Source organism: Streptococcus sp. 22.1 (assembly GCF_016648645.1).
Taxonomy (GTDB): Bacteria; Bacillota; Bacilli; order Lactobacillales; family Streptococcaceae; genus Streptococcus.
Genome location: NZ_JACLQK010000003.1, coordinates 1 through 115343, shown reverse-complemented (window position 1 = coordinate 115343; position 115343 = coordinate 1). Strand labels below are relative to the sequence as shown.

109 protein-coding genes and 2 pseudogenes (1 of these 111 running past the window's edge) are annotated in these 115343 nt (G+C 39.2%); 22 read left to right on the top strand and 89 right to left on the bottom strand.

Annotated features, from left to right (window positions below; genetic code table 11):
- The 27 genes from hisH to cdaA all read right to left on the bottom strand — a co-directional run.
- On the bottom strand, positions 1-64 hold the beginning of the coding sequence (gene hisH, locus H7U04_RS02325; RefSeq protein WP_014634295.1) for an imidazole glycerol phosphate synthase subunit HisH. 545 nt of this gene lie to the left of the window's left edge; only the first 64 of its 609 coding nucleotides appear in the window; the start codon lies at positions 62-64; its stop codon lies off the left edge, out of view.
- Positions 61-645, bottom strand: coding sequence for an imidazoleglycerol-phosphate dehydratase HisB (gene hisB / locus H7U04_RS02320; RefSeq protein ID WP_002888923.1), 585 nt, complete (start codon positions 643-645; stop codon positions 61-63). The genes hisH and hisB overlap by 4 nt, the downstream gene beginning before the upstream one ends.
- Before the next feature lie 19 nt (positions 646-664).
- On the bottom strand, positions 665-1948 hold the full coding sequence (hisD, locus tag H7U04_RS02315; RefSeq protein WP_110980952.1) for a histidinol dehydrogenase: 1284 nt from the start codon (positions 1946-1948) through the stop codon (positions 665-667).
- Positions 1945-2595 carry an ATP phosphoribosyltransferase gene (hisG, locus tag H7U04_RS02310; protein ID WP_021144333.1) on the bottom strand — a complete coding sequence of 217 codons (651 nt, stop codon included), beginning with the start codon at positions 2593-2595 and terminating at the stop codon, positions 1945-1947. The genes hisD and hisG overlap by 4 nt, the downstream gene beginning before the upstream one ends.
- Positions 2588-3568, bottom strand: coding sequence for an ATP phosphoribosyltransferase regulatory subunit (locus H7U04_RS02305; protein WP_110980954.1), 981 nt, complete (start codon positions 3566-3568; stop codon positions 2588-2590). Before H7U04_RS02305 ends, hisG begins: the two co-directional genes overlap by 8 nt.
- Positions 3565-4617, bottom strand: coding sequence for a histidinol-phosphate transaminase (gene hisC / locus H7U04_RS02300; protein WP_110980955.1), 1053 nt, complete (start codon positions 4615-4617; stop codon positions 3565-3567). Before hisC ends, H7U04_RS02305 begins: the two co-directional genes overlap by 4 nt.
- Positions 4618-5366: 749 nt before the next feature.
- Positions 5367-5756: a hypothetical protein gene (locus H7U04_RS02295; RefSeq protein WP_181419169.1), complete on the bottom strand. Its 390-nt coding sequence runs from the start codon at positions 5754-5756 to the stop codon at positions 5367-5369.
- Positions 5737-6660, bottom strand: coding sequence for a phosphodiester glycosidase family protein (locus H7U04_RS02290; RefSeq protein WP_110980956.1), 924 nt, complete (start codon positions 6658-6660; stop codon positions 5737-5739). The genes H7U04_RS02295 and H7U04_RS02290 overlap by 20 nt, the downstream gene beginning before the upstream one ends.
- Before the next feature lie 161 nt (positions 6661-6821).
- The gene (locus tag H7U04_RS02285; RefSeq protein WP_110980996.1) at positions 6822-7556 is read right to left on the bottom strand and encodes a PHP domain-containing protein; all 735 of its coding nucleotides are present in this window, start codon (positions 7554-7556) and stop codon (positions 6822-6824) included.
- Between the two features lie 8 nt (positions 7557-7564).
- Positions 7565-8209: a TIGR01906 family membrane protein gene (locus H7U04_RS02280; RefSeq protein WP_110980957.1), complete on the bottom strand. Its 645-nt coding sequence runs from the start codon at positions 8207-8209 to the stop codon at positions 7565-7567.
- A complete protein-coding gene (locus H7U04_RS02275) occupies positions 8199-8972 on the bottom strand; it encodes a TIGR01457 family HAD-type hydrolase (protein ID WP_037601011.1) in 774 nt (257 codons plus the stop codon). Before H7U04_RS02275 ends, H7U04_RS02280 begins: the two co-directional genes overlap by 11 nt.
- A gap of 1 nt (position 8973) precedes the next feature.
- The gene (locus H7U04_RS02270) at positions 8974-9717 is read right to left on the bottom strand and encodes an acyl-ACP thioesterase domain-containing protein (RefSeq protein ID WP_110980958.1); all 744 of its coding nucleotides are present in this window, start codon (positions 9715-9717) and stop codon (positions 8974-8976) included.
- Entirely contained in the window at positions 9718-10854 is a 1137-nt protein-coding gene (gene hemW, locus H7U04_RS02265; protein WP_110980959.1) for a radical SAM family heme chaperone HemW, read from the bottom strand. It abuts the gene before it with no gap.
- Positions 10855-10948: 94 nt separating this feature from the next.
- Positions 10949-11689: a hypothetical protein gene (locus H7U04_RS02260; protein ID WP_110980960.1), complete on the bottom strand. Its 741-nt coding sequence runs from the start codon at positions 11687-11689 to the stop codon at positions 10949-10951.
- Between the two features lie 209 nt (positions 11690-11898).
- Positions 11899-12966 carry a hypothetical protein gene (locus H7U04_RS02255; protein ID WP_110980961.1) on the bottom strand — a complete coding sequence of 356 codons (1068 nt, stop codon included), beginning with the start codon at positions 12964-12966 and terminating at the stop codon, positions 11899-11901.
- A 64-nt stretch (positions 12967-13030) separates the two neighbouring features.
- Positions 13031-14077 (bottom strand): dTDP-glucose 4,6-dehydratase, encoded by a 1047-nt coding sequence (rfbB, locus tag H7U04_RS02250; RefSeq protein ID WP_002884100.1) that lies wholly within the window; start codon positions 14075-14077, stop codon positions 13031-13033.
- A gap of 264 nt (positions 14078-14341) precedes the next feature.
- On the bottom strand, positions 14342-14935 hold the full coding sequence (locus H7U04_RS02245) for a dTDP-4-dehydrorhamnose 3,5-epimerase family protein (protein WP_003096935.1): 594 nt from the start codon (positions 14933-14935) through the stop codon (positions 14342-14344).
- A complete protein-coding gene (gene rfbA, locus H7U04_RS02240) occupies positions 14935-15804 on the bottom strand; it encodes a glucose-1-phosphate thymidylyltransferase RfbA (RefSeq protein ID WP_110980962.1) in 870 nt (289 codons plus the stop codon). The genes H7U04_RS02245 and rfbA overlap by 1 nt, the downstream gene beginning before the upstream one ends.
- Positions 15805-16017: 213 nt before the next feature.
- Positions 16018-17364: an acyl-CoA thioester hydrolase/BAAT C-terminal domain-containing protein gene (locus H7U04_RS02235; RefSeq protein ID WP_110980963.1), complete on the bottom strand. Its 1347-nt coding sequence runs from the start codon at positions 17362-17364 to the stop codon at positions 16018-16020.
- 186 nt (positions 17365-17550) lie between these two features.
- Positions 17551-18639, bottom strand: coding sequence for an NAD(P)/FAD-dependent oxidoreductase (locus H7U04_RS02230; RefSeq protein ID WP_110980964.1), 1089 nt, complete (start codon positions 18637-18639; stop codon positions 17551-17553).
- 66 nt (positions 18640-18705) lie between these two features.
- A complete protein-coding gene (locus H7U04_RS02225; RefSeq protein ID WP_110980965.1) occupies positions 18706-19533 on the bottom strand; it encodes a ZIP family metal transporter in 828 nt (275 codons plus the stop codon).
- A 12-nt stretch (positions 19534-19545) separates the two neighbouring features.
- Complete coding sequence (locus tag H7U04_RS02220) at positions 19546-20334, bottom strand: Nif3-like dinuclear metal center hexameric protein (protein ID WP_110980966.1); 789 nt, start codon at positions 20332-20334, stop codon at positions 19546-19548.
- Positions 20324-21010 (bottom strand): tRNA (adenine(22)-N(1))-methyltransferase, encoded by a 687-nt coding sequence (locus tag H7U04_RS02215; RefSeq protein WP_110980967.1) that lies wholly within the window; start codon positions 21008-21010, stop codon positions 20324-20326. The genes H7U04_RS02220 and H7U04_RS02215 overlap by 11 nt, the downstream gene beginning before the upstream one ends.
- Before the next feature lie 98 nt (positions 21011-21108).
- Positions 21109-21549, bottom strand: coding sequence for a GtrA family protein (locus tag H7U04_RS02210; protein WP_155212978.1), 441 nt, complete (start codon positions 21547-21549; stop codon positions 21109-21111).
- A 2-nt stretch (positions 21550-21551) separates the two neighbouring features.
- The gene (gene glmM / locus H7U04_RS02205) at positions 21552-22904 is read right to left on the bottom strand and encodes a phosphoglucosamine mutase (RefSeq protein WP_048790754.1); all 1353 of its coding nucleotides are present in this window, start codon (positions 22902-22904) and stop codon (positions 21552-21554) included.
- Between the two features lie 220 nt (positions 22905-23124).
- Positions 23125-24090 (bottom strand): YbbR-like domain-containing protein, encoded by a 966-nt coding sequence (locus tag H7U04_RS02200; RefSeq protein WP_002890696.1) that lies wholly within the window; start codon positions 24088-24090, stop codon positions 23125-23127.
- Positions 24087-24938, bottom strand: coding sequence for a diadenylate cyclase CdaA (cdaA, locus tag H7U04_RS02195; protein ID WP_145516213.1), 852 nt, complete (start codon positions 24936-24938; stop codon positions 24087-24089). Before cdaA ends, H7U04_RS02200 begins: the two co-directional genes overlap by 4 nt.
- A 101-nt stretch (positions 24939-25039) precedes the next feature.
- Between cdaA and murT the strand changes: the two genes are divergently transcribed.
- Positions 25040-26383 (top strand): lipid II isoglutaminyl synthase subunit MurT, encoded by a 1344-nt coding sequence (murT, locus tag H7U04_RS02190; protein WP_110980968.1) that lies wholly within the window; start codon positions 25040-25042, stop codon positions 26381-26383.
- A complete protein-coding gene (gene gatD, locus H7U04_RS02185) occupies positions 26383-27171 on the top strand; it encodes a lipid II isoglutaminyl synthase subunit GatD (protein ID WP_048674479.1) in 789 nt (262 codons plus the stop codon). The genes murT and gatD overlap by 1 nt, the downstream gene beginning before the upstream one ends.
- 54 nt (positions 27172-27225) lie before the next feature.
- On the opposite strand, the gene mprF is transcribed toward gatD, so the two are convergent.
- The 5 genes from mprF to udk form a co-directional block, all read right to left on the bottom strand.
- Positions 27226-29781, bottom strand: a complete 2556-nt coding sequence (mprF, locus tag H7U04_RS02180; RefSeq protein WP_037600970.1) for a bifunctional lysylphosphatidylglycerol flippase/synthetase MprF — start codon at positions 29779-29781, stop codon at positions 27226-27228.
- Positions 29778-30497, bottom strand: a complete 720-nt coding sequence (locus tag H7U04_RS02175; RefSeq protein ID WP_037600967.1) for an alpha/beta fold hydrolase — start codon at positions 30495-30497, stop codon at positions 29778-29780. The genes mprF and H7U04_RS02175 overlap by 4 nt, the downstream gene beginning before the upstream one ends.
- Before the next feature lie 195 nt (positions 30498-30692).
- Positions 30693-30953, bottom strand: a complete 261-nt coding sequence (locus tag H7U04_RS02170; protein WP_048674474.1) for a YiaA/YiaB family inner membrane protein — start codon at positions 30951-30953, stop codon at positions 30693-30695.
- An 89-nt stretch (positions 30954-31042) separates the two neighbouring features.
- Positions 31043-32962: an ABC-F family ATP-binding cassette domain-containing protein gene (locus tag H7U04_RS02165; protein WP_049528783.1), complete on the bottom strand. Its 1920-nt coding sequence runs from the start codon at positions 32960-32962 to the stop codon at positions 31043-31045.
- A 36-nt stretch (positions 32963-32998) separates the two neighbouring features.
- On the bottom strand, positions 32999-33634 hold the full coding sequence (gene udk, locus H7U04_RS02160) for a uridine kinase (protein ID WP_002890688.1): 636 nt from the start codon (positions 33632-33634) through the stop codon (positions 32999-33001).
- A gap of 91 nt (positions 33635-33725) precedes the next feature.
- Between udk and H7U04_RS02155 the strand changes: the two genes are divergently transcribed.
- Positions 33726-34808 carry a DEAD/DEAH box helicase gene (locus H7U04_RS02155; RefSeq protein ID WP_049528780.1) on the top strand — a complete coding sequence of 361 codons (1083 nt, stop codon included), beginning with the start codon at positions 33726-33728 and terminating at the stop codon, positions 34806-34808.
- A 52-nt stretch (positions 34809-34860) separates the two neighbouring features.
- On the opposite strand, the gene H7U04_RS02150 is transcribed toward H7U04_RS02155, so the two are convergent.
- The 9 genes from H7U04_RS02150 to acnA all read right to left on the bottom strand — a co-directional run bounded on the left by H7U04_RS02150 (position 34861) and on the right by acnA (position 46695).
- Positions 34861-36024 carry an ATP-grasp domain-containing protein gene (locus H7U04_RS02150; protein WP_049528776.1) on the bottom strand — a complete coding sequence of 388 codons (1164 nt, stop codon included), beginning with the start codon at positions 36022-36024 and terminating at the stop codon, positions 34861-34863.
- Between the two features lie 46 nt (positions 36025-36070).
- A complete protein-coding gene (locus H7U04_RS02145; RefSeq protein ID WP_002884014.1) occupies positions 36071-36811 on the bottom strand; it encodes an esterase family protein in 741 nt (246 codons plus the stop codon).
- A 46-nt stretch (positions 36812-36857) separates the two neighbouring features.
- On the bottom strand, positions 36858-37685 hold the full coding sequence (locus H7U04_RS02140; protein ID WP_201042905.1) for an alpha/beta hydrolase: 828 nt from the start codon (positions 37683-37685) through the stop codon (positions 36858-36860).
- Between the two features lie 115 nt (positions 37686-37800).
- The gene (locus H7U04_RS02135) at positions 37801-39234 is read right to left on the bottom strand and encodes an NADP-dependent glyceraldehyde-3-phosphate dehydrogenase (protein WP_002890682.1); all 1434 of its coding nucleotides are present in this window, start codon (positions 39232-39234) and stop codon (positions 37801-37803) included.
- A 219-nt stretch (positions 39235-39453) separates the two neighbouring features.
- Positions 39454-41187 (bottom strand): phosphoenolpyruvate--protein phosphotransferase, encoded by a 1734-nt coding sequence (ptsP, locus tag H7U04_RS02130; RefSeq protein ID WP_002890681.1) that lies wholly within the window; start codon positions 41185-41187, stop codon positions 39454-39456.
- A 4-nt stretch (positions 41188-41191) separates the two neighbouring features.
- Positions 41192-41455 carry a phosphocarrier protein HPr gene (locus H7U04_RS02125; RefSeq protein ID WP_002884015.1) on the bottom strand — a complete coding sequence of 88 codons (264 nt, stop codon included), beginning with the start codon at positions 41453-41455 and terminating at the stop codon, positions 41192-41194.
- A gap of 261 nt (positions 41456-41716) precedes the next feature.
- Positions 41717-42892, bottom strand: a complete 1176-nt coding sequence (icd, locus tag H7U04_RS02120; RefSeq protein WP_110980970.1) for an NADP-dependent isocitrate dehydrogenase — start codon at positions 42890-42892, stop codon at positions 41717-41719.
- A 13-nt stretch (positions 42893-42905) separates the two neighbouring features.
- Positions 42906-44030: a citrate synthase gene (locus H7U04_RS02115; protein WP_002890679.1), complete on the bottom strand. Its 1125-nt coding sequence runs from the start codon at positions 44028-44030 to the stop codon at positions 42906-42908.
- Position 44031: 1 nt separating this feature from the next.
- A complete protein-coding gene (gene acnA / locus H7U04_RS02110; protein WP_110980971.1) occupies positions 44032-46695 on the bottom strand; it encodes an aconitate hydratase AcnA in 2664 nt (887 codons plus the stop codon).
- A 331-nt stretch (positions 46696-47026) separates the two neighbouring features.
- Between acnA and nrdH the strand changes: the two genes are divergently transcribed.
- The 3 genes from nrdH to nrdF all read left to right on the top strand — a co-directional run bounded on the left by nrdH (position 47027) and on the right by nrdF (position 50619).
- Positions 47027-47251: a glutaredoxin-like protein NrdH gene (nrdH, locus tag H7U04_RS02105; RefSeq protein ID WP_004182714.1), complete on the top strand. Its 225-nt coding sequence runs from the start codon at positions 47027-47029 to the stop codon at positions 47249-47251.
- 90 nt (positions 47252-47341) lie between these two features.
- Positions 47342-49501 carry a class 1b ribonucleoside-diphosphate reductase subunit alpha gene (gene nrdE, locus H7U04_RS02100; RefSeq protein ID WP_013990782.1) on the top strand — a complete coding sequence of 720 codons (2160 nt, stop codon included), beginning with the start codon at positions 47342-47344 and terminating at the stop codon, positions 49499-49501.
- 158 nt (positions 49502-49659) lie between these two features.
- Positions 49660-50619 (top strand): class 1b ribonucleoside-diphosphate reductase subunit beta, encoded by a 960-nt coding sequence (gene nrdF / locus H7U04_RS02095; protein ID WP_014633295.1) that lies wholly within the window; start codon positions 49660-49662, stop codon positions 50617-50619.
- 85 nt (positions 50620-50704) lie between these two features.
- Here nrdF and ileS read toward each other — a convergent pair whose 3' ends face one another.
- The 18 genes and pseudogenes from ileS to H7U04_RS02010 form a co-directional block, all read right to left on the bottom strand.
- Positions 50705-53503 (bottom strand): isoleucine--tRNA ligase, encoded by a 2799-nt coding sequence (gene ileS, locus H7U04_RS02090; RefSeq protein WP_110980973.1) that lies wholly within the window; start codon positions 53501-53503, stop codon positions 50705-50707.
- 245 nt (positions 53504-53748) lie between these two features.
- Entirely contained in the window at positions 53749-54624 is an 876-nt protein-coding gene (locus H7U04_RS02085) for a DivIVA domain-containing protein (RefSeq protein WP_002890673.1), read from the bottom strand.
- Positions 54625-54668: 44 nt separating this feature from the next.
- Positions 54669-55481: an RNA-binding protein gene (locus H7U04_RS02080; protein ID WP_110980974.1), complete on the bottom strand. Its 813-nt coding sequence runs from the start codon at positions 55479-55481 to the stop codon at positions 54669-54671.
- Positions 55481-55738: a YggT family protein gene (locus tag H7U04_RS02075; RefSeq protein ID WP_002890670.1), complete on the bottom strand. Its 258-nt coding sequence runs from the start codon at positions 55736-55738 to the stop codon at positions 55481-55483. The genes H7U04_RS02080 and H7U04_RS02075 overlap by 1 nt, the downstream gene beginning before the upstream one ends.
- A gap of 3 nt (positions 55739-55741) precedes the next feature.
- Entirely contained in the window at positions 55742-56329 is a 588-nt protein-coding gene (locus H7U04_RS02070; protein WP_110980975.1) for a cell division protein SepF, read from the bottom strand.
- Between the two features lie 4 nt (positions 56330-56333).
- Positions 56334-57017 (bottom strand): YggS family pyridoxal phosphate-dependent enzyme, encoded by a 684-nt coding sequence (locus H7U04_RS02065; protein ID WP_110980976.1) that lies wholly within the window; start codon positions 57015-57017, stop codon positions 56334-56336.
- A gap of 2 nt (positions 57018-57019) precedes the next feature.
- A pseudogene (locus H7U04_RS11570) lies at positions 57020-57178 on the bottom strand (cell division protein FtsZ); the annotation flags it as partial.
- 74 nt (positions 57179-57252) lie between these two features.
- Positions 57253-58342: pseudogene (ftsZ, locus tag H7U04_RS02060) on the bottom strand (cell division protein FtsZ); the annotation flags it as partial.
- 28 nt (positions 58343-58370) lie between these two features.
- A complete protein-coding gene (gene ftsA / locus H7U04_RS02055; protein ID WP_002890666.1) occupies positions 58371-59747 on the bottom strand; it encodes a cell division protein FtsA in 1377 nt (458 codons plus the stop codon).
- Positions 59748-59873: 126 nt separating this feature from the next.
- Positions 59874-61016, bottom strand: coding sequence for a cell division protein FtsQ/DivIB (locus H7U04_RS02050; RefSeq protein ID WP_107372898.1), 1143 nt, complete (start codon positions 61014-61016; stop codon positions 59874-59876).
- 9 nt (positions 61017-61025) lie between these two features.
- On the bottom strand, positions 61026-62096 hold the full coding sequence (locus H7U04_RS02045; RefSeq protein WP_107372896.1) for a UDP-N-acetylglucosamine--N-acetylmuramyl-(pentapeptide) pyrophosphoryl-undecaprenol N-acetylglucosamine transferase: 1071 nt from the start codon (positions 62094-62096) through the stop codon (positions 61026-61028).
- A gap of 3 nt (positions 62097-62099) precedes the next feature.
- A complete protein-coding gene (gene murD / locus H7U04_RS02040) occupies positions 62100-63452 on the bottom strand; it encodes a UDP-N-acetylmuramoyl-L-alanine--D-glutamate ligase (protein WP_049554182.1) in 1353 nt (450 codons plus the stop codon).
- A 127-nt stretch (positions 63453-63579) separates the two neighbouring features.
- Entirely contained in the window at positions 63580-63849 is a 270-nt protein-coding gene (locus H7U04_RS02035; RefSeq protein ID WP_002890660.1) for a DUF3165 family protein, read from the bottom strand.
- Between the two features lie 19 nt (positions 63850-63868).
- Complete coding sequence (typA, locus tag H7U04_RS02030; RefSeq protein WP_201059279.1) at positions 63869-65719, bottom strand: translational GTPase TypA; 1851 nt, start codon at positions 65717-65719, stop codon at positions 63869-63871.
- Between the two features lie 140 nt (positions 65720-65859).
- A complete protein-coding gene (locus H7U04_RS02025; RefSeq protein ID WP_110980978.1) occupies positions 65860-66828 on the bottom strand; it encodes an ROK family glucokinase in 969 nt (322 codons plus the stop codon).
- Complete coding sequence (locus tag H7U04_RS02020) at positions 66821-67027, bottom strand: YqgQ family protein (RefSeq protein ID WP_002890657.1); 207 nt, start codon at positions 67025-67027, stop codon at positions 66821-66823. Before H7U04_RS02020 ends, H7U04_RS02025 begins: the two co-directional genes overlap by 8 nt.
- A 107-nt stretch (positions 67028-67134) precedes the next feature.
- Positions 67135-67572 (bottom strand): Fur family transcriptional regulator, encoded by a 438-nt coding sequence (locus H7U04_RS02015; RefSeq protein ID WP_107372893.1) that lies wholly within the window; start codon positions 67570-67572, stop codon positions 67135-67137.
- Between the two features lie 87 nt (positions 67573-67659).
- The gene (locus tag H7U04_RS02010; protein WP_037600458.1) at positions 67660-68181 is read right to left on the bottom strand and encodes a Dps family protein; all 522 of its coding nucleotides are present in this window, start codon (positions 68179-68181) and stop codon (positions 67660-67662) included.
- Between the two features lie 109 nt (positions 68182-68290).
- Here H7U04_RS02010 and H7U04_RS02005 point away from each other — a divergent pair, with 109 nt between their 5' ends.
- Entirely contained in the window at positions 68291-68947 is a 657-nt protein-coding gene (locus H7U04_RS02005; protein WP_110980979.1) for a prepilin peptidase, read from the top strand.
- A 29-nt stretch (positions 68948-68976) separates the two neighbouring features.
- Here H7U04_RS02005 and H7U04_RS02000 read toward each other — a convergent pair whose 3' ends face one another.
- The 6 genes from H7U04_RS02000 to H7U04_RS01975 form a co-directional block, all read right to left on the bottom strand.
- Complete coding sequence (locus H7U04_RS02000) at positions 68977-70368, bottom strand: serine hydrolase (protein ID WP_110980980.1); 1392 nt, start codon at positions 70366-70368, stop codon at positions 68977-68979.
- Between the two features lie 96 nt (positions 70369-70464).
- Entirely contained in the window at positions 70465-71070 is a 606-nt protein-coding gene (gene sodA, locus H7U04_RS01995; protein ID WP_060972751.1) for a superoxide dismutase SodA, read from the bottom strand.
- A gap of 95 nt (positions 71071-71165) precedes the next feature.
- Positions 71166-72200, bottom strand: coding sequence for a DNA polymerase III subunit delta (holA, locus tag H7U04_RS01990; protein ID WP_073685349.1), 1035 nt, complete (start codon positions 72198-72200; stop codon positions 71166-71168).
- A gap of 67 nt (positions 72201-72267) precedes the next feature.
- The gene (gene ppc, locus H7U04_RS01985; protein ID WP_002890650.1) at positions 72268-75090 is read right to left on the bottom strand and encodes a phosphoenolpyruvate carboxylase; all 2823 of its coding nucleotides are present in this window, start codon (positions 75088-75090) and stop codon (positions 72268-72270) included.
- Between the two features lie 173 nt (positions 75091-75263).
- On the bottom strand, positions 75264-75659 hold the full coding sequence (locus tag H7U04_RS01980; RefSeq protein WP_070438914.1) for a DUF4430 domain-containing protein: 396 nt from the start codon (positions 75657-75659) through the stop codon (positions 75264-75266).
- Positions 75656-76129 carry a substrate-specific component CbrT of cobalamin ECF transporter gene (locus tag H7U04_RS01975; RefSeq protein ID WP_021147012.1) on the bottom strand — a complete coding sequence of 158 codons (474 nt, stop codon included), beginning with the start codon at positions 76127-76129 and terminating at the stop codon, positions 75656-75658. Before H7U04_RS01975 ends, H7U04_RS01980 begins: the two co-directional genes overlap by 4 nt.
- Positions 76130-76418: 289 nt before the next feature.
- Here H7U04_RS01975 and H7U04_RS01970 point away from each other — a divergent pair, with 289 nt between their 5' ends.
- The 4 genes from H7U04_RS01970 (at position 76419) to H7U04_RS01955 (ending at position 79649) form a co-directional block, all read left to right on the top strand.
- Positions 76419-77147 (top strand): metal ABC transporter ATP-binding protein, encoded by a 729-nt coding sequence (locus tag H7U04_RS01970; RefSeq protein WP_002890643.1) that lies wholly within the window; start codon positions 76419-76421, stop codon positions 77145-77147.
- A complete protein-coding gene (locus tag H7U04_RS01965; RefSeq protein ID WP_002884063.1) occupies positions 77137-77976 on the top strand; it encodes a metal ABC transporter permease in 840 nt (279 codons plus the stop codon). Before H7U04_RS01970 ends, H7U04_RS01965 begins: the two co-directional genes overlap by 11 nt.
- A 19-nt stretch (positions 77977-77995) precedes the next feature.
- Entirely contained in the window at positions 77996-78922 is a 927-nt protein-coding gene (locus tag H7U04_RS01960; protein ID WP_037600444.1) for a metal ABC transporter substrate-binding protein, read from the top strand.
- 79 nt (positions 78923-79001) lie between these two features.
- Positions 79002-79649, top strand: a complete 648-nt coding sequence (locus H7U04_RS01955; RefSeq protein WP_201042897.1) for a metal-dependent transcriptional regulator — start codon at positions 79002-79004, stop codon at positions 79647-79649.
- A gap of 50 nt (positions 79650-79699) precedes the next feature.
- Here the strand turns inward: H7U04_RS01955 and htpX are convergent, their stop codons facing one another.
- From htpX to H7U04_RS01910, 9 genes are all read right to left on the bottom strand, one after another.
- Positions 79700-80599: a zinc metalloprotease HtpX gene (gene htpX / locus H7U04_RS01950; RefSeq protein WP_002890638.1), complete on the bottom strand. Its 900-nt coding sequence runs from the start codon at positions 80597-80599 to the stop codon at positions 79700-79702.
- Between the two features lies 1 nt (position 80600).
- Positions 80601-81161 carry a LemA family protein gene (locus H7U04_RS01945; protein WP_002884070.1) on the bottom strand — a complete coding sequence of 187 codons (561 nt, stop codon included), beginning with the start codon at positions 81159-81161 and terminating at the stop codon, positions 80601-80603.
- A 150-nt stretch (positions 81162-81311) separates the two neighbouring features.
- A complete protein-coding gene (locus H7U04_RS01940) occupies positions 81312-82313 on the bottom strand; it encodes a DNA/RNA non-specific endonuclease (protein ID WP_201042896.1) in 1002 nt (333 codons plus the stop codon).
- 146 nt (positions 82314-82459) lie between these two features.
- Positions 82460-86032, bottom strand: coding sequence for a YSIRK-type signal peptide-containing protein (locus H7U04_RS01935; protein ID WP_311633147.1), 3573 nt, complete (start codon positions 86030-86032; stop codon positions 82460-82462).
- A gap of 505 nt (positions 86033-86537) precedes the next feature.
- On the bottom strand, positions 86538-87437 hold the full coding sequence (locus H7U04_RS01930) for an Rpn family recombination-promoting nuclease/putative transposase (protein WP_110980983.1): 900 nt from the start codon (positions 87435-87437) through the stop codon (positions 86538-86540).
- A gap of 162 nt (positions 87438-87599) precedes the next feature.
- Positions 87600-89294 carry a DUF2075 domain-containing protein gene (locus H7U04_RS01925; protein WP_073950179.1) on the bottom strand — a complete coding sequence of 565 codons (1695 nt, stop codon included), beginning with the start codon at positions 89292-89294 and terminating at the stop codon, positions 87600-87602.
- A gap of 9 nt (positions 89295-89303) precedes the next feature.
- Positions 89304-89633, bottom strand: a complete 330-nt coding sequence (locus tag H7U04_RS01920) for a nucleotide pyrophosphohydrolase (protein WP_110980984.1) — start codon at positions 89631-89633, stop codon at positions 89304-89306.
- A 115-nt stretch (positions 89634-89748) separates the two neighbouring features.
- Positions 89749-90519, bottom strand: coding sequence for an SDR family NAD(P)-dependent oxidoreductase (locus H7U04_RS01915; RefSeq protein WP_201059277.1), 771 nt, complete (start codon positions 90517-90519; stop codon positions 89749-89751).
- A gap of 31 nt (positions 90520-90550) precedes the next feature.
- Positions 90551-91708: an Mbeg1-like protein gene (locus H7U04_RS01910; RefSeq protein ID WP_110980986.1), complete on the bottom strand. Its 1158-nt coding sequence runs from the start codon at positions 91706-91708 to the stop codon at positions 90551-90553.
- Positions 91709-91818: 110 nt separating this feature from the next.
- Here H7U04_RS01910 and H7U04_RS01905 point away from each other — a divergent pair, with 110 nt between their 5' ends.
- A complete protein-coding gene (locus tag H7U04_RS01905) occupies positions 91819-92445 on the top strand; it encodes a Pr6Pr family membrane protein (RefSeq protein ID WP_002890606.1) in 627 nt (208 codons plus the stop codon).
- 37 nt (positions 92446-92482) lie between these two features.
- On the opposite strand, the gene H7U04_RS01900 is transcribed toward H7U04_RS01905, so the two are convergent.
- Entirely contained in the window at positions 92483-93325 is an 843-nt protein-coding gene (locus H7U04_RS01900) for an HAD family hydrolase (protein WP_110980987.1), read from the bottom strand.
- Positions 93326-93476: 151 nt separating this feature from the next.
- Between H7U04_RS01900 and H7U04_RS01895 the strand changes: the two genes are divergently transcribed.
- The 4 genes from H7U04_RS01895 to H7U04_RS01880 all read left to right on the top strand — a co-directional run bounded on the left by H7U04_RS01895 (position 93477) and on the right by H7U04_RS01880 (position 96186).
- Positions 93477-93866: a hypothetical protein gene (locus H7U04_RS01895; protein WP_061652211.1), complete on the top strand. Its 390-nt coding sequence runs from the start codon at positions 93477-93479 to the stop codon at positions 93864-93866.
- A gap of 190 nt (positions 93867-94056) precedes the next feature.
- The gene (locus H7U04_RS01890) at positions 94057-94959 is read left to right on the top strand and encodes a glycoside hydrolase family 25 protein (RefSeq protein WP_037597645.1); all 903 of its coding nucleotides are present in this window, start codon (positions 94057-94059) and stop codon (positions 94957-94959) included.
- A 112-nt stretch (positions 94960-95071) separates the two neighbouring features.
- Complete coding sequence (locus H7U04_RS01885) at positions 95072-95545, top strand: aminoacyl-tRNA deacylase (RefSeq protein WP_022495771.1); 474 nt, start codon at positions 95072-95074, stop codon at positions 95543-95545.
- A gap of 2 nt (positions 95546-95547) precedes the next feature.
- A complete protein-coding gene (locus H7U04_RS01880) occupies positions 95548-96186 on the top strand; it encodes a histidine phosphatase family protein (RefSeq protein WP_002890596.1) in 639 nt (212 codons plus the stop codon).
- A gap of 99 nt (positions 96187-96285) precedes the next feature.
- Here H7U04_RS01880 and H7U04_RS01875 read toward each other — a convergent pair whose 3' ends face one another.
- From H7U04_RS01875 to H7U04_RS01860, 4 genes are all read right to left on the bottom strand, one after another.
- Positions 96286-96705, bottom strand: coding sequence for a hypothetical protein (locus tag H7U04_RS01875; RefSeq protein ID WP_201059275.1), 420 nt, complete (start codon positions 96703-96705; stop codon positions 96286-96288).
- Between the two features lie 57 nt (positions 96706-96762).
- On the bottom strand, positions 96763-97665 hold the full coding sequence (locus H7U04_RS01870) for an HAD family hydrolase (RefSeq protein WP_037600396.1): 903 nt from the start codon (positions 97663-97665) through the stop codon (positions 96763-96765).
- Between the two features lie 320 nt (positions 97666-97985).
- Positions 97986-98465: a hypothetical protein gene (locus H7U04_RS01865; protein ID WP_002885961.1), complete on the bottom strand. Its 480-nt coding sequence runs from the start codon at positions 98463-98465 to the stop codon at positions 97986-97988.
- 13 nt (positions 98466-98478) lie between these two features.
- The gene (locus H7U04_RS01860) at positions 98479-99792 is read right to left on the bottom strand and encodes a LysM peptidoglycan-binding domain-containing protein (protein ID WP_110980989.1); all 1314 of its coding nucleotides are present in this window, start codon (positions 99790-99792) and stop codon (positions 98479-98481) included.
- A 227-nt stretch (positions 99793-100019) separates the two neighbouring features.
- Here H7U04_RS01860 and lysS point away from each other — a divergent pair, with 227 nt between their 5' ends.
- Entirely contained in the window at positions 100020-101510 is a 1491-nt protein-coding gene (gene lysS, locus H7U04_RS01855) for a lysine--tRNA ligase (protein ID WP_021147031.1), read from the top strand.
- A 227-nt stretch (positions 101511-101737) separates the two neighbouring features.
- Here the strand turns inward: lysS and H7U04_RS01850 are convergent, their stop codons facing one another.
- The 5 genes from H7U04_RS01850 to H7U04_RS01835 form a co-directional block, all read right to left on the bottom strand.
- The gene (locus tag H7U04_RS01850; protein WP_201059273.1) at positions 101738-102646 is read right to left on the bottom strand and encodes a hypothetical protein; all 909 of its coding nucleotides are present in this window, start codon (positions 102644-102646) and stop codon (positions 101738-101740) included.
- A 58-nt stretch (positions 102647-102704) separates the two neighbouring features.
- The gene (locus H7U04_RS11365) at positions 102705-102827 is read right to left on the bottom strand and encodes a hypothetical protein (protein WP_257056785.1); all 123 of its coding nucleotides are present in this window, start codon (positions 102825-102827) and stop codon (positions 102705-102707) included.
- A gap of 95 nt (positions 102828-102922) precedes the next feature.
- The gene (locus H7U04_RS01845; protein WP_201059271.1) at positions 102923-104557 is read right to left on the bottom strand and encodes an ATP-binding protein; all 1635 of its coding nucleotides are present in this window, start codon (positions 104555-104557) and stop codon (positions 102923-102925) included.
- Positions 104544-105911: an SIR2 family protein gene (locus tag H7U04_RS01840; protein WP_201059269.1), complete on the bottom strand. Its 1368-nt coding sequence runs from the start codon at positions 105909-105911 to the stop codon at positions 104544-104546. Before H7U04_RS01840 ends, H7U04_RS01845 begins: the two co-directional genes overlap by 14 nt.
- A gap of 36 nt (positions 105912-105947) precedes the next feature.
- Positions 105948-107438 (bottom strand): Sau3AI family type II restriction endonuclease, encoded by a 1491-nt coding sequence (locus tag H7U04_RS01835; RefSeq protein WP_201059283.1) that lies wholly within the window; start codon positions 107436-107438, stop codon positions 105948-105950.
- 117 nt (positions 107439-107555) lie between these two features.
- On the opposite strand from H7U04_RS01835, the gene H7U04_RS01830 reads away from it, so the two are divergent.
- A complete protein-coding gene (locus tag H7U04_RS01830; protein ID WP_201059266.1) occupies positions 107556-108830 on the top strand; it encodes a DNA cytosine methyltransferase in 1275 nt (424 codons plus the stop codon).
- Positions 108831-108868: 38 nt separating this feature from the next.
- On the opposite strand, the gene H7U04_RS01825 is transcribed toward H7U04_RS01830, so the two are convergent.
- Positions 108869-109177: a hypothetical protein gene (locus H7U04_RS01825; protein WP_201059264.1), complete on the bottom strand. Its 309-nt coding sequence runs from the start codon at positions 109175-109177 to the stop codon at positions 108869-108871.
- Between the two features lie 196 nt (positions 109178-109373).
- Here H7U04_RS01825 and H7U04_RS01820 point away from each other — a divergent pair, with 196 nt between their 5' ends.
- Positions 109374-110708, top strand: a complete 1335-nt coding sequence (locus H7U04_RS01820) for an Nramp family divalent metal transporter (protein WP_049545282.1) — start codon at positions 109374-109376, stop codon at positions 110706-110708.
- A 36-nt stretch (positions 110709-110744) separates the two neighbouring features.
- On the opposite strand, the gene H7U04_RS01815 is transcribed toward H7U04_RS01820, so the two are convergent.
- Positions 110745-110957 carry a YdbC family protein gene (locus H7U04_RS01815; protein ID WP_002886106.1) on the bottom strand — a complete coding sequence of 71 codons (213 nt, stop codon included), beginning with the start codon at positions 110955-110957 and terminating at the stop codon, positions 110745-110747.
- Positions 110958-111081: 124 nt separating this feature from the next.
- On the opposite strand from H7U04_RS01815, the gene H7U04_RS01810 reads away from it, so the two are divergent.
- Together H7U04_RS01810 and H7U04_RS01805 are read left to right on the top strand one after the other, a co-directional pair.
- Positions 111082-111366 (top strand): hypothetical protein, encoded by a 285-nt coding sequence (locus H7U04_RS01810; RefSeq protein ID WP_037603900.1) that lies wholly within the window; start codon positions 111082-111084, stop codon positions 111364-111366.
- A 95-nt stretch (positions 111367-111461) separates the two neighbouring features.
- Complete coding sequence (locus tag H7U04_RS01805; RefSeq protein WP_014634210.1) at positions 111462-112001, top strand: biotin transporter BioY; 540 nt, start codon at positions 111462-111464, stop codon at positions 111999-112001.
- A 45-nt stretch (positions 112002-112046) separates the two neighbouring features.
- On the opposite strand, the gene H7U04_RS01800 is transcribed toward H7U04_RS01805, so the two are convergent.
- From H7U04_RS01800 to H7U04_RS01790, 3 genes are all read right to left on the bottom strand, one after another.
- Positions 112047-112364 carry a CHY zinc finger protein gene (locus H7U04_RS01800; RefSeq protein WP_083306734.1) on the bottom strand — a complete coding sequence of 106 codons (318 nt, stop codon included), beginning with the start codon at positions 112362-112364 and terminating at the stop codon, positions 112047-112049.
- Positions 112364-113650 carry a peptidase U32 family protein gene (locus tag H7U04_RS01795; protein ID WP_002885971.1) on the bottom strand — a complete coding sequence of 429 codons (1287 nt, stop codon included), beginning with the start codon at positions 113648-113650 and terminating at the stop codon, positions 112364-112366. The genes H7U04_RS01800 and H7U04_RS01795 overlap by 1 nt, the downstream gene beginning before the upstream one ends.
- A gap of 95 nt (positions 113651-113745) precedes the next feature.
- Entirely contained in the window at positions 113746-114675 is a 930-nt protein-coding gene (locus H7U04_RS01790; RefSeq protein ID WP_201059262.1) for a peptidase U32 family protein, read from the bottom strand.
- Between the two features lie 238 nt (positions 114676-114913).
- Between H7U04_RS01790 and H7U04_RS01785 the strand changes: the two genes are divergently transcribed.
- Positions 114914-115210 carry a DUF3270 domain-containing protein gene (locus H7U04_RS01785; protein WP_037603906.1) on the top strand — a complete coding sequence of 99 codons (297 nt, stop codon included), beginning with the start codon at positions 114914-114916 and terminating at the stop codon, positions 115208-115210.
- Positions 115211-115343: the final 133 nt, after the last annotated feature.

The following is a 115343-nucleotide window of genomic DNA, read 5'->3' as shown; positions in this document are numbered from 1 at the left end:
TCTTTTCAAGGGCACGCAGAACATTTGCGGTATTCCCCGCATCGTAATCAATGACGATAATCATAGCATCCCCTTTGTCGAGTTTACGCCGTGAATGTCAGGATTGATTGTGATGGCTTCACGCAAGGCACGTCCTGTAGCCTTGAAAAGACTTTCTGACTTGTGGTGATTGTTTTTTCCGTGGAGAATCTTGAGGTGGAGATTCATCTGAACATTGAAAGCCAAGGCTTGGAAAAATTCTTCTACCAGTTCTGTGTCAAAATTACCTAATTTTGGATTATCGAAACTAGCATCAAAGACCAAGAAGCTACGTCCAGACAAGTCTAAACTTGCCATGCCAAGGGTTTCATCCATAGGTACAAAAGCCGTTCCATAACGATTGATACCTGCTTTATCGCCCAAGGCCTCTTTAAGAGCTTGACCAAGGACAATACCGACATCTTCAACGGTGTGGTGACTATCAACCCAAAGGTCGCCATCAGCCTTCACCACCAAAGACATACGGCCGTGACGGGCAAACAAGGTCAACATGTGGTCAAAAAATCCGACACCTGTTTGAATATCTACTGGTTCTTGAGCATCCAAATTGAGGCTTAACTTAATTTTGGTTTCAAAGGTATTACGTTCAATTTCTGCTTGTCTCATAACTTCTTCCTCTACTCTCTCAATTATTGTCGTTTCTGACTTCAATAGCCTTAGCGTGGGCCTGCAAACCTTCCGCATAAGCCAAGGTTGTGATATCGTGTTGAGCCTTATTGACTGCTACTTTGTCATACTGCGTATATTGGATACGTTTGACAAAATCGTGCACACCTAAAGCTGATGAAAATCGGCTGGTTGCTGTCGTTGGAAGAACGTGATTGGCACCAGCATAGTAGTCACCAATTGGTTCACTGGTAAAGTGACCAAGAAAGACGGAACCAGCATTCTCCACTTTTTCTAGATAATCATAGGCCTTGTCCATAGCAATTTCCAAATGTTCTGGCGCAACTAAGTTCATGAGTTCAAACATAGCATCTGTATCATTGGCAATAATAATTCGACCGTTATTTTCGATAGATGGACGAGCAATCGCCTCACGTGGCAAAAGCTTGAGTTGACGTTCAATCTCACTTTCAACTGCATCAGCCAAGGCTTGAGAATCTGTTACCAAAATGGCGCGTGCACGTGTATCGTGCTCTGCTTGAGACAAGAGATCGGCTGCCACATAGGTTGGATTAGCGCTACTATCAGCAATAACACCGATTTCTGATGGTCCTGCAATCATATCAATACCGACAATACCGTAAACTTGTTTCTTAGCAGTCGCCACAAAAATATTTCCGGGACCTGTAATCTTGTCAACCTTTGGAATCGTTTCTGTACCAAAAGCCAAGGCCGCAACCCCTTGAGCCCCACCGACTTGATAAATGCTATCCACACCAGCCAATTTTGCGGCTACTAGAATTGCAGGAACAAAGTGTTCTTGTGGGGGCGTAATCATAATAATCTCTTTAACCCCAGCAATTTTAGCAGGGATGACATTCATAAGAACTGATGATGGATAAGCCGCAGTTCCTCCAGGCACATAAACACCTATACGATTGATGGGACGAATCAATTGACCACGAATAACACCCTCACTTGGTTGGTCCTCAAAACCAGCCTCCAACTGATGCTTGTGGTAAGATTCAATGTTTTCTTTGGCATTAACTAGGGCTTGGTAAACCTCTGGATCAATCTCTTTAAAGGCCTGATCAATCAAATCCTGTCCAACCTCAAAATCAGTCAAGTCAACCTTATCAAATTTAGCTGAATAGTCACGAAGGGCCTCGTCTCCTCGTTTTTTGACATCCTCAATAATGGCTTGAACCGTGCTTTCAACGTCTCTATTTTCTTTTGAAAGTTCCAATTGCTCCTGATAAAGAAGCTCAGCAATTTCTTTATTTGTTCCAGTTAATCGTTTCATTCGAACGGTACCTCCTCGTTCCCTACAAGTGATTCAATCTTGCGAATGAATGGCAGGACTTCCTTGTTATTTTTCAAAGAAGCCTTGTTCACAATCATTCGTGCTGAAATACGGCAAATATCTTCATAAACTTTTAGGCCATTTGCAACAAGGGTATTCCCTGTTTCTACAATATCAACAATGGCATCTGCTAGACCAATGACGGGGGCAATCTCAACGCTCCCTTGAATCGAAATTATCTCGACATCCTCACCCTTTTGATTAAAATAATCTGTCGCAATGGTTGGATACTTGGTCGCAATACGTTTACGCTTATGGTCATCAGGGTTATAGTCTTCTGTTGATGCTACAGAGAATTTACAAAGACCAAAATTAAGGTCTAACATTTCTAAATAACCTGTCGGATGTTCGACCAAAACATCCTTACCGACAATCCCAATATCTGCGACGCCGTGTCTAACATAGGTAGTCACATCTGGAGCTTTGACCAAGAGAAAACGGAACCGGTTGTCAGGACTCTCGAAAATCAAATTACGTCCTTTATCGGCCATGAAAGACATATCAAAGCCAGCTTTTTCCAGTAATTTAACCGTATCTTTCTCAATACGTCCCTTGGTCAAGGCAATTGTGATTTGATTGCTAGTCATCCAAGTCACCTCCAAATTCCACATCGTCATGTACTGCTTGATAAACTGAGTCGATATCAATGGCCCAGCCAACCGCTGTTAACTCGGTAGCTCCAAAGCGTTCAAATAGTTTATCGTAACGGCCACCTGATACAAAGGCATCTGGTACCTTGTCACCGAAGACCTTAAACATCATGCCCGTGTAGTAAGGCACTGCTGGCAATTGAGCCAAATCAAGCGTCGTCTCTGGGAGACTATCTGATAAACGATTAGTTAAAACTTCCAAACTATCCAAGGCCGTCAAAAAGGCTTCACTGTCTGTTAACTGTCTAGCCTTGGTCAAGACAGCATTTGTCTCACCAAACAAGAAGGGTAACTGCTCCAAGACCTTGTCATATTGACTTGGATTTTCTTTGGTGAACTCCTTAAGACCGGTGATCGATTTGTCACGGATATAGGCCGCCAACTCTGCTTCTTTTACAGCTGGAAGGTTTAATTCTTCAAAAATGAGTTGTAGAAGGCGGGCATGTGAAAATTCAAACTTGTAATTTTTGACCCCTGCAGCATCTAGAGCCTCTTTAGCAGAAGCTATTGCTTCTTCCAATGCCTGGTGAACAGGGAATCCTATGATCTCAATACCAGCCTGCGTATGCTCATTTGATAGGCCACGCATTTCCTCATTGTAGTTAAAGACTTTTCCAGAGTAAGAAAATTTAATCGGTGTATGAACTTGAGTCGAAGCAATCACACGCCCAATTTGGCTAGTAATATCAGGACGTAAACTAACAAGCTCTCCATTTTTGTCAAAGAAATTATAGTTTCCATTGTCCACGACATCACTAAAGACTTCGAAATGTTCTAGGGTTGGTGTCTCAATTCGAAGGAAACCCTTTGTCATCAACAAGTCACAGATACGGTGTTCAATCTGATACATGGTACGGGCACGTTTGAAAAGTTTATCGTGCATTCCTAAGGCTAATGTCGTTTTTTTCATGCTTGTAACTCCTGTATTGTCATTAATACGCGCTCCATCTCATCCTGCGTCCCAATAGAAATGCGTAGTCTGTCTGAAATACGCTCCACTTTTGGAAAATAACGAACATAAATTTTCTTACTTTGGAGGTAGTCAAACAATTGACCTGCAGTCACTCCGTGAGGTTTGACCAAAACAAAATTAGTTTTTGAAGGTAGGATATCAAAACCAATCGCCTGCAATTCTTGGCTAAACCAGTCACGTGTTGCCATAATCTTTGCGCAAGTGTCCTCATAGTAGCCCCAGGACTTAACCGCTGCAGTCGCCAAGACTTCCGCAATGCTATCCACATTATAAGGGTTGACTGAATTCTTGACGGCATTGATTACAGCCATTAGTTTAGGACTTCCTATGCCGTAACCGACACGCAAGCCAGCAAGGGAGGCATCCTTAGAAAAGGTCCTAGTGATAAACACATTGTCATACTTTTCTAGGAGCGGTAAGGCCGTCTCCCCACCAAAGTTAATATAGGCTTCGTCAATAATCACAACTACCGACTGGTTGGCTTTTATAATCTCCTCGATTTGATCTAAAGGTTTATAAATACCTGTTGGCGCATTAGGATTGGTAATGACAATCCCACCATTTTCAACCAGATAATCTTGAGTAGCTATCTCAAATGAAGAACTCAAGGGCACTTCTCTAAAAGGGATGTGGTACAAATCTGCCCATACCTTGTAAAAACCATAGGTCAAATCTGGAAACAAAACTTCTTCCTCGCTATTAAAGAAAGCTAGAAAAGCCATTGACAGGATATCGTCTGAGCCATTTCCGATAATCACTTGATCGGCAGGCACACCCAACTGTTCAGACAAAGCCTGACGTAAAGCTGCTTGATCCAAAGTCGAATACTTTCGTAACTGATGGGCATCAAAGGATGCTAAAGCTTGATGGACTGCTGGACTTGGTCCATAAGCATTTTCATTAGTATTCAACTTAATGATATTTTTCTCAGCAGGCTGACTACCCGCTACATAGGGTTCAATCTTTCGTAATCCTTTGATTTCCATAGTTTTTCCTTTCTGTTCGACTCTAATCAAGTGTACTTCTCGCTACACACTCTAAAAAAAGTGTAGCAAAAAACGTCCTCGCAAAAATAACTTTTGCAAGGACGTTGGCACGTGGTTCCACCTTAATTCGAACAGGGGTCACCCCCTCTTCCTCATGAAGTCACAAAATCTCTCTTGTAACTCCTAGTCTCTAACGGAACCACCCGTCGTACACTACTGTCATCCAGAGTTCGCATACGCTCTCAAGAATGTGTCGTCTTTGATCTCATGCGTTCTCAGCTTCCCGCATTCTCTGTGAAACGATCTGACTTTTTCTATCAACGATTTTGATTTTAGTTCATTTTACCTGAAAATTCAAAACAAAGCAAGCCTTTTTTGTATATTTTTATAAAAACTTGAAATCCTTGTATATTTAATAGCCAAAACAAACTGCTGTGAAATTGAGTTCAAATAAATAAAAAGTTGATGCGGTATCTTTTTACAAACCAAGTGGATACCTAAAGAGACTTCTGACTGTGATCGCTTAACTGGAAACCACTACTTTTTTCAGCTACTTTCATCACTACAGAAGATTTCGTTCTATCTAAATTCCTATCACAAAAAATCTTGCTCAGTTATTTTTTTTGACAATTTCTTTGTACTATTTCCCAAATTGAAATCATTTCTTCATACTATAATTTGTATATTTATCCTAAATAATTTTTCAAAGCAAGACAAAAAGCCTGAAGCACAGCTCCAAGCTCTCATGGTTAAGCTAATTTTCTAGGTCTGATAAATCCTGTCATAATACTCAAACAAAGTAGTCCAGCTGCCACATACCAATAGGGCATATCTACACTAGTTGTACGTCCTGAGACTTCAACAATACCTTTAACTAAACAAGCACTAGCGACAATAGCGATGGCTGAATTAAAGAGAAGTTTCGAGGCACGATTTCTCACCCAAGACATCCCCAGTCCAGTAAGTAGATAGATAAGTGCTCCAGCCAATGGTGCAAAGAACATCATGCGCATAAACATGGATGATTCCCCATAAGAAAAGCGTTCATAAACAAAGGTAAAGACTAGGCTAAAAATAGTTAAACCGATGTAGGTGAAAAAGTGTTTGCTGGCTGATTTTTTAGTAACCGATGTAAACAATATCACTCACCGCCCTTTCTGAGATTTTGTTTCCGTTTGTGGTTGGCTTGTTAATGACTTGACCATTGAAGTACATGGTAGATGAGCCACCACCGTCAAGGTTATAGGCTGTCGTCACGCCATAAGATTTCATCAACTCTGCCATTTCATAAAGAGTCAATCCTGACGACTCACTGGTACGACCATCAGAGACAATGACAATATAGTGCACACTGCCGTCACTTTCTTCGATAACTCCGATGGCTGTACGTGGATTGTCAGCCATGGCTTGACCAACCTCTTCATTTTCTGATACAGCTACCTTGCCATTTTCAACCAAGGTTGGACCAAAGGCAAAGGTATTCACCACACCTGAATCAACCAATTTTTGAGCCGTTGTATCGCTTTCCTTAAAGGTCTTGAAGCTACCATCTGAGTAAACGGCAAGGTCCTCGTAATCACTGTTTCGATCAGTATCACGATAGACTTGACCATTCTTAATCACATAACCTGACTGATTAGCCCCATAATAGTCACCGTTTATGGCAAAGATAGCATTGTTTTGCTGAGCAATACTTGAAGTAGTCTCGGTGATGTTGGTCCCATAGGTATTTTGTGCCAAAGCTGTTTTAAGGTAGTCAGCACTTGACAGCTTGATATCTGCCACATAGTAAGTAGTATCACTGGTTTTACCCGTTGTGATTTTGATATCCATATTGTCATCTTTATAGGTCGTATCTGTCTTAGTTACCTTACCAGTGCTGGTAGATGCTGTCGACGAAGATGTGCTTGAGCTAGTCGTATTGGCTGAAACCGTTGAGACTGCTGAGGGAATGACAAAGACCTTTAAGAGAGAGTAGACATTTGCCCCCATCAGAAAAAGGGTAAAGAGTAAGGCATAGGCATGCCTTTTGAGAAATTTCATAGAAGACCTCCAATTTTGAAAGATAAGATAGAAACCATAAGTTTCTTTTGCTTGACATTAGCATAACAAGCAAAACTTAAAATCTTCTATAAATCCCACAACCACGCTTTTCCTTTAAGTTTTCCTTAAGAAAAAGACAGCTTCAGTTGAAGCCATCTTCGCTATATAATCATATCTTCAGTAATATCAAATTCTCTCAAGAGCCCCTGAATCTTATCAAAGTTCAGACGAAAATGCTCTAACTTATGCCCATCAGAGCCGATAGAATACTTGCAACATCCCAAATCCTTAACAAGGCCCAAGGCATAACGATAAAGATCTTCGTGATGATAGAGATACATACTCTTTGCATTCAGCTCAAAAGCCAAATCATTAGCCATCATTTTCTGGAAAATGCGTTTGAGCTGCTCCTCATAGGCTTTTAGCTCATCAACAGTCACGTCAAAAAGTCGGAAACCATAGTCAAAATGGGCCAGAACATCTGCGTCCACACGACCAATAGCGTACTCCAACTTGTCCAGATACTCTTGAATAATGCTTGCCTTGTCCATATCAGCTACCTCATCATCAAGATAATCATTGACCCCATTATGGTGAACAGAAAGCAGTTTGAGATCATAGTCCTTCCCATCCAAAAAGGCCAAAATATCCTTTTCCCTAGGCTGATAATAACCAATCTCGATGCCACGTTTAATACGATTGCCATACTTGAGGTTAAGACTTTCGATTTCGTGACTATAAGCCTCGTACTCGGGCACATCGTCCTGTTTGGTATAAGGATTAGAGAGATCATAATGCTCAGTCGTTACAATCTCCCCATCAAAATGTGTCAAATAATCAGTAAAGTTCGCATCCGAATCATAGGAATGATGGGTATGCAAATGGTTATCACGAATAGACATAACTACTCCTTATTTTTCAAATACATTGTAAGCTGCTTATGGGCCAACCAGGTCAAACTCACCATCAACCCCTCATAAATAATAAAGAAAATCACAAAACATTGAAGGAAATACTCTTCTGGTAAAACATTGATAATCGGATCCAAGATTGGATTAAAGAGCCAACTGCTATCTCCAGGAAAGAGGGCTTCATGAAAGAGCGTAAAAAACTCATCAAATCCGAGAAAAACTCCCACAACCCCAATAAGGACTGGCAAGATTGCTAGACTTATATAAAGCCTACGATAAAGACCAAAGGTGCCCTTCTTCACATTTCGCCAGAGAGAAGTTGCTGCGGGATAAGCCAGTAGAATAACAAGCCCCTGTACCAAATGAAAGAGCCACTTCACATCATGAAAATGCTTTAGCCCACTCTCCGACGATGGAAAATCAGGCATAGCCAGATGACCAACCCAAGGAAAGGTCAAGTACTGCATGAGGACATTGAAATTATGCCAAAGCTCCGTCTTTCCGATAATGACATAGTCCATAAGATGCATCCAGTCAATATCAAAATAATAGAATCCCCATGCCAGATAAATTGTCACCAGAATAGACAAGGCCAAGAGCCAAATCGGAGTCAGAACAGCATTAATCCTAGTTCGCATCAAAATCCCACTCCGCTAGACTAGCAAGTACGTGGTCTGGTTTGACAGGTAGACCTGCAACCTCTTCCGCCTTGGTAAATCCAGTTGTCACAAGTAGTGTTGGAAAGTCATTTTTAATGCCAGCTGTAATATCAGTCAAGTAATTGTCACCAACCACAATAGTTTGGCTACGTTCTGTCCCAAGGATTTCAAGAGCCTTATTCATGATAATAGCTTTAGGCTTACCGATAATGATTGGTTTCACACGGGTAGCCGCCTCAATAAGGGCCAAGAGGGAACCAGCACCTGGAAGAAGACCACGTTCTGTTGGGATATTCAAGTCTGGGTTAGTTCCAATAAATATAGCCCCTTTGTGGATAGCAAGCGTTGCTTTAACCAACATTTCATAAGTGACTTCACGGTCCAAGCCCACCACAACATAGGCAGGATTTTCCTCATCTACCGTATACCCCGCTTCCGCAATTGCAGATTTAAGTCCAGTCTCACCGATAACATAAACCGTCTTACCACGATTCATATCATTCATATAGTCAACTGTCGCCAAGGTTGCTGTGTAAATGGTCTCAAGAGGCGTTTCCAACTCGCACTGATTACGCAAAAGTTCTTGGACCATTTCTGGTGTACGCATACTGTTATTCGTCACAAAAAGATAGGGAATCTGACGCTTCTGCAACTCCTTAACGAAGGCTTCTCCCTCAGGAATGCGGTCCTTCCCCTTGTAAATAGTTCCATCTAAATCAATCAAATAACCTTTATATGTCATCCTACTCGTCTCCTATTTCTTTCCATTGGATAATAGCCTGAGCATGAATATTGCCATCCACACAAATCTGGTGTTGACTACTCAAACTTTCTTGGTCAAACTCGTAACCTGAATAAATTTCTGCTCCATGATGAATTTCCTTAACATACTTGAGGTCAATATGGGCTGGTGTACACTTGGTCAAAAAGTCCAAATCGAAAACATCCAACATCCACTCCAAGTACTTGCTATTATTAACGTGACCATTCATGTCTAGGTCAAAATAACGCACACGATAAAGCGTCTCAATTGGATTTTCCAAAGCCTTATAGCGAGGCCCTCGAATCAACTTTTTAATCTTATCAGCCCCATAAGGTGCTACCACCTCATCTGGCACTTCGGCTACCTTACGCGTTTCATAATCCATAAGAGCAAAAGTAGTCTTAAAGAGCATGATTTGTTGACCAGTTTCATCCGTGATGTAAAAATTACGGTAACAAAAAATCTTATTATAGGAAACGGCTTCAGTTGTAATGGTCACCTTTTCATTGTAGCGAGGCAAACGGTCAATCTCAATCGCATAGTCTGTCACAATCCAAACCAGACCGTACTTATCAAAAACTTCCTTATCCGTATTACCCAGAGACTCTGACTGCATACCAGATACTTGCAATGAAAAAGCCAATAAATGTGGTAACTTCACCTGATGCGTGATATCCGTCTCATAAAACGGAATCTGATAAGGAATACTAAATTTTAATCCCATCTAATCCTCCAAGATAAATTGCTCAGCGACACTATCTCCCAAAAAGAGTCCTCGTTTGGTCATACGAACCACCTCTGGATCCTTGACCAAGAGACCATCTTCCTGTAGTTTTTTCACAATGTCTCCATAAGTATCCGAAAATGACAAACCAAACTTCTCTTCAAAACGTTTAATAGACACACCTGACTTTTTACGCAAACCAAGGAAGAACTCCTCCTCCATCATCTCCGCCTTAGTCAGATGCTCCTCGTGAAGTCTAGCATGACCATCCTCAGCTATAGCCTTTAGATAATGCTGGATAGGTCCTCTATTGCGATAACGAACACCATTGACATAACCAGAGGCTCCAGCACCAACACCATAGTACTCATCATTATTCCAGTACATGAGATTGTGACGACTCTCCATCCCAGGTTTGGTAAAGTTGGAAATCTCATAATGCTCAAAACCATTCTTTTCCAACTCTTGGATAATATAGTCAAACATCTCTGCTTCCAAATCCTCAGTTGGCAGATTGAGCTTACCCCGACGCATCTTATTCATAAAGACCGTGTGATGTTCCAAGATCAAACTGTAGAGACTTAGGTGTGGAATATCCAGTTCCAGTGCCTTTCTCACATTTTCCTTGACCTGATCCATGGTTTGACCAGGTAGCGCATAAATGAGGTCAATGGAAATATTATGGAAACCAGCAGACTTCAAGCTATCAATGCTTTCATAAATCTGTGCTTGATTGTGACTGCGGCCAATTTGACGCAAGTGCTTGTCATCAAAAGTCTGAACCCCTAAAGACACTCGATTAACAGCAGATTTTTTGAGTACTTCAATCTTATCAACCGTCAAATCCCCAGGATTGGCCTCAATAGTAAATTCCTCCAGCTTTGACAAATCCAAGTTTTTCTGAAGATGACTTAAAAGGTAGTCCAATTGCTCGGCAGAAATAGCTGTTGGGGTCCCTCCACCAATATAAAGCGTGCGAAGCTCCTTGATATCTAAAAGCTCCCACTCACGAATCAAAGCCCGTAGGTAGTCATCAACGGGCTGATTTTTAATAAAGACCTTGGAAAAGTCACAATAATAACAAATTTGTGTGCAAAATGGAATATGCACATAAGCTGAAGTTGGTTTTGTTTGCATGTAACTATTCTACCATTTTTTAAGCAGAAATGAGACCATGAATGATAAGAGTTGAGGCAAAAAAGAAGCTATCTCTTCAGATAGCCTCTTCCTATTATTTTGTTAATGAGAATGGGAAAGCATTGTAGTTGCTATAATCAAAGGTTGGGCCCAAGTCTGAAATGAATTGAACTGGCGTGTAGGTTCCATTTTCAAGAATAAAACCAGGCTTAGCTTGGAAACCAGCTCCCCCTAGTCCAGTAATACCAGGAAGCAAGGTTGAAAAATCGCCACCTTCCCAAACGTAGAGATTACCGGAAATTTGAACAGCTTTTGCAGTTGTTGAGCTTTGACGATAGGGTTCGTAATCGACATTGAAATTAGCTTTTGAAGTGATGTTCCCATCAGCATCAACTGTAAAACTAATGTCTGTTGCTTGAGGACTCGTACCAGTCCAAGTTCCCACTAATGCTGCTGGAACAGGAGCATCACTTTGAGTATCAGTTGTTGCTTGACTAGACTTGTTTGACTCAGAAGCAGCACTACCACTTGTTCCTGCTTGACCATCAGTTCCTGCTGTGGCTTGATTTTTTGAAGAGCTAGCTTCAGGAGCACTCGCTTCTTCTTGACCTTGAGAATCCTTTGAAGATGAATCCTCTGTCTTAGACTTTTTAGCAGATTTCTTCTCAGATGCTTTTGTTTTTGTTGATGACTTCACAACTTTAGAAGTTGACATTGTAGATGATGATGCAGTGTCTTTTTCTGACTTAGAGCCACATCCAACAAGGGTTGTAGAAACAGCTACAGACAACAAAACAAGAGAGCAAACACGAATAACTTTTCTTTTCATTTTCATAAACCTCTTTTCTATATGTCTATTATATCTATTTTGTTACAAAAATCAAGTGTTTTGTGTAATTTTTGTAATATTTATGTAATCATTTGTATCGCTGTTATAAGTTAATGTGGTATTTATAAGTAAAAAAAGCCTATCACCCCCTATAGGAATGATAGACTTTGGGATATGATCTAAGCACTTCTTATCTGCTAGAGGTATCCTAATTACTATTTGTCTTGTCTTTCAAGATAACCTGTAAAGAGATGGTCGTATCTATCCTCCAAGATAATAATGCGCTTGCCACCATCTACAACTACATAATAGTTTAAATTTTTCGAATCGTGGTAGATGTCATTAACACTCATAGCCTGATAACCATGTGACTTAAGAGACTTTTGAATTTTAGTAAACTCTTTTTGTACTTTATTCTTATCTACCCTACCTGATTTATCCACCAGATATTCTTTTAAAGGTTTAGCAATTAAGATTTCTTTACCATCAGAATCTGTAGTAACAACCCCATTTTCAGAGATAGTCCCTTCTCCTTCTGAATCATCATCGGAATCAAATTTTTTCCATTGCCCAACAAAAACTTTTGGAACCTCTGCCTTATGAAAAAGACATCTCTTTTTTAAATCTTTAGTGCTTGATCCGTAGTAGAGGTCTGATAAGGTTAAATCTAGAACAAAGTTTGTCCCATCTTTCTGAATCAGATTATAGTATCCAAACACTTCCGTCTTTACCAGGATGATCTCTTTTGTCTGTAATTGGTATTTCTTGTCAAAATCAGCAATCGTTTTTAGTTTTGAATCACTGACGTCCTCTAAGTTTTTTTCAAACTTCTGTCTTACTTTCTGACCAATAGAGATTTCTTTGATTTCTTCTTCCCTATGGCCTGCAACAAGTTTTGACTTTTTCCCACTTAACTCATAAACCAAACCAGCATTATCACTAGTTACCCACAAACCACCCAAGTTTGTTCCTTTGGAAGAAAACAAAAAGAGGCCAAGACTTGTTGCTACAATAAGAAATAAAGCAATACCAAGACCAATAAAAGTCTTCTTCCCAAACTTTTTCTTCTTAACAAAGACCATTTGCTGTGCATAAGGTTGGTTAACTATTTGATTTGGTAAAGGTATGGCTCCTCCAGTCACGGACTTACCATTGCTGGAAAAAGTAGCTTGCCTTCCTTCCATAACAAATTCACCATTTAAGAGGGCTTGCTGACACTCCTGGATGGTGGGTTTACGATTATTAATCGCTTCAAAATATTCAATCCATTCTTTTCTATTCATTATCTCTCCTAACCTCTCTTAATAGAAAAATCTATCACTAACTTTGAAGTGATAGACTTTCCATTTATTTAAGCACTTCTTGTGTCTTAGCGTAGTTAGCTTCAACAGCTTCTTTTTCAGCCTTCCACCAGTCTTGGTGATCTGTGTACCACTTGATTGTTTCTTCCAAACCTGATTCGAAGTTTGTGAATTGTGGTTCCCAACCAAGTTCTTCACGCAATTTTGTTGAATCAATAGCATAGCGCAAATCGTGACCAGCGCGATCTGTTACGCGGTCATAAGCGTCTTTTGGTTGACCCATTTTTTCAAGGATAAGCTCAAGCACTTCCTTGTTATTCTTTTCACCATCAGCACCAATCAAGTAAGTTTCACCGATACGACCTTTAGTGAGGATAGCCCAAACACCAGTTGAATGGTCGTTAGTGTGAATCCAGTCACGGACGTTTTTACCTTCACCATAAAGTTTTGGTTTAATACCTGACAAGATATTGGTGATTTGACGTGGGATGAATTTTTCGATGTGTTGGTATGGTCCATAGTTGTTTGAGCAGTTTGAAATCGTTGCTTTAACACCAAATGAACGAACCCATGCTTTAACGATAAGGTCTGAAGCAGCCTTGGTTGATGAATAAGGTGATGATGGGTTGTATTTGGTTTCTGCTGTGAATTTTTCACCAGGACCTTCACCATGTCCAGGGAGATCTTCACGCAATGGAAGGTCACCATACACTTCGTCTGTTGACACGTGGTGGAAACGAATATCGTATTTACGAGCAGCTTCCAAAAGTGTGTATGTACCAATAAAGTTTGTGTGGATAAATGGTGATGGGTCGTTCAATGAATTATCATTGTGACTTTCAGCCGCGTAGTGAACAATAGCATCAGCCTTAGCAGCCAATTTATCAACCAATTCAGCGTCAGCAATATCACCAACAACCAATTCAACACGGTCACCAAGGATTTCTTCAATGTTAGCACGGTTACCAGCGTAAGTGAGCTTGTCAAGGACAGTCACATGCACGTCTGGATGATTGTTGTAGACATAGTGTACGAAGTTTGAACCGATGAAACCTGCGCCACCGGTTACGATGATGTTTTTATATTCAGTCATTTTTTCTCCAAATAGTTTTTTTGATTGTTCCTTAAATCAATTTTTTTTAGCTTTCCTTAGGTGAGTACGGACGTCAGCGAACTTCTACGAAGTTCCATGACTAAGTTTTGAGCCTAATGTCTCAAAACTTCCGAGCACCTGAAACAAAATGGTTCAGGTGCTTTTCTCACGGCGGAAAGCTAAGCATATAGCTCGCTTCGCTCGTTTATAGCAAAGCTAAAAACTATATAATGATTTTACTGATTCTTTTAAGAGCTATGTTTTTTACAAATCTTCTGCTTTTAGGGGTTTAACGTCTTTGAGCAATGGGTGGTTTTTATCTGCTTCTGAGACTTCTGCTTCCTCCAAGTTTTCCCACTTGATATCAAGGCTTGGGTCAGCATAGTTGACAAAGGCGTATTTTGGTTTGAGTTCAAGTGCCCAGTAGTCGTTCACAAGATAGCTGTATGCGACCTTATCAGACAAAACTTGGAAACCATTGGCAACACCACGAGGAACGAAGATTCCTTTTGAGGCATCAATCACTGTTTGGTAAGTATTCCCAAACGTTTCGCCTTCACGGAGGTCAACCCAAGTTCCAAGAACCTTTCCTTCATCTGCTACTGAGATGTATTTATCCCAAGGCTCAGCGTGCAAACCACGCAAAACATTTTTACGTGAGAAAGAAACGTTGTTTTGCAATTTTCCTTCTGCAAAGAATGATTCTGGAAAACCAAGCGGCAACATTTTTTCTTTTTGAAAGTTTTCCTTAAACCAACCACGGTTATCCCCATGTACTGGAATATCAAATTCAAGTAAACCTGGGATGGCTTCAATCTTACGTGCAGCTAATTCTTTACCAAAAAATTGTTCAGTCATTATGCTTCTCCAATCAAACGGAGCAAATATTGCCCGTATTCATTCTTCTTAAGTGGTTGTGCCAATTCGAGGACCTGCTCTTTAGTAATGTAGCCCATGCGATAGGCAATTTCCTCAAGGTTAGCCACTTGAACATTTTGCAAACGCTGAACTGTTTCAATGTACTGAGCAGCTTGCAAGAGACTTTCGTGAGTGCCTGTATCCAACCAAGCAAAGCCACGTCCCATAAGTTCAACAGAGAGGTCACCACGTTCTAAGTAAGCCTTGTTAACATCCGTGATTTCAAGTTCGCCACGAGGACTTGGTTTGATATTTTTGGCAATTTTCACAACATCATTGTCATAGAAATAAAGACCAGTTACAGCAAAGTTTGATTTTGGATGCTCAGGTTTTTCCTCGATTGAGATGGCATTCATATTGTCGTCAAATTCAACAACACCAAAACGTTCTGGATCCTTAACTTGATAACCAAAGACTGTAGCTCCTTTTTCCTTAGCTTCGGCACGTTGAAGCATGGCAGAAAGACCATTGCCATGGAAAATATTGTCCCCAAGAACAAGGGCAACACTATCATCACCAATGAAGTCTTCACCAATGATAAAGGCTTGAGCCAATCCATCTGGACTTGGTTGTACTGCGTAAGAAAGGGAAATACCGAACTCAGAACCATCACCAAGGAGCTCTTCAAAACGTGGAAGGTCCTGTGGTGTTGAGATGATGAGGATTTCCTTAATACCAGCCAACATAAGTGTTGATAGTGGGTAATAAATCATTGGTTTATCGTAAATCGGCATCAGTTGTTTTGATGCAGCACGAGTCAATGGATACAAACGCGTCCCTGAACCGCCTGCAAGAATAATACCTTTCATAAGAAGGCTCCTTTTTTCTCTAATATATTACCTATATTTTAGCATTTTTCAGCCCTCTTGTCACGGTAAACCCTATGTTCTTAAGCTTTCATTAAGAAAATCACAAGTGTCCATTTTCTTAATCCAATGAAAAAAGGATTTCGATTGAAACCCTTTTAGATTGAAGATAACCTCTTGTAGCACTTTCCTTAGAAAGCGTAATCATCATCTTCTTCAGTGCCTTTGTGCACTCATCCAGTCAAAGATACTGTTATAGGTTTGCCCATTGACACTAGCTCGAGAGCCACCGCCATAGGTTGGGTCAGTGGCTACCATACCACTATAACCATCCCAATTTTTCGTATTTTCAGGATGCTGAACGCCAATCACCTGGTCATGGAAGAAATAAATCCAAGCCCAATGCCCATCATACTCTGTACCAGGAAGATCAGTCCCGGTAGCTGTTTCAAAGTATGAAAACCATTTGTTAGAAGCTCCAGAGGTAATCAAACTCTTGTATAGAGGCAAGACACTATTTTCTGGTTGAACTGTTGTGTCCGCTTTCGTGTGAATCAACCACATAGGCTGGTTCTTCAGTTTATCAATCCCAGATTGGTCAACAGTTAAGGGAGCAGCAATTGGAATGAGAGCTGCAAAATAATCTGGATAGGTTGCTCCCATGGTCAAGACCATACCACCACCATTGGAAACCCCTGCAAGATAAATTCGTCCCTTATCTACCTCTGGGTGATTAGCTAGGTATGTATCAATGGTCTCTTTGAGTTGTGCTGCATTATCCGACCCCCAAGGTGTCTGCGTTTGAACAGCAAGCACATTGACCCCACGCGCCTGATCACCAGTTGTTAAGAAATGACCTTGAATATCAGGCTGGGTAAGTGCATAGACGTCATTTGAAAGAAGGGGAATATTCATATCTGTCCCTCTTTCACCAATGCCGTGTAGCCAGACTATCAAAGGTTTGGTGCTATTTCCTGTACCAGTCTGGGCACTATAAGCCGCATACTGCATGTTACCTACCTGCCCTCGCTCATCGAAAACCTCCGTTGTTGGCATCAAACGATTATTGATGGCATCTTGCTCAGAAGACACCATTTGCGACTGACTACTACCTTCTGCCACTACTGACAAATCTTTCATCGATACCATATAACTTTCCAGCCATTGGTTAGTCCAAGTAGAAAGGTTAAAATACATAGGTTCAGCATTTCCACCCATATTGTAGCGATTATAAGAAGGTAGGCTCAATTCAAGCGTCACGTACTTGCTGTTATCATAATAGACCACATGCCCCTGATCGTCGGACACATAAGAATTCGTCACCTGACGACTAACTCCTGTTGTTGTAACCTGGGTTGAGCTGTGGACAACCTCTGGTGTGACCTTCTGATTAAATTCAAAAATGACTTTGGTTACAGCAGGACCAAACTCATAACTCTCTAGGACAATTCTTGTCTTTGTCACAGCCAAGTCTTCTGCTGCCCCTGCTTTGACAGACAAGCCTAAACTTATGACTAACAAGGAAACAAAGACTGTCACATATACTTTAACTTTTTGGAACATAGTCCCTCCCCATTTTTTATTAGTATTCACCTACAATCGATGAACAGTTACTATTTTATCATTTTCTAATCAAATAAGAAATAGATGTAAATAACTCTAATAAAAAAGAATCAGCCAACATCCCTCAATAGCGAGAAATAGCCAGCTGATTCTTGAGTCTAAATATCTAGAAGAACTTTAATACTATTAGTCTTTTTTCTTAATGTACTGAGCCACTGGATAGTCCGCACTATCCAAGCTACCAGGGCGATTCATGGCCAAATCAACCAGATTTTTTCCAATCAGTGGCCCTGTCGTGAGCCCTGAAGATCCTAAACCAGAAGCAACAAAGACACTCTCAAGTTCTGGAACTTCTCCAAAGAAAGGAGAGAAATCACTCGTGTAGGCTCTCGTTCCCACACGTTCTGAGAAGGAATTAGCCGTGCTTAAGCCAGGGAAATAGGTCTTAGCCTCTTCCTCCAGACTTGCAAGTACAGTCTCATCAACTGTCAAATCAAAGCCTTGGTCATTTTCGTGGCTAGCTCCTACCGAAATCTTTCCACCAGCAAAGGGGATGACATCTAGTTCGCCCTCTGGCATCAAAACAGGCAACTTACCAGTATCTAACCCCTCAAAGAAATAGTCACGTAATTGACCTTTTTGGGGGCGAACATCTACTTCAAAACCAAGGGGTTCAAGCGTTTGACCTAGCCAGGCACCACAAGCGAGAATGACCTTATCAAAAGTTTGAGCATTAATCTCGTAAGTGCCATTGTCAAGAGGAGAGAGTGTAACTGGTCCCTCCACCTTTTCAAAACCAGAGGCCTCAATCAAGGTAGCTGTCAACTCTGCCCCCTCCACTCTGGCTCCTCCAGAAGCATAGAGATAATGGTCAAATCCAGTGAATTCAGGGAGATCCTCAGCATTTTTTATAGAGAGTTCACCAATAATGGGTGATTCTTCTAGTCTCGTTTCTGCATGCTGGTACAAAGCATCCAATTTACTATCGTCTTTCTTGAGAAGGGCTACACCAGACTGATCATAGAAGCTTGTGTCATAACCATCCTTTTCAAGATCTGAAACTAAATCTTGGTAAAAATCGGCTCCCAAACGGGCCATGCGATACCAGGCCTTATTACGACGCTTGGAAAACCAGGGGCTGATAATTCCTGCTGCTGCCTTGGTTGCTTGTCCAAGACCATGGTCAAATACTGTAACTTCTACGCCTTTTTCTTTTGATAAGTAGTAGGCAGCCGTTGAACCGACGATACCTGCACCAACGATTGCAATTTTCATTTTTTACTCCATCTATTTGAAAAGAGCTGAGTCCTATATCAATAGGCACAGCTTTTTATTATTCTTTTACCCCAAGGCCACGTCCATGACCATCATGACGACAAAGCCAACCATAAGGCCCAAGGTTGCTACGTCAGTATTACCATTGGTTTGTGATTCAGGAATCAATTCCTCCGTTACCACAAAAATCATGGCACCAGCCACAAAGGCCAAAGCATAAGGAATGATTGCCATCATCAACATGACAAGGGCAGCTCCCATAACAGCCCCTATAGGCTCCACGATGGCTGACATAGATCCCCAATAAAAGGCCTTGATACGAGATTTTCCATCTGCTCGAATAGGAACTGAGAGGGCTGCACCTTCAGGGACATTCTGCAAACCAATACCTATAGCTAGACCAATGGCTCCCATAAGACCCGCGAATGTCATATTGCCACCAGCCAAGGCTCCGAAAGTCACACCGACTGCTAATCCCTCTGGAAAATTATGAATGGTGATAGCCAAAAAGAGCAGTGCTGTCTTGGACAACTTTTTCTTACGAGGTTGAATACCTTCTGCTTTAGAGATGTCATTCCCCAAATGCAAATGGGGAACGACGGCATCAATCAAACGAAGGGCAACACCGCCAAGCAAGAAACCAGATGCCGCAGGGAACCATGACCACTTCCCATAGCCATTTTGAGTCGCATAAGTTAAAGAGGGGTCCAAAAGCGACCAAAAAGAGGCCGCAATCATGACACCTGCCGCAAAGCCCATCATGATATCTAGCAATTTACGGCTAATATTCTTGAAGAAGAAAACAATGGCCGATCCAACAATGGTACAGCCCCAAGTAAAAAGACCAGCAAGCAAGGCCAAAAAGACTACATTTTGATGTAAAAGCCAAGTCACAGACTCATCCTCCTACAAATGGTCAAAAGGATTGGTTGAGGACTGACTTTCAAGTATGGTCACATTCCAATCATGCTCAAGTTTCCAAGCCTCAAGTTTCTCAGCAATCTTTGAGATAAAAAGGGCTTCGATATGGTGCCCGGGATCAATTGCCAAGAGACCATTAGTAATCATTTCCTGTCCTGTATGGTAGTAAACATCACCAGTGATGAAGACTTGTGCGCCCTTTTTCAAAGCATCCTGGTAAAATCCTTGACCGCTACCCCCACAAATAGCCACACGGCTAACTAGAGGATTGTCATGATTATAACGAACCAAGCGAACACTATCTAAGGCAAAAACAGACTTGACTTTAAGAGCAAGTTCTTCAATAGTCTGAGGCACGATATCACCTACTCGACCGATTCCATGATTTTCAGAAGTCTGCGTTAAATAAGTGGTGTCTTTAATGTCAAGTAAGTCACAGAACCAATCATTCAGCCCATCATTAACGACATCAATATTAGTATGACTCACATAGACTGCAATATCATGCTTAACCAGGTCAAGTAAAATATCTCGGTCAGGCGAAGACACCAAATCCTTAACTGGACGAAAAATTGGAGCATGTTTAGCAATAATGAGGTCCACACCTTTTTCAATGGCTTCGGCTACCGTATTCTCACGAACATCCAAGGTAACCATAACCTTCTGAATCTCTTTGTCCAGACTACCAATCTGCAAGCCAACCACATCACCTTCCATAGAAAGCTCCTGTGGACAAAATTCTTCATAAGTCTTAATAAGTTCACTAGCTAACATGATTCAAAACCTCCTTAATGGTTTGAATTTTATCTTCAATAGCTGTACGATCAGCCTGATTGGCCAGTGGAATGGATCCTAAAGCAATCTCTAATTTATTGATTTCGCGTTGCCATTTGAGCTGGAAAACCTGAGATTGGTCTTTCATGAGATGAGGACCAAAACGCACTTCCTTGTCCGAAAGGCTCATGTGTCCAGCTTCTGCCACCATGATTTCGTAGTATTTGCCATTTTCAGTCATGATAGACTCTGCAATAATCTCAAAACCATTTTCCATCAACCAGATACGGAGATCATCTTCACGATTATTTGGTTGTAAAATCAGGCGGTCTACGCCCTTAAGTTTGTCCTTTCCAGCATCAAGGATGTCCGCAATAAGACGTCCTCCCATACCACAAATCGTGATAGTTGTTACCTCATCAGCAGGTTCGAAGGCAGCCAAGCCATTAGCCAAGCGCACCTCCATTTTATCTTGGAAACCAGAAGCTGAGACATTAGCAAGAGCGGATTCATAGGGCCCTTTTACCACTTCTCCAGCAATAGCTGAAGTAATCAAACCTTTTTCAAGTAAATAAATCGGAAGATAGGCATGATCACTGCCTACATCCAAGAGTTTTGCGCCTTTGGGAACATAGGTTGCTACATCCTTAAGGCGTTGAGATAATTGTACGTACATGTTTCATCTTTCTATTTTTTTAAGTCTCTTCAATTATATCAAAAAAGGAGGTTGGTAAGAAATGCTTTTAACACATTTCCTAACAACTTCCTTTTTGCTTATACTTTCTCGCCTGTAAAGACGAAGAATTTAGAAATAATATAGTTCAATACAATGATAAGGACCTGAGAGAAGAGGCTCTCGATACCGTTTACCCAAGCATGACTATGACCAACAAATTGACCAATAATTTCTGGATAGGTATCGACCAAGAAATAGGCCAGAGCCAAATCCAAGACCAAGGTCAATAGGCGAGCACCCACGAACTTAACAAAGCGCGTAACCATACCTGTCTTTTCCTGATTAAAGACAAACATGTCATTTGTAAAAAAGGCAAAGATAATGGCAATCGCATTCGCTAAGACTGCTGAAAGTGTTCCTTGTTGGATAAACTGAAAAATCAAAGTACGACTGACCATATAGACCAAAGTTGCCAAGACACCAAAGAAAAGGTACTTGAAAACTTCGGTGGCCATGAAGGCTCTGAGCTTAGCTATCATACTTAGTCCAATCCAATTTCTGCACGAACAACATCGGCAATCGTATCAACGTAGTAATTCACTTCATCATCTGTTGGGGCTTCTGCCATAACACGAAGAAGAGGTTCAGTACCACTTGGACGAACCAAGATACGTCCATTTCCAGCCATCTCAGCTTCCATTTTTTCAATGATAGCGGCAATTGCAGGAACTTCCATAGCCTTATCTTTCATGCTATTTTCCACACGGATATTAACCAATTTTTGTGGATAGATGGTCACTTCTGAAGCCAATTCAGACAAGCTCTTACCTGTTTCAACCATGACTTTAGTCAATTGGATTGCTGTCAATTGACCATCACCAGTTGTGTTGTAATCCATGATAATAACGTGTCCAGACTGTTCACCACCAAGGTTGTAGCCGTTTTTACGCATTTCTTCGACAACGTAACGGTCACCAACAGCAGTCACTGCCTTGTTAATGCCTTCGCGGTCAAGTGCCTTGTGGAAACCAAGGTTTGACATAACTGTTGTTACAATAGTATTTTTAGCCAACTCGCCTTTTTGAGACAAATGTTTACCAATGATATACATCACCTTATCACCATCAACAATATCGCCATTTTCATCAACAGCGATGAGACGGTCACTGTCACCATCAAAGGCAAGACCAATAGCTGAGCCAGTTTCTTTAACCAAGGCTTGCAACTGCTCTGGGTGTGTCGAACCAACACCAGCATTGATGTTAAGGCCATCAGGTTGGTCACCAATAACAGAGATTTCTGCGTTCAAGTCAAGGAAAATGTTACGTGCAGATACCGCAGCTGCTCCATTAGCCGCATCCAAGGCAACTTTCATGCCACCGAGGTCAACACCTGTAGCCACCAAGAATTTTTCGTATTTACGAAGACCCTCTGGATAATCCACAAGTGTTCCAAGTCCCTCAGCTGAAGGGCGTGGAAGCGTATCTTCTGCAGCATCGAGAAGGGCTTCAATTTCCGCTTCACGCGCATCATCCAATTTAAAGCCATCGCCACCAAAGAACTTGATACCATTATCAAGAGCTGGATTATGGCTGGCTGAAATCATAACACCAGCGCTTGCATTTTCTGTACGGACCAAGTATGAGACGCCAGGTGTCGCAAGTACTCCAAGTTTGTAGACTTCAATACCCACTGAGAGCAAACCTGCTACTAAGGCAGATTCCAACATCTCACCAGAGATACGTGTATCACGTGCCACAAAAACTTTAGGACGGCCAGTCTCATGTTGGCTAAGCACATAACCACCAAAACGACCTAATTTAAAGGCCAATTCAGGCGTAAGTTCAACGTTTGCTTCTCCACGAACACCGTCTGTTCCAAAATATTTACCCATAATTCTATTATTAGTGCTTGAGCACTAAATCCTCCTTAAACTGTGATGCTGTTTAGCAAGAGTCAATCTAGTGAAATCTATCTAGACAATCTAACTTTATAAGATTTCGCCAATATTTTCAACCCTTGATTTTAAACATTTTTAATTGGTTACATTTTTATGAGATTAGTCCCTCTCAATCCCATCCATTATACATGAATTTAGGAAAAATGTAACTCCCCTATTTTTGCGTGACTTTTAAGTTAACCTTAACAGTGCCAGGCTGAACCGTAACACCTTCTGCCTTAAGGTCTATTGTTTTTGAAGTGTCCTTAGTCACTTGGCTAATGTCCACAGGGACTGTAATGCTATCAATCTTATCCATAGCTTCTTGACTACCAACAATAGTCACATGCCCACGATTAAAGCTATAGCTGATACTAGACACATTGCTAGCCTTATCTCCAGTCAGTTCGACCTTGACAGGAACAGATTTGCTTAATTTTCGCAAACTAATCTTGGCATGCACCTTAGCTGGTGAGATTGAACTTGCTAGGACTGTTCCATTGGTCGAAACTGCTTGAAGGACCAAGTTCCCATCATAATCTTCAGACAGGTTGGAATCGCCTTCCAATACTGCTTGAACATGATCAATCTGGTTAATGATATCTTCACTCGAAGTTACCTCTACCTTGGTTGCATCCAGGCTAACTTTTTTAACTTCATAGCCATTTGCTAACTTATCTGATGTGATGTTAGCTACGACGTCAAAGGTCTTGCTGGCTTTTTTACCAATAGTCGCCGTCAAGGTTGATGGCGATACTTGCGCAGACATTCCAGCTGGAAGATCCTTAACCTGAATAGGTACTCGACTGGTTCCTTGACCCAAATTCGACAAATCAGCAACTAATTTAAAGTGACGCGTATCACTACTTGTCTCAGTCGTTAAAGCCAGCTGTGTTGTCGCTGTCAAATAGACTTCGGCATCATAGGAATAACCACTGATAAAGTACTTATCACTATCATATTTAATATCCACAGGAACCGACTCAACGGTTTGTGTAAAGGTATTAGATGCACTTGAGCTATTGTTTTTATTTTGCGTATTTCCCGACCATGCCGTGAAAAAGAGTACCACAGCAAAGAAGAGAGCAACTAGCATCTGCCATAAACGATCGTTTTTAAAGAAATTTACGAAACGCTTCATTTTTTGCTACCTCCAATCCAACGTTGGAAGAATGACTGACGTGGTTCTTGCTCTTTCAACAAGATAAGACTCAACTCTTGTTCAAATTCTTGAACCGAGAGATCATGGATGAAATTCCCCTTGTAAGCAATTGAAATCGCACCAGTTTCCTCAGACACAACAAAGGTCAGTGCATCTGTCTGTTCTGAAAGACCAATGGCAGCCCTATGTCTAGTTCCAAACTCTTTGGAAATCTTATTAGATTCCGTCAATGGCAGATAAGAACAAGCCGTCACAACCTTGCTATCTCTGATGATAACAGCCCCATCATGAAGCGGTGTATTTGGGATGAAAATATTAATTAACAGTTCCCCAGTCACCACTGCATCAAGTGGAATACCTGTCGCAATCTGCTCTTGTAAGGTCTGAGTCTGTTCAATAGAAACCAGCGCCCCAATCTTACGAGGACTCATGTACTTAACAGCTTTAACGAAGGCTTGAACCAACTTCTCATCTGAGCTAACCTCTTTATTTTGCAAAAAATGCTGAGGCGTCCGTCCAAAGGTTTCAAGTGCAGAACGAAGCTCTGGTGCAAAAATTACAACCGCCGCAATGGCTCCATAGTTGATAACCTGATTCATCAAATAAGAAATCGTCGTGAAGCCTATAAAATCAGAAATCAGTTTGACTAAAATAAATAAGACAACCCCTTGAACAAGGGTCATAATTTTTGTCCCTCGTAGGGCCCTAATAAAGCGATAAATTAAAAAAGCAACAATCAATATGTCCAAACTATTGACGATAACTTTCAGCGGACTATCAAAGAGTGACCGCCAAAAATCAATATCAATGGACGAAAGTAGTCCCATACATATCACACTTTCTTTTAATTTTTAAACAGTTTCTATTATACCACGAATTCTAACTATTTTGAGACTACAATCACTACTTTTTGTGATAAAATAAATTCATGACTATGAAAACTACCATGGGAATTCTAGCGGGAAAAGCTAGCCATTTCGTCCTTTCAAAATTGGGACGTGGCTCAACCCTGCCTGGAAAAATCGCCCTTAAATTTGACAAAGATATTTTAGACACTTTAGCCAAGGATTACGAGATTGTCGTTGTCACTGGAACCAATGGTAAGACTCTGACAACAGCTTTAACAGTAGGAATTCTTAAAGAAGCTTTTGGTGAGATTGTGACCAACCCTAGTGGGGCCAACATGATCACAGGAATCACTTCTACTTTCCTAACAGCTAAAAAAGCCAAGTCTGGTAAGAAAATCGCTGTCTTGGAAATTGACGAGGCTAGCCTTCCAAAAATCACTGAATACATCACTCCAAGTCTTTTTGTCTTCACAAATATTTTCCGTGACCAAATGGACCGCTATGGTGAAATCTATACCACTTATCAGATGATTTTAGATGGTGCTGCTAAGGCACCTGAGGCCACTATTTTGGCCAATGGAGACAGTCCTCTCTTTAATTCTAAAGAAGTGGTCAATCCTGTACGCTTCTATGGTTTTGACACTGAAAAACACGCTCCAAAGCTGGCACATTATAATACCGAAGGAATTGTCTGCCCTAAATGTGAGAGCATTCTTCAGTATCGCCTCAATACTTATGCTAATCTGGGTGACTATGTATGCCTCAACTGTGACTTCCACCGTCCAGAATTAGACTATAAGCTAACAGAGTTGACTAAAATCACTAACACTACTTCTGAATTTGTCATTGATGGACAAGATTACAAGATTAATGTCGGTGGTCTTTATAACATCTACAATGCCCTTGCTGCCGTTTCTGTCGCTGAATTTTTCGGAGTGGATCCAGAGCAAATCAAAGCTGGTTTTGATAAGAGTCGTGCTGTCTTTGGACGCCAAGAAACCTTTAAGATTGGTGACAAATCATGTACTCTCGTACTAATTAAGAATCCAGTGGGAGCTAGCCAAGCTCTGGATATGATTAAACTTGCAGATTATCCATTTAGCTTGTCAGTCCTTCTTAACGCCAATTATGCTGATGGTATTGATACTAGCTGGATTTGGGATGCCAACTTTGAAAGCATTCTCGAGATGGATATCCCTGAGATTAACGCTGGTGGTGTTCGCCATTCTGAAATTGCCCGCCGTCTTCGTGTAACCGGCTATCCAGAAGAAAAGATTACGCAAGCAGAAAAACTTGAAGATATTATGGCCTTGATTGAAAAACAAGATTGCAATCATGCCTATATCTTAGCGACCTATACTGCTATGCTTGAATTCCGTGATATTCTTGCTCAACGTCATGCTGTCGGAAAGGAGATGAACTAATGACTTATACTTCACTCAAATCTCCAGAAAATCGTGACTACACCTATGACCTAAATGTTGCCCACCTTTATGGTAATCTACTCAATACCTACGGTGACAACGGAAATGTCCTTATGATCAAATACGTGGGTGAAAAACTTGGTGCTAAGATGACCTTCGACATCGTTTCAGTTGGTGATGACTTCGACAAGGACCACTACGACATGGTCTTCTTTGGAGGTGGTCAAGACTATGAACAATCTATTGTTGCTAAAGACCTCCCAACTAAGCGTGAGGCCATTGGTCAATTCATCCAAGATAACAAAGTAGTTCTTGCCATCTGTGGTGGTTTCCAACTTCTTGGTCAATATTACATCCAGGCTAATGGTGTCCGCATTGATGGTATCGGTGTTATGGGCCACTACACCCTCAATCAAGAAAATAATCGTTATATTGGTGACATCAAGATCCATAACGAAGAGTTCGATGAAACTTACTATGGCTTTGAGAATCACCAAGGGCGTACCTTCCTCTCTGATGATGAAAAACCACTTGGAAAAGTGGTCTACGGTAATGGTAATAACAAGGAAGACGGTTCTGAGGGTGTCCACTATAAAAATGTTTATGGTAGCTACTTCCATGGACCAATTCTTTCTCGTAACGCCAACCTGGCCTACCGTTTGGTCACTACTGCCCTTCGTAACAAATATGGCCAAGACATTAAATTGCCAAGTTACAATGATATTCTTTCAAGCGAAGTCGCTGAAGAATACGCAGATACTAAATCAAAAGCAGAATTTGAAAAATAATTCTATGACATAGCAAAATAGCGAAATCCTTAGGGTTTCGCTATTTTTTCATATCTATTTCCAAAGTCGTCTTTTCTTCAATCTGTCTTCAATTTTTCGATTATCAATCCTTAGAATGGCAATCATATCAAACAAGAGCCAAGTTCGTTTAGGATAAACAATGTATTTGGGAGACCAAATTGGAGAGAACTTCTCCTTATAACGTTGGAGCCCACTAAAAGAGTAAAAACGCTGCGCAAAGACATAGACCAAATTGGCAACCTTCTCTTCCAAAAAACTATCTTCTTCAGTACCCACATTCGCGAGTGGAGCCATTCCCATATCAAAATACTGCTTTCCTTCTGCTTGGAAGTACTGGAAGAGTTTCACAAAGAGGTAATCCATGATACCTTCGGGTGCCTTTTCAAAGTCATAACGCATAAGGTCAATCGTCGCCACCCGTTTGTTTTTGGTTGGCATGATGTTGGCAAAGGCTACAATTTCTCCCTCCTCACTCTCAACAATAGCAATCGGTGCTTGCTGCAAATAGGCTACATCAAAGAAACCAAGAGAGAAGCCCTTCTCCTTACGACCGTTAAGCCAAATATCTGAGACAGCCTTCATTTCTTGCATCTGAGTCTCTGAAAATGGAGGATCAAGTAACCTAAACTGGAAACCTGCTTTTTCAACACGATTGGTTGGCTTACGGAACTTCTTACCATGCTTACCATCAACAGAAAATGACGTCAAATCAACCATGGCATTTTCCCCAAATTTCATAAAATCAAAGCCATAATCATGAAGCATCAGGGTAATACTCTCATCTGCCTCATAAAACAAGGCTTGTAAATTCCAATCCGATAAGGTCTTCAAGAAAGATTCCCAAGCTGCTCGGTAATAGTTTTCATTACCTATCGGATTTCCCATAACCACACACTTGTTACTGGTTTGTGCAAATTGGAAAACAACCTGGTCTTGTCCATCAACACGATACCAAAAGAGGCGTTTATCATGTAAATAAGCCAGGGCACTTTCTGATGCACCTCCATATTTCTCAAGGAGAGCTGTGAAGCGCTCATCATCCATGCTTTGACCAAAAGGCCTGCGGGGTGCCAAAATTCTCAAGACTCCCCAAACAATAGTTGCAATGATAACTGATGCCAGTAAAATATCAAACCAAATATGAACAAAATGTCCAAGAACATCTCGGTTCTTAGGTGGCAACAAATGAGACCAAAAACCACTGCCACCCAAAACGAGAAGAACCAGAATCGTAAAGGCTAGGAAAAGAAAATCCTTGGTTTTGTCTTCCCAACTATAAACAAAGTAACGATGATACAACCTTTTTCTGATGATCAACATAAGCACCAAAGAGAGTAAAATTAGGAAAGACATGGCCCATGAAATACCATTGAGATTGACATAAATTAAGGCCAAGACAAAGGTTATCAAGGAGGCAACAAAAGCACCCTTAACCCGACGTCTAATGAGACGAGCCATGAAAATGAATAGGGTACCAAATAGGATACTTGGGAATTGCCAAATCAACTGTTCCTGAATAGGATCAAAACGGCTAATAAAGTAAACATTTGCCAAGCGTTCAGGGATTAGGGCAGACAAAATCAAGAAAATCCCTAAAAAACGTAGCAAATATACGAGAAAACGGTGGAGACTTCCACCAAATACTCGTGAAGAAAGTTTGAAGTATTTCTCGTTGATACGTCCTCCCATGTGTTTGAAAAAGAAGATAACACCAAGCAAGAAGGGAATAACGTAGTAGGTTAAACGAAAGAGCAAGAGCAGACTAACCGCAAGAGCATTGCTAACCCCCATAGAGGTCAGACCGGTAATCACAATCAAATCAAAACTACCAATCCCACCCGGAATCATAGAGAAGATACCAATAATAACCGCTAGGAAATAAAGTGGAACCAGATTATAAAGGGGAACATGTAAGCCCATTAAATAAGCCACACTGACAAAGCTCCCCAGGGCCGTTCCCCATTCAGCTGTCGAAGCTAAAAGAAGACTTAGCCTCGTTTTCAACGGTACTTGACCAAAATAGGTTAACTTTTCACGACTAGAAACAAAGAAAATAAAAGGCAGATAAAGGAAAATACCCAATAAGAGTAACCAATATTTTCTTAAGTCTGGACTGAGAGGGAAGAACCAAAAGACAGCGAATACCAAACCACTTAAAAGGGATAGGCCCGACATAAAATAAGGTAATAAACGAGAAAGTGCCTTAACACCTGTCTTTTCCTGCCCATCCTCAGAATAAAAGGAATATCGTAGTCCCACATCGACCAAACCAGCAAAACCAGCCAAGTTATTAATGGTATTGACAGCCCAACTTGTTTCTAAGATATAGGATTTGGAATAATCCGTTTCTAGCTCCTTATTCAGTATAATGTCATAAAAGAGCATGGGGGAGACAGCGACTAGTCCGATGACAGCCATCAAAACAAGATGCCAAATAGACAAACCGGACAGAGCTGACTCCAGTGACTCTAAAGTGATGGTCCGTTTTAGACGAACCAATTCTATGACGACAAGGACCGTAATCGAGATAAAGAAGATGGATTTAACGGCTGCTTTTAAAGGTTGAAGTCTCTCTAAAAAACGCTTCATGCCACCACCTCTTTTCGACTAATTCTCACAAGCTCACGAATCATATGATTAAAGACCTTATATTTACGTTGAGCTAGACGATGCCCTTCACGACGTTGGACATAGAGCTTATGAATCGGAAAGAGCTCTGAAATCTCTCTAGAATGCCTAATACTGATAACATCCCTTTGCCCCATAACTACCCAAACAGGATAGGCAGCCTGATGTAGACGTTCCCTATCTAATGGCAAGTCATGAAGCATAAGACCCGTTACCTGAGCCATGATATCCATTTTAGATGAAAATGGTGACAAGGCCTTTAAGCACAGATATTGTATATAGACCGCGAATCTTGAGCGTCTCGTCAACCCATTAAAGGTCATATTCCCTGCATTAAGTAGGAGTCCCGCAATCCGGTCAGGATAACGACTAGCATAAACCATAGCCAAATTAGCACCGTCACTATGACCGACAAATAAGGCCTTCTTGATATTCAAATATTGCAAAATTTCCTCCAAATCGGCAGCCATCTGTTCAAAGGTCATCTTTACACTCTGACGACTGGACCTGCCGTGATTACGACTATCAATGAAAATTAAACGATAGTCTCGATACAGAATTCCTTGCTTACCAAAGTAATTTCCTGACAAATTATTGCCATGCAAAAAAACAATTGGAAAGCCTTTACCGAGATCACGATAATAGATGATTTGACCATCTTTCACTTTGAATTCCATAATATTACCTACCTTTTCACTAACGCACTCTTATACGATAATTAGTCTTATAAGGCATTAGGGCTGATGAGTTGGACTTATCACATTCCAAAACCATCTAACCCCCTTCACTCCATTATAACACTTCCACTAGGGAAGAGTCAGAATATTTGTGCATTTTCTGCAAAAAGAAAAAGCCTTTTCAGGCTTCTCCTCTTATTGTTCGAAAGTTTGTTGAGCGATGAGCTTATTATAGTTTTCTTCATCTTCTTGGTTATCACGGACAACCTTAGATACTGTAAATGAAGATGAAATCAAACCAACACATCCCATGAGATAGTAACCCTTAACCATCAAAGGCTCTTTAAGGGTATAGAGGCCTACCAACATCAAGATTACGAAGAAGCCAAATGATCCCCATGCCATCATGTTGAAAGATGTTGTGTTACGATACACTTTTTTCTTTACTTTGTTCATAAAGTTAGTCTCCTTTTATATACTAAGACTATTATACCAACAATGTAAGCCTTTCACAACTCAAAACATGAAAAGGTTCTCATCATTCCTTAACTTTCCAATTGTTCTGATAGGTCACCCCACTCTTCCATCAGAGCTTCTTGATTGACTGATAAGTCATCCAGCTCTTTCTGTAAGTCAGACAATTCTGCCACGTCATTTGTTTCAAGCATGGCAGCAGAGATTTCCTCCAATCGTTCTTCAATCGTCTCTAGCTCATTTTCAATTTGCTCAATGCGTCGGCTTAATTTACGCATCTCTTTTTGATTGGCTTTTTGAGCTTGATAATCACTAGCACCCGCTGAAGCTACTTGGACTTCCTCTGTTACTTGATTTTCCTCTGCTTCAAGACGTGCTAACTCTTCAAGCTCCGCCTTCTTTTCAAGGTAGTAATCATAATCTCCAAGATAAATGGTTGCCCCATCCTCAGAAATTTCCATCACTTTGGTTGCCACACGGTTGATAAAGTAACGGTCATGACTGACAAAGAGAAGCGTTCCATCAAAGTCAATGAGGGCATTTTCCAAGACTTCCTTGCTGTCAATGTCCAGGTGGTTGGTCGGCTCATCTAGGATGAGAAAGTTGTTGTTTTCCATTGATAATTTAGCTAGGAGCAGGCGAGCTTTCTCACCACCAGAAAGCATTGAAACAGACTTTTTGACATCATCACCTGAGAAGAGAAAGGCTCCAAGACGGTTACGAATCTCAACTTCAGGAGTTGTCGCAAAATCATTCCACAACTCATCAAGAACAGTGTTCGACGGTGTCAAGGCAGATTGTGTTTGGTCATAGTAACCCACTTCAACATTAGCACCATAGGTTGACGTTCCCTTGATAAAAGGCAATTTACCCACTACCGACTTGATAAAGGTTGTTTTCCCGATACCATTTGGACCCACAATGGCGATTGCATCCATTTTCTTAACATCCAGGGAAATAGGCTCCGATAGAATCTCATCGTCATAACCAATAGCAGCATCCTTAACTGTCAAGACCACATTCCCAGAGACCTTATCCGCATGAAAAGTCATATTAGCTGACTTCTGGCCTTCTGTTGGCTTATCCAGACGTTCCATTTTCTCTAGCTGTTTGCGACGGGCTTGAGCACGCTTAGTTGTAGAAGCACGGACAATATTACGATTAACAAAGTCCTCCAACTTAGCAATTTCCTTTTGTTGTTTTTCGAAGTTCTTTGCTTCAGTGGCCAACTTTTCAGCCTTAAGGTCCATGAATTTTGAATAGTTTCCGACATAACGATCTAAACTATGTTTGGTCAAATCCAGGGTTACTGTCGCCACCTTATCCAAAAAATAACGGTCGTGACTGACAATGATTAGAGCTCCCTGATAATTGACCAGGTAATTCTCCAACCAGGCAATAGTTTCGATATCCAAGTGGTTAGTCGGTTCATCCAGTACCAAGAGTTCAGGCTTCTCAAGCAGCATTTTCGCCAAAGCTAAGCGCGTGTTTTGCCCTCCAGAAAGATCTGAAATAGGCATCTCCCACATGCTTTCATCAAACTTAAAACCATTGAGAATGGCTCTGATATCAGATTCATAGGTAAAACCACCTCGCTGTCTGAAATCCTCAGAAAGGCGATCGTAGTCAGTCATTAACTTGTCCAAGTCTGACCCAGTTAACTCAGCCATCTTCATTTCCATGTCACGAAGGCGTTTTTCGTCTGCACGAAGACCTGCAAAAACATTTAACATTTCCGCATAGATGGTATTGCTAGACTCAAAGCGACTATCCTGAGCTAAGTAAGACAAATTCAAATCACGTTTTGTGTTGATTTCACCACTTGTCGGCGCTTCCTCTCCAACCAAAATTTTCAATAGGGTTGATTTCCCAGCACCGTTACGTCCAACAAGGGCAATACGATCACGTTCATCTACCTGAATATTAATATTATCAAAGAGCACATCCCCTGAGAAAGAGCGCTCAATCTTGTTTCCTTGTAAAATAATCATAACGTTTCAATTATACCAAAAAAGCCAAGCTCCTGCTTAGGCTTTCTGACTTTCTTTCAAAATGCTTGCTACCTTAGTATTAATCAAATCGATAGCAACAGTATTTGTGACACCTTCAGGAATCACCACATCTGCGTAGCGTTTCGTAGGTTCGATAAACTGGTGGTACATAGGTTTAACCACACTGATATATTGCTCAATAATACTATCCAAGCTACGGCCACGCTCTTCCATGTCACGCTTGATACGACGGATAATACGAATGTCATCATCAGTATCTACAAAAAGCTTGATATCCATCAAATCACGCAAGCGTTTATCCTCAAGTACCAAAATTCCTTCAACAATGAAGACGTCCTGTGGTTCCTGACGATAAGTCTTTTCACTACGAGTGTGTTGGGTGTAGTCATAAATCGGAATATCCACTGGACGCCCAGCAATCAGCTCATTGATGTGTTCAATCATAAGATCTGTATCGAAGGCAAAGGGATGGTCGTAGTTAGTTGATACACGCTCTTCAAAAGTCAAATGTGACTGATCCTTATAATAAGAATCATGCTCAATCATAGCAATTTTCTCATCTGGAAAATTTGATAGAATGGCACGAGAAACACTGGTCTTACCTCCACCAGAGCCACCCGTAACCCCAATAATAATCGGTTTTTTAGGCATGGTAAATTCCTATCTAATATAGTCTTTCTTATTTATTCTACACTAAATCATGATATAATAAAAGCAAATCCATATAGAAAATGAGACTTTTATGTTTAAAAACTTTCCTGAACAATGGCAAGACCTCCTTAAAGAAAAAGGAATCACTACAGAGACTGCCATTCAAAAAGAACTCTTTGCACCAATCACTGAAGGAGACAATATCCTAGGTATCAGTCCTACAGGAACAGGTAAGACTCTAGCCTACCTTCTCCCATTGCTCCTCTCACTCAAGCCCAAAAAATCTCAGCAATTGCTTATCCTAGCACCTAATTCAGAGCTTGCTGGACAGATTTTTGATGTGACCAAACAATGGGCTGAGCCACTAGGACTCACTGCCCAACTCTTCCTTTCTGGCTCTAGTCAAAAGAGACAAATTGAACGCCTGAAGAAAGGACCGGAAATTCTCATCGGAACACCTGGCCGTGTCTTTGAGCTGATTAAACTCAAAAAGATCAAGATGATGAATGTCAACACCATCGTCCTAGATGAATTTGATGAGCTTCTCAGTGATAGCCAATACCACTTTGTGACAAAAATCAGCCACCATGTTCCTCGTGACCATCAAATGATTTATATTTCGGCAACCAACAAAATTGATGATCAAAATCTTGTCGAAAATACCATCGTTTATGACCTATCTGATCAAGAACTTGACACCATCAAACATTATTTTATCAGTGTTGATAAACGTAACCGTGTCGAACTTCTCCGTAAGTTCTCCAATATACCTGACTTCCGTAGTCTTGTCTTTTTTAACAGTCTATCTGACCTTGGGGCTACTGAAGAACGCCTCCAATTTAACGGGGCTTCAGCGATATCATTGGCTAGTGACATCAACGTCAAATTCCGTAAGGTTATCTTGGAAAAATTCAAGAATCATGAGATTTCACTCTTACTAGGTACTGACCTCTTGGCACGCGGCATCGATATTGAAAATCTAGAGGTAGTCATCAACTTCGATATTCCTCGAGATCGCGAAGCCTATACTCACCGTGCAGGACGTACTGGTCGTATGGGAAATGAAGGCAGCGTCATTAGCTTTGTAACCCATCCAGAAGACCTCAAAAAACTTAAAAAATTCGCTAAAGTTTCAGAACTGGTTCTTAAAAATCAAGAACTTCACGAAAAATAAGGCATTACAAAAGCACTTCAGTTTACTCTGAAGTGCTTTTAACATATACAGACTAGGCTTTTTTACCAAAGTCCTCAATCATTTGTTCCATTTCCTCACGACTTGGAGTTGTCAACATATAGAGGAAGTCACCTTGCAACTCTGCAAAGGCTGCAGGCATGATTTTCTTAACTTTAAGTTGTTCACGATACTTATCAAAAAGTTCTTCTTCTGAATAAGCATAGTGAGAGCTTGCACGACGTGAAGTCGCCAAACAGTAAAGTGGCTCAAACTGAGAAGCTGGGAATGGTTCGCCAGCAACGATATCCGCATACCCCTTGTACAAATCGAAAGAGTGAGCATAGTTATACACGTCGATTGTGAAACCACCTGCTGGACGGTTGTTATATTCAATAGCAATATAATCGTCACCATCACGGAAGAACTCAATATGGAAGAAACGTTCCTTCATACCAAATTCTTTGACAATTGCCTCACCATACTTACGTAACTTAGGATCCATTTCCTTAAGAACGTAATAAGAATTATCCATCTTGTAAATCATCAAGTCAAGTGGTGTGTGGGCATAATCAAAAGTTGTCGAGAAGACAATATTACCATCATGATCAATCAAACCATCGAAAGTACAGATTTCGCTTGAAGTTACAAATTTTTCAAAGAAATAAACTGTTTCATGATCCCACTCAGCCTTAAAGTGATTGATATCATCTTCTGTTTCAAGTTTGAAGGTTGCAGCTGCACCAACCCCATTATCTGGCTTAGCAATCATTGGAAGACCGATTTCTTTCACAGCTTTATCCACATCTTCATTAGTTTTAATGACAGCACCAGGTACAACTGGAACTCCAGCTTTTTGGAAGAGTTTTTTCATTTCAGACTTAAATTTAGTCTTCTTAAGATCTTCTGGCTTAGCACCAAAAACATTGAACTGTTCACGAAGAGCAGCATCCAATTCCAACCAGTATTCGTTATGAGATTCGATTCGGTCAATTGGTCCGTGTTTATAGAAAAGAAAGGCTACCGCACGTTTAACTTCATCCAAGTTTTCCAGATTGTCTACACGGAAGTACTCAGTCAAAGCCTCTTTCAAAGGTTGATCCAATTGTTCATAAGGCTCTTGACCAATACCAAGAACAGTGATGCCCTTATTAGCAAGTTCAACTGTAAACTGTTGGAAGTTTTGTGGATAGTATGGTGAAATAACAAGATAATTCATTAGTAATTCCTCTTTTATAGTTATTTAGATGGGATGGACAAAGAAATTATAGGTTCATATTGTCAAGGAAATAAGGCATTTGTTTACGCCACCATTCCCAATCGTGAGCGACATCATGACCCCACTCAGAGAACCAAGCTGGAATATTCTTTTGTTCAAAGGCTTCCTTGAGTTTATAGTAAGATGGAAGACCATCTTGTTCCCATGCACCAAGACCTGTACATACGATGATCTCAGCTTGACGGTAGCGGTCGATAAACCAACCATCATTTTGGTTCCAGATATAATCTGATGGGGAATTTTGGTAAATAGCTTCGTCCCCTCCAAACTCACCCACAAAGAAACGAGCATCGTAGACACCACTAAGGGCTACTACTTTATTGAAAACATCAGGGTGTTGCAAGAAGAAATTAAGCGCATGGTATGCCCCCATTGAACAACCTGTTGTCATCATTGGATCAAACCAACCAGTTTTGTGTTTGATAAATGGAATAGCTTCTTCAATAACATAACGTTCATAAGCACGATGCATTTCAGCACGATCATGTGGGTTTTTCCAATCACATAGCCAGCTTTCACTATCCACACTTGAAAGAGTAAAGAATTGTACGCGTCCTTCTTCGATAAAACGTGCACAAGCATCAATCATACCAAAGTCATAGTATTCGTTATGGCTACCACCTGATGAGGCAAAAACCACAACAGGGATACCAGCGTGCCCATAACGGTTAACATACATTTCACGGTTAAGTTGACCACTCCAGTGGCTAAGATGTTCGATATTCATATTTATATTCCTTTTCCTAAATTAAATTAATTTGCGTTAATAAAGACTAGTCCCATTTTTCAGCGAAAAAGCGAAGACAGTCTGGTAGATTCTCGGCCCAAGCTTCTTCATTGTGTTCAGCACCAGATTGAATGTGAATCTTGATATTTTCCAAATCAACCCCACGAGCAATCAAATCATGATAATAGCTCAATGAAGAGTCTATATAAGCCTGCTTAATATTACCAGCCATCAAGGTCTTGTCAGTATCATCAGCTTCCTCCGTCCCTACATAAATGTAAACACGTTGATCTGCATCCAATTTTTGACGCGACATGTAGCGATCAAAGGCATCTTGATGCAACCAGTTAGCTGAAGAAAATACCCCAAGACAACCAATCTGCTCCTTATAATCAAGCCCCATAAACTGAGTAATATTACCACCGAGAGATGAACCAATCATAGCTGTATGCTGACGGTCAGAGAGGGTACGGTATTCCTTATCAATAAAGGGTTTAACCACATCCATGACAAACTCTGCATACTCTACACCCTTACCTCCGAACTGGACACCAGGGATATTAGATTCTTGGTACTTCCACGCAGAATACTCATTCATACGGCCAGGACCATCATTATCAATGGCTACAACAATCATGCGCGAAATATCAGGATTACGCTTGACTGTTGGGATAATCTTCCAAGAATAGCCAGAAAACGACTCCTTACTATAAAGAACATTCTGACCATCATGGAAATACACGACAGGGTAAGAACGATCTGTATCCGTTTCATAGTTCTTAGGTAGAAGAACACGCACACGACGAAGTTGACCGGTGTATGGTACCTCTAACTCATGCGTCTTCATAACCAAGTAAAAATAAGATTTATTCATTGTCAGAAAACTCTCTATATTCGAAATTTAGTTCTATTATACCATATTTTAAAAGAAAAAGAGCCCCTATTATTGGGACTCTTTACACTTTTTTAATGATTGAATAGCTACACTCTTAGTAGTTTGCGATATCAAATACTGTTGATTTCACACGAGTCATAGCTTCGATAGAGTATTTCACACCTTGAGTTCCGGCACCAGATCCTTTAACACCAAGGAATGGGAAGTTATCTGTACCACGTTGTGTTTTGTTGTTGATGTGAACTGTACCAACTTCAAGTTGTTCAGCAATTGCAAATGCACGTGGGTAGTCTTGTGTGAAGACAGCACCTTGAAGTCCAAATTCAGATTCGTTAGAAATCTTGATTGCTTCTTCAACTGAAGATACACGGATGAATGGCAATACAGGACCAAATGGTTCTTCCCAAGCAAGACGCATATCAGTTGTTACATGGTCAAAGACTGCTGGGTAAATAAGGTTACCTTCACGTTTCAATTCAGTTTTAGCAGTAGCACCTTGTTCAACTGCATCATCAATCAAACCTTGAACGAAGTCAGCAGCTTTTGTATCGATAAGTGGTGTAACGCTTGCGCTTTCTTCAGGCATACCAACAGTGATATTACCTACCAAAGCAGTTACTTTTTCTACCAATTCATCTGCAACGCTATCCATTACAAGGACACGTTTGATAGCTGTACAACGTTGACCTGAATAGTCAAAGGCACCAGCAACAATGTTTTTAGCAGTCAAGTCAAGGTCAGCATCTTCAAGAACGATAGCGGCATCTTTACCACCAAGTTCAAGCATGATTGGACGCATAGCTGCCAAACGACCGATGTTTTCACCAACTGGTGTTGAACCTGTGAAGTTGATGAAATCAACTGCTTTGTGTTCAACGATGTAGTCACCGATAACAGAACCACGACCTGTGATAGAGTTCAAGACACCTGCAGGGATACCAGCTTCAACAAATGCTTCAACCAAAAGAAGACCTGAGATAGAACCTTGTGTTGGTGGTTTGAAGGCAACAACGTCACCAGCAATCAAGGCAGGAGCAATTTTAGAACCAGCCAAGTTTACTGGGTAGTTAAATGGAGAGATAGCAAGTACAAGACCTACTGGTTCGCGACGAACAACAGCAATTTTTTTCTTGCTACCAGCGTCAAAGGCACCACCTTCAAGTACTTCACCTTCCAAACGCAAACCTTCTTCAGCTGCATAGTGGATGATTTCAGCAGTACGAACAACTTCACCGATTGCAGATTTCAAACCTTTAGAGATTTCTTTAGAAAGAACTTGACCGATCTTTTCTGCATCACGTTCCAAGATATCTGCTGCTTTATGAAGGTAAGCTGCACGTTCAGCATATGAAAGCGCACGCCATGCTGGGAGTGCTGCTTTAGCTGCTGCGTAGACTTCGTCCACTTCAGCTTGGCTCATAGCTGGAACTGATCCAAGTTCCTCACCGTTTGCAGGTGCGTAAATAGTAATTTCGTTTTCAGATGTTTTCCACTCACCATTGACATAGTTTTTGTATTGTTTAGCCAAGATAGTAACTCCTTTTATCTATTATAAGACCTATTTTATCATTTTTTTAGAAATATTCCAAGATTTAAACGAGAATTATTCAGAAAATTTTGACAAAAAATAGTTAAAATTGTTAACCTAGGTTAGCCGTATTCTACTCCTAACTAAAGAATGAGTCAATTATTTTGTCTCCGTTTAGATATAAAAAAAAGTGAAAGCCTAAGCCTCCACTTTTTATAATTAGTCTACGTTAACGTATTCTTTTGAAAGTTCAAGAACTTCTTCCATTGTTGCACATTCAGTAAGAGCACGGTTAGCGTATTCTTCCATTTTAGCTGTGTCGAGTTTCTTCATCAAGCTACGTGTACGAAGAACAGATGTCGCTGACATTGAGAACTCATCCAAGCCCATTCCAACAAGAAGTGGAACAGCAGTTTGGTCACCGGCCATTTCACCACACATACCAGCCCATTTACCTTCAGCATGAGCCGCTTTGATAACATTGTTAATCAAACGAAGGATTGATGGGTTATATGGTTGGTAAAGGTATGAAACTTGTTCGTTCATACGGTCAGCAGCCATTGTGTATTGGATAAGGTCATTTGTACCAATTGAGAAGAAATCAACTTCCTTAGCAAATTGATCAGCAAGCATAGCTGCAGCTGGGATTTCAATCATGATACCTACTTCGATATCGTCTGCAACGGCAACACCTTCAGCAACCAATTTAGCTTTTTCTTCTTCAAGAATACCTTTAGCAGTACGGAACTCAGTCAACAAAGCAACCATTGGGAACATGATACGCAATTTACCGTGAACAGATGCACGAAGCAAAGCACGCAATTGTGTACGGAACATTTGATTACCAGTTTCAGAGATAGAAATACGCAAAGCACGGTAACCCAAGAATGGGTTCATTTCTTTAGGAAGGTCGAAGTAAGGGAGTTCTTTATCCCCACCGATATCCATTGTACGAACGACAACAGGTTTACCGTTCATACCTTCAAGAACTGCTTTGTAAGCTTCATATTGGTCATCTTCAGTTGGGAAGTCTTGAGAATCCATATACAAGAATTCTGTACGATAGAGACCAACAGCTTCTGCACCGTTATCATTTACACCTTCAACGTCTTTAGGTGTACCGATGTTAGCAGCCAATTCGAAATGTTTTCCATCAGCAGTAACTGTTTGAGCATCTTTAAGGAGAGCCCATTCAGCTTTTTGTTTAGCGTAAGCTTCACCAGCTGCTTTGAACTCAGCAATTTGCTCTTCAGTTGGGTTGATAACAACTTCACCAGTAATACCTGAAACAGCCAAAACATCACCATCTTTGACAAGTTCTGTGATGTTATTTGTTCCAAGAACAGCTGCGATTTCAAGTGTACGCGCCATGATAGCTGAGTGACTTGTACGTCCACCGATGTTAGTAACAAAGGCTTTTACGTACTTTTTGTTCAACTGAGCTGTATCAGATGGTGTCAAGTCATGAGCAACAACGATTGATTCTTCGTTGATTGTTGCCGGGTTAGGCAATTTCTTACCAAGCAAGTTAGCAAGCACACGTTTTGTAACGTCACGAATATCCGCTGCACGTTCTTGCATGTATGGGTTATCTTCCATACCTTCAAAAATAGCGATAAACATGTCTGTTACTTCTGTCAAAGCAGCTTCAGCATTAACTTGTTTAGCACGGATAGTTTCTTTAATTTGACCAGTCATTTCTGGGTCAGCAAGAACCATCAAGTGAGCATCAAAAACGGCTGCCGCTTCTTCACCAAGGCTTTCAACTGCTTTTTCACGGATAACAGAAAGCTCGTCTTGTGACGCCGCTAGAGCAGCATCTAGACGAGCCTCTTCTGCACTTGTATCTTCAACTGTTACAGTTTCAAATGACAAGTCCGGTTGAACAAGCAGATATGCCTTAGCAACTGCAACACCATCAGATGCTGCGATTCCTTTAAGCATTTCTGTCATATTCTTATGCCAATCCTTCTTTTGTCATTGTTTCTGCGATTGCTGCGATTGCATCATCAGCATCAGCACCTTCTGCAGAGATAGTTACGTCAGCACCTTGACCAACACCAAGGCTCATAACACCCATGATTGATTTAAGGTTAACTGCTTTACCTTTGTAGTCAAGAGTGATATCTGAAGCAAATTTGCTAGCTGTTTGAACAAGCAAAGTAGCTGGACGTGCGTGGATACCTGTTTCTGCAACAATGTGGAAATCTTTAGAAGCCATAATGGATTCTCCTTCTTAGTTTGGAATATTTGAGTTATCAATGATAACCCTTACAATTTAGAATTATAACATAGCTAATTGAGATTATCAAGGTTAAAACGTACTTTCTACAAGTTTTTCAAAAGCCTGTCTCTCATTTTGCTGCTCATTTTCATTTTTTTAAACATAAGCAAATACTAGTCTCTAGTTATTTACAACATTTTCAGAAAATTTCTTTCATGGTGTTTTCAATCGTTAATTTTCATTTTCGAGCAAAAACAATCACATAATTGAAAGAATTTGATTGCTAAAGGCACTCGTTGAATAAGCTTGTTTTCCAAATGCCAAGTCAGCTGTAAAGATATCAGCTTTAAATGTCTTTTCAATAGCACTTGTAATCAGTTGAGCTGCCTCAGTCCAACCAATATAATCTAGAAGCATGCAGCCAGATAATAGAACTGAGCAAGGATTAGCCTTATCTTGATTCGCGATATCCGGAGCTGTTCCATGTGTTGCTTCAAAAATAGCATGGCCTGTTTGATAGTTAATGTTGGCTCCAGGGGAGATGCCGATACCACCAACTTGTGCAGCTAAGGCGTCACTGGCATAATCACCATTCAAGTTGGTTAAGGCAACAACATCAAATTTTTCTGGATTTAAAAGAATCTGTTGTAGAAAGTTATCCGCGATTATATCATTAATCTCTAAACGACCAGCCAGCAATTCTTCTTTATATTCTTCCTGAGCCACTTCATAACCCCATTTACGGAAGCCACCCTCTGTAAATTTTTGAATATTCCCCTTATGAACCAAGGTCACTTTTTTTAGATTGTTCTTGAGAGCATAGTCGATAGCCGAGCGAATGAGACGTTTACTTCCTTCTATTGAAATTGGCTTGATTCCGATACTACTTGATTCTGGGAAGCGAATTTTACTAACATTCATTTCTGTCTGGAGAAACTCAATCACGCGCTTAACATCTGTTGTTCCCGCTTCCCATTCAATTCCCGCATAAATATCTTCAGTATTTTCACGAAAAATAGTAATATTCGTTTTTTCTGGTTCCTTAAGCGGACTTGCTACTCCTTCAAAGTAACGAACCGGTCTAACACAAGCGTAGAGATCAAGTTCTTGACGTAAAGCTACATTTAAAGAACGAATCCCTCCACCTACTGGCGTCTCAAGCGGACCCTTAATAGCAACTAAACTTTCTCGAATAGTCTCCAATGTTTTTTTCGGCAACCATTCTCCTGTTTTATCATAAGCCTTCTTACCAGCTAGGAGCTCTTGCCACTCAATATGACGCTTTCCTTCATAGGCTACTTCTACTGCTTTATCAAAGATTGCTTGGGTATTCTTCCAGATATCATGTCCAACACCATCCCCTTCAATAAAAGGGATAATTGGACTATCAGAAACTTGAAGCTGTCCATTTGTCATTACGATTTTTTCTGCCATATAGCTTTCCTCCCTAGCGTTTTTCTAAAGGAATATAGGTCATATTTTCTTGTCCAATATACTGTGAGCGAGGACGAATCAATTTGTTATTTTTTTGCTGCTCTTGAATATGAGCAATCCAGCCGGCAACACGACTCATTGCAAAGATAAGTGTGAAGATATCGCTGTCAATTCCTAGAGTATGGTATACGGTGGCTGAATAGAAGTCTACATTGGGAATTAATCCCTTCTTATCTTTCATGAACTCTTCAATTTCTTGAGACATATTAAAGAATTCTTCATTCTCGGTACCCTCTGTCAACTTTTTAGCCATATCTCTTAAGAAAATTTCACGAGGATCCTGTTTCTTGTATACACGGTGCCCAAATCCCATGATTTTCTCTTTAGAGTCAAGTTTTTCCTGCAAGTAAGCATAAACATCACCTGATTCGCGGATTTCTTTAAGCATATCAAAGACGCGTTCATTAGCCCCACCATGCAGAGGACCTTTTAGAGCACCAATAGCTGTTGTAACACAAGAATAAATATCTGTCAGAGTCGAAGCACAAACACGCGCTGCAAAAGTTGAAGCATTCAACTCATGATCAGCGTGTAGAATTAAGGCCTTATTCATAGCCTCAACTTCAATTTCAGAAGGTTCAACACCATTCAGCATGTAAAGAAAATTAGCAGCAAAACCTAAATCTTCTCTTGGTTTGAGGGGCATTTTACCAGTGCGTAAGCGTGCAAAAGTCGTAATAATTGTTGGCAATTTAGCCATCAATTCAATACTTTGCTGATAAACGGCTTCCATGGATTTCTCCTCAGCATCCACATTGTATACCCCAAGAAGTGAAACTGTTGAACGTAAAACACTCATTGGGTGCAAATGTGGACGAGATTGGATAAGAATGCATTGTTCTACAGCATCTGAAATGTCATAGTTCTTACGCAACTCAGCTTCAAAATACTTGAGTTCCATTTGCGTAGGAAGATGACCATTCCATAAGAGATAAATCACTTCCTCAAAAGACGCTTTATTTTCCATAAACTCGGAAATATCATATCCTGCATAGGATAAATGGTCATCAATAATAGATGAAATCCTAGTATTACAGGCAATCATATCCTTAAGTCCATTAATTTCAACTGTTGTCATATTAGGCTCCCTTCAATTTTTTTCTTACAACCATTGGTAAGATACCACCATTTTTATAGTAGCGAATATCAGCATCTGCATCGAAGCGTACCAAGGCTTTAAATGTTTTGGTTTGTTCAGGTGTTAAAGCTGTAACAGTGATAACATCATGGACACCTGGATTTTCTGAAAGATCAAAGCTAAAGGTCTCATGTCCTGTCAATCCAAGACTTTCAGCATTTTCCCCTTCCATAAATTGTACTGGTAAAATCCCCATCATAACTAGATTTGAACGGTGAATACGCTCAAAACTCTCAGCAAGCACTACTTTCACACCAAGGAGATTTGCACCTTTAGCAGCCCAGTCACGACTAGAGCCCATACCATAATCCTTACCAGCAATTACAAGCGTATCTTGATTAGCTTCTTTATATTTCATAGCAGCATCATATATAGGTAGAATATCACCATCATATTTAGTATATCCACCAATTTTTCCATCTGCTAGCTCATTCTTGATACGAATATTAGCAAAAGTTCCTCGCATCATGACTTCGTGATTTCCACGACGGCTACCATAAGAATTAAATTCTTGATAATCAACACCATTCTCAGTCAAATAACGAGCTGCTGGGCTATTTCTGGCAATATTACCCGCTGGAGAAATATGGTCTGTTGTAACCGTATCTCCAAATTTAGCCAAAACCTTCAAATCATCCAATGGTTTAATACTCAAATCATCTCCTAAAGCATCAAAGTAAGGTGGGTTTTGAATATAGGTAGAGTTTTGATTCCATTTATAATTTTGACTTTGTTCAGTAGGAATGGCATTCCACTTCTCGCTATCAGAAAAGACACTGGCATATTCATCTTGGAAGAGTTGACGGGTGACGTATTTATCAACATAAGTCTCAATGTCATCACGAGAAGGCATAATCTCCTCTAAATAAACAGCTTGACCATTGTCGTCAAAGCCTAGAGGCTCAGTTGTCAAATCAATATTCGTGTTACCAGCCAAGGCATAAGCAACAACCAATGGTGGACTAGCCAAGAAATTCGCTTTAACAAGTGGATTAATACGCCCTTCAAAATTACGATTTCCTGACAATACAGCACTCGCTAGGAGGTCATTGTCTACAATAGCCTTAGCCACTTCAGGACGTAAATCTCCAGAATTACCAATACAAGTTGTGCAACCATAACCTACCAAGTTAAAGCCAAGCTTATCTAGATAGGTTTGCAAGCCTGAAGCTTTGAGATAACCTGTAACGACTTTAGATCCAGGCGCCAAAGAGGTCTTGACTGTTGGAGAGACTTTGAGCCCTTTCTCAACCGCTTTTTTGGCTAAAAGACCGGCTGCCATAAGAACGTAAGGATTAGAGGTATTGGTACATGATGTGATTGCTGCAATGGCAACATGACCCGTTTGAATTGTTTCTGAATGACCCTCAAAATCAACTTTTGCAGTTTTTGCTAACTCTTCATTATCCAAACCGAAACCACGGACACCTGCGTCACGTACCACTGCATCTTGAAATTCTTGCTTAGCATCAGATAAGAGAATCAAATCTTGTGGACGTTTAGGACCTGAGATAGAAGGTTTAATAGATGACAAATCGACTTCAACAATCTTAGTATACTTGGCTTCTTTACTTGGATCATAGAAAAGATGATTGGCTTTTGTATAGGCTTCAGTGACTTGGATATGTTCCTCATCACGATTAGTTAAACGCATGTAGTTAAGAGTCTCGTCATCAATAGGAAAATAACCACAAGTCGCACCATATTCCGGTGCCATATTAGCGACAGTAGCACGGTCAGCTAGAGATAAACTCTTCAAGCCAGGTCCAAAGTACTCAACAAATTTACCAACCACATTTTCAGAACGAAGCACCTGAGTAATCTTGAGAGCCAAATCTGTTGCTGTGGCAATTTTAGGCAGCTCTCCTGTCAGATGTACACCAATAACCTCTGGAATTGGGAAATAAGACGCTTCACCTAGCATAGCTGCTTCAGCTTCAATTCCACCAACACCCCAACCAAGAACGCCAATACCATTAATCATAGTCGTGTGACTATCTGTACCAAACATAGAGTCAGGATATAGGAGCCCATCATTTTCAATAATGACATCACTCAAAAATTCAATATTAACCTGATGAATAATACCTGTTGCTGGTGGAACAGCACGGTAATTTTCAAAAGACTGTTCGGCCCACTTAAGAAACTCATAGCGCTCGTTATTACGTTTAAACTCTAGATTGATATTATCTTCAAGAGCAGTATCACATCCATATGAATCAACTTGGACAGAGTGGTCGATGACCAAATCTACTGGAATCTCGGGATTAATAAATTCGGCTTTACCTCCATTAGCCACTATAGCATCACGCATGGAAGCTAAATCAACAACAACAGGAACCCCTGTAAAATCCTGTAAGATAACACGACTTGGTTTAAAAGGTACTTCAGAAATTGTTGGAAAATTCGGAAATTTTATTAGATCAGAAATGTGAGATTCCTTAACATCGACACCATCTTTTTTTCTGAGGAGACTTTCAAGTAGTATTCGAATGGTATAAGGTAGTTCTCCGACCTTAACATCATGAGATTTTGCTGCTTTTTCGAGATCATAGAAAGAGAATGTCTTACCATTTACAGTTAGATTTGAACAGTATTCTTGCATACTTGAACCTCCATTAGTTAAAAATTTTCTTTATTCTACACTGTTATTTTTGAAAAAACAAATAGAATCGGCATTTTGATGTTATATTACATAACATTTATAGTGAGATATTTCTTTTTTAGCCATTTTCATAAACAAATTCTATTCAATTTAGAGAACTTAAAAAAGCCTTTGAAACACAAGATATAGGGTTGTGTTTCAATACTAAACACAAAATATTGTATTTCCTTAAGATATTTAGCTTGATTTTTCCCAATATTTTGGGTATTCTATTAGAGTTGAAAAAGTGACTCCTAGTCACTTAAAATCTTTTTATAAAGGAGTATTTGCAATGGCAAAGATTACATTGTTTTCTAAAAACAACTGCATGCAGTGCAAAATGACTAAAAAATTCTTGGAAAAGGAAGGTGCTGATTTCGAAGAAATCAACATTGATGAACAACCAGAAAAAATCGATTACGTAAAAAGTCTTGGTTTCACTGCTGCTCCAGTTATTGAAGCAGGCGATATCGTCTTTTCAGGTTTTCAACCGACTAAACTTAAAGAAATCCTTTAATTATCAAGTTTTTAAATAGAAAGGAACTTGTTTGCTTAGTTTAATATTTTAACCTTAATATACTATTAAACTGAGCCTGGTATCTGTATTATGTCTTTAAAAAATCTTGGCGATGTCTCATACTTCCGCCTCAACAACGAAATTAACCGTCCTGTTAACGGTCAAATTCCTTTGCATAAGGACAAAGAAGCACTTCGTGCCTTCTTCCTTGAAAACGTTAAGCCAAATTCAATGGCATTCAACAGCATCACAGATAAAATTAATTATTTGATTGAGAACGATTATATCGAGTCTGAATTCATCGGTAAATACGAACCTGCTTTCATCGAAAAGTTGTCTGCAGAAATTCATTCTCAAAAATTCCGCTTCCAATCTTTCATGGCAGCCTACAAGTTCTACCAACAATATGCCCTCAAAACAAACGATGGCGAGTCTTACCTCGAAAGTATTGAAGATCGCGTTCTTTTCAACGCCCTTTACTTTGCTGATGGTGATGAAAACCTTGCTAGTGACCTTGCTAACGAAATGATTCACCAACGTTACCAACCTGCTACTCCTTCATTTCTAAATGCTGGACGTAGCCGTCGTGGTGAACTCGTGTCATGTTTCCTTATTCAAGTAACGGATGACATGAATTCAATCGGACGTTCTATCAACTCGGCCCTCCAGTTATCACGTATTGGTGGTGGGGTAGGTATTAGCCTATCTAACCTACGTGAAGCTGGTGCTCCTATCAAAGGTTATGCTGGGGCAGCCTCTGGTGTCGTGCCTGTTATGAAGCTTTTTGAAGATAGCTTCTCTTACTCAAACCAACTTGGCCAACGTCAAGGTGCTGGTGTTGTTTATTTGGATGTTTTCCACCCAGATATCCTTGCCTTCCTTTCTACTAAGAAAGAGAATGCTGATGAGAAGGTGCGTGTTAAGACACTATCACTTGGTGTTACAGTTCCAGATAAATTCTACGAGTTGGCACGTAATAATGAAGATATGTACCTCTTCAGTCCTTACTCAGTCGAAAAAGAGTACGGTAAACCATATAACTACATTGATATTACAGCTATGTACGATGAGTTGGTTGCCAATCCAAATATCACAAAAACCAAGATTAATGCCCGTGAGCTAGAAACTGAAATTTCTAAACTCCAACAAGAATCAGGTTATCCATATATCGTCAATGTTGATACAGCCAATCGACACAATCCAATCGATGGTAAGATTATCATGTCCAACCTCTGTTCTGAAATTCTCCAAGTTCAAACACCAAGTGAACTTAACGATGCACAAGAGTTTGTTAAACTCGGTACAGACATTTCATGTAACCTCGGATCAACTAATATCCTTAACATGATGACTTCACCTGACTTTGGTCGTTCGATTAGAGCTATGACACGTGCGCTTACCTTTGTTACAGATAGCTCAAGTATTGATGCTGTACCATCTATCAAAAATGGTAACCAACAAGCTCATACCTTTGGTTTAGGAGCTATGGGGCTTCACTCTTACCTTGCTAAACACCATATCGAGTATGGTAGCCCCGAATCTGTTGAATTCACTAATATCTACTTCATGCTTATGAACTACTGGACTTTGGTTGAATCTAACAATATTGCCCGCGAACGTCAAGAAACCTTTGTCGGTTTTGAAAAATCAAAATATGCTGATGGTTCTTACTTTGATAAATACGTTACAGGCCAATACGTTCCTAAATCTGACCGTATCAAAGAACTTTTCGATGGTCACTTCATCCCACAAGCCAAAGATTGGGAAGAACTACGTGAACTCGTTAAGAAAGATGGACTCTACCATCAAAACCGTTTGGCTGTTGCACCAAATGGTTCAATCTCTTATATTAATGACTGTTCTGCTTCTATCCATCCAATCACACAACGTATTGAAGAACGTCAAGAAAAGAAAATCGGAAAAATTTACTATCCGGCCAACGGTCTTTCAACAGACACAATTCCTTTCTACACTTCAGCCTACGACATGGACATGCGTAAAGTTATCGACGTCTATGCCGCTGCGACTGAACACGTTGATCAAGGTTTGTCATTAACCCTATTCTTGCGTAGTGAGTTACCAAAAGAAATTTACGAATGGAAAACAGAAAATAAACAAACAACTCGTGACCTTTCTATCCTTCGTAACTACGCCTTTAACAAAGGAATTAAATCAATCTACTACATCCGTACTTATACAGATGATGGAGAAGAGGTTGGTTCTAACCAATGTGAGAGCTGTGTCATTTAAGATAGTGATTTAACGATAGCAACTTCACTACTCTTATTTACAAAATGCATTAAAAGGTCGGTTCGCCGACTTTTTTAATAGATCAACTCAAAAAAACTATATCATGATTTTGAATTATGATAAAATAGTAACGATATCAATAAAGAAAGAGGTTTCTAATGGAAACTTACTACAAAGCCATTAACTGGAATGAAATCGAAGATGCGATTGATAAATCTACCTGGGAAAAATTGACCGAGCAATTTTGGCTAGATACACGAATCCCACTTTCAAATGACCTTGATGACTGGCGTAAACTTTCAGCTGAAGAAAAGGATTTGGTTGGAAAAGTTTTCGGTGGTTTAACATTGCTAGATACCATGCAATCTCAAACAGGTGTTGAAGCCATTCGTGCAGACGTCCGTACACCTCATGAAGAAGCTGTATTGAACAACATTCAGTTCATGGAGTCTGTTCACGCCAAATCTTACTCTTCAATCTTCTCAACTTTGAATACAAAATCTGAAATTGAAGAAATTTTTGAGTGGACTAACAGTAACGAATACCTTCAAACTAAGGCGAAAATCATTAACGATATCTATGAAAATGGAACGCCTCTTCAGAAAAAGGTTGCTTCAACATATCTTGAAACTTTCCTTTTCTATTCAGGGTTCTTCACTCCACTCTATTATCTTGGTAATAACAAGCTAGCTAACGTCGCTGAAATTATCAAGCTCATTATCCGTGACGAATCTGTTCACGGAACCTATATTGGCTATAAATTCCAACTTGGATTCAACGAATTGCCTGAAGAAGAGCAAGAAAGTTTCCGCGAATGGATGTATGATCTCCTCTATCAATTGTATGAAAATGAAGAGCTCTACACTAAATCTCTTTATGACGGTGTTGGATGGACTGAAGAAGTTATGACTTTCCTTCGTTACAACGCCAACAAGGCTCTTATGAACCTAGGACAAGATCCACTCTTCCCAGATAGTGCGAACGATGTTAACCCAATCGTTATGAATGGTATTTCTACAGGAACATCTAACCACGACTTCTTCTCTCAAGTTGGTAATGGTTACCTTCTAGGAACTGTCGAAGCCATGCAAGACGATGATTATAACTACGGACTATAATAAAAAACTAGCTGAGCTAGTTTTTTATTGTGTTCAATACTATATTCGAAAAACAAATAGAAAAAGAGTTCACGGTGAACTCTTTTTATTTTGCTTTTACTTCAAAACCTTCTGCTACACCTTCAGCAAAGTTTTCTTCAACAATGCTAGCACAGTGATCACAGATAGTTGCGTTGTAGCTACGTTCTTTAGTAGTTGGATCGATACGACGACAACGGTCACAGACATCACCTTTAGCACGTTCTACTGTGAATGCCACACCTTCAAAGCTTACAGCAGATTCAGGTGCTTCTCCTTCAGCAATAGTCAATGCTGAAACAATCAAAAGTTGAGCAAGGTTAGTGTTCAAACCTTCAAGAAGTTCTTTGACTTCAGCATTAGGATAGATTGTCAAATGAGCTTCAAGCGATTTACCGATAACTTTTTCATTACGAGCTTCTTCCAAAGCTTTTTGAGCTTGGCCACGGAAATCCATGAAGGCATTCCATCTTTCAAGAAGTGCATCTTGACCCACAAAATCTTCTGCTTCTGGCAACTCTGACAATTGAACATAGTCTTCTGTTTCAAATTCAAGATATGACCAAATTTCTTCTGCAGTGTGAGGAAGGATTGGTGTCAATAGTTTTGTGATTTTAACAAGAATATCGTAGAAGACTGTTTGCATTTGACGACGTTCAAGTGATTCCGCACTCTCAATATAAACCACATCTTTGGCAAAATCAAGATAGAAGGCAGACAACTCAACGTTAATAAAGTTAACTAAGGCTTTGTAGATAGTCAAGAACTCAAAGTTTGCATAGGCATCACGAATAGTCTTAACCAATTGGTTAAATCGAATAGTCATGTACTGATCTACAGAACGCAAGTCTTCAAAGGCTACAGCATCAGTTGTTGGATTGAAGTCAGAGGTATTGGCAATCAAGAAACGAAGTGTGTTACGAATCTTACGATAAGATTCTGATACTTGGCTAAGGATATCCATTGAGATACGAACGTCATTAGTTGTATCAACACTTGTTACCCAAAGACGAAGAATTTCAGCACCAAATTGTTTCTCAACATCACTAGGAGCAATTGTGTTACCAAGCGATTTAGACATCTTCTCACCCTTACCATCAAGCGCAAAACCTTGAGACAAGAGTTGTTTATATGGTGCAACACCATTATTGGCAACAGATGTAATAAGGGATGAATTAAACCATCCACGGTATTGGTCTGAACCTTCGAGATAGAGGTCAGCTGGATAAGTTAACTCAGGACGGTTAACAACAACACCGTTCCATGATGAGCCTGAGTCAAACCATACGTCCATAATGTCAGTTTCTTTAGTAAACTCGCCGTTTGGTGAGCCAGGATGTGTAAAACCTTCTGGAAGAAGATCTTTGGCATCACGTTCCCACCAAATAACTGAACCGTGTTCTTCGAAAAGTTTAGCTACATGTTCGATAGTTTCTTCAGTCATGATCGGTGTTTTATCTTCAGCATAGAAGATTGGGAGTGGCACACCCCAAGCACGCTGACGAGAGATTACCCAGTCACCACGGTCACGAATCATGTTGTAGAGACGAACTTTACCCCACTCAGAATGGAATTTAACTTTTTCAATCTCATCCAGAATCTCTTGACGGAATTTAGAAACAGATGCAAACCATTGTGGTACTGCACGCCAGATGATTGGTTTCTTCGTACGCCAGTCGAATGGGTATGAGTGTGAGATTTCTTCTTTGGCAAGGAGTAAATCGCCGAGTTTTTCCATAACAATTGGAGCCACTTTATCGTAGAACTGACCTTCAAAATCAGGTCCAGCATTTTCCATCATGATACCACGCTCATTAACGGTTACGGCAACTTCAAGACCATTAGCAATACCTACGTTATAGTCATCCTCACCAAAACCAGGAGCCGTATGGACGATACCTGTACCTGAATCTGTAGTAACGTGGTCACCAAGAATAACAAGCTCATCAACTTCTGTATCCCATGGGTGTTCAGTCACAATTTTATTTAATTCTTCACCACGGTATGATTGAAGTACTTCCACATCTGTCCAACCGAATTTCTCAGAAAGACTATTAAGTAATTCAGAAGCAACAACAAATTTACGGTCTTCTCCGGCAGGTTTTACGAGAACGTATTCGATATCAGCACCAACAGTCAAACCACGTGAAGCTGTTACTGTAAATGGTGTTGTTGTCCAAACTACGATATATGTATCTGTGTCTAGTACTCCTTTACCATCCTTAACCTTATTGGCATAGTAAAGTGAAGTTGAAACTAAATCATGGTACTCGATTTCGGCTTCAGCAAGTGCTGACTCTGATGACCATGACCAATAAACTGGTTTTGCACCTTGATAGATGTAACCTTTTTTAGCCATCTCACCAAATACACGGATTTGTGCAGCCTCATAGTCTGGTGTCAAAGTAACATATGGGTTATCCCAATCAGCCGAAACACCAAGACGTTTGAAATCTTCACGTTGTTTGTCAACCTGTGAAAGTGCATAATCGCGACACATCTTAAGGTATTCAGCACGATCAAGTTCTTTACGTTTCACACCTTGTTTTGCCAACACTTGTTCAATTGGAAGACCATGCGTGTCCCAACCAGGAACGTAAGGAGCATAGAAACCAGACATTGATTTTGAACGCACAATGATATCCTTAGAAATTTTATTCATCGCATGTCCAACGTGAATATTACCATTGGCATAAGGAGGACCATCATGAAGAGTGAAGTGAGGTTTACCTTGGTTCAACTCTTGACGACGTTGATACATCTTGACATCTTCCCACTCTTTTTGCCAGATTGGTTCTTTGTTAGGAAGTCCAGCTCGCATTGGAAAGGCTGTCTTACCTAGATTTAAGGTTTCTTTGAGTTTCATTATATCTCCTCTTTAATTTAATTTACTAAATAAAAAGAACCTTCATCAAAAAGGACGAAAGCTCGTGGTACCACCTTAATTCAGAGCAAAAGAATTTGCTCCCTCATATGTCCGTAAGGAGGACCATCCTTCTAACTTACTTATTTCAGTTAGAATGCTTGAAAATGATAACTATCCAAATAGGGAATGTGGGACTCACACCATCTCCCACTCGCTGTTAATATACTTGGTAAGTTGTATTTTTCTTATTCGCTAATATTCAATTTAAACGTTTGTGTTTCGTTTAGATTAATTTCACCTGTTGTCTCAGGTTGCAAATCAAAATCTTCATCTACTGGTGCTGAAGTTGGGAAATCTGCCACTTCACTCTCGAAAGTGTCTGGAATACCAAACTCAACTGGAGTTGAAACAACTTCGTTTGTTTCATCAACTTCTGGACTAGAGAAATCTTCAACTTGCTTATTACTTTCAGCAACGCGACGTTGAAGTTCAGCCATTTCATCAGGAGTGAATTGACGAGTTGCATCAAATGAAGCTGCATCATTTGAATCAGGTACATGCTCATCCAAAACTTTTTCAACAACTTCTTTAAAGGCAGCATCTGAATTTTGAAGATAAATAGCTGTTGGTTGCAACAATTCACCCCATTCTGGAGCACTTGCTAAGCTAAGCTGACCTTCAACTGCAGCCAATAGGCGTTGGTGGAAGACACGACTTTGACGTTTAAGTTCTTCTGTTTCGATGGCAACACGTTTGGCTTCATCTGTTGCATCACGAAGAATTTCAGATGCCTTAGATTTAGCTTCTTCAACCAAATGAGTAGCATTGAAGTTAGCCTTATTAATCAAGTTAGCTGATTCGTCAGCCGCTGAAGCTTTAACTTTTTCTGCTGTTTCTTGAGCCAAAATAACTGATTGACTCAATGATTCTTTCATTTCATCAAAATAAGCCAATTTTTCTTCAAGCTCTTTTACACGAGCAGCAAGTTCACGATTGTCACGAACTAAATCTTCATAATCGTCTACAATAATATCAAGAAATTCATCAACTTCTTGCTCATTATATCCACGAAATTTAGTTGTAAACTGTTTATCTTTAATATCAAGTGCTGTAATAGCCATTACAGGCCTCCTTTATTTTTCATTACCATATTTAATGGTTTAAATTAAATAACTACTTTTTTTCTCCGTCTTAACAGACTTTCAATAACGATTTTAGCTTTTCCGGACTTTGAAAATCCATCTTGTTGAGCTAGTCGAAATCGACCATAACCTCTAACCGAAATCATATCACCAATAATAACCGCCTGATCAGCCTTCTCAACTTGTCTATAATTTAATTTTACTTTTCCTGAAGCAATAAGTTTTAAGGCGTTAGAACGAGATAAGTTTAATACCGTCGCCAACACATTATCAAGACGCATACTGGAAAGTAAGACAAAAGTTTTTGAATACTTTTCTTGATTTGAAATCCAATCGTCTTTACTTACTTCTTTTAGAGTAACCGAAACATTACCAATCTTAGTAATAGTCATTATCGCATAACTTGCTAAATGAGAAGCAATGTAAAATTGAACGCGTCCTTCTTCATCAAGAATAATATCTCCAAATACTTGACGATCAAGACCAAGCTGATTAATCAGCGCTCCCAAAACTTTTGGGTGTGTCAATTTATTGAACTGTCTCGCATATGAGATTTCTAATCGTTTAATTTCAAAGTCATCTTCTTCAAGCTCGTAATATTCGGGAGCAAGTATCACTCTTCCATACTCTTCAGATTCAAGAGTTGAACTCACAAAAAATTTTAAATTGTAATAATGAGCCAACTCTTCAACAATCTGAATTTCACGAGGATTCAAGAAATCAGTTAAGTAAGGACTGTACCTCTCATCAACTAAATGACAAAATCCCCTAACCTTCTCTAGAAAAGGCCGTTCATCTAACGAGTAATGCTGTTCAATTTTTTTAATATCTGACATTAGAGTAGAATAAATCTAAGAATTCTAAGTGAAAAGTTTAGTAGAAGTACAATTACGATTATTGAAAAATCAATACCAGCAAAAGCTAAATTCAGGCGACGAAATGGTGCGAGAATCGGTTGAACAATTTGTCTAATGATTCTTCCAAGGCTAGTATCATAAGCCCCTGGAAACCAGGATAACAAAGCATAGACTACAAGAAGAATCTCTATCACGTTAACAACACGTGCCCAAATAACATAAAGTAATACAGACATCACTTAACGTCTCTTCATGTCGAAGTCAAAATTAGCTTCTTGGTTGCCGTGAGCCAAACCAATCTCTTCAATGTCAACTACGACATTAATTGGCGTAAGCAAATACATTGAAGAGCCAACTTTTTGCAAGTTGCCTGTAAGTACCTTGCTAGCACCATCAATAAAGTCAAGACAACGACGAGCTTGCGCTTCCAACATATATTGAAAATCGATTAAAACACATTCATTTTCAATCAATAGTTCTACAATTTCCTGAGCATCTTCATACTTTTTAGGATATTTAATTGCAATTGTTGTTTTAGTTGTATTCATTTGTTGTGGTCCCTGATTTGCTTGTGAACGACTCAGAGGTAAACTACGAAGGACTTGAGTTTCCTGTAAGTCTGAATTAACATGTTGGCGACGAGGAGGGACTGTTGCCTGAGAACGCTCAGGTTGACGTTGCTGACGAGGAGGTGGTGTCTGCACAGGTCTCTGTGCTTTTACTGGACGTGCTTTTACTGGACGTTCTTTAGCAGCATCTTCATAATCTGTTACTTCGTCGGTATCAAAATATGAAACAATTTTATCAATTGCGTCTTTTAATGCCATAAGGTTATTCTCCGTTCTCTTTAAAGAATGCACTGCCTATTCTGACAAAGGTTGATCCATTCTGAATAGCCATGTCATAGTCTCGACTCATCCCCATGCTTAACTGATCACAAGGAACATTCTTTAGTTTTTTCTCTTGAATTGATTGTCTAAGCTCATTTGTCTCAGAAAAAATCTTATCAAGTTCTTGAGCATCTGCATCAATTGGAGCCATAGTCATTAGTCCAACTATACAAATGTTATCAAGATTTTCAATTTGTTTTAGAACAGTATCAAGTTCTTCAGCTGAAAAACCATGTTTTGATTCCTCCCCTGAAACGTTAACTTGTAGGAAGCAATTAATAGTATGGTCGGCACGCTTTTGAATTTCCTCTGCTAATTTAACAGAATCCAAAGCATGAAAATAATCAACTAAATTAATAACATCCTTTACTTTACGACGTTGCAAGGTACCAATAAGGTGCCAAGTCAAATCATAATTTTTTAAAGCTTGATACTTATCTAAGAATTTATCAACGCGATTTTCAGCAATGTGCTTAATTCCCGTTTGAACCAATTCTTCAGCGACATCACTTGAAACATATTTGGTTACGGCAATAATATTGACTTCATCACTAGAGCGATTAGCCTTTTCACATGCTTCTTTTACCGCTTGATAAATATTATTTTTATTCTCTTCTATAGTCATTATTAACGATTTTTAAAGAATGGTGGTGTCTCCAATTCATCATCATCTTCAACATCACTTGAGAATGTAGACATAGTCAATTGACTATCTAGTTGACCAGTTTCAGGACGAGAAATATTATCACGTCTCAAATCCCAATTACCAAAAGCTGACTGCTCTTGTTGAGGAGCTGCCACTGCAGGACGAACTCCTGGTTGTGGCATTGAAGGTGTTTCATTATAGTCAAAATTTGGTTGACGTTCAAATGAAGGTTGAGAGACTGGACGTTGTTCTTCTTGAACAACTTGTTGAGTAGGAGCTGATGGTTGTGAAGGAGCTGTAGTCACTTTACGTGGTTGAGCTTTGATACCAGATGCTTTTTCAGCACGATCTTTGCGAACACCAGTTGCAACAACTGTTACACGGATTTCATCTTTCAATGTATCATCGATTGATGTACCAAGCCAAATGTTAACACCGTTACCAGCTGCTTGACCAACAATTTCAGAAGCTTCTTCTGCTTCTGTAAGCGTCATATCAAGACCACCAGTTACGTTAACGATAACATCTTCTGCACCATCAATAGTAGTTTCAAGAAGTGGTGAATAGATTGCTTTGCGTGCAGCTTCAACAATACGTTCTTCACCAGACCCAATACCGATACCCATAAGTGCATTACCTTTATTGGCCATAACTGTTTTCACATCGGCAAAGTCGAGGTTAATCAAACCTGGGTTAGTGATAAGGTCTGTAATACCTTGGACCCCTTGACGAAGAACATTATCTGCTTCACTAAGAGCTTCAAGAAGAGGTGTTTTCTTATCAACGATTTCAAGAAGGTTATTGTTAGAGATAATAAGAAGAGTATCAACTTGCTCACGCAACTCTTGAATCCCTTCGACAGCAAAGGCACCACGTTTGTTACCTTCAAATCCAAATGGACGTGTCACAACTGCAACTGTCAATGCACCCAAACTTTTCGCAATACGTGCAATAACTGGTGCTGCCCCTGTACCAGAGCCACCACCCATACCAGCAGTGATAAAGACCATATCAGCTCCTGTAAGTGCTTCTGTAAGTGTTTCTTCACTTTCTTCAGCTGCCTTACGACCAACTTCAGGTTGACCTCCGGCACCAAGACCACGAGTCAATTTAGGACCCAATTGGATTACTGTTTCTGCTTTAGAAGAACTGAGTGCTTGAATATCAGTATTAGCTGCAATAAATTCAACACCAGCAAGACCTTCTTCAATCATTCGGTTGATGGCGTTTCCGCCACCTCCACCGACACCGATAACTTTAATTACCGCACCTTGAACTGATGCGCTATCAAATGAAAAACTCATTTTATTTCCTCGCTTTTACTAGATTCAATTAATCAAACATACTGCCGAAAATTCCACGAACACGATCACCAAGTTTTTGTTTTTGTTCATGATTTTCTTCTTCAACTGGCAGAGGTACCTCAATAGTGTTCTCAACAGGAATAGGATTTGGTTGAGGAGCCACTCGAGGTGCTGGAGCAGGAGTTCTATCAAAACTCAAGGAAGGAGTCTCATTGTCGATTGGTTTACGACGAAGATACTCTTCACCAGACACAGCCTGTTGCGCGATGATGTCAACTTCTGTAAGAAGACCAACATACTCAACAAGACTAATCACATTTGCAAACATTGGATTACGGATACCAACTTGGTTTGGCACGTAAAGTTTAACATTTGTTTCAAAAATCTCTTGAGCAACTTCAACCACACCTGGCATGATAGCTGTTCCACCTACAAGGACAATGCCACCAGGCAAATCAAGTAGACGTCCTCGAGTCAAGTCTTGTTTAACTCTATCAAGGATATGCTTCACACGAGCTGAGATAATCTCAGCAAGGTATTTTTCTGTAATTTCAACAGGTGAATTCTCACCTACAACCTCTACTTGGACAGTTTCTGTTTCGCTTGCTTCTTCAATATCTGCATTACCAAAATTGAACTTAAGCGCTTCAGCAATCTGCATTGAAGTCTTCAAAACTTTTGAAATATCCTTAGTGATGTACTCGCCACCTTCAGAATAAATATTGGTAAATTGAAGTTCTTGAGCACGCATGCTTGCAACAGTTGTTTGACCTCCACCCATATCAATAACAGTAGCACCAAACTCACGTTCACCTTCATTCAGAACAGCACGTGTCATTGCAAGAGGAGAGATGATAATATTCTCTACTTGAATACCAGCACGTTCAACTGTCTTACGAAGGTTGTGAAGAATTGTTGTTGGTCCTGTATAAATGAGACCTCTCATTTCAAGACGAATCCCCATCATTCCACGAGGATCACGAATTCCTTGGAAGCCATCAACAATAAACTCTTCAGGAACTAGTGAGATAACCTCACGCTCAGGTGTAATGCTCTTTGTCAAGGCTGAGCGAACAACACTTTCAACATCTTCATCTTTGATTTCTTTTGATTCACTTGTTACAGGAATCATACCTTGTGTAGGCTCAATTTGAAGAAGATTAGCTGGAAGCCCAACGTTCACTTGCTCAATAACAATCCCAGCTTTTTCCTCTGCTTGTTCAATAGCTGTTTTGATTGTTTTCGCTGCAGCGTCAATGTCAACAATGATGCCATCTTTCACACCAGAACTCTTAACATTACTTACCCCGATGACATTCATTGATCCATCAATAAACTCAGCAACAAGAACCTTAATCGAGCTAGTTCCTATATCTAATCCTGTAAAAAAGCCATCTCTAGCCATTCACTCGACCTCTCAATCTTTCCATTCAATATCTTTGTAAACTGTATAAAAACAGAATTATTCGGATACTATTGTACCATAAAAAAACGTAAAATGTCAGCATTTTACGTTTTTTATTATTCAATATTAGCCTTGAGCAGGGGAAGGACGAAGAGTTGTTTCTTGACCAACAGTTGGATTTTCCTGTCCTTGAATACCCGGATTTTCAGAATTAGACTCTTCTTCAGAATGCTGTTCAGTTGATGTTGTAGTATCTTGATCTTCTTCAGAAGTTGTATTTTCTTCCTTTTTATCAGTCTTTTCTTTGTCTTTCTTTTTATCCCCATCAGTTTTTGATGATTCAACCTCAGGAGTCGTTGTATAAAGTCCAACTTCCATATCAACAATACTTCCATCTGAAAGTTGGCTCTTAATTTTCTCGTAGTAAGGGAGCTTAACCGTTAATTGAGAAAGAGGAACACGAATGGAATTGCCATCATACAGCTCAATTGTTAGTAAATCTGAAGTTGCTTTAGTTGGCGTAAGATTAATAATTTGAATATTATTCTTGATTTTTGAATCAAGTTTATTTAATTCTTTTACTAAATCTTCGATTTTCTTCTCGTCATCCATCTTTAAAGTGATGAATTTATCAGGTAGATTGCTAGTTGAAACCGTTCCTCCTGTCTTACCACTTTCAAGAATAGAAACATAACCATTTGTAGTTTGACGATAAGCAACAATTGGGTATTCTTTTACTGCAATATTAAATTGATTTGGAAAACTATAAGTTACTGTAGCCTTTTTAACCCAAACATTGGTTTTTTCAACAGTTGATGCAACCTTTCCTTGGTTGAAAAAGACATGAGTGATATAGTCTGTATCAAGAATTCCACTTGCAACTTTCACATCTTCTGGTAGAGCATTTTTTGTTCCTGATACAGTGAGAACCTTTTGTTTTGACCAAGGTGAAATAAAGAAAAGTGAAAATACGATTAGGATTGCAGCGATAAAAATAACTAGTCCCGCAAGATTTTGTTGTGCAATTGGAATATTACTACTCGTATTCCCTTTTTTTCGTTTCTTCTTTTTGGTCTTTTTTTTCTTTCTAACCTTCTTTTTCACTGGTGGTTGGCTCTCATTTGAAGTCGCCCCTTCTGAATGAACGACCTTTCCATTCGCAAATTCTTCAGAATCTTCGGTTTCTTTTTTTCTCAAAAATTCGAGGTTTCTCTTCTGCCACTCTGTGAGAACTTGTTTTTCTTGTGATTCTTGATCCTTTTTTGCCATGAAATTCCTTTATTTTTTTGAAATACTAGTCACTAATAGGTTATAAAAATCATCAGGAGAAGTAATTTCCTCAGATTTAGCCATAGCTTCTTTGTAAGTCTCTGCATGTTCAACAAGTTGTTCAAGCTCATGATTTAAGGTTTCCCAACTTAACTCTGCTTCCTGTAATTGACGTGCGTAACCTTTTCGTTCAAAATAGGCAGCATTTTCAAGTTGATCTCCTCGGCTAGCTTCTTTCCCTAAAGGAATAATTAAATGAAGTTTTTTCATAGCTAACAATTCAAAAATCGTATTTGAACCACCACGAGTGACAACTAAATCTGCCGCATCCATAAGAGGTTGATACAAATCTGTCACATAATCAACTCTATAAAGATGACGTTCTAAGGTATTCAATGAAGAGTCCCCAGAAATATTAATGACATTATATTTTTCAGTCAGTTGTGGAGTATTACTAATAAAATCATTAAATACCTTTGCACCAGCTGATCCACCTATGAAAAGGACAGTTTTTAACTTGTCATCAAACTGTACTTTAATCTTATCCAGAGCATCAGACTGATTGGACGTTGCCATCCCTACCTTTGTAATAGCACCTATATGTTTTGTCTTCGCCAATCCTTTAGATTGTTCAAAAGTCGTAAACATAGTAGTCGCAAATTTATAGGCAATCTTATTGGCCAAGCCCATAGAAAGATCAGACTCATGCACATATACAGGAACACCTAATAACTTAGAAGCAATTACCGGTGGCACTGAGACAAATCCACCTTTTGAAAAGAGTGCTTGAGGACGAATCTTGGCAATAATTGCAATTGACTGTAGAATCCCCCAACCAACTTTAAAGACATCCAACATATTTTGCCATGAGAAATAACGACGTAGTTTACCTGTAGCAATACTATGGAACGTCACATCCAAGCCAGATTTATCAATTTGCTCGTGTTCAATTCCGTGCTTATCACCAATATAGTGCACTTCCCATCCATCTTTTAGAAATTTTGGAATTAAGATAAGATTTAAAGTCACATGTCCAACAGTTCCACCACCGGTAAAAACAATTTTTTTCGCTTTTGCCATAGCCTATCCCTTCAATTGCTCAACAGTTGTGATAAATTCGTCACCACGCACTTCGAAATTCTTGTACATATCCCAGCTTGCATTTGCAGGGCTCAACAAGACAACATCTCCTGCACTGGCTTGATCAAAAGCAATACGTGTCGCATCTGCCACATCTTTGGCATCAAGATAAGTTACTCCTGCTTTATCAGCAGCACGCTTGACACGAGGAGCTGATTCCCCTAAAATCACCATTTTCTTAAGATCGGTAATGTCAGGAATGAGTTCATCAAATTCATTACCACGGTCCAAACCACCAGCAATCAAAATAACTTTACTATTATCAAAACCAGAAAGTGCTTTTTGTGTCGCTAAAATATTAGTTGACTTACTATCATTATAGAATTTCACTTCATCGATAGTATCAACGAATTGGAGACGGTGCTTAACACCACCAAAACTTGCGAGGGTTTCCTTTATAGCTTGGTTTGAAATACCTGACAATTTTGCTACAGCTATAGTTGCCAAGGCATTTTCAACATTGTGACTACCAGGAACGCCAATTTCATCAGCTTGCATCACTAATTCACCTTTGAAGTAAAGAGCACCATTTTCAAGATAGGCACCATCTACTTTTTCCACTGTTGAGAATGGAACTACTTGTGCCTTAGTTTGTGTAGCTAATTCCTTAGCTAAATCTTGATTGAAGTTCAAAACAACAAAATCATCCACAGTCATTTGATTTTGAATATTCCACTTGGCAGCCACATATGCTTCAAAACTACCATGATAGTCAATATGTGTCGGCATCAAGTTAGTAATCACAGCAATATGTGGATGGAAGCTGTCAATCCCCATCAATTGGAAAGAAGATAATTCCATAACTAAGGTATCTTGATTAGTTACTGACTGTGCAACTTCTGACGCAGGGAAACCAATATTCCCAGACAAGACACCTGATTTACCACCATGATTTAGGACATCAGCAATCATAGTTGTCGTTGTTGTCTTACCATTTGACCCTGTAATACCGATAATAGGTGCTTCAGATACTAGATAGGCCAATTCCACTTCAGTCCAAACAGGAATACCTTTTTCTAGTGCACGAGCTACCATTGGATTGTCATAACGAATTCCAGGATTTTTCACCATTAATTCAAAATTTTCATCCAAAAGTTCAAGAGGATGTCCGCCACAGACAACCTTAATGCCTTCTTCAAGAAGGGCTTGAGCCGATGGATTTTCCTCAAATGGTTTACCATCATTTACTGTGACAATAGCACCCAACTTAGCCAATAGGCGGGCAGCTGCTTCGCCAGATTTAGCCAAGCCAAGGACCAAAACTTTTTTATTCTCAAATTGTGTTACTGATTTCATAATTCGTCCATTCTCTCAAATTGTATCATAATCATTTTACCCTTTATCCCAAGCTATTTCAAGGAGTTACCTCTTCTTGGTAAAAGAAAAAGCCAATCTATCAGACTGACTTTTAATCTCATGCTACTTATTTATCTTCATGCTCAGCTTTTTCATGATTAAGCTCCGACATGGCGAAAAAATCTTTCAAGGTGAAGTAGCTCAATACAAGCATTCCAACTGTAACAAAGAACTCACCAGGTAGGCTGAAGAATTTAATGATTGATAGCACTGCTAAAAGTAGGAGCAATGCTAAGGTAGCCATGACAAAGAGAAGATTCATGGTGTTTTTTACCGACTTTGGTGCAATAAAGAAATAGAATGATGCAATCAATACAGCAACAATCAGATAAAACATCTCTTCTCCTCTCTATATATTATTCAGCTTCTGCTGCTTTTTTCTTACGTTTATTGGCTTTATCACGCTCTGCTTTATTCAAAATTTGTTTACGCAAGCGGATAGATTCAGGCGTTACTTCCATGTATTCATCATCATCCAAGAATTCAAGTGATTCTTCAAGAGTCAAGATACGTGGAGTCTTGATAACAGCCGTTTGGTCCTTAGTTGCTGAACGCACGTTTGTCATTTGTTTTGCTGTAGTGATATTGACACCAAGGTCATTTTCACGAGCATTTTCACCAACAATCATACCTTCATAAACTTCAGTACCTGGGTTAACAAAGATTGTACCACGTTCTTCAATACGCATAATTGAGTAAGTTGTCGCTTTACCTGTATCGATAGAAACGAGGGCACCACGGTGACGTCCACCAATTTCACCAGCAACAACTGGCAAGTATTGGTCGAAGGTATGGTTCATGATACCGTAACCACGTGTCATAGACAAGAATTCCGTAGAGAATCCGATAAGTCCACGAGCTGGTACAAGGAAGATAAGGCGAGTTTGACCGTTACCAACCATTTGCATATCAAGCATGTCACCTTTACGTTCTGAAAGGGCTTGGATGATAGAACCTTGGTACTCTTCTGGAGTATCAATTTGAACACGTTCAAATGGCTCACATTTCACGCCATCAATTTCTTTGATGATAACTTCTGGACGAGACACTTGAAGTTCGTATCCTTCACGACGCATTGTTTCAATAAGGATAGACAAGTGCAATTCACCACGACCTGATACAATCCATTTATCTGGAGAATCAGTTGGATCAACACGAAGAGAAACGTCTGTTTGCAACTCTGCCAAAAGACGCTCTTCAACCTTACGTGATGTCACGTGTTTACCTTCACGGCCGGCAAATGGTGAGTTATTCGCCAAGAAAGTCATTTGAAGTGTTGGTTCGTCAATACGAAGAACTGGCAATGGTTCAACAGCATCAGTTGGTGTAATTGTTTCACCAACGAAGATGTCTTCCATACCTGAGATGGCAATCAAATCACCAGCTTTTGCTTCTTCAATTTCACGACGTTCCAAACCAAAGAAACCGAAAAGTTTAGTAACACGGAAGTTCTTTGTTGTTCCGTCAAGTTTTGAAAGGGTAACTTGGTCACCAACTTTTACAGTTCCACGGAAGATACGTCCAATACCGATACGACCAACGAAATCATTGTAGTCAAGAAGCGACACTTGGAATTGAAGAGGTTCATCTGAGTTATCTACAGGAGCTGGGATGTGATCAATAATAGTGTCAAAGATTGGAGCCATAGTGTGCTCTTGATCAGCAGGGTTATCTGACAATGATGATGTACCGTTAATCGCTGACGCATACACAACTGGGAATTCCAACTGATCATCATCGGCACCAAGCTCGATGAAGAGTTCAAGAACTTCATCAACAACTTCTTCAGGACGTGCTGATGGTTTATCAATCTTGTTAACAACAACGATAGGTGTCAAGTTTTGCTCAAGCGCTTTTTTCAGCACAAAACGTGTTTGAGGCATTGTACCTTCGTAGGCATCGACAACAAGGACAACCCCATCAACCATTTTCATGATACGTTCAACTTCTCCACCGAAGTCCGCGTGACCTGGTGTATCCATGATGTTGATACGTGTACCGTTATAAGCAACAGCTGTATTTTTGGCAAGAATTGTAATTCCACGTTCTTTTTCAAGATCGTTTGAGTCCATTGCACGCTCATCAAGCTCTTTACGCTCATCAAGAGTGTGTGATTGTTTCAACAATTCATCAACAAGTGTTGTTTTACCGTGGTCAACGTGGGCAATGATGGCTACGTTACGGATATCTTCTCTAAGTTTAGTCATTTTTTCCTCTTTAATTTTTATTTCAACTTTTAAAGTATACCACATTTTCAACAAAATGGCAGAGCTCAGCTGATTGTAAACGTTTTTCAACAAGAAAAAGGTGCTGTCCACCTATAATTGGTCAGACACACCTTCTGTCATTAGTTATCAATTGTAAGTGCAAGACTAGCAGCTCCAATAATACCAGCATCATTTCCAAGCTCTGCTAATTTCACTTTTGTTGTACGGCGAACTTGTGGGAATGCATAACGTGTAAAGTATCCTTCAACACGGCTACGCAAGAATTCACCAGCTGCTGAAACACCACCACCGATTACAACTGAATCTGGGTTAAGAATGTTTGAAATGTTTGCTGTTGCAAGTCCGAGGTATTGAGAGACTTTATCAACAATGCTATTAGCAAACTTATCACCTTCAGCAGCAGCTACGAAGATATCTTTACTTGTCACTTGCTCACCATTATCTACAGCAGCTTTAATAGAAGAGTTCCCTTCGTATCCTTCTGCCAAATGACGTGCTAAACGTACAACACCTGTTGCTGAAGCTACAGTTTCCAAACACCCCTTGTTTCCGCATGTACATTCAAATCCTGTTTCAGGTTCAACAATAATGTGACCAATTTCACCACCAGCACCGGCAACACCATGAATTAAATTACCATCAGCGATAACACCGCCACCAACACCTGTACCCAATGTTACAAAGACAACATCTGGATTGTTAGCACCAGCACCAACCCAACGTTCCCCCAGTGCAGCCACATTAGCATCATTATCAATAGCGAATGGAATACCAAGTTCTTTTTCAATGACAGAGCCAACTTCTTGAGTATCTGCCCAGTTCAAGTTAAAAGCACCCGTTACTGTTTTATTTTCACGGTCAACTGCACCTGGAGATCCCATACCAATTCCAATGAAGTCTTCAGCAGTAAGTCCATACATTTCCAAACGGTGTTTCAAAGATTCTACAATGTTAGGAACGATGTGGCGACCATTTTCAAGCGTATTTGTCTCAATAGCCCATTTTTCTTGCACTTCACCTTCCGAAGTCAAAATACCAAACTTAACAGTTGTTCCACCAAGGTCAATTCCTAAGAGTTTTTTAGCCATTTTCTTTCTCCATTTCAATGCGATGTTCACGTCGTAAAATCATTTCAGCAGTAAGATAGTTGTCCTTGTCCACTAAACCATTCTGGTAGAGGGCTTCTAATTCAATCTTCATCATTTCGATATCATAGAGCCTTTTCCCTAGGTAAACCACTATGCCAAACTGTTTCAACAACTGTTGAACGTCATATAAAGTTTTCATAGCAATATTTTAGCAAAAAGCTTCTGCCATGACAAGATAGTTTTGAAAACCTTTACAGATTATTGTATACTTCAAGACTTAAAAAACCTAAGTCATTAAGACTCAGGTTATTGACAGTTTGGGCAAATTCCATGTAATATCATCTGTTCACGAGTAATGCGAAAACCAATTTGTGATTCTACCTCTTCCTTGAAAGACGGAATTGGTAGGTCTAAGTCGGTAATGTGACCGCATTTTTCACAAACAATATTTAAGTGATCATGTCCCATAAAATCATAATAGGTTGTATTATCATTATTAACCTTAATTTCAGAGACAATTCCTTCTTCAACCAATACCTTCAGGTTGTTATAGACTGTCGCCAAACTCATCCCAGGATTGTCAGGGAGAAGATCATAATATATCACATCTGCACTAGGATGTTGATCAGACATCATCAAATAGCGAATAACAGCTTTACGAGATTCCGTCAACCGAATTCCCTTAGCTTTTAACTGATTTAGGACATCTTCATAAACGCCTAGACTACGTCGATGCTCAGACATATCTCCGCCTCCCTTCTTCTAAAAGTATTTTACATCTATTATACACTTTTAGAGGAACTCTTGACAATCATCTTAACTCAAAAATGCTTATCTCAAGCCTGGCGCTTGTCCAAGCTCAGCAGTCAACATCCAGATTGTCTTATCAATTTCAGATTTAGCTGCAGTGAAGATATCATTTGAAGGAGCATCTCCTTCTTCATCTGTGATATCCAAACCAACTTGGAACAATACTGACAAATATTTGTATGTATCAACCAATAATTGAATTTGATCAGACATTGGCTTATCAAATGTACCAGTAGTTTCAGTCAAGCCTGAATTAGATGAAAATTCTACCAAAGTTGAGTATGGTTCCCCACCGATAGTAATCAAACGTTCACTAATAACATCAAGATGAGCATTCAAACTATCCATCAATTCATCCATTTTTGGATGAAGATAGAGGAAACCAGGACCACGCATATACCAATGAACTTGGTGAACAATTGAAGCTGCTACAGACAAATCAGCAACTGCTTGATTCAAAACTGCTTTAGTTTTTGTATTTGTTGGAGTTTCAGCTTGTTGGTTAACTGTTTCATTGATTGTTTCTTTAATTGAATCTACCATATTAATTCTCCTTATTTAGAATTACTATTATTTACACTTTTATTTTAGAATATTTCTAAATAATATGCAAGTGAAATGCTTTTTCTCATTCTTTTTCGAATAATTAGGTATGTTAAGCATTATTTATTTTTTTCTAGGAGCCTCCTTAGGCTCATTTATCGGACTAGTTTGTGATCGTTTTCCTGAGAACTCGATTATTTTTCCTAGTAGTCACTGTAGCCATTGCAAGCATCAGTTGCGTTTTTCCGAGATGATTCCTATCCTCTCACAACTTTTCTTAAGATCTCGATGTCGTTCATGTCAGTCTCCTATCCCTTTTCGTTACCTCTTTATGGAAATATTTTGTGGGGTAATATGTCTTCTATATTTCTATGACTTTTTAAGTCTTGAAGTAACCTACTTTCTTTACTTCAGCCTTTGTTTATCTATTTTTGATTTGAAACAGAAATCCTATCCACTTCTGATTTGGATAGTTGGAACAGTCCCACTCCTATTCATGGGCAACTATTACCTCACATTTGCCATAGGGATAATCCTCGCTTTCCTTTCTTTTATAAAACATCTAAACATTGGGGAAGGTGATTTTCTCTACTTAGCAAGTGCCTCACTTATTTTCCCATTTTCAAAAATACTTCTAACTATCGAGCTTGCGTGCCTATTAGGGCTAGCGTACTTCCTTATACGAAGAAATCTTAAGGAATGTATCGCATTTGTCCCATTTCTTTTTCTAGGGATTGTACTTCTTACCTTTTATTCAATTGTATAGAAAAAAGCCGATAAACTCGGCTTTCTTTATTAGTTCATATTAACACGGTGCCACTCATTAATAACATAAGAGAGCATTCCTAATTGTTGGAGACCCCAACCGCTGATTTCATCTGAATTTTCAGTTGATCCACCAAGGTAACGTGTATAGATTGCAACCATATAAGGTGTATCTTCCATAACGATAGCATCAACGTTAAGTGCTTCACGGACATAACCTGGTTTTTGATAAATTGTCAGATTAGGAAGATATGTCTTGTAGTACTCATTAGGGAATGACTCACCAATGTAGTGGAGAATATCCTTGTAATTATCTTGGTGTTTCCAAAGGTAATCCAAAACTTGGATGTAATAATCCGTCGTTGTCTTATTACCATGCATTTGGATAGTTTTCACTTCACCTTTTGATTTACCGTATTTATCGAGCATGCCATAGAATTTTTCCATACCACCAAGGCGCTCCGCCAAAGCGTAGGCAGGAGTATTCTCAGAGTAAACAAGAGAGTACTCTTGCATTTCTGGAATAGTCATTGAACCACCGAAAGCAGCAACATAATTATCATGTTCACCTTGGTATTCATACTCAGTATTAGTAATATCAAAACGTTCAGTTAAAGAAAGTTTACCTTTGTTAACCTCATCCATGACAAGCATGTTTAGTGGCAATTTATAAGTTGATCCTGCAGTCATTGGCTGAGTATCATTCATAGAGAATTGCTCATTTGTCTTGGTATTTTTATATGAAAAGGCAATTTGGCTAGACTCGATACCTTGGTCAGCCATAAAAGCTTCAACCACTTGGTTCAATGTCATGTTAGCATAATCATAATACAATCCATTACCATACATGGTATCTGCATCTGCTTCCATGACTGCTTGTTTAGCTTCGGCTGATTTATTAGTTGGAGTTACTTTTTCCTCTTTTTCTTTGTCTTCTTTTTTAGTGACTTTAGAACTAGAGCCGAAGATATTTCCAAGGCTACCGGTGTGACCAGCTTTTTTCCCACGTCCTGCTAAAGCAAGCATGGCAACAAACAAAAGTATTACCAGAACACCTAGGAAGGCTAAGATAAGATATGCTTTTTTATCATCACGAGATGATTTTGATTTAGATTTCTTAGAGCGTTTACTTCTAAGTGCCAAGGTTTCAGTTTTTGTTTCTTTTTCCTTGTGCTCAACTGGTACTACTGTTTCTTCAGCTACTTTTTTGTCTGCTGATTTTTTAGAAACCTTTTTTGTATCTTTTTTCGCTTCTTTTTTGTTGGCCTTTTTAGCGCCTTTTTTGACATCTTTTTTAGTATCTTTAGTGTCTTTCTTGACGTCTTGTTGAAGGTCTTGTTTTACCGAATCTTTCTTTTTATCTTTAGTTTTTCGGCGACTTCCACTGTACTTCTTGCTTGAATGTTTTTTCTTTTTTTTCATAACAATAATAGTTTAAGCTATAATTCACTAAAAAGCAAGGAGATTTTACAATCATATTACAAAAAATTATCCCCAATAGTGAGGATAATTTTAAACTTATTTAGCTGCTGCATAAAGCTCAGCAACTTTATTCCAGTTAATGATTTCAAAGAAAGCTTTGATGTAGTTTGGACGTACGTTACGGTAGTTTAGGTAGTAAGCATGCTCCCAAACATCAAGCGCCAAGATTGGTTTCTTACCGTCTGAGATAGGAGTGTCTTGGTTAGCAGTTGAAACAACTTCAAGTTTACCTTCATTGTTAACAACAAGCCATGCCCAACCTGAACCAAAACGAGTTGTTGCTGCTGCTGTGAAAGCTTCTTGGAAGGCTTCAAATGATCCGAAAGCTTCGTTAATAGCAGCTGCTACTTCAGCAGTTGGTTCTTGTTTTTCAGGAGACAAAAGTTCCCAGAAAAGTGCGTGGTTAAGGTGTCCACCACCATTATTAATAAGTGCTTGACGAATATCAGCTGGGATTTGTTCCACATCACCCAAAAGTGCTTCAAGGTCTTCACCAATTTCTGGGTGTTTTTCAAGAGCAGCATTAGCATTTGCTACATAAGTTGCATGGTGTTTATCGTGGTGAAGAGTCATTGTTTCAGCATCAATGTATGGTTCCAAAGCATCATATGCGTAAGGAAGGTCTGGAAGAATAATTGCCATAGTAAAGGTCCTCTTTTCATTTTTTCTTCATTTTACCGCAAAGTGGTAGAGCTTTCAAAAATTTTGCTTACAAAATCATAGAAAACTCTAAACCTCTAGCGGTTTGATAGAATTTTTAAAAGTGCTAAATCAAACAAGTAGTCTTTATCTAAAGTTCCTGTTTTTATCTGGTAATCTGTCTCTACTAAAATCTTAATCGTCATCTTTAAGAATGCTACTGATAAGGGACGGCTATCTCTCAGTGCGAAACGAACCTGAAACTGATTAACTTTACGCCCTAGATAATCTGAGAGACTTGAAACAATTTGCTGCTCACTTTTACCTTGAGCAGATAAAAGTTTAACCTGTAAATAGGTACGAAACTGTCCCAACATAACAGCAATCAACTTAATCTCATCTTCACCCTGCAGCCGTAAATCATGAACCAATTCACGAACGCTCTGAATCTGTCCTCGTATAAGAAGTTGCGTCATATCAAAAATGTTATCTTGCAAACTTTTCGGAATGGCCTCCGCAATGTCCTGTGATGAGATATTCCCTTCAGTTTTATATCCCTTTAGAAAAGCTAAGTTTTTTTGAACATCTGAAAAATCAAAATTTGACTTGATCAAAAGTTCCTCAAAAACTCCTGTATCAAAAGTAAGCCCCTCTTGATGCGCCTGCTTTTGAAAATAGGTTCTAAGTTCTGCATCTTTTAAAGGACTAGCTTCAAGCACCATGGCATCACGTTTGAGAAGTTTGACTAAACGACGCTTTCCATCTAGCTTTCCTGCAGACATTAAGACAAGACGAGTTGTTTCAACAGGAGACTCAAGATAATTTTCAAGACGCTTCAACTCTTTCTCATCCAGATACGACTTTTTAGCAGTAGTCATATCTGCGAAATGATCAAAAATGACCACCTTCTCATCTGCAAAAAAAGGCATACTTTCTAAATCGAGCTCAGCATCATGATAATCAGTCTCTGACATATCAAAATAAGAATAGGTCAAGTCACTGGGATCGAAACCAATTTGTTTTAAAAATTTTTCTTTAGCTTGACTATACTGCCCTAAATCTTCACCAGCCAAGACAGTTATCATGGGAAGCTTTTCTTTGGACAGCTTTTCAATCGTTTCCATAGCAATCATGGTCCTATTATAACAGAAATTTTCTCATAACAAAAAGCCCACCACTAAAGTGATGAACTTTACTTGATTAACCAGAGTTACGAAGACCTGTTGCAATACCATTGATGGTAATGTGAATAAGGCTAATTTCGTCATCGGTCAAATCATTGTTACGAAGACGTTTAATCAATTCAATTTGGATGTAGTTCAAGACATTGAAGTATGGCAAACGGAAGTCCAAACTTGCTTTAAGTGACGGACTCTCATCTAGGAAGCCATCATGTTTTTCAATCGCAAGAATGACATCTTTAGTCAACTGCCACTCATCCAAAATAATATTGAAGACACTACGAACTTCTTCACTTTCTGCCAATTGTGCATAGTGGAAGGCGATATTCATATCTGATTTTGAAAGCACCATGTCTACGTTTGACAAAAGTGAACGGAAGAATGGCCATGTTTCAAACATATGTTGAAGTTTCTCGAGGTTGCCTTCTTCAGCTTGGATAAAGCGATTAAAGGCAGAACCCACACCATACCAACCTGGGAACATGATACGGTTTTGTGACCATGAGAATACCCAAGGAATCGCACGCAGACCAGAAATCTCAGTAATAGTCTTACGAGCCGCTGGACGAGAACCGATATTCAAACTTGAGACTTCTTTAATAGGGCTTGCTTCAAAGAAGTAATCATAGAAATGTTCGTTTCCAAAGACAAGGTCACGATAAATAACATTTGAATCGTGAACAATTCCGTCCATAACCTCACGGAAATCAACCAATTCTTCTGGATCGGCAATTTGACGTGTCACCATACGGTCAAGAGCAGCTGAAACAAGCATTTCAAGATTGTAGTAAGCAGCATCCTTGTTGCCATATTTATTACCGATAACCTCACCTTGTTCAGTCAAGCGGATACGGTCTTTGATTGTACCAAATGGTTGAGAAGTAATGGCATCATATGATGGGCCACCACCACGACCAACAGTACCACCACGACCATGGAAGAAGGTAATCTTAATACCACGCTCTTCCCCAATCTTAGTCAATTCATTTTGAGCCTTGTAGAGGGTCCAACCAGATGACAAGTAACCACCATCTTTGTTAGAGTCTGAGTAACCCAACATGATTTCTTGGTAATTGTTACTATTTTTAATCCAACGTTTAACGATATCATAACCAAGGTATTGTTTCATGATATCATTAGAGTTTTCCAAGTCTTCGATAGTTTCAAAAAGTGGAACGATTTGGACACGCGCACGTTCTGTATCAACCAAGCCAACTTCTTTAAGAAGGATAGCCAACTCAAACATATCAGAAACGCTCTCAGTGTGAGAAATGATATGTTGTTTGATGACATCTTCACCAATATAGTCTTTCAAGAGACGAGCTGTACGGAAGATTGCCAATTCTTTTTCAAGAATTTCTGACTTAGGCACATTAGTTGATGACAAAGTACGAGGATCTTCTTGCAATTCTTTGAGAAGAACCGCAACCTTTTCAACCTCAGTCAATTCACTATAGTTATCAACAATATTAGCAGACTTAAGCAATTCTGCCACACAAGTTTCATGAACGCTTGAATCCTGACGCATATCGATTGTAGCAAGATAGAAACCAAAGACTTCTACAGCTTGGAGAAGCTCTTCAAAATCACCTGAAATTAAGACAGCATCGTCGTTTTCAAGAAGTGAATTTTTGATTGCCAAAAGATCATCATGGAAATCCTCAGCTGTTTCATAAAATTCAGTCGTTTGTTGTGAGACAGCTTGAAGACTTTGGCTGAGACGTTGTTGCACATAATCAGCTACTACTTCACCCGTTGAAGCTGAGCCTAGACGAACATTTTCAGAAAGACGTTTAGCAACTCTTTCCTTGCTAAAGTTTCCTTCTTTAAAGAAAAGAAGTGTCTGAATCAACTTAGACTGGATGTAACTGAAAGCACGACGGTAAGGTTCATTTTCACGATAAACAGATGTATCTGGAGAATGTTTCGCCATCTCTGCTACTGTATCTGAAACCTCAGTCAAGCGTGATGAGAGGGAGAACGAACGGTAAAGATTATCAACTTTTTCAATATAGTAGTTAAGGATAACTTCACTTTGTACAGTGGCAGAAAGTTTAAGAGTTTCTGCTGTTACAAATGGGTTCCCGTCACGGTCACCACCAATCCACATCCCCATAGTAATAGGTGTTGGATTGTCAAGTTTGATACCTTTTTCAACCGCTAAACGTTTGAATTCATGCGATAAGTTCGTAATCGCCTTAATCAATGAGGAGTTATAATACTCCATAACGTTAGTGATTTCGTTTTTAACCTTAAGTTTTTTCTCACGAATGATATCTGTTTGCATCATGATTTCTACATAACGACGCAAATCTGCATACCATTTATCCTTGTTGATAAGACCAGCCTTAACATCACGATGCTTACGGAGAAGTTCGTGAATGTGGTTAGTCAATTCAAGCATGGTTTTACGTTGAACCTGAGTTGGGTGGGCTGTCAATACCGGCACGACATTGACATGTTCAAGAATGTCACGTGCATTTTCACTTTCAGCGACAACATCAAAGGTTTCAGACAACTTACCTAGATAAGATTCATCAATATTGTTCTTGTGGTTGACTTCATAAGCCAAATCCACGTCTTCAGAGATATTAATCAAAAGAGGTAACAAAGAGAAATAACGTGATGCAACGACCATATCGTCATTTGTCATTTCTGAAATGGCTTGTGTAAGGGCCACATAGTCACCTTCATCATAAAGTTCAACCAAATGTTGGATAGTTGTGAGACCTTGCTCTCCAGCCATGCCTCGTGTTGCATCATCCAACAATTCTTTCAAGATACCAACTTCTTCAGAGATGATTTCCTGGTTGTTACTGCTTTCCAATTTGTTAAAAGCCAAACCTTATTCTCCTTACTTTATGTAGTACCCTCTTATCATATCACTTTTAAAACAAAAGTAAACTATTTTCCTTTAAATCGTCAGTTATTTTGCAATTTTCCGACTTTTTCAAACAAATTTTCAAGGCTATTTCCGAACTTTATAAAAAAGACTCTGAAACAGAGTTCAGAATCTTAATTATACTTTTCTTGATAGAATTTGATTTCATCGCCATCTTCAACCTTAAGTTGGTTGGCTGCTTTTTCACCAAGTTTACCATTGACATCAAACATCCAATAGATTCCCTTATCTTTATCTTGAGAAATACCATCGATCTCAGTGATGAAGCCATCGTTTTCTTGAACAGGATATACTTCTTCCAAGACATCAAGTACTGTATCACCTTTTTGGATTTCTACTGATTTTTTCTTACTTTCCTTATCTGTTTTCAAAATCAAAGTCACTTGACCTTGAACCTTAGACTGATGATTATTTGTGCTGCTAGTAAGTTTAGCTGCCTCATTTTTTCCACAGGCTGCTAAAGTAACAAGTGATACGGCAAGAAAAATATAGGTCAATAATTTTTTCATTTCAAAAACCTCCTAAAAATAGACTGGATGAATGGATAGAATAGAAGCGTCGATACTGCATGATAGGTGTCGTAAAGCAGACCAGAAATAACAAAGGTAATCCCACTTCTAAATAGGAGGCCATAGCTATAATCCATGAGAACCCCATAGAGAAAGGACAAGAGAGTTACCAAAGCAATCTGCCAAACAAGTGACAACCTAGGTGCAATCAAACTCCAAAGAGCCATCAAGACGCCGAAGGCCAGAATCTGATTAAAGACCCAAGGACCAAAACCAAAGATGAATCCTGAGATGGACATGGTTAAAGCCATAATCAACAGACCATCTACCAAACCCAAGTAAAGAACAGCCACAAAAAACATAGCTGTAATAGGCTGAATATTTGGCAATCCTATAAATGCTGACCGCAATCCTACTGCCAGAGCTGACAGAATGGCTATCCGAGCCATTCGTTGAATCGTTAGTTTCATACATCTATTATGCCAGAAATAAGGAAATATGACTAGTTTTTCAAAATAAAAACTAAAGATTTCTTGAAATACAGAGTAAGATCGTACAAATTGTAGAAAATAACATTCCTTGTTGCCTCTCCCAAATATCAAACAGTTTGAGCAGGCTGAATATTTGATATAAAAAGTGTTCTCTCATTCACTATCCTCTGTCATCTTGATAACAGTAAATAATTAAGTTCAATTAATTATAAAAGTTAACTTGACTTAATTTTTGTTTTAAAGTATATTAAACTCAAGGAGGTAGCTAATGATTCAAATTGAAAATATTAATGTGTCTTACCAACAGACATTAGCTCTGGATAATATCACCTTAAACTTGGAGGGACCTAGTATTACTGGAATTATTGGACCAAATGGTGCTGGTAAATCAACTCTAATTAAAGCATTAATTGGTATTATTCCTCACTCTGGAAAAATCCTTTTCAATAAACAACCGATTCGTCAGCAATTGAATCGTATTTCCTATGTTGCACAGAAGGCTGATATTGATTTTAACTTTCCGATTACTGTCAGAGAATGCATCTCTCTAGGACTCTATCCCAAAACCAAGTTCTTTAAACGTCTATCTAAGAGTGATTGGTCTAAGGTCACAGATGCTTTAACACTACTTGGTCTAAATGATTTGGCCCATCGACAAATAAGCCAATTATCAGGAGGCCAATTTCAACGTGTTCTAATCGCTCGTTGTCTTGTACAAGAGGCTGATATTATTTTATTAGATGAACCCTTTGTAGGGATTGACTCTGTTAGCGAAGATATTATCATGAACACCTTGAGAGAACTTAGGGACAAAGGTAAGCTTATTCTTATTGTCCACCATGATTTGAGCAAAGTTCCTCATTATTTTGACCAAGTTATCCTCCTAAATCGTAAACTGATTGCTAGTGGGCCTACTAATCTTGTTTTTAATGAGGATAATCTCCGTAAAACCTACGGTAACAGTTTATTTTATAAAGGAGATGTAAATGATTTCTGAATTTATTGATGGTTTGCTAAATTTCCACTTCTTACAAAATGCTCTTATAACGGCTTTAGTTATTGGAATTGTCGGGGGTGCTGTTGGTTGTTTTATTATTCTAAGAGGTATGTCACTTATGGGTGATGCAATTTCACATGCGGTTCTACCTGGGGTAGCCATTTCCTTTATCTTGGGTATTAACTTTTTCATAGGAGCTATCATCTTTGGACTTTTAGCTTCTACAATGATTACCTATATCAAAAGCAATTCCATTATTAAGAGTGACACAGCAATTGGGATTACCTTTTCGAGCTTTCTAGCTCTCGGTATTATTCTCATCGGTGTTGCTAATAGTTCCACAGATCTCTTTCATATTCTCTTCGGGAATATTCTAGCTGTACAAGACATGGATATGTGGATAACGATTATCGTTTCACTTCTCGTACTAGCAACTATTACAATCTTCTTTCGCCCTCTACTCCTAACATCCTTTGATCCAATTTTGGCCAAGTCTATGGGAGTTAAGGTCACCTTCTACCACTACTTACTTATGGTTATTCTAACTTTGGTTTCTGTAACTGCCATGCAGAGTGTTGGCACTATTCTTATTGTGGCACTTTTAATTACACCGGCTGCCACTGCCTACCTTTATGTTCATAGCCTAAAAACAATGATTCTTCTCTCATCAGGATTGGGGGCTCTGGCATCTGTTCTAGGTCTTTTTATCGGCTATAGTTTTAATATTGCAGCTGGTTCGAGCATTGTATTAACGTCTGCTCTACTCTTTCTCATCAGCTTTTTCATCGCCCCAAAACAAAGTGGCATGAATAAAACTTCTAAACAATAAAAAATAGGATGAAAATAATATGAAAAAAATACTATCAACAATAGTACTACTACTTTTAGCGGTAGTTACTCTAACAGCTTGTACCAATAAACAAGGCAGTAACAAGGATAAATTACGAGTCGTTACGACCAATTCCATTATTGCTGATATCACCAAAAATATTGCCGGAGATAAAATCACTCTCCACAGTATTGTCCCCGTTGGTAAGGATCCTCACGAATACGAACCCCTTCCTGATGATGTAAAGAAGACATCGCAAGCTGACTTGATTTTTTACAACGGTATCAATTTAGAAACTGGTGGAAATGCTTGGTTTACTAAGTTAGTCAAGAATGCTCATAAGACAGAAAATAAAGATTATTTTGCAGTTAGTGATGGTGTTAAGGTAATTTACCTTGAAGGTCAATCAGAAAAAGGTAAGGAAGATCCCCACGCTTGGCTTAATCTGGAAAATGGGATTATTTATGCTCAAAATATTGCCAAGCAACTGATTGCTAAGGACCCTAAAAACAAGACCTACTACGAAAAGAATCTAAAATCTTATACTGACAAACTTAGTAAACTGGACCAAGAAGCTAAAGAAACATTTAACAAGATTCCCGATGAGAAAAAACTGATTGTCACTAGTGAAGGATGCTTCAAATACTTCTCAAAAGCCTATGGCGTACCATCTGCCTACATCTGGGAAATCAATACAGAAGAAGAAGGCACACCAGACCAAATCAAAACACTCGTGGAAAAACTACGTCAAACAAAGGTACCAGCTCTCTTTGTCGAATCTAGTGTCGATGAACGCCCTATGAAAACAGTATCTAAGGATACCAATATTCCTATCTATGCAAAGATCTTTACAGATTCTATTGCTGAAAAAGGGCAAAACGGTGACAGCTACTACAACATGATGAAATATAATCTGGATAAAATCACCCAAGGCTTGAATCAGTAAAAATCTTATCTAAGATATCTTCTGTATTCTTCTGATAAATCTGTTATACTAAGATGAGACTATTTTCAAAGGAAGAGACATGACACCTAATAAAGAAGACTACCTCAAATGTATCTATGAGATTGGTACTGAAGAAGGCAAAATTAGTAATAAGGAAATTGCGAACCGCATGCAGGTGTCTCCACCTGCTGTGACAGAAATGATTAAGAAATTGATTTCAGAAGGCCTTATCATCAAAGATAAAGCCAAGGGCTACCTCCTAACGGAAACAGGTACAATCAACGTTGCTGAACTCTATCGGAAACATCGCCTCATCGAAGCCTTTTTGGTGGACCACTTGCAATACACTTGTGATCAAATTCATCAAGAGGCAGAAATTTTAGAGCATACTGTCTCTGATCACTTTATCAATGCCCTTGACCGCCTACTCAATTACCCTCAAACCTGTCCACACGGTGGGCAGATTCCTAAATCAGGTCAGCTCATAGAGGAAATCTACAACCAGACTTTTACACAAGACCTTGCTCCTGGAGACTATGTCCTTCGTCGAGTTCAAGATCAAATTGATCTACTCCATTATTTGAAGACTGTCGGTCTTAAAATTGGAACACCTTTTACCTTTGAAGGCTTTGACCCTTTTACACTACTATACCGCCTGAATATTGATGGAAAAGAAATTCAAATTCCAGAAACTGTTGCTAGCAACCTTTATATTGAATCAAACTAAAAAAGCGAGGCTGATGAACACACTTAGAAGTGTCATCAGCCTCACTTTTTTTACATTTGTTTCAAGCGTTCCACCCGTTCTGAAATTGGGGGGTGGGTATAAAAGAGCTTCTGCAAACCAGATTCTTTTTTAGGGTCATTGATAAAGAGGGCTGCGCTAGCATCATCCACATGATGTTGCATTGGCGCACTATTATCAAGTTTGAGCAGAGCGTTAATCATACCTTGTGGGTTACGTGTCAATTCGACGCTAGAAGCATCAGCTAAAAATTCACGCTGGCGTGAAATAGCCAACTGAACCAAGGTAGCTGCCAAAGGCGCCAGAATAATGGCAATCAAAGAAATAATGAGAAGAATAATTTCCAAACCGCTACTTCCATTACGGTCATCATCATTTCTACGACGCCCTCCACCCCAGAACATCATATTACGAGCCATCCCAGCTAGCATGGTAATGGCAGATGCTAAGGCAACTGCTATGGTAGAGATTCGGATATCGTAGTTGCGAATATGACTCACTTCATGTCCAATAACTCCTTCAAGTTCCTCACGATTCATAACCGCAAGAAGACCTGTTGTAGCAGCTACAGCAGCATTTTTAGGGCTTGATCCAGTCGCAAAAGCGTTCATTGAAGGATCATCGACAATAAAGACACGTGGCATCGGTATTTGTGCCACCATAGCCATATCCTCAACAACATGATAAAGGTTCGGAGCGGTTTGTTCGTCAACCTCTCGTGCACCATTCATAGCCATAACGACATTGGTTGATTGGAAAATCATGGTAACGGCATAGATAAAACCGATAACTAGAGCAAGAATCAGACCACCGAAGCCTGAACCTAACCAAAGATAGCCGACACCGTAACCAACAAGGCCCAACAAGAGGAAAAAGACCAGGAGCAAAAGCCAAGTCTTTCTCTTATTTCGAGCAATCTGATCAAATAACATATTAGTTACCTAGTCCACTGAAATCAACCTTAGGAACAGCTTTTTCTTCTTCTGGTGTTTCAAGGAATTCAGCAGCCTTAAAGCTAAACATTTTAGCAATAACATTGCTTGGGAAGGTTTCCAATTTCACATTGTAGTTACTTGTCACACTGTTATAAAGTTGGCGCGAATAGGCAATTTTATTTTCAGTGTTCGTCAACTCTTCTTGAAGCTGGCTGAAGTTGGCACTAGCCTTAAGATCAGGGTAACTTTCAGCTACCGCAAAGATTCCAGAAACCTGACGAGTCAATTCATCACTGGCACGCATAGCTTCTGCAGGAGAAGTCGCAGCTGCAACTTGATTACGAAGTTCTGCTACTTTTTCAAGCGTTGAACCTTCATATTTAGCGTAACCTTTAACTGTTTCAATCAAGTTAGGAAGGAGATCATTACGACGTTTCAATTGAACATCAATTTGACTCCATGCCTCCTTGGTTTGCATACGGCTTTTAACCAAGCCGTTATAACTTGCAATAACAAAAATCACAAGAACAACAATAATGGCAATAATAATCCAAATCATATTTAGTTTCCTTTCTTATACTTAAAAAGAGTCGGTACGACTTCTCTTACAAGTATTTTGATAGTCTCAGTATATCAAATTTTCAGATAAAAGTGGTAAAATGTGAGTCGTTTTACAAAAAAACTGGACATCTTGTCCAGCTTTTTTTTATTACTCTTTAGACGTGTGTCGTTTGCCTTGGGCTAGGGCATCTGCTTCTGTCATAGTAACGACATTTGCTTTGTTGGTGTTGCTAGGCATACTATTGATGTCATACCAATAAACATCTGCTGTTCCATGACGCGCCACATAAACTGTTCTATTCTCTTCTTGTATAGGTTGCACAGGCTCTGGTTCAGAACTTGGTTGTTCAGTCACCTGTGAACTCTCAGAACTAGGCTCAGATGGTGCTTCAGTAAATTCAGTTACCGTATTTGTTGCTGTCCCATCTGCATAATTGATTTCTGCATTTGGTGATTGGTTATCTAAGACAACATGTGTAACTCCCTGACTATCAAGAGTCTCCTTATCTCCACCAAGTTTAATTTCCAAGAGATTTCCAGAACTATCGATACCAACATACTGAAGTTCCACTTGACGAGGCAACAACTCGTCTCCACTGTAGATAGCTGTTACCTTATAATCTAACCAATAGTTAGGGTGGAGTGCCAGCCAGTTATCCAAGCGATTCTCGTAATAAAGCATGCCTGACTGATTACCTTCGTCAGTTCCTTTATAATTTCCAGAGTTCAACCAGGCAGTCATAGGTACTAAATTCTTGCCCTCGTCATTGACACCAGAAAACTGATAGCCAATCAAATGTCCTCGATTCATTAACCAAGATTTTGATTTACCATCACCATAATAAAACTTATAGTTATGCCATCCTACAGGATCATATTTTATTTTACCGGGGCGTTTATTCTTTGGCTCGTCCTTATCTTGTAACTGTATATGAGCACTGTGGGCACGTCCTAACTGGTCCTTTTCCTCCATGACAAACTGCTTTTGACCATTAAAAGCTAATATACCGTTGTTCTCATCCGCTTGAGCTACTTGAGAGCTTACAGTCAACGATTGTTTGCTAGTATCTATTGAAAATCCTAAACCTAAAGTAAATACTAAAACAAGAAGAGCAAATAAACGAATCCTACTATTTCTTTTTTCTTTCATTATCTTAACTCCTTAATTTTTTATCACTTTAATTATACAGGACCAAATCAAAGTGGATGATTAAAAATAAAGAATAATGATATTAGCCATCTTAGAACTTGCTTAAAAAACAAAAAACATCCATTTTCTTGGATGCTTCTTTCCTATTATTTACCTGCTTTTTTACCTTGTTTTGTAAGGTAAACTGTAGATATACTTAGTGCCGCAGCAACTCCGACAAGAAGGAAGACCGTTGTCGTGTTAGACTTACCTTTTTCTTTTGAAGTGCTAGCTTGGCTTTCAGAACTCTTGGCCACCTGTTTAGCCTCAGTTGCTTTATCAATACGGGCGACATTCTTAGGTGTGTCATCCTTCTGGTTTTCCGCCAATTCTGACAAATCACTGCTAATCTCTTTGGCAACACCTTCAGAGCTTGTAAGTGATGCCGCTTCTGAGGCTAATGTTTCAGAGGCCATAACCGCCATAACTTTACTTGCAATCACATCCACAGACTTCTCATTCAAAAGAGAATTAAAGCGAATAGCTTCTGAGGCGAGCTGACTGCTTGTTACAGGAATTATTAGGTCATTTTTATAAGCGACCTGACTATTTGGTGCGATGCTGACAACTTCAGATGTATGTGCTGTTGTTGGAGATTCAGAAACTTTGACATCGACCTGACTTGTTGAACCTTTTTCAATAACTTCTGAAGAAACCTCACTTATCGGATCTTTTTGTGTGCTTTCTGAAGTTGGAGATTTCTCTGGGCTATCAGAAGTAATTGCTACGTCAACCTGACTAGTAGATGAAGCTACTGATTCTTCCTCACTCTTTGGTGTTTCTGATACTGAAGTCTCGGAAACCACCTCACTGTTAGATGCTTCGGAAACTGGAGTGCTTGAACCTGCTTCACTCTTTGGTGTTTCTGAAACTGAAGTCTCGGAAGCTACTTCACTGTTAGATGCTTCAGAAACTGGAGTGCTTGAACCTCCCTCACTCTTTGGTGTTTCTGAAACTGAAGTCTCGGAAATCACCTCACTGTTGGATGCTTCGGAAACTGGAGTGCTTGAACTTGCCTCACTTTTCGGTGTTTCTGAAACTGAAGTCTCGGAGATCACTTCACTAGTTGAGGCTTCAGAAACTGGAGTGCTTGAACTTGCTTCACTCTTCGGTGCTTCAGAAACTGAAGTCTCGGAAATTACTTCACTGTTTGATACTTCAGAAACTGGAGTGCTTGAACTTGCCTCACTATTTGGTGTTTCTGATGCTGAAGTTTCAGAAACTACTTCACTAGTTGATGTCTCAGAAACTGGAGTACTTGAACCCACTTCACTCTTTGGTGTTTCTGATGCTGAAGTTTCGGAAATTACTTCACTGTTTGAAGCTTCGGAAACTGGGGCTGATGAGCTTTCCTCACTCTTTGGTGTTTCTGATGCCGAAGTTTCGGAAACTACTTCACTATTGGATGCTTCAGAGACTGGAGTACTTGAATCTGCTTCACTCTTTGGTGTTTCTGATTCTGAAGTCTCGGATACCACTTCACTAGTTGATGCTTCAGAAACTGGGGTACTTGATCCTGCTTCACTCTTCGGTGTTTCTGATGCTGAAGTCTCAGATGCCACTTCACTGTTTGATGCTTCGGAAACTGGGGTGCTTGATCCTGCTTCACTCTTTGGTGTTTCTGATGCTGAAGTCTCAGAGACTGGATTATTGACTGGCTTTGGCTCAGACTTTGTTGGAGAAACTGTTGAAACAGCTCCAACAATCGTCGCCTTATTGTCAATCGTATTATTTGATATACGGATTTCTCCATTACCATTGTCACCCATCTCAAAGTTTTTAGTAATCACTGGATCAGCCAAGGTATTCAATAGTTTATTATCGTAGACATCGACATTCTTGATTGTTCCACGAACTTGTTGGAAATCAATCGCACCACGATGGAGGTTATAGAGGTCATTAGTTGTCCCTGAACGTAGAATGGTATTGTCATGAATCTTAATTCCAGAATCATTGAGGTCAAAATTGTGACCTGCAAAGACTGTGTTCACACGAATACCTGCTCCAGCAAAGACGTCCTTGATGAGGTTTCCTGAGATTTCATGACCCTTACCACCAAAAATACCGATACCAGCCGCACGCCAGCCTGATTCAATGGTGTTGTTGAGGAATTTATTATTTTCCTCGGCTGCGGCATTTGTCCCATCTGAAATACTTGACCAGATAGCCAAACCATCATCACCATTCCCACGGATGTTAGAGTTTTTTACCGTTGAATTCTTGGTTCCTTGAGCAAAGTTAATACCATCAGCCAAGTTATTACGGATACGAGCGTTTTCAATAACAAGACCGTCCGTATACTTCATATTTCCCGTCTGGTCGTAGTCTCCAATCCACATACCAACTTCAAAATGCTGAACCCAGATGTCATGAATTTTCGAATCCTTGCCAAGTGTTCCCGAAATAGCCTTGTACTGTGCATCCTCGTTATAACGAGAGGTCAAGTTGGAATCCATATAAAGATTGCTCAACTCAATACCATTACTATTATGACCGAAGACAATTCCACCACCATAGCGTTTATCACTTGTAAAGTGCAGTTGTGTATGCCAAACACCAGCACCTGAAATTTTTAGATTATCAGCTTCGATATTAACTTGTTTGTCGAAATTGAAACGTCCCTCTGGAATATAGACAGATTTTCCGCTAGCTTTAGCTTCCTCAACAGCCGCAAGTAGGGCAGCTGTGTCATCACTATCATCATTGGCAGATGCACCCTTATCCACAATACTGATGCTATTTTCACCTTGGGCAACTGGCGCTGGAGCCTGTTCTAGCTCAATAAAATCAATACCATAAGTGACATTGTCATCTTTCTTCTTAACCAAAGAAATCTTATCACCAGATTTCAATTGGATGTCCTTGAGGAGAAGACGTGTCTCATCAAAACGGAAGCGTGCACTTGATCCATCAACGACTTGATCATATTCGTGGTCACCTTTAAGGTACTGCCATGCTGAGTGAGATGACAAATCAAGATTACCAACGCTTGAACCATTAACCTGCACATCCAACTGACCTGATACACCATCAGGTATTGTATAACGCACATTCAAAGCATTGGCTGGCTCGGTGACATTGAAAGTAACTGCTGCATCTTTTTTAGGAAGCTCGACATAAGTTTGGTTCGTCGCTTCCACGGCCGTAGATTCCATGTCAGTTGACTGTTGGATTGTAGCTCCATTTTCGATAGTCGCATTTTCTGCTTCATGAGTCGTGTAAGGCATTTTGGCACCGTAGGCATCTGTGTTATACTCCTTGCCTTGTCCTTGACCCTCAGTCGCATTGGTTAAGACATTTGCTGACGTTCCTTGATTTTGAGAGGTGCCTGTCTCAATCACTTGATCGATGGTCGGAGTCTGCTCAGCTGCTTGAACAGTCCTTACCTGAGGTTGAGACGGCATAATATTGGCAGGCTGAGAAGCTTGCACACTCTCTGATGCTAGCTCTGAAGTCGCCAACTGAGCTGTTGAAACCGCTTGAGGGGCCTGCGCTTGATTTGAAGCATCAGTCAAGTCACTAATCGATTGTGCCTCGTCAGCCTGAACTGCTTGCCCATTGGCAAGGGCCATGAAGCCAATCAAAGCCGATGCTGCCCCAATGGAATATTTTCGGATGCTGTACTTTGGTTTTGTTTTACTTTCTCTAAACAAGTTAATTCTCCCGATACTTTTTTTCACAATCTCTCCATTTTAGTTTTAAGCTATTCTCGAACTAAAAACAGAGACTCTTAAATATTTGATGTACTTAATGATGCTGTTGTTTCTTTAATCCAAAACAAACCAAAACAAATTATAAGTCATGAGAACACAAAATAAAAGGCTAAGTAATCCATTTTAACAAGGCCTTAACAAAAATGTCATATTAGAAAGTTCAGTTATTCATTTCTAAATTATAGTCTAAAAATGTCGCACAAAAAGGTAATTTCTTTCACGTGTAAGAAAGACAAACATCTAATTTCCCTCCAATCCTTATTTAGCAAGATCTATCGGCTAAAACAATCAAATTGTTTTAAATCTGTTTTCTCAGATTTCTGTCAAACGTTTGACAGTCTTTTTTAATTTTACGATTCAAAGTATTATTTTCCGAATGTTTTAGTATTACAAATGTTAAATACCCAAAAATAAAAAAAGAGACAAAAACTGCCTCTGACTTTTCAAATAAATATTTATTCCTAACTGATTCTTACGATAACAATGTCTCTAGTTCTTCAACCGATAAACCAGTAACATCTGATACTGCCTCTAGTGACAGGCCTTTTGAGAGCATCTTGCGAATCAGTTCTAATTGTCCCTCATGACGGCCTCGTTCCAACCCTTGTTCCAAACCTTCCTCACGTGCTTCATCGATAGCTGTTTCCATAGTCATGTCATAATTTTCTTGAATACGTATGCGTTCATCAATCATCGCCTTTTCCTCCTGTGTCCAGCTGGATGAATCCAGTAATGAATCGGCATGCGTGACCGCTTGACTAGGTTCCTTAGAAAATGGGAGATTTCCAAAAAACTCTAGCCACTGCCGCCCTTCATCCGTAATATGTTTACCTTTATTATACTTATCCAACTCTAAAAAGGCAATCTGAAGAAGGTTTTGCCGTTTCCCATCCTTATAGAAAGAACACAAAGGCTTGCCCGTCCGACTATTTGCCATCCAATAAGTATTAATCGGGGACTCCTCATCTGGCAACAAGGTCTTCTCCAAGATAGCTATACCATAGACCGGCTCCATCTGCTCATACATCTTATGCGTCTGTCCTTGTTGACGTAATTGTTGCACATTTTCCACCAGCTGGTTAGCCAAATAATAATGAAAACGATTGAGAAAATAATGTTGCTTACGCACCTGAATCTCAATGATAACCTCAGTTCCATCATTCAACTTAGCTCGAACATCCACCGAGGTTGAAAAGAGCTCATCCTCGTCAAAGTCCTTTTTATGAAGCTGTGTCCCCTCCAAAATCTGAGCATCCACAACATCCAAATCCAAAATATCTCGAATAAATGCCACCGTCACTTCAGGCAGGCTGAAAATCTTCTTAGCCATGATATCCAAGGTCGGTGAGACATGCTTGTGTCTTTTTTCCATTTACCTCTCCTTAAGAAAAAATAGAGGGTTGGCCCCTCTACTTCTACTATTCGGAAAAAGTAAATGAAAGCTTGCAACTACCCCTTAAATGCTTTCACAAAAGCCTTGAGTTCTTCGTCTGCTTCTGGAGTAGTTCCATGAAGACGGTGAAGCATGTGAATTTTATAATTTCATATCTCTTTTCAATTTCAGTAAATAGTCGTTAAGTTTACTATCAATAGCATATATATATAAGCCTTTTATAGCTCTTTTCATAAGAATATTGATTGAATTTAATACTATTTCTTCTTTGTATGAATCTGCATTTTCTTTAGAAAAATTCTTTTCAAATTCTTGCGGAATTTGAAAGGCTCCTTTATCCTTGTATTTATGTTGTAAAATTTTTATGGAGTTTGTTTCCTCATCAAGACTAACAGATGGACCAAGAATAACACCTACATTATTTAGGTCAAATCCTTGAACAGTATAAATTGACCCAACTTGTTTTAACGTCTCAGGATCTTCAGCCCAAACACCTTTAGTCGCAAGATTCCAAGGTAAATTAATTCCCTCTTCATCTACGTAGTACTCTTCTCCATCTTTCTTATGAGTAAAATCAAATGTAGCTACCAAGCGAGATAAGTTATCTTTTTTATTTAACTCTGTAATTTTATCAAAAAGTTCTTGAGAAGACTTACAAATTTGAAAATCAAAAGTTTCTGTTGGTTTAGGCAAGGGTAGTATTGTCTTTTCAACAAAATTATCAATCCATTCAATAATTTCATCTGAAGCATTCATTCGAAACTGTTCCTTTAAGTATAGAGTTTCAGTATCATATTTAGACATAATGCTATCCATTGTCTGTTCATCCCAATAGGATTTCAATTTTAAAACCTGCTTAGGATCGAAAATAACAATAGTAATCTTTGATCGTTTAATAATTTCTTCTAACTGATTTTCATAATGAAACCCATTATACGCATCTCTACTAGTTAAAAGTAAATGGGCCTCATCTACTAATGTTATATCACTCTTGGTAATTTTCTCCTTATCAACACTATTAATGAAGGATGTTGGTTTCATAATGTCTTTTTTCTTCATATTAGGCAAACTTTTGGACATAGTTTGATAGGTTTTTAAAACCTCCGAATGATTCACCAATAAACGATTAACTGTTTTATATAATCCTGACTCTTTATCTCCTTCATCTTTATCACTTGATAAATTACAAAGATCGTTATATAGAGAAGACAATACAACACTCTTTCCTGTACCAGCCTCTCCTTTAACTAAGAAAACTTTGTGTTCACCTTCTTTTAGTTTTTTCAAATTTCTACGACAATAATCAATGATTTGTTCTTTAACTCCATATTGACTATCTGATAATTGATGAAAAGGTGAAAGTTTATACACATCTTTATTTTGAATAACATCACTGCTATTCCTAGCGAGACCTTTTTGCCTTAACTTGTCCCAAAGTTTTTGAAAGACCTCTTCATTATAATATTGCTTCTGATAGTAGTTATGAATTACCTGATTAGAAGAAACTTGACTTTTATTTTGTAATTTAAAAATTCCATCTGCCAAAAAATAGTTAATTAGATTAGTCTCAATGTTATATGTTGCAGACTGATTAAATTTATCATGCCCTATTAATAGAACCCTCTTAAGTTTTCGTCTAACTGGATTCTTTAAGTGGTTCTTCATACGATTTCTTGCATTCGTCGTCTGACCAATATAAGCTTCGGATTTATCCCTATACAAAATATATAATATTGGATAATCTTTAATGTAACTCGTTGAAATTAGATTAAATTCTTTCAATTCGAAATTCTGCTCGATAAAGCTTTTATCTTCAAAATATAATTCTATGTCCATCTTCCACCACTACAACTCATTATACTTTTTATTACTTCCTCGACTTTTCTCAACAGGATATTTCTGTTCGTTCAAATCAAGTTTACTTTTTATAATTTCTTCTACATCCAGGTTCAAGTTATCTGCCATCATAAAAGAATAAATAAAAACATCCGCAAGCTCTTCTCTGATTTCTTGTAGTGACTTTTCAACTACTTCTTCTGATTTTTTCCATTGAAACAACTCTAGGAGTTCACTTGCTTCCAATGATATAGAGATAGCTAAATCCTTTTCATTATGAAACTTTCTCCAATCACGTTCATCTCTAAATTGATTGATTCTATTCATTAATTCCTTCATTTTGTTACCTCAATACTGTCGTAATCCCTTACATTATAGCATTTTCACGGTTTCTTTCATAGTTTTGGGAAAATTCAAACAAAAAAACACGGCCCGAAGGTCGTGTTTTTATCTTCTATTTATCCCCCCCCCTATGAATCGTAAACCCTGTGGCTTGTTGGTTTGCCATGATGGTCATGTCTGAAATCTGAACGCGTCGTGGTTGCTTGGTAACGTAGAGGACTGCCTCCGCAATATCTTGAGCTTGGAGGGCTTCCAAACCTTGATAAACCTTGGCTGCCTTGTCCTTGTCACCGTGAAAGCGAACTTGAGAAAAATCCGTCTCAACGATACCGGGCTGAATGGTTGTCACCTTGATATCTGTGGCAATGGTATCAATACGCAAACCATCGCTGAAAGTTTTCACTGCGGCTTTTGTAGCTGAATACACAGCTGCACCTGCATAGGCATAGATACCCGCCGTAGAGCCCATATTGATGATATGGCCCTCATTGGTAGCTACCATGCTTGGCAAAATCTGACGTGTCACCATCATCAAGCCCTTGACATTGGTGTCGAGCATAGTCAGAATGTCCCACTCCTCATAGTCTTGATAAGCTGTTAGACCTAGTGCTAGACCTGCATTATTGACTAAAACATGGACTTGACCCACATCTTTGAGAATGGCTTGGCAAACATCCTTGACCATATCCATATCGGTAACATCCAGTGCAAAATTCCAAACTTTTTGATTGGGATAGGTCGATTGGAGCTCTTCTTTCAAGGCTTGAAGACGCTCCACACGGCGACCTGTTAGGATGAGATTTTCTCCCTCTTTAGCAAAGGCACGCGCCGTTGCTTCGCCAATTCCTGATGTTGCTCCTGTAATAAGTACGTTTTTAGGCATGATATCCTCCACTCCTATAGTCCAGCTGCCCCTAATCGTTATTTGTCAATTCACCCAACTTCTTGATAAAATCAGGAAGTTCAAGCTTGGGCAGGCTAGATTTCTTGTTTCCTGACTTCCAAAATATCCAGAGTAACTGGTTGAAACCGTCTTGCAAGACCTTCTTTTGTTTGTCCGAGAGATTGCCAAATTCTTGCAGCATCTGACCTATCTGTGGCAAGGCTTGGATGCCAATATCATCGAGGCTTTCAATACCTGAATCAAGGATGGTATCAAAAACCAAATCGCAAACTTGCTTGAGTTCTTGATTGGGCAAGGTCTCAATCCACTCTTGGAAGGTTTCTTCCAAACGTTGACTCAACTCTGTTGGCTGGTCCTCATAAACAAAATCATTTGCCACTAAATCAACCTCCCAAGTCAAGGCGTTATGTTGAGCAAATCCAATGCCTTCTGCTGCTACAAGCTTTGCGGCCTTGTCCCAATAGAGCATAACCCCCACAACAGAATCTTGAGGTCTAATAACTGTCATCCTGGCTTTTAACTCTTGGTAAGAAGGCTTCTCTAAGAGGGACTTCATCAATCCTGGGGAATCTAGGAGCAAAAGCTCTGCTATTTGCTCACGTAGAGCAGTCGAGCTTTGAACAGCCGAATAGAGGGCAAGATTACCACCCTTGGAATGTCCAGAAACAGCGATATAGCCACTGAGTTTTGGCAAGTGCTCAGACAGAAAGGCAATAGCTGAGCGATGGGCTGGAATTTCCCGACTGTAGGTCAGCTGAAAATCCTCCTTCCAGCCAATGACGCTATCATCTGTCCCACGAAAAACAATCTGCTGGTAGTCCAGTTCAGGCAGACTAAAAATCATGGCTGCAAACTGCTTTTCGACTTCCTTGTCCAAGACACTACAGTAGTCACTTAGATTAAGTCCAGCGAAACGTTTCGACCTGACCATGGCTTCAGCCAAATCTACCCGTTCCTTAGTCACCATGAAGGTATACTCAGGATTTAGCTCTTTACCCTCGGCATAGTCATGTAAATTGATGGTTTTCTGTAAATCACTTGCTGTGAGGCATTTTTCATAAGTCAGGTAGCCAATTTCATTGATGCAAACCTTATCCAAGATATTAAGTGGCTCTTGGTCAAAAGGCATATCCTTAACCTTTTCAAGATAATCGATTAGATTAGACATAGTAATCTCCTTGAAGTCTTTCTTACTTTGATTTTACTAGAATTTTCAAAAAATTGTTAGTGAAAAATGTGATATGATAAGAGAGATTATTTATTAGGAAAAGGAAGCTTATGACTATTTCACGATTTTACCGTATTTTACTAGCTCTTTGTGGACTGGTAGGAGTCTCTATCCAAATCCATGATGATGGTTGGGGCATGCTACTCTATTACACTGTTTTGTCCAATATCCTCGTCTTTTCTAGTTTGATTTTCTTTATCATCTATGACTTCAAAAAAGGGGATGCGACGACTAACACAAAACTCTTGCGTTACAAGGGTGGCGTAACCATGGCCATCCTCATCACTGGAGTTATCTATCACATCTTGCTAGCTCCTATTACAGAACCTGAGAAATTCTGGACCCTCCGCAATTTCTTGGTTCACTATATTGTCCCTTGGGGATTGGTGCTTGATACCCTCATTTTCGATGCTAAGAAAGCCTACCGTCTCCGTGAGCCAATTTACTGGTCAGTGGTCCCTCTGTCTTACTTTGCCTTCGCCCTTCTAAATGGCTTGGTTCTAAAACTCCCAATCCCAGGTGCCAAAGATAGCCCCTTCGCCTACTTCTTTATCAATGTCAATAAATTTGGTTGGAACAAGGTCTTGGTAAATGTCCTAGTCATCAGTGCCGGATATATCGCTGTCGGCTATCTCTTGTACCTCTTGAAAAAATTTATCGGTCGTAAACCAGCATAAAATACAAACTGAGCTCCCAAACGGAACTCAGTTTTTTCTATTGCAATAAACTCAATTTCTCAAAAGCCTTGTAGAGGCCATCAGCTTCAACATCGTCTGTTACAAAGTCTGCCATAGCCAAGATTTCTGGCCCACCATTTCCCATGGCAACCCCAACCTCACAGTATTCCAACATAGGGATATCAATCTTGGCATCGCCAAAAGCAATGGTCTCTGAACGCTCAGCCCCCAAATGTTCCAAAAGGACATCGATGGCATGGGCCTTGTTAATATCCTTAACACCTAGATCACCAAACAAGGCTGTCTCACCTCGACCTCCCCAAGTATGGGCTTCAAGCTGTGGAAAAGCTTCTTTTGAATCTAGATGGTCCTGATAGGATTCTAAAACGAAACTGACCTTGTTTAGGTCATCACGGTAGAGTTCCCCACCATACTGAAGGCCATGAAGAAAATCTTCTGGTTCCTTACCAGCGACAGACTCTTCTGACTGCCCCTTTTGAATAGCGTAAGTCTTAAGTGTCTCACGTGCCCGCTCCCGAAAATCCGGACTAGCAAATAGACCATTATTGCTCTCAAGATAAAAAGCTAGATGACGTTGGGTCAACCAATCCACAATCTTAGCCGCATCTTCCTTAGAAATCAGCTCATGCATAAGGACCTGTCCATGATGCTCCACATAAGAGCCATTACCACCAATCATCCCATCCAAGCCAATTTCCCATAATTCTGGCTGCATTTCTGCCTTGCTACGACCAGTACAAACATAGACCAGATGGCCCTTTTCACGGGCCTGACGAATAGCCTTTACTGCTGATTCTGGAATGCGGTTATGATAATCCACCAAGGTCCCATCAACATCTAGAAAAATAAGTTTTGACATGTTTTCACCTCGAGTCTTCTTTTACTTTATTATACCCTGATAATGCTACAAGAGATACTACTATCCTTGGACAAACTGATACTATCCTACGATAGTATTGTCTCCAATCCAATGCATTGCCATTTTGCATGAAAGAAGCTATGATGAAAGTATGAATGATTTAAAAACACTACTGAATCACCTGCCCTATAAATTAGCAGCCTATGATGCCCAAGGAAACTTTCTCTATGACAATGGTGGCGCTGACGGTAGTTTCTTCCCCCGTGAGTCTGAAAATCTACCTGATTGGATCATGTCTGAAGTGCTAGCCTCTCCTACCAAAGAAAGAAGTTATCAGATTCCAACAGACAGTTTTGATCAAGTCCTCATCCAAACCTACCAAGCTGCTATAGACAAAGATGGAAATGTCTTGGGATTTTGGGAGACCATCTATGATTTGAAGCAGCCTCTCAAAACCTATCTAGATAACTCTGCTCAAGCTCTTGTAGCCTGGTCGGATGCCACTAGTGGCGCTAGTTTCAAGGAGGAAACTGACTTTTAAGCTAAATTTTTTGCTTTAATAAATGAAAAATTCACTTAATTCAAGACTAGCTCGAAACATCCTTATTCATAAAATGTGCCTAAGTCAGCACTACAAAGGCTTTTTGAACATCAGTCACTTTAATATCTCTCACAGAATTTACAAACACTCTATTTTGCATTTTTGCAGTATTTAAGGTAGAATGGGAGTAATGAGAAAAAGAATAAAACCGATCGTTGTTTACGTGGTTCTAGCTCTTTTAGGATTAGCATTAGTTATTGCAAATATTCACAATACGTCCAAACAGCAGGCGCATCTACAAAACGTGAAATCTGCTCTTCCTTATGCTACTACACCAAAAACAACAACCAGTAGTACATCTAGCAGTTCCGACGAGGAGCTGATACTCAATCCCATTATCGACCTTTCGGGGTGGCAACTACCTCAGGATATCGATTACGATGTCTTGTCAAATCATATTTCTGGTGCTATTATCCGCGTCTTCGGTGGATCACAGATTAGTAAGGATAGCAATGCCGCTAGTTCGAATGGGGTCGACAAATCTTTTAAAACACATATCAAAGAACTCAAAAAACGTGACGTTCCAGTTGCCGTCTATTCCTACGCTCAAGGTACTTCTGTTAAAGAGATGAAGGAAGAAGCTCGTATTTTCTACAAAAATGCTTCTCCATACAAACCTACTTATTACTGGATCGACGTTGAAGAAGAAACCATGTCCAACATGGAGCAAGGTGTCCAAGCCTTTCTCGCTGAGCTCAAACGTCTAGGAGCTGAAAACGTTGGTCTCTATATTGGTGCTTATTTCATGCTTGAGCAAGAAGTTTCAACTAAAAACTTTGATGCTGTTTGGATTCCAGCCTACGGTACCGATTCTGGTTATTATGAGGCTCTACCAAATACTGAAATCGACTATGACCTTCACCAGTATACGTCACAAGGAAGCCTGCCTGGTTTCGATAATATCCTAGATCTTAACCAAATCAATCCTGAGAAAAACAAACGTAAAACCTTTGAAAAACTCTTTGGTAAGATTAAGCAAAAACCAACTAAAAATAAGAAAACTACTTCGACAAGTTCATCTAGTAGTCAGTAAAAACCAGTGTCTAAGGCACTGGTTTTCTTCTTGTCAAATTGGCTTAGGCGTGCTCGGATGAATGTGTTATAATGGATGGTAGAAATGTATAACTTTAAAAGGAGATATGACAATGGCTAAGAAAGGCAAAGTCAAGAAGACCTTGGTTGACCAAATTCTTGATAAAGCTAATATTGACCATGATAGCTTATCCTTCAATGGTTTAGAAGGGGAGCTTCCAGAAGATGTGGCGCGTGAGAGCATTTATAAAACCCTCGCCCTTAAGGGAGATAAGACAGGACCAGTCATCGGCATCGTCCCTATCACCGAACACCTGTCTGAAAAGAAATTAGCTAAAATTTCAGGGAACAAGAAGGTTCAAATGATTCCACAAAAGGATCTCCAAAAAACAACTGGCTATGTTCACGGAGCTAACAACCCAGTGGGAATTCGCCAAAAGCATAATTTCCCTATTTATATCGATCAATCTGCCCAAGAAGCTGGCTTCCTTATTGTCTCAGCGGGGGAAATTGGGCGTTCTATCCGTATCAATAGTCAAGATCTTGCTGATTTTGTTAATGCTGAATTTGCTGATATTAAGGAGTAATCATGAAACTGTATTTTGTACGTCACGGTAAAACCGAGTGGAACTTGGAAGGCCGACTTCAAGGCGCCAAGGGAGACTCGCCTTTGCTTAAAGAATCTATCGAACAAGTACGTGAGTTAGGTCACTATCTCAGTGACACACATTTTGACTTGATTTTCTCAAGTGACCTACCACGTGCTAAAAAAACCACTGAACTCATCATGGAGTCTCAAAAGCCTAAAGCTAAAGTTACCTACACTAAAGCTCTGCGTGAATGGCAACTTGGTAAACTCGAAGGGCAAAAAATTGCACTCGTTCAGGCCATCTATCCAAAAGAAATGGATGCTTTCCGTCATAACCTAGCCAACTTCCGTGCTAATGACTTCCAAGCTGAGTCTGTCTATCAAACAACCAAACGTGTGGCCGAATTTGTTAAAACACTTAAAGATAGTGATGCTAAAAATGTCCTCATCGTCGGTCACGGAGCTAACTTAACGGCTTCTATCCGTACACTCCTTGGTTTTGAACCTGGTCTTCTTCGTAAGGCAGGCGGTCTTGACAATGCTTCTGTCACTATTCTCGAAACCAATGATTTCGAGCACTTCACTCTCAAATGTTGGAATGATACATCTTATATGGATGAACAAAACAAGATTAGCTAAATCATTGACTGACTTCATAAGACAAGCGATCCTTAACAAGGGTCGCTTTTTAGCAGTCAAAAAGCCCTTAAATCTATTACTTTAAGAGCTTCACTTCCATTATTTCCACTTCGGTTCATCTGGCAAACGATTTAATTCGACACCAAAGTCTCGGGCCAAGTCCTCTAGTTCATTTTCAAAATCGTCTAGTTCCTGTGAGACAAGATCATACTGTCCTTCAGACAATAAACGCTTAAAACGAAGACCACGACTCAAAACAAATTCCATTTCTATTTGGACCGTTCTGTGTACATGTTCCCAATAGTTGTTAGCAAACCCTCTTTGCTTTTCTTCAGCATTAAGGTGGTCTACTAATGCATAATAGGAATCCCAAGCAACGCCCTTCATCTGCTCTGCATCTCTAATACCTTCGAAGAGATCGTCACGTTTGGCTTCGAGAGCTTCTACCTCTTTTCTCAAAGCATCACGTTCAGCACTTAGTGCTTCAATATCATGTTTTAAGTTGTTGATTTCTACCATTTTCAAACTCCTTATCTCACGTTCTAGACAATAAAACGGCCATACGAGGCCGCTCTATTATCTTCCATATTTCATACGAAGGATTTTTTCCTGGTTCGCATTCAAACGAAGAAGGATAACCACTTTATCAATACTCATATTGCTCTCAAGAAGACGTTCAGCCGCCATCATAAGACCATTATTGATACCTAGTTGAAGGACTGGATTTTCATTATCATTGATATCAAAGATATATTTATTATTTGGAAGGTCGAAAAGGACTTTTACCGCTCCAAAGAGTTGCTCAAAATTGTCGATTTCCAAGTCGAAGACTGGCTTAGTACCTGGTTTGAGGCTACGTCCACGGTGGTTAAACCACATAGAATGCCAGCCACCATTGAAGGCACCCATGACATCATTGTCATAAGAATCTCCAACGTAGAGCGTCGTCGATGGATTCATATCAAATTGCTCAGCTGCGAGGTTGAAGATTTCCTTCTCAGGCTTTTGGAAACCTGTCGCCTGACTGACGATGACACGCTTAGGGTCCACATAATCATAAAGTCCCAACTTCTTGACCTTCTTAAGTTGGTGCTCTGTTGGTCCATTGGTAATAATACCCATAGGAACATTTTTTTCCTTGAGAAAATCAAGGGTCATGCGCATCTCATCAAGCATGGTGATATTTTCCAACTCATGCTCGTAAACCTCTTGGAAATGGTTACCCGTTTCTTCATCAATTTCACGGTAGCCAAACTCCAAAAGGGTCTCTTTACAGCGCCAAAAACGGAAATACTCAGTTGTCCACTCACCGGCCATTACACGTGGAAAACCAACATCAGAATAGTGGCGGAAACGAATGTAGGCTTGATTCATGTGGCTCATATCAAAGTCAGGGAAACATTTTTCCATGGCAATACGATAAGGTGCCTGTTGGTCATAAATAGTATCGTCAACGTCAAAAACAATAGAAGTAATCATTTGTCCGTTCTTTCTTATATCATTCTCTTGTCAGAGACTTAAATAAATTAGGAAACTAACAACTAAACTACTACATGAGTCAGCTCCTCATTTAATCTTCAGTCTTGCAAAAGTAAGCTTTTAGTCAACTGTCTAGGGCAATCTTACTCGTCTGTTTTTTTTACTAAGATGCAATTGCCCAAACAGTCTTATTATACCGTTTTTACCCTTTCTTTTCAATTTTCGACCCAACTTAAGAAAAAATTATTCGTGTTTTGAAGATAGAAAAAGGTTTGGAACATTTTGTCCCAAACCTAATGCATCTTGTCATATTTAGACGCTTATTTAATTTCTTTAAAGGTCATTTTTTGTTTGACTTCACCCTGACCACCTTTGGCAATCTGGTAATAGAAATCTTTTGATGTGAAGTGGTCGCCATAAGCAAAGACCTTGTTGTACTGCCATTGTGACAATTGATCATCCTCTTTTTTACCAAGAGTCAAAGTAGTTTTTGTCACACTGTATTCCCACTTAGCTGTTTGGTCATTATAGGCCTTGTCAAAATCAGTCTGGCTCTTAGCAGCATTAACCACTGTCGTACGATCCTGACTCACAAGCGCCTTATTACCACCCTCTTGGAAGGCTACATACATGACACGATTATTAACCTCACCGTTTAGAGTACTTGAGTATTGGTAAACCTTACCAGGTACAACACTATCTAAATGGTGTGTTCCCCAGTAATAGAAAGCACCAAATCCAGCTCCCGTAACCAAGAGACAAGCAAGAACAACACTAATAATGATATTTCTCTTTGACATGTGTTGCCCCTCTCTATTCGTCACCAGTTAGGTCAGAGAAAGTTGCCTCTGAGTCTGTTTCAGTGTGGCTTGAAGAACTTGATGAAAATCGTTCAAGGCTTGATGAGCTTGAACTCATGCGTGTTTCTGTTTGAGAATCATCACTTGATGACGCCTTAGATTCTGATGATTTTTCAGTGCTTGATGATGAACTTTCTTTTTCTTTGTAAACATCAACGTTGAAAGCCCACTTATCACCCTTATAACTTACCTGAATTTGAGCATATTTTGCCTTGATAAGATCTGACAGCTTACCTCCGTTGCTAAGGGTGTCGTAAATCTTTTCAGCGAGGGCTTTAGCATTGGCTTCAGTTTTGGCACCATCTTTAGGTCCATCTACAATGTCTTGAGCCTTAGGCGTTTCACCTTGAAGGTAAAGAGCTTTGCTTTCAGTGTCCTTCTTAGCTGTAGCATTTGCACCAGTCTTATCATCTGCATGTAAGAAGAAAGTCCATGCAGGACTACCTGAGCGTTTTTGTTGGTAAACTTGTTCGAATTCACTTTGAACCTTGTCTTGGAAAGCATCATCAGTCAATTCTTTTTCCTTAGAACTTTCTGTGCTTGCCTTACTTTCACTACTGCTTGCTGTTGAGCTTGATGCAGAAGAAGATGATGAAGATCCACTTGTTGAACTTGATGAAGCATCTTTAGATTCTGATGATGACGAAGATGAGTCCTTGCTATCTTTAGACTCTTTAGTATCTTTGTCTTTATCGTTATTATTATTAGTCGTATTATTTGAGAATGAAACGCTATTGTCAGAATTATCTGGAGCGTAAATCACTGTATTCTTAGAATGGTCATCAGAGACAAAAGTGCTATTATTGATAATCACTCGGTTGTTATCACCGTAGTAGTTGTTGATAACAATCTTAGAATGTGCACAACGGTAACCATTACCAGTCACATGGTAACCTGCTGGAACATCACCATCACGTTTCAAGATGAGGACATCACCTGCAAAGATAAGATCAATATTCTGAATATTATTATCGTAGGCTAATTTTTCAATAGAAATTCCAGTCGCTTGAGAGATTCCCCACAAGGTATCTCCCCATTGAATCACGTACTGTTGACCATCTAACTGCTGTGGATTGATATTCTGAGTTGTCAAATTATTTGTAATTTGTTCAGGTGTGCTGGCAATCCAGTTTGTAATATCAGCAGCGTGAGCACTCGTTTGATTTTGATAAAAGCTATCTGCTAACACAGATACCGTAGGCATCCCAATAGGTGCTAGTAAAGCGCCAAGCATCACGGCTTTACTAACATAATTTTTCTTTTTCATCGTATTTCCTCCTTATATCATACGAAACTTACTTTGCTATTGTACACCCTTTTTATTATATTTGTCAATAAATTCTATAACTTTCTAATCAAAGATTAATGCTAGTTAACGATTTGTCCTAAAAATAGACAAATCCTAGCTTTATTTATCTGACATTTAATCATTTGTCCTATCTTTAGAAGGTGATTTATGATACAATAATTACGACTATTTTATGGAGGACTAACATGTCAAATCAACACATGGAAGAATTAAACGATCAACAGATTGTCCGTCGTGAAAAAATGGCGGCCTTGGCTGAACAAGGAATCGATCCTTTTGGTAAGCGATTCGAACGCACAGCTACATCTGGTCAATTAAAAGAAAAATACGCTGACAAAACAAAAGAAGAATTGCACGAAATCAACGAAACTGCTACAATCGCAGGTCGTTTGATGACTAAACGTGGTAAAGGTAAAGTTGGCTTCGCACACATCCAAGACCGCGATGGTCAAATCCAAATCTACGTACGTAAAGATGCTGTCGGTGAAGAAAACTACGACATCTTCAAGAAAGCTGACCTTGGTGACTTCCTCGGCGTCGAAGGTGAAGTTATGCGTACAGATATGGGAGAACTTTCTATCAAGGCTACTCATATCACGCACTTGTCTAAAGCCCTTCGCCCATTGCCTGAGAAATTCCACGGACTTTCAGACGTTGAAACCATCTACCGTAAACGTTACCTCGATTTGATTTCTAACCGTGAAAGCTTTGACCGCTTTGTCACACGTTCAAAAATCATTTCTGAAATCCGTCGCTACCTCGATGCTCAAGGTTTCCTTGAAGTCGAAACACCTGTTCTTCACAATGAAGCTGGTGGTGCTGCTGCTAAGCCTTTCATCACTCACCACAATGCACAAAACATCGACATGGTACTTCGTATCGCGACTGAGCTCCACCTCAAACGTCTCATTGTTGGTGGTATGGAACGTGTTTACGAAATCGGACGTATCTTCCGTAACGAAGGTATGGATGCCACTCACAACCCTGAGTTCACATCTATCGAAGTTTACCAAGCTTACGCTGACTTCCACGATATCATGAACTTGACTGAAGGTATCATCCAACACGCTGCTAAAGCTGTTAAAGGTGACGGACCTATCAATTATCAAGGCACTGAAATCAAGATCAACGAACCATTCAAACGCATCCACATGGTTGACGCTATCAAGGAAATCACTGGCGTTGACTTCTGGCAAGACATGACTTTGGATGAAGCCAAAGCTATCGCTGCTGAAAAGAATGTTCCAGTTGAAAAACACTACACTGAAGTTGGTCACATCATCAACGCCTTCTTCGAAGAATTTGTTGAAGAAACATTGATTCAACCAACATTCGTTTACGGTCACCCAGTTGCTGTGTCTCCATTGGCTAAGAAAAACCCGGAAGACCCACGCTTCACTGACCGTTTCGAACTCTTCATCATGACGAAAGAGTACGGAAATGCCTTCACCGAATTGAACGACCCAATCGATCAATTGTCACGTTTCGAAGCACAAGCTGCTGCTAAAGAACTCGGTGATGACGAAGCAACAGGTATCGACTATGACTACGTTGAAGCCCTCGAATACGGTATGCCGCCAACAGGTGGACTCGGAATCGGTATCGACCGTCTCTGCATGCTTCTTACTGACACAACAACAATCCGTGATGTCTTGTTGTTCCCAACGATGAAATAATTGACGTGTTTTCTGAATAAGAAACGAACTAACTTACCAAAAAATTTACAAGTCTTATTTATAGGGTTCTAGAATCGTATAGTAACTTACTGCTTCTCTTGGTCTTTTCCAAGGGAAGTTTTTTAGTTCCCAGAAAGCAAAAATGACAGCAGATTTTCTACTGTCATTTTATATTTTCGAAAAAGTCGTCTGTTTCGGAAAAACAATATAAATGCTTCTTTCTTATATTAGTTTGTTGGTGTTCTTCCTATAAAACAAAAATATAACAATTCTCTAAATTCAATTTGCTCTCGAGTAGCCGATAAATATGTCTCGAGATTTTCTTCATAAAAATACTTTACTGCTTCTTCAAATGTGTCATAAATTCCTCCTGATACAGATTTCACCTTGGGATTTCGTAATACTGAACTAAGCAATCCAAATACATTTTGAAATTTTCTTAAAGGTAATGATAACTCGTCCTCATCAAAATCATCAGTATATTCAATAATCTCGTTTTCTGAAGGATAACCCATTGATTGAATTTCTTTCCTGTGACTGATTAACCAAAAGTAAGCCTCTTCCCATCCTTTACTTTTAACCATCGCTAATAAATATTTGTCTATTAGCTGAATATTGTCATATCCTTTTATCTCGAACAATTTTTGTAAAGTTCTAAATCTTATATCTGTAGGAAGTTGAGAAAACATTGATAATACATTTTTATCAGATTTCAAACTCAAATTATACTTCAAAAAATATTGTACAAATAAGTAAGAAAATAAATCCCAAATCAAATTTTCAGCCTCAATCCACTCTTCTAGATTAGAAATTTTATGATTTTGGGTATGAGAATACTTATTACCTATCTCTCTCAATTTATTTACTGTACTCTCAAAGTCTTTTCGCAATAATTTATCAACATTATTAAGTCTTTCAGTCGTTTTATATTTAGGATTTTTCTCAGGTGAAGTGATATCACCCAATTCCATTTTTTCTCCCATTCCCAAATTTAAAAATCTTCGTGTAATCAACTCAGTCATTTTACGCAATAACACAAGCCTACTGCTAATACTTAATTCTGAATAATAAATATCAAAAATTAAATCTGAAATCAGTATCTCATAATCACTGTTTTCAAAGGGGGTAATTGCCATATACTTTACTCCTTAAAAAAGCATATAGAGTTCACCCCTATATGCTTTAACTTTGCCATTACTTTTTAGAAATTTCTTCACTTGCAAGTTTTGCTAAAGATATTTCTTTATGTGAAGTAACAACATTTGATGCTAGTCCAATGAGGGCTAGAAAAATATCTGTCCAATTGATAGTTGACATTATCATTTCCTCCTTCTAGACACTCCAAGTGTCAAAACCGAGACCAGCATCAAAGTAATTTTATTACTGTAGCTATGTTTTGTCAACAATCAAAACTACGTGTGTAACAAACTAGGCGTTTCATTATGATGCAACCTATTGCATTTTTCAACTTGAATATATAAGTCTTTTAATAAATTAATACTTGTTAAAACTGCTTCCCCAGTATTAAGTTTTCTAAGTTGATTTACTTGATTCTCTGACAAATGATTTTGAATTGATTTTAATTCATTAGGTGCTGTTAACCTGTGTACCAATAGTGTCCCTATTTGTCCCAGTAAAACTTTATCAACATCATTTGGATTCTGAGTGGTTAAAAAAAGAAATATTCCTTTTTTTCTCCCTTCTCTGGCGATACTATTTAACCCCGTATAAAAGGAAATTCCATCATTAGTATTACTTTTCGTGTAACGATGAACTTCATCTACAAATATTATAAATGGATTAATTTTATCCTTATTATAATTAATTAAATGATTTGTTATTAAATCAATAATCATTCCACCTATTTCATCAGTTGTTCCAATTTTTGAAACATCAATGTATAGTGATTTTCTCGTGTCACTTGTTACCCAATTATCAATAACATCTAGTAATCCTTGTCCATTTGAGTTAAAAAAGTTCAAAAAACTTGTATTTGATAATTTATAATCTATTTTTTGTACTAGATACTGATTAGAGTTAAAGTTGAAATCATCATAAATAAAATATGAAGACTTCCCCCTTCTTTCTCTTTTTATAGCTTCATTCGAAACTTGTTCAGATAAAAGTTTAATATCAAATTCTTTATCACTCGAAGATAGAGAACTTATATTTTTAGTCACTTCATCTACTTTTTGTTCTATTTTTACATAAACACTGGATAGTTTGTTCTTCTTTTGATACCTTAATGAATTAATAGCAGAAGCTAAAACTGCTGGTTGCGTACCATCATTAGTTTCAAATAATATAGACCATTGTTGCATTGATAATGCTGAAACCGAAACAAAGGTATCCTGACCCAAAATATATTTATTTGCTTCTTCATCCGTAAATGAATCAGAATATTCTCCCGTAGGGTCTATTATTAGAGCCCTTATACCATCATTAACTAGCTTATCTAAAATACTCAATGCTGATGTTGACTTACCACTATTTGTAGTCCCAACAGTCATCAAATGTCTATTAAATAGAGTTTTAGGTTGCAATTTTATTGGGTACTCTTGAGTGCTGAATGCAAGTTTTGCAAAAGAAGATAACTGTCTCTCCTTATTAGGATTAACCTCTATTGATTTAATAAATTGCTCAACTGCATTTTCATTTGCGATATACACTTTATCAGTTATACCAACGGTATTTGTACCATTTAATTTAAAGTATTGTTCACCTAATGGTATATAACCAAGTATATCAATACTTATTTCTGGAAAAATTTTTTCTTGTTGTCCATACGTAAACATCTCATGAAGACTATCAGAGTTAGAAACCTTAGATTGAAATATTTCACCAAAAAATAAACCATTACTCGAATCAATCAAAACATAGAAATTTATTGTATTGGGAGCAAGAATATCTGTTCTTAATTTTCTGTATGAAAATAGCGATAGATTTTCTATTTGAATAGTAGAATATGCACGATTCACCTGAGAAATCATACCAAGGTAATAATTACTCTTATCAGCTACTTTGTAAAAACTATCAATCTTTGTCATTTAAATACCTTCCACTTAAGTAATCAACCAAATCACTATTCATAGTAGCCTTTAAAAAAGAAATAGGATAGCCTTCATCCATAAGGTGAACGAGTTCACCCCAATTTTTATTATACTGACTTTGTCCCTCTTTAATCTCAGTATATTTCTTCTCATCTTCAACCCACTGCCTATTGGGGTCAATATTAAAGTCCGTCACTAATAATTTCAGACTAGAGTTATTTTTCAATGCCTGTGTAATCATCTTAGAAATATGATCATCCGCAAAACTGAATCCTGAAGAAATCAGCAATGTATTAGGACGTTTTATAAGCTCTTGAAATTTTGTGAATAGTTCAAAATACGGTTCCTGATAGCTTTGAGCAAACTTGTCAGAACTAGGAAAAACCATTACCATTTTATCTGTATCCGTAATACTGTGTCTATTTTTTCTTACAATATCACCGTTATCTCGCTTTTCCCAAGTAAGTGAACCATGAATTTTAACAAGATTAAATGTCTTTTCTTTATATTCAACTTCTCTGGTATTAATATTCTGAACTTCTTTCACTAGGTTCCATTCAAACATATTACTATCAAACTTTGGTAAAGGTGTAAAGTTGAATCCATCAAAAATAACGAAATTATTTTCCTCAGCAGCTTCCTCAATCAAAACATCATAATTAGTTGTAATAATGGAAAATTTATTTCCATTCTTTCCTGATAGGTCAGATAAAAACTTTAATAATGCACCATGTTTCAATATTTTACTGTCATAAGAATAATTGGTATTTTCCTTAATCAGCTTCAAAATTTTTTGAATAGTAGTATTAAATTTTGTTTTATTATTTTCTGATACATATGGACGAAAATGGAATAATACGGAAAGAAAGTCCTCTAGGTTAAAACCAATATCCAATGCCGGACTTCCAGATGATTCAGATTCTATAGAGTCTAGTATATTTCCATCTTTATACCTGCACATTTCAGCCAATTCTTCTAATGTATAGAGATCATCTATGTCATGTAGTTTTTCAAATATATCATCTGCAATCATTTTAACTGTTTTTCCATAATTTGGATTGCCTCCTACTACAGACGCCCCAGCACCAGCAAGAAAAACAATATTTGAATATTTCTCTCCGTAAATAGTTTTACGAATCTTTTCACTAATCAATCTCTTAAAATCACTCTCCTTAAATTTATTATCAGATTCATCTTTAGAATTTTGTTTTTCAAGTACACCGTGGGAGTCAAAAAACTCATTTTCATCATTTTTCTCTTTACCATATGAAATTGTATTTGACAAATAGTGCAATTCAATTTGTTTGTCTTTTAATTTTTTTTCATTATCAAAAAAGAAGAAGAAAACCATTCTACTCTACCTACTTTCTATTTTTAAAATAACTGCTTATTCCCATTCACCACTCAAAACATCCTTTAAAAATCTCTTTGGAAACCAAAATGAATGTTTAGTTATTCTTCTACCATCAGGTAAGATATCAGTATCTGATTCTTTCCCTTTTCCAACAAAGATTCCGGGTTCAAGTTCATATAAAGAATTTGAAGCGTGAATCTTCGTGAAAACAATATTGTTAATCCTACTTTGTGGGAAATTTGTTGAAATTCTATTACCTTTCTTAGTTAATTCTATGCCTTCGGCTAGTATTTTACGTGTTTCTTGCCAAACACGTTTGACTTCGTCAACCAGTCTATCAGGAAATCCCCAAAATTTTATTCCATCTAAGACAAACTCTCCTTGTGAGTTTTCTTTAAATATTACAAATAAAAATCGTTTACTACATATCTCCTGATAAGGTTGAGATTCTTCCCAATTATCATTATGTACCAACTCTTGAAAATTATAAGTCTTAAATGGAGAGTCTTCTTTTGGTAAACCATTTTTATCAATACGAATAACACGTAGATTCATATTAGCTTTTTGAAATTCCTGTGTCTTATCAATATCACCTGTCAAACCTATAATTTTACGAATTAAGGTACTATTCTTGCCTTTTGCTTTAGGGTTAACTAAAAACTTTTCATATAATTGCTTCTCGGTGAATCCCTGATAGGCTAAAATTTTATCAGAAATAATTTCTGTAAATATTTTTTTCTGACCTCTTGCTGTACCAACCACACTTTCTTGTTCCTTCTGATTAAAAATCTTATTGTTAATCAGATATGTCATATAGCTAGACTTTAATTCCCATGCACGTTGCTTAGCTAGCTCATGACTGAAAGGCTGCATTCGAAAATCTCTCCCTTTCCCAGCTCCTTTGGTACATGTAGATAAATAGTTACCATCAGATTCAGAAAGTTCATGAGCTTTACCTTGTTTGATTTTTTCGGTAATACGTCTATAGTCCTCCAAAATCACTTCCATATCTTCATCGAACCATTCATAAAGAAATACTTTTTCAATAACATAGTCAGACATTGTTTGGTCAGGAATCAAGCCATTATAAAAGAGCAATAGCATCTTTTGACATTTTTTCCACATATGAGTGGAATAGAAATCATCCAAATTCTCTTCCATGAAATTAATGATTGTAAGTACCAAACGTTCTTTAGCACTGATTGAACCATTCTTATTAACTTTAAAAGGTGTAACCTTCAACTCTACACCGATTTTTTCAAAATCAGCAGATGAGTTACTATTAGGTAAATAACCAAAAAAGAATTTTTCGATATAGTTTCCATATTGTCCTTTGGACTTCATACTTATTTCTTTATCTTCTATATCAGATACTATTTTATTTTGAAAATCATCATAAGTTTTATAGGGACTTCTTTGATACTCCTCAACTATTTGTCCAAATCGGTAATTTAATAGTACTTTAGAATAATCTACAACACTATTAATATCTGAATCATCGTAATCAAATAACTGCTCTTTCATCTTTAAAGCCCTTTCAAAAAACGTTATTTTCATTATATCAAATTGATTTGTTGATCTAAACAAAAAATTATTGTATAATAGTAGAATATATTTATTTTTTAGCTTCTGGAGAGTATTATGAACGTTTTAGAATTATTTGCGGGTGTTGGGGGATTTCGTATAGGACTCGAAAATGCCAACCCTGATTATTTCAGAACATTATGGAGTAACCAATGGGAGCCTTCTAGAAAGTCTCAGGATGCTTTCGAGGTATACAATTATCATTTTCCAGACAGTGAAAATATTAATATTAGCATAGCTGATATTACTGATGAACAGTTCGCTGAAATGAATGCGGATATGATTGTTGGTGGTTTTCCATGTCAAGACTACTCTGTAGCTCGTAGCAAAAAGAACGAACAAGGTATTGAAGGACAAAAGGGTGTCCTTTTCTGGGAAATCATTCGAGCGACTAGGATTATTAGACCGAGATTTCTTATTTTAGAAAATGTTGACAGACTTCTAAAAGCTCCTTCAAAACAACGTGGTCGAGACTTTGCTATTATGTTGACTGCGTTTAATAATCTTGGATATTCTGTTGAATGGCGTGTAATCAACGCTGCTGATTACGGTCGCAGTCAAAGACGTCGTCGTGTGTTTTTCTTTATCTATCGAAATGATATTCCATTCGCACACCAAATGGATCAACGATTTGAAGAACAAGAACAAGTTTTTGATGAAAATAGATACGACGATTATATTTTTCATGAAGGACTGTTTGCAACCCAATTTCCTATTATGAATACACCAGTCAAAAAACGTCATGTGTACTATGAACTCCCTGAGGATATTGTTGAGGTTTCTGATAACTTCTCAGGAACTGTTTGGAATACTGGTGTTATGCGTCATGGCAGATACTATTCTATTGATACTGCACCTAACTATGATGGTGAACCAATTACATTAGGTGAGATTCTTCAAAATGAAGAGGAAGTTCCTGAAAAGTTCTTTATTAATGATCCAGCAAAACTCGAAAAGTTCCAATATTTGCGAGGACCTAAACGAATTGAACGTACTTCTGCAGATGGACACACCTATATTTACTCTGAGGGAGGAATGTCACCAACTGACGACTTAAACCTCCCAGGTCGTACTATGCTAACTTCAGAAGGAACAGTTAATCGCTCTACACATTTCTTGCATGTTAATGGACGATATAGGCTTATTACTCCTGTCGAGGCAGAACGTTTACAAGATTTCCCTGATAATTGGACAGCTCTGAAAAGATTATCTGACGGTACTGTTACTGAGGTTTCTGATAAAATGCGAATGTTCTTTATGGGAAATGCATTAGTAACAGACATTGTAAGGAAAATTGCTGAATTTATTGTAGAAATCGATATTGCTGAATAACATAAAAAACGCTTCCCTCAATCGAGAGAAGCATTTTCTTATTTCCAAAATTTTGCTTTTGAAGCTGCGACCCAAGCTGACAAACAAGCAAGGGGTACTACTGCATAGATAGCGTATTGTTTCGCAGGATAAATCCATGCTTTGTTTTCTTCATGCCAGCGAGACTTCCAGAGGCCGATGTAATCTCCGGTCATTCCAGGATTTTTAAGGCGCTCCATGTAATTTGCAGGTAGGTTATCAGGCTGATTCATCTGCACGTTAATGATAAAGATAAGCAAAGCAAGCGCAATGACAACTAGGAGTGCCAGGGTAATCTTTTTCTTAGCTGTTAGTTGAAATGTTTTCAATTATTTTTCTCCCTCATTTATGAAATAATCTACTCATATAGTTTAGTATAAAAAGGCAATTCTGAAAAGTCCTCTATGACACCAATGTAAGATAAGTCAAAACCTTGCACATCTTCCTCATGGTGCTATAATAAAGATGTCGGTCTGTCTAGAAATAATACACTTTTAGGCAGATATGACTTAGAAAGAGGTGTTTATGACATATTCAAAGAAGGTTTCCCTTTCTGAGGTAAACCAATCCATAGATACACCAAATAATAATCGTTTTTGGCAAAATCTTAAGGCTTTCTTGGGACCTGGGGCTCTTGTGGCCGTGGGTTACATGGATCCAGGGAACTGGATTACCAGTGTCGTCGGTGGGGCGACCTACAAGTATAGTCTGCTTTTTGTCATCTTAATTTCATCTTTAATCGCTATGCAGTTGCAACAAATGGCTGGGAAATTAGGGATTGTGACCCAAATGGACTTAGCTCAAGCGACTGCCTATCACTCGCCCAAATGGTTGCGATACACACTTTGGGTGATTCTGGAGCTTGCCTTAATGGCAACGGATTTGGCTGAGGTGCTTGGTTCTGCCATTGCTCTTAACCTGCTCTTTGGTATTCCAATTATGGTTGCCATTCTGGTGACAGTCCTTGATGTCTTCCTGCTACTGCTCATCATGAAGCTGGGATTCAAAAAAATCGAGGCTATTGTTTCAACCTTGATTTTGACTATCTTGGTTATCTTTGTCTATCTGGTAGCCTTGTCTGAACCTAGTATTACGGGAATCCTAGAGGGTTATCTCCCTACGCCAGCGCTCTTCGAGCCACATGCTGCTGGACATACCAACCAGTTGACCTTGGCGCTTGGGATTGTGGGTGCGACCGTTATGCCACATAACCTCTACTTGCACTCATCCTTGTCACAGACTCGTAAGGTTGACTATTCTGATGGCAAAGACGTGACTAAGGCTGTCCGTTTCATGACCTGGGATTCTAACATCCAGTTGACTTTGGCCTTTGTGGTTAACTCCCTCCTCTTGATTTTGGGAGCAGCTCTCTTCTTTGGTCATGCTTCTGATATTTCAGCTTTCTCACAGATGTACAATGCTCTTCAGGACTCTAAGATTGCTGGTGCGGTAGCTAGTTCGACACTTTCAACACTCTTTGCCTTGGCGCTCTTGGCTAGTGGTCAAAACTCTACCATTACTGGTACTCTGACTGGCCAAATTGTCATGGAAGGCTTTCTCCACATGAGGTTACCGCAGTGGGTAATTCGTTTATTCACACGTCTCTTCGCCTTGCTACCTGTTATCGTTGTAGCTATTCTCTACGGTGATCAAGAAAAGACTCTGGATCAACTGCTGGTTTATTCACAGGTTTTCCTTTCACTTGCCTTGCCATTTTCTATCTTCCCTTTGATTTACTATACTTCTAAGAAATCACTCATGGGAAAACACGTCAATGCCAAGTGGAATACCTTCCTTGGTTATGCCATCGCTATTGTCCTAACCATTCTCAATCTCAAACTTATCTTTGATACGTTTTAAACAAAAAAATAAGGCCAGCGCCATGCTGACCTTGTTTTAGTTTTTGAAGGCGTCAACGAGAACTTGGAATTCTTCGTTGCTGAGGGTAATCCCCTTGCCCATCTTGGTATGGTCTGGACTCCATGTACGGATGTCATACTTAGCTGGTGCGCCATTGAAACTCACACGATTGAGTTCCTTAGTCCAACCCTTGTCATTCTCAGACAAGACCAAGAGTTTTTCTTCAATTTCAAATGAAAATTCTGCCATTTGCTTACCTCCACTAGCTTTATTCGTTTTTTTCTGTGAAAATTGTCTGTTTTAGAATGAAGTTATCCACAAAAATTCACCTTTCATGCTATAATTATTTTATCAAGAAACGAGGGAAATGACCATGATAAACTTTTTAGAAGCCGTAAAGCATCAGCTTCATCAGTTTGTGGAAATAGGTCACAGCAAACCTGTCCACCTAATGCAGAATCAACTTATTAACGATATCTATCATGCTATTGATCATAATCAAATGGTCATGCTGACATCCAATCAGAAGACCTATAAGGGCTACATCAACCGTTATGATAGAGAGCGACAAGCCATCTTTATCGAGCAGGATAAGATCATCAGCATGATTGAACTTGATGAAATCAAACGTCTAAAAATCATATCACAACGAGGTTAAGTTTATCAGTTAACCTCGTTTTATTATTAGGTTGACTTTTTTGAAACCACTTGCTATAATAAGTTAACTATTTATTTACGAAAGGTTAACTAAAAATGACACAAAATCGTACACTGTCACTTATTCTTCCAGCTTTTGGTGCTGCCATCATTGCTGCCCTAGCTCAAATTGTTATTCCTATCGGTGCAGTTCCCATTACTCTGCAAACTTTTGCTGTCGGACTTGTTGCTGCTATCCTTAAGCCAAGAGAGGCGACACTTGCTGCTACCCTCTACCTGATTCTAGGCGCCATTGGTCTACCAGTTTTTGCAGGTGGAGGCGGTGGGCTCCAATCCTTCTTTGGACCTTCAGCTGGCTATTTGTTGGCCTATCCATTTTTCGCCTTTGTCACTTCAAAACTAACTCATGCTGAGACTCCTATCTGGAAAATCTTTGTGGCTTTTGTTTTGGGAGATGCACTTGTCTTTGTTGGTGGTATCCTCAGCCTGCACTTTCTCGGAAAAATGGGATGGTCTGCAGCTGTAGCTGTTGGCTTGACACCCTTTATTATTCCTGACCTCTTAAAAGGTCTCATCGTCGCTTTGGTGACTAAGCCAGTCTTAAAAGCTCTTAAAAATCATAGTTACTTTAACTAAAAAAGATTGAAGACTTTGTTCATGTGAACAGAATCTTCAATCTTTTTATTTTTCAAAATAAATATCATAGTGCTTTGAACAAGCTGGGTTGAAGGCACTGTGACAATTGGGACAAGCTTCTACATCTTGATACTCCTCAATTGTCATCTCATGCCTACAAACGCCACAGATAAGGATCTTGTCCTGCTTCAATTGACAAGGATAAGCTCGAAAGCTATGTTTCTCTAAGCAATCATGACACTGATAACAGGCATAATACTTCTGGCACTCGAAGCATTTTAGGGCAACTATATCTAGTGGAGAATGGTAGTGTTGACACCTACTCTGATCATCTACCAGGAGCCCATTGATTTGACTTGTCATTAGGCACGAACAGTTTTGCTTGAACCGTCTTTTTGGTAGAGGTTAATCAAACCTTCTTTAGTTGAACGAATCATGTCACCAGGTTTAACTTCTTGTGGCACGGTAATTGTAAGAAGTTCCATTGGGTTTGGTGCACGGTCAATCTTGTTACCATTGGCATCGTGAAGGTCTTTGATATCACACTCGAAATGACGGAAGCCTGGTCCGTAGAATTCAACGTGGTCACCTTCGAGGATAACGTTACGTTGACGGATAGTAGCTGTCATAGTTGCTGGATCAAAGTCTACGACTTCACCAACGAATTTGTATTGTGGAATCTTACGACGAGCTCCAAAGAGTTGTTCGTTTTCTGTTGGTGTCTTGTAGTAGAAACCTGTTGCCAATTCACGCTGGGCAACTTTCCAGAGTTCGTTAATCAAATCATCTTTGATGGCATAAAAGGCTTCTGCACTTTCCATGTAAGCGTCACAAGCAGCCTTGTAACAGTTGGCAACTGTTGAGACATAGTGGACAGATTTCATACGACCTTCGATTTTAAGGCTATCAACGCCATTATCGATAAGGTCAGGGATATTTTCAATCATACACATGTCAACGGCTGACATAGAGTATTCTTCAGGAACTTCACCTTTGATACTCTTACGTTCTTGGCCGAATGGCATGTCGTAAAGGTCATATTTCCAACGACAAGACTGTGAACAACCACCACGGTTGGCATCACGGTCTGACATGTGGTTAGAAAGGGTACAGCGACCTGAGTATGAGATACACATAGCGCCATGGACAAAGGCCTCAATTTCAAGATCCGTACGCTTACGGATTTCAGCCAACTCTTCCATGGTAACCTCACGTGCCAAAACGACACGGGTCAAACCATACTCTTTCCAAAAATGGAAGGTTTCAACGTTTGTCGCAGATGCTTGTGTAGACAAGTGGATGTTAAGTCCTGGTGCGTAGGTTGAACAGATTTCAATCAAGGCTGGGTCAGATACGATAACAGCATCGAGTCCCATGTCACGCAATTCACGGAACCACTCACCAGCACCTTTTTCATTTCCTTCATGGGTAACCATGTTTGAAGCAACGTGCACATCAACACCACGAGCGTGAGCATATTCGATACCTTCTCGAAGCTCATCCATGGTAAAGTTTCCGGCACGGCTACGCAAACCATAGGCTTGTCCACCAACGAAAACAGCATCTGCGCCGTAATTTACAGCGACTTTCAATTTTTCCAAAGTTCCAGCAGGTACAAGTACCTCTGGGCGTTTTTTAGTTGTAGTCATAATTTCTCCAATTTGCAAGATTGTCGATTTTAAGTTTTGAACAACTCCTTCGTTCCCTGAAAATGGAAAACTCTCAAACGAAGGAGGAAGTATTTTTATTTTACACGGTCAGGTTCATAGTCGTAGAAACCTGTGTCCAAACCACGGTTGCCTGGGTGTAATTTATGAATAGCCTCATCAAAGAGGAAGGCTTGGTCTTGTGAAAATTCGCCAGCCTCGATGAGGTCACGAGCCTTCACAAAATACTCAGTGATTTTTACAAAGTTTTCACCTGGGCAATAAACGCCGTCCAACTTCCAGTGGTCAAAACCATGTTCAACGAGTTCTGAAAGTTTAGTCATCATATCCAAGTCATTGTTGGCAAAGATATGTGTCCCGTGCATATCTTCATAAACTGAGTAGTGAGAATCTGGATCTCCTGGCTCAGAAAGGAAGAGGTCACGTTCTTTGGTAACAGCTTCATCCGTTTTGATAAAGTTGTAATAGTTTTGAAGAAGTGGACGTTTTGAGTGGTGAATGATACTTGCACCATAAACCAAAACCTCAGCTGGAATCTGAAGATTTTCAGCCATGATGAATAGTTCCGCAGATGGAATCTCACGAGCCAAAACCGCTTCAGATGCTCCTGCCTGTTTGCCCCAGAAATTAATCTGACGGCTAGAGGTTACCATAGTTGAAGCATCATAAATCATTTTGAAGGGACGTTTGTCACGGTTACAGATGTAGAAAACTCCTGCATCACCAACCGTGATATAATCTGCCTTGATTTCTTCAAGAAAATCAAGATAGTCTGGAAGAGCATCCATCATACCTTGGTGCATGAGGGCATTAACGGCAACAGTCAATTCCTTGCCTGACTCATGTACCAGCTCTGCAATCTTTCGCATTTCTGCGAATGAAAAAGGCTTAGGCAAACGAAGGCCAAAGGCTTTTTCGCCGATATAAATACGATCTACGCCAAGTTCTAGGAGCTCACGTGCTTGCTCGTAGCTCTCAGCAGTCGCTGTAATTACAATTTTTTCCATAACTCACATTATAGCACAAATGATTTGATTTTTTTAGAATTTTTAGGTTCAAAACTATGTATCTCAATATTTTAATTTAGTTTTTAAATACTATAATATTCACAAAAAACAAAAAAAACTTTGCAATATAAATTTTTTATGGTATTATTAATGAGATTCTAAATAGTGAAATACTGACTAAGTATTTTAACCTACACGAAAAAGTGATTTAGATATTTTATATAGAAAGGAGGCAGACATGGCTGACAACTTACACCGTCAATTTGATCACATCGAAGATTTCGAGACTGAGCGTCTTCAAACGACGAATTACCAAGATTATCAAACTTTAAATAGTAATAGTATTAAGCTACAAGATATGATTTTCTTTGGACGTATCTCAAGCTTCTGTGTTTCAACAGTCCTAGTTGCCTTCCTTTTCTTGGTAGCACAGGTGGCTACCTTCTGGGCCTTCTTCTGGGCAATTACCATCAGCGTCATTGGTCAGATAGGCATTTATGTCCTAATCGAGTATTATAAAGCACAAAAACGTTGACTGTTTGGTCAACGTTTTTTTCGTACTAAAAAAAGCCTCATGGGCTTTCTTTTTTAGGCTCTATAATTTCTGTAGTGGGTAAAACCACTGTAGAGATTATAGAGCTTTTTAAGTGTACACAAAAAGTCCCATA

Bases quoted from the DNA above. Each gene is read 5' to 3' on its own strand.
- H7U04_RS02260 (WP_110980960.1), bottom strand. From the start codon at position 11,689: ATGAAAATGAAAAGAAAAGTTATTCGTGTTTGCTCTCTTGTTTTGTTG.
- hisC (WP_110980955.1), bottom strand. From the start codon at position 4,617: ATGGAAATCAAAGGATTACGAAAGATTGAACCCTATGTAGCGGGTAGT.
- H7U04_RS01875 (WP_201059275.1), bottom strand. From the start codon at position 96,705: ATGGTAGAAATCAACAACTTAAAACATGATATTGAAGCACTAAGTGCT.
- H7U04_RS02075 (WP_002890670.1), bottom strand. From the start codon at position 55,738: ATGTCTGTATTACTTTATGTTATTTGGGCACGTGTTGTTAACGTGATA.
- H7U04_RS02000 (WP_110980980.1), bottom strand. From the start codon at position 70,368: ATGAAAAAAAAGAAAAAACATTCAAGCAAGAAGTACAGTGGAAGTCGC.
- H7U04_RS01940 (WP_201042896.1), bottom strand. From the start codon at position 82,313: ATGAAAGAAAAAAGAAATAGTAGGATTCGTTTATTTGCTCTTCTTGTT.
- H7U04_RS01905 (WP_002890606.1), top strand. From the start codon at position 91,819: ATGACTATTTCACGATTTTACCGTATTTTACTAGCTCTTTGTGGACTG.
- holA (WP_073685349.1), bottom strand. From the start codon at position 72,200: ATGATTGCTATGGAAACGATTGAAAAGCTGTCCAAAGAAAAGCTTCCC.
- H7U04_RS02175 (WP_037600967.1), bottom strand. From the start codon at position 30,497: ATGGAATTCAAAGTGAAAGATGGTCAAATCATCTATTATCGTGATCTC.
- H7U04_RS02010 (WP_037600458.1), bottom strand. From the start codon at position 68,181: ATGGTAGATTCAATTAAAGAAACAATCAATGAAACAGTTAACCAACAA.
- H7U04_RS02215 (WP_110980967.1), bottom strand. From the start codon at position 21,010: ATGTACGTACAATTATCTCAACGCCTTAAGGATGTAGCAACCTATGTT.
- H7U04_RS01820 (WP_049545282.1), top strand. From the start codon at position 109,374: ATGACATATTCAAAGAAGGTTTCCCTTTCTGAGGTAAACCAATCCATA.
- H7U04_RS01915 (WP_201059277.1), bottom strand. From the start codon at position 90,519: ATGCCTAAAAACGTACTTATTACAGGAGCAACATCAGGAATTGGCGAA.
- H7U04_RS02305 (WP_110980954.1), bottom strand. From the start codon at position 3,568: ATGAAAAAAACGACATTAGCCTTAGGAATGCACGATAAACTTTTCAAA.
- rfbA (WP_110980962.1), bottom strand. From the start codon at position 15,804: ATGAAAGGTATTATTCTTGCAGGCGGTTCAGGGACGCGTTTGTATCCA.
- nrdF (WP_014633295.1), top strand. From the start codon at position 49,660: ATGGAAACTTACTACAAAGCCATTAACTGGAATGAAATCGAAGATGCG.
- H7U04_RS02070 (WP_110980975.1), bottom strand. From the start codon at position 56,329: ATGGCATTAAAAGACGCAATTGATAAAATTGTTTCATATTTTGATACC.
- glmM (WP_048790754.1), bottom strand. From the start codon at position 22,904: ATGGGTAAATATTTTGGAACAGACGGTGTTCGTGGAGAAGCAAACGTT.
- H7U04_RS01865 (WP_002885961.1), bottom strand. From the start codon at position 98,465: ATGTCAAAGAGAAATATCATTATTAGTGTTGTTCTTGCTTGTCTCTTG.
- rfbB (WP_002884100.1), bottom strand. From the start codon at position 14,077: ATGACTGAATATAAAAACATCATCGTAACCGGTGGCGCAGGTTTCATC.
- H7U04_RS02210 (WP_155212978.1), bottom strand. From the start codon at position 21,549: ATGATAGCTAAGCTCAGAGCCTTCATGGCCACCGAAGTTTTCAAGTAC.
- H7U04_RS01955 (WP_201042897.1), top strand. From the start codon at position 79,002: ATGACACCTAATAAAGAAGACTACCTCAAATGTATCTATGAGATTGGT.
- H7U04_RS02005 (WP_110980979.1), top strand. From the start codon at position 68,291: ATGTTAAGCATTATTTATTTTTTTCTAGGAGCCTCCTTAGGCTCATTT.
- H7U04_RS01850 (WP_201059273.1), bottom strand. From the start codon at position 102,646: ATGGCAATTACCCCCTTTGAAAACAGTGATTATGAGATACTGATTTCA.
- H7U04_RS01880 (WP_002890596.1), top strand. From the start codon at position 95,548: ATGAAACTGTATTTTGTACGTCACGGTAAAACCGAGTGGAACTTGGAA.
- H7U04_RS01870 (WP_037600396.1), bottom strand. From the start codon at position 97,665: ATGATTACTTCTATTGTTTTTGACGTTGACGATACTATTTATGACCAA.
- H7U04_RS02235 (WP_110980963.1), bottom strand. From the start codon at position 17,364: ATGTTCCAAAAAGTTAAAGTATATGTGACAGTCTTTGTTTCCTTGTTA.
- H7U04_RS01960 (WP_037600444.1), top strand. From the start codon at position 77,996: ATGAAAAAAATACTATCAACAATAGTACTACTACTTTTAGCGGTAGTT.
- H7U04_RS01795 (WP_002885971.1), bottom strand. From the start codon at position 113,650: ATGACTACAACTAAAAAACGCCCAGAGGTACTTGTACCTGCTGGAACT.
- lysS (WP_021147031.1), top strand. From the start codon at position 100,020: ATGTCAAATCAACACATGGAAGAATTAAACGATCAACAGATTGTCCGT.
- H7U04_RS01980 (WP_070438914.1), bottom strand. From the start codon at position 75,659: ATGAAAAAATTATTGACCTATATTTTTCTTGCCGTATCACTTGTTACT.
- hisB (WP_002888923.1), bottom strand. From the start codon at position 645: ATGAGACAAGCAGAAATTGAACGTAATACCTTTGAAACCAAAATTAAG.
- typA (WP_201059279.1), bottom strand. From the start codon at position 65,719: ATGACTAAACTTAGAGAAGATATCCGTAACGTAGCCATCATTGCCCAC.
- H7U04_RS02045 (WP_107372896.1), bottom strand. From the start codon at position 62,096: ATGGCAAAAGCGAAAAAAATTGTTTTTACCGGTGGTGGAACTGTTGGA.
- H7U04_RS01890 (WP_037597645.1), top strand. From the start codon at position 94,057: ATGAGAAAAAGAATAAAACCGATCGTTGTTTACGTGGTTCTAGCTCTT.
- H7U04_RS01805 (WP_014634210.1), top strand. From the start codon at position 111,462: ATGACACAAAATCGTACACTGTCACTTATTCTTCCAGCTTTTGGTGCT.
- H7U04_RS02255 (WP_110980961.1), bottom strand. From the start codon at position 12,966: ATGAATAGAAAAGAATGGATTGAATATTTTGAAGCGATTAATAATCGT.
- H7U04_RS01815 (WP_002886106.1), bottom strand. From the start codon at position 110,957: ATGGCAGAATTTTCATTTGAAATTGAAGAAAAACTCTTGGTCTTGTCT.
- ptsP (WP_002890681.1), bottom strand. From the start codon at position 41,187: ATGACAGAAATGCTTAAAGGAATCGCAGCATCTGATGGTGTTGCAGTT.
- H7U04_RS11365 (WP_257056785.1), bottom strand. From the start codon at position 102,827: ATGTCAACTATCAATTGGACAGATATTTTTCTAGCCCTCATTGGACTA.
- H7U04_RS02015 (WP_107372893.1), bottom strand. From the start codon at position 67,572: ATGTCTGAGCATCGACGTAGTCTAGGCGTTTATGAAGATGTCCTAAAT.
- H7U04_RS01900 (WP_110980987.1), bottom strand. From the start codon at position 93,325: ATGTCAAAACTTATTTTTCTAGATGTTGATGGGACCTTGGTGGATTAT.
- gatD (WP_048674479.1), top strand. From the start codon at position 26,383: ATGACTTATACTTCACTCAAATCTCCAGAAAATCGTGACTACACCTAT.
- H7U04_RS02140 (WP_201042905.1), bottom strand. From the start codon at position 37,685: ATGAATAAATCTTATTTTTACTTGGTTATGAAGACGCATGAGTTAGAG.
- H7U04_RS02155 (WP_049528780.1), top strand. From the start codon at position 33,726: ATGTTTAAAAACTTTCCTGAACAATGGCAAGACCTCCTTAAAGAAAAA.
- H7U04_RS01920 (WP_110980984.1), bottom strand. From the start codon at position 89,633: ATGAAGGAATTAATGAATAGAATCAATCAATTTAGAGATGAACGTGAT.
- mprF (WP_037600970.1), bottom strand. From the start codon at position 29,781: ATGAAGCGTTTTTTAGAGAGACTTCAACCTTTAAAAGCAGCCGTTAAA.
- H7U04_RS02145 (WP_002884014.1), bottom strand. From the start codon at position 36,811: ATGAATATCGAACATCTTAGCCACTGGAGTGGTCAACTTAACCGTGAA.
- cdaA (WP_145516213.1), bottom strand. From the start codon at position 24,938: ATGGGACTACTTTCGTCCATTGATATTGATTTTTGGCGGTCACTCTTT.
- H7U04_RS02275 (WP_037601011.1), bottom strand. From the start codon at position 8,972: ATGACATATAAAGGTTATTTGATTGATTTAGATGGAACTATTTACAAG.
- H7U04_RS01930 (WP_110980983.1), bottom strand. From the start codon at position 87,437: ATGGAAAAAAGACACAAGCATGTCTCACCGACCTTGGATATCATGGCT.
- H7U04_RS02280 (WP_110980957.1), bottom strand. From the start codon at position 8,209: ATGCGAACTAGGATTAATGCTGTTCTGACTCCGATTTGGCTCTTGGCC.
- H7U04_RS02270 (WP_110980958.1), bottom strand. From the start codon at position 9,717: ATGGGATTAAAATTTAGTATTCCTTATCAGATTCCGTTTTATGAGACG.
- H7U04_RS02220 (WP_110980966.1), bottom strand. From the start codon at position 20,334: ATGTTAGCTAGTGAACTTATTAAGACTTATGAAGAATTTTGTCCACAG.
- H7U04_RS02115 (WP_002890679.1), bottom strand. From the start codon at position 44,030: ATGACAACAGTTGAAATTAATGGACTTAAGGATATGATTGCCTGTAAT.
- H7U04_RS02170 (WP_048674474.1), bottom strand. From the start codon at position 30,953: ATGAACAAAGTAAAGAAAAAAGTGTATCGTAACACAACATCTTTCAAC.
- H7U04_RS01965 (WP_002884063.1), top strand. From the start codon at position 77,137: ATGATTTCTGAATTTATTGATGGTTTGCTAAATTTCCACTTCTTACAA.
- H7U04_RS02165 (WP_049528783.1), bottom strand. From the start codon at position 32,962: ATGATTATTTTACAAGGAAACAAGATTGAGCGCTCTTTCTCAGGGGAT.
- H7U04_RS02080 (WP_110980974.1), bottom strand. From the start codon at position 55,481: ATGTCAGATATTAAAAAAATTGAACAGCATTACTCGTTAGATGAACGG.
- H7U04_RS02085 (WP_002890673.1), bottom strand. From the start codon at position 54,624: ATGGCTATTACAGCACTTGATATTAAAGATAAACAGTTTACAACTAAA.
- murT (WP_110980968.1), top strand. From the start codon at position 25,040: ATGACTATGAAAACTACCATGGGAATTCTAGCGGGAAAAGCTAGCCAT.
- sodA (WP_060972751.1), bottom strand. From the start codon at position 71,070: ATGGCAATTATTCTTCCAGACCTTCCTTACGCATATGATGCTTTGGAA.
- H7U04_RS01810 (WP_037603900.1), top strand. From the start codon at position 111,082: ATGATAAACTTTTTAGAAGCCGTAAAGCATCAGCTTCATCAGTTTGTG.
- H7U04_RS01975 (WP_021147012.1), bottom strand. From the start codon at position 76,129: ATGAAACTAACGATTCAACGAATGGCTCGGATAGCCATTCTGTCAGCT.
- H7U04_RS02020 (WP_002890657.1), bottom strand. From the start codon at position 67,027: ATGAAAACTTTATATGACGTTCAACAGTTGTTGAAACAGTTTGGCATA.
- H7U04_RS01945 (WP_002884070.1), bottom strand. From the start codon at position 81,161: ATGATTTGGATTATTATTGCCATTATTGTTGTTCTTGTGATTTTTGTT.
- H7U04_RS02245 (WP_003096935.1), bottom strand. From the start codon at position 14,935: ATGACTGAACAATTTTTTGGTAAAGAATTAGCTGCACGTAAGATTGAA.
- H7U04_RS02035 (WP_002890660.1), bottom strand. From the start codon at position 63,849: ATGTTTTATCTGATTGTTGCTGTATTGATTGCATCATTCTATTTCTTT.
- H7U04_RS02065 (WP_110980976.1), bottom strand. From the start codon at position 57,017: ATGACTATAGAAGAGAATAAAAATAATATTTATCAAGCGGTAAAAGAA.
- acnA (WP_110980971.1), bottom strand. From the start codon at position 46,695: ATGCAAGAATACTGTTCAAATCTAACTGTAAATGGTAAGACATTCTCT.
- H7U04_RS01840 (WP_201059269.1), bottom strand. From the start codon at position 105,911: ATGGTTTTCTTCTTCTTTTTTGATAATGAAAAAAAATTAAAAGACAAA.
- H7U04_RS01830 (WP_201059266.1), top strand. From the start codon at position 107,556: ATGAACGTTTTAGAATTATTTGCGGGTGTTGGGGGATTTCGTATAGGA.
- H7U04_RS02230 (WP_110980964.1), bottom strand. From the start codon at position 18,639: ATGAAAATTGCAATCGTTGGTGCAGGTATCGTCGGTTCAACGGCTGCC.
- H7U04_RS02290 (WP_110980956.1), bottom strand. From the start codon at position 6,660: ATGAAATTTCTCAAAAGGCATGCCTATGCCTTACTCTTTACCCTTTTT.
- hisG (WP_021144333.1), bottom strand. From the start codon at position 2,595: ATGACTAGCAATCAAATCACAATTGCCTTGACCAAGGGACGTATTGAG.
- hisD (WP_110980952.1), bottom strand. From the start codon at position 1,948: ATGAAACGATTAACTGGAACAAATAAAGAAATTGCTGAGCTTCTTTAT.
- H7U04_RS01885 (WP_022495771.1), top strand. From the start codon at position 95,072: ATGGCTAAGAAAGGCAAAGTCAAGAAGACCTTGGTTGACCAAATTCTT.
- udk (WP_002890688.1), bottom strand. From the start codon at position 33,634: ATGCCTAAAAAACCGATTATTATTGGGGTTACGGGTGGCTCTGGTGGA.
- icd (WP_110980970.1), bottom strand. From the start codon at position 42,892: ATGGCAGAAAAAATCGTAATGACAAATGGACAGCTTCAAGTTTCTGAT.
- H7U04_RS01800 (WP_083306734.1), bottom strand. From the start codon at position 112,364: ATGACAAGTCAAATCAATGGGCTCCTGGTAGATGATCAGAGTAGGTGT.
- H7U04_RS02200 (WP_002890696.1), bottom strand. From the start codon at position 24,090: ATGAAGCGTTTCGTAAATTTCTTTAAAAACGATCGTTTATGGCAGATG.
- nrdH (WP_004182714.1), top strand. From the start codon at position 47,027: ATGGCAAAGATTACATTGTTTTCTAAAAACAACTGCATGCAGTGCAAA.
- H7U04_RS02025 (WP_110980978.1), bottom strand. From the start codon at position 66,828: ATGGCTAAAAAACTCTTAGGAATTGACCTTGGTGGAACAACTGTTAAG.
- H7U04_RS01785 (WP_037603906.1), top strand. From the start codon at position 114,914: ATGGCTGACAACTTACACCGTCAATTTGATCACATCGAAGATTTCGAG.
- murD (WP_049554182.1), bottom strand. From the start codon at position 63,452: ATGAAATCAGTAACACAATTTGAGAATAAAAAAGTTTTGGTCCTTGGC.
- nrdE (WP_013990782.1), top strand. From the start codon at position 47,342: ATGTCTTTAAAAAATCTTGGCGATGTCTCATACTTCCGCCTCAACAAC.
- ileS (WP_110980973.1), bottom strand. From the start codon at position 53,503: ATGAAACTCAAAGAAACCTTAAATCTAGGTAAGACAGCCTTTCCAATG.
- H7U04_RS01895 (WP_061652211.1), top strand. From the start codon at position 93,477: ATGAATGATTTAAAAACACTACTGAATCACCTGCCCTATAAATTAGCA.
- H7U04_RS02125 (WP_002884015.1), bottom strand. From the start codon at position 41,455: ATGGCTTCTAAAGATTTCCACATTGTTGCAGAAACAGGTATCCACGCA.
- hemW (WP_110980959.1), bottom strand. From the start codon at position 10,854: ATGCAAACAAAACCAACTTCAGCTTATGTGCATATTCCATTTTGCACA.
- H7U04_RS01910 (WP_110980986.1), bottom strand. From the start codon at position 91,708: ATGTCTAATCTAATCGATTATCTTGAAAAGGTTAAGGATATGCCTTTT.
- H7U04_RS02050 (WP_107372898.1), bottom strand. From the start codon at position 61,016: ATGGCAAAAAAGGATCAAGAATCACAAGAAAAACAAGTTCTCACAGAG.
- htpX (WP_002890638.1), bottom strand. From the start codon at position 80,599: ATGTTATTTGATCAGATTGCTCGAAATAAGAGAAAGACTTGGCTTTTG.
- H7U04_RS01835 (WP_201059283.1), bottom strand. From the start codon at position 107,438: ATGAAAGAGCAGTTATTTGATTACGATGATTCAGATATTAATAGTGTT.
- H7U04_RS02150 (WP_049528776.1), bottom strand. From the start codon at position 36,024: ATGAATTATCTTGTTATTTCACCATACTATCCACAAAACTTCCAACAG.
- H7U04_RS01925 (WP_073950179.1), bottom strand. From the start codon at position 89,294: ATGGACATAGAATTATATTTTGAAGATAAAAGCTTTATCGAGCAGAAT.
- H7U04_RS01790 (WP_201059262.1), bottom strand. From the start codon at position 114,675: ATGGAAAAAATTGTAATTACAGCGACTGCTGAGAGCTACGAGCAAGCA.
- H7U04_RS01860 (WP_110980989.1), bottom strand. From the start codon at position 99,792: ATGAAAAAGAAAAATTATGTTAGTAAAGCCGTGATGCTTGGCGCTTTA.
- ftsA (WP_002890666.1), bottom strand. From the start codon at position 59,747: ATGGCTAGAGATGGCTTTTTTACAGGATTAGATATAGGAACTAGCTCG.
- H7U04_RS01845 (WP_201059271.1), bottom strand. From the start codon at position 104,557: ATGACAAAGATTGATAGTTTTTACAAAGTAGCTGATAAGAGTAATTAT.
- H7U04_RS01970 (WP_002890643.1), top strand. From the start codon at position 76,419: ATGATTCAAATTGAAAATATTAATGTGTCTTACCAACAGACATTAGCT.